At 69.6% G+C, this 110,219-nt stretch carries 112 protein-coding genes and 2 pseudogenes (2 of these 114 running past the window's edge); 62 read left to right on the top strand and 52 right to left on the bottom strand.

Translation table 11 applies throughout. From position 1 onward, the window contains the following. From JNUCC0626_RS02695 to JNUCC0626_RS02730, 8 genes and pseudogenes are all read left to right on the top strand, one after another. A protein-coding gene (locus JNUCC0626_RS02695) for an AbfB domain-containing protein (RefSeq protein WP_394618032.1) crosses the window boundary here: on the top strand, nt 1-1,911 show its 3' portion. The gene continues 807 nt to the left of window position 1, outside the view; only the last 1,911 of its 2,718 coding nucleotides appear in the window; the start codon falls outside the window, past its left edge; the stop codon is at nt 1,909-1,911. Nucleotides 1,912-1,920: 9 nt separating this feature from the next. Further along, nucleotides 1,921-2,994: a S1 family peptidase gene (locus JNUCC0626_RS02700; protein WP_394618033.1), complete on the top strand. Its 1,074-nt coding sequence runs from the start codon at nt 1,921-1,923 to the stop codon at nt 2,992-2,994. 71 nt (nt 2,995-3,065) lie between these two features. After that, entirely contained in the window at nt 3,066-3,569 is a 504-nt protein-coding gene (locus tag JNUCC0626_RS02705; RefSeq protein WP_394618034.1) for an SRPBCC domain-containing protein, read from the top strand. A gap of 151 nt (nt 3,570-3,720) precedes the next feature. Continuing rightward, nucleotides 3,721-4,356: pseudogene (locus JNUCC0626_RS02710) on the top strand (DedA family protein). 69 nt (nt 4,357-4,425) lie between these two features. Next, nucleotides 4,426-4,944 (top strand): RICIN domain-containing protein, encoded by a 519-nt coding sequence (locus JNUCC0626_RS02715; RefSeq protein ID WP_394618035.1) that lies wholly within the window; start codon nt 4,426-4,428, stop codon nt 4,942-4,944. Between the two features lie 37 nt (nt 4,945-4,981). After that, on the top strand, nt 4,982-8,125 hold the full coding sequence (locus tag JNUCC0626_RS02720; RefSeq protein WP_394618036.1) for an AfsR/SARP family transcriptional regulator: 3,144 nt from the start codon (nt 4,982-4,984) through the stop codon (nt 8,123-8,125). A 96-nt stretch (nt 8,126-8,221) separates the two neighbouring features. Continuing rightward, nucleotides 8,222-8,650 carry an LIC_13387 family protein gene (locus tag JNUCC0626_RS02725; protein WP_394618037.1) on the top strand — a complete coding sequence of 143 codons (429 nt, stop codon included), beginning with the start codon at nt 8,222-8,224 and terminating at the stop codon, nt 8,648-8,650. A gap of 68 nt (nt 8,651-8,718) precedes the next feature. Continuing rightward, nucleotides 8,719-9,204: a hypothetical protein gene (locus JNUCC0626_RS02730; protein ID WP_394618038.1), complete on the top strand. Its 486-nt coding sequence runs from the start codon at nt 8,719-8,721 to the stop codon at nt 9,202-9,204. Here the strand turns inward: JNUCC0626_RS02730 and JNUCC0626_RS02735 are convergent. After that, nucleotides 9,201-10,232: an FAD-dependent oxidoreductase gene (locus tag JNUCC0626_RS02735; protein ID WP_394618039.1), complete on the bottom strand. Its 1,032-nt coding sequence runs from the start codon at nt 10,230-10,232 to the stop codon at nt 9,201-9,203. The two genes, JNUCC0626_RS02730 and JNUCC0626_RS02735, sit on opposite strands and share 4 nt — an antisense overlap. A 164-nt stretch (nt 10,233-10,396) precedes the next feature. Between JNUCC0626_RS02735 and JNUCC0626_RS02740 the strand changes: the two genes are divergently transcribed. Genes JNUCC0626_RS02740 through JNUCC0626_RS02750 form a run of 3 tightly spaced genes read left to right on the top strand, consistent with a single transcriptional unit; the run spans nt 10,397 to nt 12,006 of the window. Then, nucleotides 10,397-11,173, top strand: coding sequence for a Tat pathway signal sequence domain protein (locus JNUCC0626_RS02740; protein ID WP_394618040.1), 777 nt, complete (start codon nt 10,397-10,399; stop codon nt 11,171-11,173). A 42-nt stretch (nt 11,174-11,215) separates the two neighbouring features. Next, a complete protein-coding gene (locus tag JNUCC0626_RS02745; protein WP_394618041.1) occupies nt 11,216-11,581 on the top strand; it encodes a hypothetical protein in 366 nt (121 codons plus the stop codon). Then, the gene (locus JNUCC0626_RS02750) at nt 11,578-12,006 is read left to right on the top strand and encodes a hypothetical protein (protein WP_394618042.1); all 429 of its coding nucleotides are present in this window, start codon (nt 11,578-11,580) and stop codon (nt 12,004-12,006) included. Before JNUCC0626_RS02745 ends, JNUCC0626_RS02750 begins: the two co-directional genes overlap by 4 nt. 1 nt (nt 12,007) lies before the next feature. Here JNUCC0626_RS02750 and JNUCC0626_RS02755 read toward each other — a convergent pair whose 3' ends face one another. Then, nucleotides 12,008-12,397 carry a RidA family protein gene (locus JNUCC0626_RS02755; RefSeq protein ID WP_394618043.1) on the bottom strand — a complete coding sequence of 130 codons (390 nt, stop codon included), beginning with the start codon at nt 12,395-12,397 and terminating at the stop codon, nt 12,008-12,010. A gap of 91 nt (nt 12,398-12,488) precedes the next feature. Between JNUCC0626_RS02755 and JNUCC0626_RS02760 the strand changes: the two genes are divergently transcribed. Continuing rightward, nucleotides 12,489-12,851 (top strand): winged helix-turn-helix transcriptional regulator, encoded by a 363-nt coding sequence (locus JNUCC0626_RS02760; protein ID WP_394618044.1) that lies wholly within the window; start codon nt 12,489-12,491, stop codon nt 12,849-12,851. On the opposite strand, the gene JNUCC0626_RS02765 is transcribed toward JNUCC0626_RS02760, so the two are convergent. Then, nucleotides 12,848-16,183 (bottom strand): NACHT domain-containing protein, encoded by a 3,336-nt coding sequence (locus JNUCC0626_RS02765; protein ID WP_394618045.1) that lies wholly within the window; start codon nt 16,181-16,183, stop codon nt 12,848-12,850. The genes JNUCC0626_RS02760 and JNUCC0626_RS02765 overlap by 4 nt on opposite strands. 117 nt (nt 16,184-16,300) lie before the next feature. Between JNUCC0626_RS02765 and JNUCC0626_RS02770 the strand changes: the two genes are divergently transcribed. After that, nucleotides 16,301-17,239, top strand: a complete 939-nt coding sequence (locus tag JNUCC0626_RS02770; RefSeq protein ID WP_394618046.1) for an NmrA/HSCARG family protein — start codon at nt 16,301-16,303, stop codon at nt 17,237-17,239. Here JNUCC0626_RS02770 and JNUCC0626_RS02775 read toward each other — a convergent pair. From JNUCC0626_RS02775 to JNUCC0626_RS02835, 13 genes are all read right to left on the bottom strand, one after another. Then, on the bottom strand, nt 17,236-17,649 hold the full coding sequence (locus JNUCC0626_RS02775) for a MarR family winged helix-turn-helix transcriptional regulator (RefSeq protein WP_394618047.1): 414 nt from the start codon (nt 17,647-17,649) through the stop codon (nt 17,236-17,238). The two genes, JNUCC0626_RS02770 and JNUCC0626_RS02775, sit on opposite strands and share 4 nt — an antisense overlap. 84 nt (nt 17,650-17,733) lie before the next feature. After that, nucleotides 17,734-18,069 carry a VOC family protein gene (locus JNUCC0626_RS02780; protein ID WP_394618048.1) on the bottom strand — a complete coding sequence of 112 codons (336 nt, stop codon included), beginning with the start codon at nt 18,067-18,069 and terminating at the stop codon, nt 17,734-17,736. A gap of 68 nt (nt 18,070-18,137) precedes the next feature. Beyond that, the gene (locus tag JNUCC0626_RS02785) at nt 18,138-18,917 is read right to left on the bottom strand and encodes a hypothetical protein (RefSeq protein WP_394618049.1); all 780 of its coding nucleotides are present in this window, start codon (nt 18,915-18,917) and stop codon (nt 18,138-18,140) included. Next, nucleotides 18,918-20,114, bottom strand: coding sequence for an RNA polymerase sigma factor (locus JNUCC0626_RS02790; protein ID WP_394618050.1), 1,197 nt, complete (start codon nt 20,112-20,114; stop codon nt 18,918-18,920). Next, complete coding sequence (locus JNUCC0626_RS02795; protein WP_394618051.1) at nt 20,111-20,482, bottom strand: YciI family protein; 372 nt, start codon at nt 20,480-20,482, stop codon at nt 20,111-20,113. The genes JNUCC0626_RS02790 and JNUCC0626_RS02795 overlap by 4 nt, the downstream gene beginning before the upstream one ends. Before the next feature lie 102 nt (nt 20,483-20,584). Next, on the bottom strand, nt 20,585-21,154 hold the full coding sequence (locus JNUCC0626_RS02800; RefSeq protein WP_394618052.1) for a TetR/AcrR family transcriptional regulator: 570 nt from the start codon (nt 21,152-21,154) through the stop codon (nt 20,585-20,587). Then, entirely contained in the window at nt 21,141-21,971 is an 831-nt protein-coding gene (locus tag JNUCC0626_RS02805; protein ID WP_394618053.1) for an alpha/beta fold hydrolase, read from the bottom strand. The genes JNUCC0626_RS02800 and JNUCC0626_RS02805 overlap by 14 nt, the downstream gene beginning before the upstream one ends. Before the next feature lie 83 nt (nt 21,972-22,054). Beyond that, entirely contained in the window at nt 22,055-23,278 is a 1,224-nt protein-coding gene (locus tag JNUCC0626_RS02810; protein ID WP_394621952.1) for an ABC transporter permease, read from the bottom strand. Nucleotides 23,279-23,280: 2 nt separating this feature from the next. Then, nucleotides 23,281-23,955, bottom strand: a complete 675-nt coding sequence (locus JNUCC0626_RS02815; RefSeq protein WP_394618054.1) for an ABC transporter ATP-binding protein — start codon at nt 23,953-23,955, stop codon at nt 23,281-23,283. Next, complete coding sequence (locus JNUCC0626_RS02820) at nt 23,952-24,977, bottom strand: peptidoglycan-binding protein (protein WP_394618055.1); 1,026 nt, start codon at nt 24,975-24,977, stop codon at nt 23,952-23,954. Before JNUCC0626_RS02820 ends, JNUCC0626_RS02815 begins: the two co-directional genes overlap by 4 nt. Continuing rightward, nucleotides 24,974-25,513 carry a hypothetical protein gene (locus JNUCC0626_RS02825; protein ID WP_394618056.1) on the bottom strand — a complete coding sequence of 180 codons (540 nt, stop codon included), beginning with the start codon at nt 25,511-25,513 and terminating at the stop codon, nt 24,974-24,976. Before JNUCC0626_RS02825 ends, JNUCC0626_RS02820 begins: the two co-directional genes overlap by 4 nt. Before the next feature lie 40 nt (nt 25,514-25,553). Then, complete coding sequence (locus JNUCC0626_RS02830) at nt 25,554-27,239, bottom strand: sensor histidine kinase (RefSeq protein WP_394618057.1); 1,686 nt, start codon at nt 27,237-27,239, stop codon at nt 25,554-25,556. After that, entirely contained in the window at nt 27,232-27,912 is a 681-nt protein-coding gene (locus JNUCC0626_RS02835) for a response regulator transcription factor (protein ID WP_394621953.1), read from the bottom strand. Before JNUCC0626_RS02835 ends, JNUCC0626_RS02830 begins: the two co-directional genes overlap by 8 nt. 97 nt (nt 27,913-28,009) lie before the next feature. Here JNUCC0626_RS02835 and JNUCC0626_RS02840 point away from each other — a divergent pair, with 97 nt between their 5' ends. After that, entirely contained in the window at nt 28,010-28,921 is a 912-nt protein-coding gene (locus JNUCC0626_RS02840) for a trypsin-like serine peptidase (RefSeq protein ID WP_394618058.1), read from the top strand. On the opposite strand, the gene JNUCC0626_RS02845 is transcribed toward JNUCC0626_RS02840, so the two are convergent. Both JNUCC0626_RS02845 and JNUCC0626_RS02850 read right to left on the bottom strand, forming a co-directional pair. Further along, entirely contained in the window at nt 28,914-29,525 is a 612-nt protein-coding gene (locus JNUCC0626_RS02845) for a TetR/AcrR family transcriptional regulator (protein WP_394618059.1), read from the bottom strand. The genes JNUCC0626_RS02840 and JNUCC0626_RS02845 overlap by 8 nt on opposite strands. 39 nt (nt 29,526-29,564) lie before the next feature. Then, nucleotides 29,565-30,020, bottom strand: a complete 456-nt coding sequence (locus JNUCC0626_RS02850; protein ID WP_394618060.1) for a nuclear transport factor 2 family protein — start codon at nt 30,018-30,020, stop codon at nt 29,565-29,567. A 139-nt stretch (nt 30,021-30,159) separates the two neighbouring features. Here JNUCC0626_RS02850 and JNUCC0626_RS02855 point away from each other — a divergent pair, with 139 nt between their 5' ends. Together JNUCC0626_RS02855 and JNUCC0626_RS02860 are read left to right on the top strand one after the other, a co-directional pair. Continuing rightward, a complete protein-coding gene (locus JNUCC0626_RS02855) occupies nt 30,160-30,531 on the top strand; it encodes an ArsR/SmtB family transcription factor (protein WP_394618061.1) in 372 nt (123 codons plus the stop codon). Continuing rightward, the gene (locus JNUCC0626_RS02860; protein ID WP_394618062.1) at nt 30,528-31,178 is read left to right on the top strand and encodes an SRPBCC family protein; all 651 of its coding nucleotides are present in this window, start codon (nt 30,528-30,530) and stop codon (nt 31,176-31,178) included. The genes JNUCC0626_RS02855 and JNUCC0626_RS02860 overlap by 4 nt, the downstream gene beginning before the upstream one ends. Before the next feature lie 4 nt (nt 31,179-31,182). On the opposite strand, the gene JNUCC0626_RS02865 is transcribed toward JNUCC0626_RS02860, so the two are convergent. From JNUCC0626_RS02865 to JNUCC0626_RS02915, 11 genes are read right to left on the bottom strand one after another with little or no spacing between them, the layout of a single operon-like run. Further along, nucleotides 31,183-31,812, bottom strand: a complete 630-nt coding sequence (locus JNUCC0626_RS02865) for a CoA transferase subunit B (protein ID WP_394618063.1) — start codon at nt 31,810-31,812, stop codon at nt 31,183-31,185. Beyond that, nucleotides 31,796-32,557, bottom strand: a complete 762-nt coding sequence (locus JNUCC0626_RS02870) for a CoA transferase subunit A (protein WP_394618064.1) — start codon at nt 32,555-32,557, stop codon at nt 31,796-31,798. The genes JNUCC0626_RS02865 and JNUCC0626_RS02870 overlap by 17 nt, the downstream gene beginning before the upstream one ends. Next, nucleotides 32,554-33,678: an acetyl-CoA C-acetyltransferase gene (locus tag JNUCC0626_RS02875; protein WP_394618065.1), complete on the bottom strand. Its 1,125-nt coding sequence runs from the start codon at nt 33,676-33,678 to the stop codon at nt 32,554-32,556. The genes JNUCC0626_RS02870 and JNUCC0626_RS02875 overlap by 4 nt, the downstream gene beginning before the upstream one ends. Then, the gene (gene pcaD, locus JNUCC0626_RS02880; protein ID WP_394618066.1) at nt 33,671-34,438 is read right to left on the bottom strand and encodes a 3-oxoadipate enol-lactonase; all 768 of its coding nucleotides are present in this window, start codon (nt 34,436-34,438) and stop codon (nt 33,671-33,673) included. Before pcaD ends, JNUCC0626_RS02875 begins: the two co-directional genes overlap by 8 nt. Next, nucleotides 34,435-34,920, bottom strand: a complete 486-nt coding sequence (locus JNUCC0626_RS02885; RefSeq protein WP_394618067.1) for a nuclear transport factor 2 family protein — start codon at nt 34,918-34,920, stop codon at nt 34,435-34,437. Before JNUCC0626_RS02885 ends, pcaD begins: the two co-directional genes overlap by 4 nt. After that, nucleotides 34,917-35,648 carry an adenylyltransferase/cytidyltransferase family protein gene (locus tag JNUCC0626_RS02890; RefSeq protein WP_394618068.1) on the bottom strand — a complete coding sequence of 244 codons (732 nt, stop codon included), beginning with the start codon at nt 35,646-35,648 and terminating at the stop codon, nt 34,917-34,919. The genes JNUCC0626_RS02885 and JNUCC0626_RS02890 overlap by 4 nt, the downstream gene beginning before the upstream one ends. Then, nucleotides 35,645-35,932: a muconolactone Delta-isomerase gene (gene catC / locus JNUCC0626_RS02895; protein ID WP_394618069.1), complete on the bottom strand. Its 288-nt coding sequence runs from the start codon at nt 35,930-35,932 to the stop codon at nt 35,645-35,647. The genes JNUCC0626_RS02890 and catC overlap by 4 nt, the downstream gene beginning before the upstream one ends. Before the next feature lie 2 nt (nt 35,933-35,934). Further along, on the bottom strand, nt 35,935-37,053 hold the full coding sequence (locus tag JNUCC0626_RS02900) for a muconate/chloromuconate family cycloisomerase (protein ID WP_394618070.1): 1,119 nt from the start codon (nt 37,051-37,053) through the stop codon (nt 35,935-35,937). Next, nucleotides 37,050-37,877 (bottom strand): dioxygenase, encoded by an 828-nt coding sequence (locus tag JNUCC0626_RS02905; RefSeq protein WP_394618071.1) that lies wholly within the window; start codon nt 37,875-37,877, stop codon nt 37,050-37,052. Before JNUCC0626_RS02905 ends, JNUCC0626_RS02900 begins: the two co-directional genes overlap by 4 nt. Before the next feature lie 8 nt (nt 37,878-37,885). Continuing rightward, nucleotides 37,886-39,430, bottom strand: coding sequence for a 4-hydroxyphenylacetate 3-hydroxylase family protein (locus tag JNUCC0626_RS02910; RefSeq protein ID WP_394618072.1), 1,545 nt, complete (start codon nt 39,428-39,430; stop codon nt 37,886-37,888). Between the two features lie 2 nt (nt 39,431-39,432). After that, nucleotides 39,433-39,996 (bottom strand): flavin reductase family protein, encoded by a 564-nt coding sequence (locus JNUCC0626_RS02915; protein ID WP_394618073.1) that lies wholly within the window; start codon nt 39,994-39,996, stop codon nt 39,433-39,435. A 110-nt stretch (nt 39,997-40,106) separates the two neighbouring features. On the opposite strand from JNUCC0626_RS02915, the gene JNUCC0626_RS02920 reads away from it, so the two are divergent. From JNUCC0626_RS02920 to JNUCC0626_RS02930, 3 genes are all read left to right on the top strand, one after another. Further along, nucleotides 40,107-40,904 (top strand): IclR family transcriptional regulator domain-containing protein, encoded by a 798-nt coding sequence (locus tag JNUCC0626_RS02920; protein ID WP_394618074.1) that lies wholly within the window; start codon nt 40,107-40,109, stop codon nt 40,902-40,904. Between the two features lie 20 nt (nt 40,905-40,924). Beyond that, nucleotides 40,925-42,229 carry an NAD(P)/FAD-dependent oxidoreductase gene (locus tag JNUCC0626_RS02925; RefSeq protein ID WP_394618075.1) on the top strand — a complete coding sequence of 435 codons (1,305 nt, stop codon included), beginning with the start codon at nt 40,925-40,927 and terminating at the stop codon, nt 42,227-42,229. 169 nt (nt 42,230-42,398) lie between these two features. Further along, the gene (locus JNUCC0626_RS02930; RefSeq protein ID WP_394618076.1) at nt 42,399-42,827 is read left to right on the top strand and encodes an XRE family transcriptional regulator; all 429 of its coding nucleotides are present in this window, start codon (nt 42,399-42,401) and stop codon (nt 42,825-42,827) included. 6 nt (nt 42,828-42,833) lie between these two features. On the opposite strand, the gene JNUCC0626_RS02935 is transcribed toward JNUCC0626_RS02930, so the two are convergent. Next, a complete protein-coding gene (locus JNUCC0626_RS02935; RefSeq protein ID WP_394618077.1) occupies nt 42,834-43,340 on the bottom strand; it encodes a DinB family protein in 507 nt (168 codons plus the stop codon). A gap of 169 nt (nt 43,341-43,509) precedes the next feature. On the opposite strand from JNUCC0626_RS02935, the gene JNUCC0626_RS02940 reads away from it, so the two are divergent. The 4 genes from JNUCC0626_RS02940 to JNUCC0626_RS02955 all read left to right on the top strand — a co-directional run bounded on the left by JNUCC0626_RS02940 (nt 43,510) and on the right by JNUCC0626_RS02955 (nt 47,219). Next, the gene (locus JNUCC0626_RS02940) at nt 43,510-44,460 is read left to right on the top strand and encodes a hypothetical protein (protein WP_394618078.1); all 951 of its coding nucleotides are present in this window, start codon (nt 43,510-43,512) and stop codon (nt 44,458-44,460) included. Further along, entirely contained in the window at nt 44,457-45,464 is a 1,008-nt protein-coding gene (locus tag JNUCC0626_RS02945) for a hypothetical protein (protein ID WP_394618079.1), read from the top strand. Before JNUCC0626_RS02940 ends, JNUCC0626_RS02945 begins: the two co-directional genes overlap by 4 nt. 61 nt (nt 45,465-45,525) lie before the next feature. After that, the gene (locus tag JNUCC0626_RS02950) at nt 45,526-46,392 is read left to right on the top strand and encodes an RNA polymerase sigma-70 factor (RefSeq protein ID WP_394618080.1); all 867 of its coding nucleotides are present in this window, start codon (nt 45,526-45,528) and stop codon (nt 46,390-46,392) included. Between the two features lie 80 nt (nt 46,393-46,472). Beyond that, on the top strand, nt 46,473-47,219 hold the full coding sequence (locus JNUCC0626_RS02955; protein WP_394618081.1) for an SDR family oxidoreductase: 747 nt from the start codon (nt 46,473-46,475) through the stop codon (nt 47,217-47,219). Nucleotide 47,220: 1 nt separating this feature from the next. Here the strand turns inward: JNUCC0626_RS02955 and JNUCC0626_RS02960 are convergent, their stop codons facing one another. Next, nucleotides 47,221-47,715, bottom strand: coding sequence for a beta-class carbonic anhydrase (locus tag JNUCC0626_RS02960; protein WP_394618082.1), 495 nt, complete (start codon nt 47,713-47,715; stop codon nt 47,221-47,223). 62 nt (nt 47,716-47,777) lie between these two features. After that, nucleotides 47,778-50,420, bottom strand: a complete 2,643-nt coding sequence (locus JNUCC0626_RS02965; protein WP_394618083.1) for a helix-turn-helix transcriptional regulator — start codon at nt 50,418-50,420, stop codon at nt 47,778-47,780. Between the two features lie 97 nt (nt 50,421-50,517). Between JNUCC0626_RS02965 and JNUCC0626_RS02970 the strand changes: the two genes are divergently transcribed. From JNUCC0626_RS02970 to JNUCC0626_RS03010, 9 genes and pseudogenes are all read left to right on the top strand, one after another. Continuing rightward, nucleotides 50,518-50,973 (top strand): VOC family protein, encoded by a 456-nt coding sequence (locus tag JNUCC0626_RS02970; protein ID WP_394618084.1) that lies wholly within the window; start codon nt 50,518-50,520, stop codon nt 50,971-50,973. Then, on the top strand, nt 50,973-52,316 hold the full coding sequence (locus tag JNUCC0626_RS02975) for a dihydrolipoyl dehydrogenase family protein (protein WP_394618085.1): 1,344 nt from the start codon (nt 50,973-50,975) through the stop codon (nt 52,314-52,316). Before JNUCC0626_RS02970 ends, JNUCC0626_RS02975 begins: the two co-directional genes overlap by 1 nt. After that, entirely contained in the window at nt 52,313-52,906 is a 594-nt protein-coding gene (locus JNUCC0626_RS02980) for a VOC family protein (RefSeq protein ID WP_394618086.1), read from the top strand. Before JNUCC0626_RS02975 ends, JNUCC0626_RS02980 begins: the two co-directional genes overlap by 4 nt. Nucleotides 52,907-52,929: 23 nt before the next feature. Beyond that, complete coding sequence (locus tag JNUCC0626_RS02985) at nt 52,930-54,414, top strand: leucine-rich repeat domain-containing protein (RefSeq protein WP_394618087.1); 1,485 nt, start codon at nt 52,930-52,932, stop codon at nt 54,412-54,414. A 196-nt stretch (nt 54,415-54,610) separates the two neighbouring features. Continuing rightward, nucleotides 54,611-55,440, top strand: a pseudogene (locus JNUCC0626_RS02990) (NAD(P)-dependent alcohol dehydrogenase). 47 nt (nt 55,441-55,487) lie between these two features. Continuing rightward, on the top strand, nt 55,488-55,994 hold the full coding sequence (locus tag JNUCC0626_RS02995; protein ID WP_394618088.1) for a DUF4231 domain-containing protein: 507 nt from the start codon (nt 55,488-55,490) through the stop codon (nt 55,992-55,994). 57 nt (nt 55,995-56,051) lie between these two features. Next, nucleotides 56,052-57,500 carry a carboxylesterase/lipase family protein gene (locus JNUCC0626_RS03000; RefSeq protein ID WP_394618089.1) on the top strand — a complete coding sequence of 483 codons (1,449 nt, stop codon included), beginning with the start codon at nt 56,052-56,054 and terminating at the stop codon, nt 57,498-57,500. Nucleotides 57,501-57,502: 2 nt separating this feature from the next. Beyond that, a complete protein-coding gene (locus JNUCC0626_RS03005) occupies nt 57,503-59,155 on the top strand; it encodes an NlpC/P60 family protein (RefSeq protein WP_394618090.1) in 1,653 nt (550 codons plus the stop codon). 62 nt (nt 59,156-59,217) lie between these two features. Next, a complete protein-coding gene (locus JNUCC0626_RS03010) occupies nt 59,218-59,655 on the top strand; it encodes a tetratricopeptide repeat protein (protein WP_394618091.1) in 438 nt (145 codons plus the stop codon). Between the two features lie 48 nt (nt 59,656-59,703). On the opposite strand, the gene JNUCC0626_RS03015 is transcribed toward JNUCC0626_RS03010, so the two are convergent. From JNUCC0626_RS03015 to JNUCC0626_RS03025, 3 genes are read right to left on the bottom strand one after another with little or no spacing between them, the layout of a single operon-like run. Further along, a complete protein-coding gene (locus JNUCC0626_RS03015) occupies nt 59,704-61,314 on the bottom strand; it encodes an SDR family oxidoreductase (RefSeq protein ID WP_394618092.1) in 1,611 nt (536 codons plus the stop codon). 2 nt (nt 61,315-61,316) lie between these two features. After that, nucleotides 61,317-62,213 carry a PDR/VanB family oxidoreductase gene (locus JNUCC0626_RS03020; protein ID WP_394618093.1) on the bottom strand — a complete coding sequence of 299 codons (897 nt, stop codon included), beginning with the start codon at nt 62,211-62,213 and terminating at the stop codon, nt 61,317-61,319. Continuing rightward, nucleotides 62,213-63,070 (bottom strand): metal-dependent hydrolase, encoded by an 858-nt coding sequence (locus JNUCC0626_RS03025; RefSeq protein ID WP_394618094.1) that lies wholly within the window; start codon nt 63,068-63,070, stop codon nt 62,213-62,215. Before JNUCC0626_RS03025 ends, JNUCC0626_RS03020 begins: the two co-directional genes overlap by 1 nt. 71 nt (nt 63,071-63,141) lie before the next feature. Here JNUCC0626_RS03025 and JNUCC0626_RS03030 point away from each other — a divergent pair, with 71 nt between their 5' ends. Further along, nucleotides 63,142-63,753, top strand: a complete 612-nt coding sequence (locus tag JNUCC0626_RS03030) for a TetR/AcrR family transcriptional regulator (RefSeq protein WP_394618095.1) — start codon at nt 63,142-63,144, stop codon at nt 63,751-63,753. Here the strand turns inward: JNUCC0626_RS03030 and JNUCC0626_RS03035 are convergent. After that, the gene (locus tag JNUCC0626_RS03035; protein WP_394618096.1) at nt 63,698-66,259 is read right to left on the bottom strand and encodes an AfsR/SARP family transcriptional regulator; all 2,562 of its coding nucleotides are present in this window, start codon (nt 66,257-66,259) and stop codon (nt 63,698-63,700) included. The two genes, JNUCC0626_RS03030 and JNUCC0626_RS03035, sit on opposite strands and share 56 nt — an antisense overlap. Nucleotides 66,260-66,322: 63 nt before the next feature. Here JNUCC0626_RS03035 and JNUCC0626_RS03040 point away from each other — a divergent pair, with 63 nt between their 5' ends. Beyond that, nucleotides 66,323-66,889, top strand: a complete 567-nt coding sequence (locus JNUCC0626_RS03040) for a DUF4386 domain-containing protein (RefSeq protein WP_394618097.1) — start codon at nt 66,323-66,325, stop codon at nt 66,887-66,889. Here the strand turns inward: JNUCC0626_RS03040 and JNUCC0626_RS03045 are convergent. The 6 genes from JNUCC0626_RS03045 to JNUCC0626_RS03070 form a co-directional block, all read right to left on the bottom strand. Beyond that, a complete protein-coding gene (locus tag JNUCC0626_RS03045; protein ID WP_394618098.1) occupies nt 66,827-67,783 on the bottom strand; it encodes a class I SAM-dependent methyltransferase in 957 nt (318 codons plus the stop codon). The genes JNUCC0626_RS03040 and JNUCC0626_RS03045 overlap by 63 nt on opposite strands. Nucleotides 67,784-67,891: 108 nt before the next feature. Next, nucleotides 67,892-68,731, bottom strand: coding sequence for an SGNH/GDSL hydrolase family protein (locus JNUCC0626_RS03050; protein WP_394618099.1), 840 nt, complete (start codon nt 68,729-68,731; stop codon nt 67,892-67,894). A gap of 72 nt (nt 68,732-68,803) precedes the next feature. Beyond that, nucleotides 68,804-70,996 carry a heavy metal translocating P-type ATPase gene (locus JNUCC0626_RS03055; RefSeq protein WP_394618100.1) on the bottom strand — a complete coding sequence of 731 codons (2,193 nt, stop codon included), beginning with the start codon at nt 70,994-70,996 and terminating at the stop codon, nt 68,804-68,806. Beyond that, on the bottom strand, nt 70,986-71,837 hold the full coding sequence (locus JNUCC0626_RS03060; RefSeq protein ID WP_394618101.1) for a hypothetical protein: 852 nt from the start codon (nt 71,835-71,837) through the stop codon (nt 70,986-70,988). Before JNUCC0626_RS03060 ends, JNUCC0626_RS03055 begins: the two co-directional genes overlap by 11 nt. Next, complete coding sequence (locus JNUCC0626_RS03065) at nt 71,834-72,043, bottom strand: heavy-metal-associated domain-containing protein (RefSeq protein WP_394618102.1); 210 nt, start codon at nt 72,041-72,043, stop codon at nt 71,834-71,836. Before JNUCC0626_RS03065 ends, JNUCC0626_RS03060 begins: the two co-directional genes overlap by 4 nt. Before the next feature lie 19 nt (nt 72,044-72,062). Beyond that, nucleotides 72,063-72,344 (bottom strand): metal-sensitive transcriptional regulator, encoded by a 282-nt coding sequence (locus JNUCC0626_RS03070; RefSeq protein ID WP_394618103.1) that lies wholly within the window; start codon nt 72,342-72,344, stop codon nt 72,063-72,065. Between the two features lie 636 nt (nt 72,345-72,980). Between JNUCC0626_RS03070 and JNUCC0626_RS03075 the strand changes: the two genes are divergently transcribed. Beyond that, nucleotides 72,981-74,912, top strand: coding sequence for a potassium transporter Kup (locus tag JNUCC0626_RS03075; protein ID WP_394618104.1), 1,932 nt, complete (start codon nt 72,981-72,983; stop codon nt 74,910-74,912). Nucleotides 74,913-74,975: 63 nt separating this feature from the next. Here JNUCC0626_RS03075 and JNUCC0626_RS03080 read toward each other — a convergent pair whose 3' ends face one another. Further along, the gene (locus JNUCC0626_RS03080; RefSeq protein ID WP_394618105.1) at nt 74,976-76,757 is read right to left on the bottom strand and encodes an FAD-binding dehydrogenase; all 1,782 of its coding nucleotides are present in this window, start codon (nt 76,755-76,757) and stop codon (nt 74,976-74,978) included. A 162-nt stretch (nt 76,758-76,919) separates the two neighbouring features. On the opposite strand from JNUCC0626_RS03080, the gene JNUCC0626_RS03085 reads away from it, so the two are divergent. Then, complete coding sequence (locus JNUCC0626_RS03085; protein WP_394618106.1) at nt 76,920-78,050, top strand: helix-turn-helix domain-containing protein; 1,131 nt, start codon at nt 76,920-76,922, stop codon at nt 78,048-78,050. A 2-nt stretch (nt 78,051-78,052) separates the two neighbouring features. On the opposite strand, the gene JNUCC0626_RS03090 is transcribed toward JNUCC0626_RS03085, so the two are convergent. After that, complete coding sequence (locus JNUCC0626_RS03090; RefSeq protein ID WP_394618107.1) at nt 78,053-78,457, bottom strand: ribonuclease domain-containing protein; 405 nt, start codon at nt 78,455-78,457, stop codon at nt 78,053-78,055. A 223-nt stretch (nt 78,458-78,680) separates the two neighbouring features. Here JNUCC0626_RS03090 and JNUCC0626_RS03095 point away from each other — a divergent pair, with 223 nt between their 5' ends. Further along, complete coding sequence (locus JNUCC0626_RS03095) at nt 78,681-79,505, top strand: cellulose binding domain-containing protein (RefSeq protein WP_394618108.1); 825 nt, start codon at nt 78,681-78,683, stop codon at nt 79,503-79,505. 13 nt (nt 79,506-79,518) lie between these two features. On the opposite strand, the gene JNUCC0626_RS03100 is transcribed toward JNUCC0626_RS03095, so the two are convergent. Both JNUCC0626_RS03100 and JNUCC0626_RS03105 read right to left on the bottom strand, forming a co-directional pair. Further along, nucleotides 79,519-80,331 (bottom strand): alpha/beta fold hydrolase, encoded by an 813-nt coding sequence (locus JNUCC0626_RS03100; protein WP_394618109.1) that lies wholly within the window; start codon nt 80,329-80,331, stop codon nt 79,519-79,521. Between the two features lie 93 nt (nt 80,332-80,424). Beyond that, entirely contained in the window at nt 80,425-80,997 is a 573-nt protein-coding gene (locus JNUCC0626_RS03105) for a TetR/AcrR family transcriptional regulator (RefSeq protein WP_394618110.1), read from the bottom strand. 109 nt (nt 80,998-81,106) lie between these two features. On the opposite strand from JNUCC0626_RS03105, the gene pcaH reads away from it, so the two are divergent. The 7 genes from pcaH to JNUCC0626_RS03140 are packed head-to-tail and all read left to right on the top strand — an operon-like array spanning nt 81,107 to nt 86,807. Continuing rightward, nucleotides 81,107-81,844 carry a protocatechuate 3,4-dioxygenase subunit beta gene (pcaH, locus tag JNUCC0626_RS03110; RefSeq protein WP_394618111.1) on the top strand — a complete coding sequence of 246 codons (738 nt, stop codon included), beginning with the start codon at nt 81,107-81,109 and terminating at the stop codon, nt 81,842-81,844. Then, nucleotides 81,837-82,331, top strand: a complete 495-nt coding sequence (locus JNUCC0626_RS03115) for a protocatechuate 3,4-dioxygenase subunit alpha (protein ID WP_394618112.1) — start codon at nt 81,837-81,839, stop codon at nt 82,329-82,331. The genes pcaH and JNUCC0626_RS03115 overlap by 8 nt, the downstream gene beginning before the upstream one ends. Nucleotides 82,332-82,333: 2 nt before the next feature. Beyond that, the gene (locus JNUCC0626_RS03120) at nt 82,334-83,446 is read left to right on the top strand and encodes a lyase family protein (RefSeq protein WP_394621954.1); all 1,113 of its coding nucleotides are present in this window, start codon (nt 82,334-82,336) and stop codon (nt 83,444-83,446) included. Then, on the top strand, nt 83,431-84,171 hold the full coding sequence (locus tag JNUCC0626_RS03125) for an alpha/beta fold hydrolase (RefSeq protein ID WP_394618113.1): 741 nt from the start codon (nt 83,431-83,433) through the stop codon (nt 84,169-84,171). The genes JNUCC0626_RS03120 and JNUCC0626_RS03125 overlap by 16 nt, the downstream gene beginning before the upstream one ends. Next, on the top strand, nt 84,168-84,515 hold the full coding sequence (pcaC, locus tag JNUCC0626_RS03130; protein ID WP_394621955.1) for a 4-carboxymuconolactone decarboxylase: 348 nt from the start codon (nt 84,168-84,170) through the stop codon (nt 84,513-84,515). Before JNUCC0626_RS03125 ends, pcaC begins: the two co-directional genes overlap by 4 nt. After that, nucleotides 84,512-85,684: a 4-hydroxybenzoate 3-monooxygenase gene (locus tag JNUCC0626_RS03135; RefSeq protein ID WP_394618114.1), complete on the top strand. Its 1,173-nt coding sequence runs from the start codon at nt 84,512-84,514 to the stop codon at nt 85,682-85,684. The genes pcaC and JNUCC0626_RS03135 overlap by 4 nt, the downstream gene beginning before the upstream one ends. Before the next feature lie 34 nt (nt 85,685-85,718). Next, complete coding sequence (locus JNUCC0626_RS03140) at nt 85,719-86,807, top strand: winged helix DNA-binding domain-containing protein (protein WP_394618115.1); 1,089 nt, start codon at nt 85,719-85,721, stop codon at nt 86,805-86,807. Here the strand turns inward: JNUCC0626_RS03140 and JNUCC0626_RS03145 are convergent. Then, complete coding sequence (locus JNUCC0626_RS03145; protein ID WP_394618116.1) at nt 86,785-87,957, bottom strand: molybdopterin molybdotransferase MoeA; 1,173 nt, start codon at nt 87,955-87,957, stop codon at nt 86,785-86,787. The two genes, JNUCC0626_RS03140 and JNUCC0626_RS03145, sit on opposite strands and share 23 nt — an antisense overlap. 62 nt (nt 87,958-88,019) lie before the next feature. Here JNUCC0626_RS03145 and JNUCC0626_RS03150 point away from each other — a divergent pair, with 62 nt between their 5' ends. Genes JNUCC0626_RS03150 through fdhD form a run of 3 tightly spaced genes read left to right on the top strand, consistent with a single transcriptional unit; the run spans nt 88,020 to nt 90,491 of the window. Further along, entirely contained in the window at nt 88,020-89,261 is a 1,242-nt protein-coding gene (locus tag JNUCC0626_RS03150) for an MFS transporter (RefSeq protein WP_394618117.1), read from the top strand. After that, the gene (locus tag JNUCC0626_RS03155; RefSeq protein ID WP_394618118.1) at nt 89,258-89,797 is read left to right on the top strand and encodes a hypothetical protein; all 540 of its coding nucleotides are present in this window, start codon (nt 89,258-89,260) and stop codon (nt 89,795-89,797) included. The genes JNUCC0626_RS03150 and JNUCC0626_RS03155 overlap by 4 nt, the downstream gene beginning before the upstream one ends. Next, nucleotides 89,691-90,491, top strand: a complete 801-nt coding sequence (fdhD, locus tag JNUCC0626_RS03160) for a formate dehydrogenase accessory sulfurtransferase FdhD (protein ID WP_394621956.1) — start codon at nt 89,691-89,693, stop codon at nt 90,489-90,491. Before JNUCC0626_RS03155 ends, fdhD begins: the two co-directional genes overlap by 107 nt. Nucleotides 90,492-90,650: 159 nt before the next feature. Here the strand turns inward: fdhD and JNUCC0626_RS03165 are convergent, their stop codons facing one another. Continuing rightward, entirely contained in the window at nt 90,651-91,124 is a 474-nt protein-coding gene (locus JNUCC0626_RS03165; protein WP_394618119.1) for an NUDIX hydrolase, read from the bottom strand. An 89-nt stretch (nt 91,125-91,213) separates the two neighbouring features. Here JNUCC0626_RS03165 and JNUCC0626_RS03170 point away from each other — a divergent pair, with 89 nt between their 5' ends. The 4 genes from JNUCC0626_RS03170 to JNUCC0626_RS03185 are packed head-to-tail and all read left to right on the top strand — an operon-like array spanning nt 91,214 to nt 95,204. Further along, nucleotides 91,214-92,083, top strand: a complete 870-nt coding sequence (locus JNUCC0626_RS03170) for an ABC transporter ATP-binding protein (RefSeq protein ID WP_394618120.1) — start codon at nt 91,214-91,216, stop codon at nt 92,081-92,083. A 1-nt stretch (nt 92,084) separates the two neighbouring features. Further along, entirely contained in the window at nt 92,085-93,152 is a 1,068-nt protein-coding gene (locus JNUCC0626_RS03175; protein ID WP_394618121.1) for an ABC transporter permease, read from the top strand. A gap of 4 nt (nt 93,153-93,156) precedes the next feature. Then, nucleotides 93,157-94,068 (top strand): Gfo/Idh/MocA family protein, encoded by a 912-nt coding sequence (locus tag JNUCC0626_RS03180; protein ID WP_394618122.1) that lies wholly within the window; start codon nt 93,157-93,159, stop codon nt 94,066-94,068. Nucleotides 94,069-94,100: 32 nt separating this feature from the next. Next, the gene (locus tag JNUCC0626_RS03185; protein WP_394618123.1) at nt 94,101-95,204 is read left to right on the top strand and encodes a macrolide family glycosyltransferase; all 1,104 of its coding nucleotides are present in this window, start codon (nt 94,101-94,103) and stop codon (nt 95,202-95,204) included. Here the strand turns inward: JNUCC0626_RS03185 and JNUCC0626_RS03190 are convergent. Further along, entirely contained in the window at nt 95,179-96,021 is an 843-nt protein-coding gene (locus tag JNUCC0626_RS03190) for an alpha/beta fold hydrolase (protein WP_394618124.1), read from the bottom strand. The genes JNUCC0626_RS03185 and JNUCC0626_RS03190 overlap by 26 nt on opposite strands. A 109-nt stretch (nt 96,022-96,130) precedes the next feature. Here JNUCC0626_RS03190 and JNUCC0626_RS03195 point away from each other — a divergent pair, with 109 nt between their 5' ends. Continuing rightward, a complete protein-coding gene (locus JNUCC0626_RS03195) occupies nt 96,131-96,850 on the top strand; it encodes an SDR family NAD(P)-dependent oxidoreductase (protein WP_394618125.1) in 720 nt (239 codons plus the stop codon). Here the strand turns inward: JNUCC0626_RS03195 and JNUCC0626_RS03200 are convergent. Continuing rightward, nucleotides 96,813-97,412, bottom strand: coding sequence for a DedA family protein (locus JNUCC0626_RS03200; RefSeq protein WP_394618126.1), 600 nt, complete (start codon nt 97,410-97,412; stop codon nt 96,813-96,815). The genes JNUCC0626_RS03195 and JNUCC0626_RS03200 overlap by 38 nt on opposite strands. A 90-nt stretch (nt 97,413-97,502) precedes the next feature. Here JNUCC0626_RS03200 and JNUCC0626_RS03205 point away from each other — a divergent pair, with 90 nt between their 5' ends. From JNUCC0626_RS03205 to JNUCC0626_RS03235, 7 genes are all read left to right on the top strand, one after another. Further along, nucleotides 97,503-99,617, top strand: a complete 2,115-nt coding sequence (locus JNUCC0626_RS03205) for an NACHT domain-containing protein (protein ID WP_394618127.1) — start codon at nt 97,503-97,505, stop codon at nt 99,615-99,617. Between the two features lie 102 nt (nt 99,618-99,719). After that, nucleotides 99,720-100,877, top strand: coding sequence for a hypothetical protein (locus JNUCC0626_RS03210; protein WP_394618128.1), 1,158 nt, complete (start codon nt 99,720-99,722; stop codon nt 100,875-100,877). Next, entirely contained in the window at nt 100,874-101,176 is a 303-nt protein-coding gene (locus JNUCC0626_RS03215) for a hypothetical protein (RefSeq protein ID WP_394618129.1), read from the top strand. Before JNUCC0626_RS03210 ends, JNUCC0626_RS03215 begins: the two co-directional genes overlap by 4 nt. After that, nucleotides 101,173-101,829 carry an ESX secretion-associated protein EspG gene (locus JNUCC0626_RS03220; RefSeq protein ID WP_394618130.1) on the top strand — a complete coding sequence of 219 codons (657 nt, stop codon included), beginning with the start codon at nt 101,173-101,175 and terminating at the stop codon, nt 101,827-101,829. Before JNUCC0626_RS03215 ends, JNUCC0626_RS03220 begins: the two co-directional genes overlap by 4 nt. A 142-nt stretch (nt 101,830-101,971) precedes the next feature. Then, complete coding sequence (locus JNUCC0626_RS03225; RefSeq protein WP_394618131.1) at nt 101,972-102,316, top strand: YbaB/EbfC family nucleoid-associated protein; 345 nt, start codon at nt 101,972-101,974, stop codon at nt 102,314-102,316. Further along, on the top strand, nt 102,313-102,612 hold the full coding sequence (locus JNUCC0626_RS03230; protein WP_394618132.1) for a WXG100 family type VII secretion target: 300 nt from the start codon (nt 102,313-102,315) through the stop codon (nt 102,610-102,612). Before JNUCC0626_RS03225 ends, JNUCC0626_RS03230 begins: the two co-directional genes overlap by 4 nt. Then, nucleotides 102,609-103,451 (top strand): hypothetical protein, encoded by an 843-nt coding sequence (locus tag JNUCC0626_RS03235; protein WP_394618133.1) that lies wholly within the window; start codon nt 102,609-102,611, stop codon nt 103,449-103,451. Before JNUCC0626_RS03230 ends, JNUCC0626_RS03235 begins: the two co-directional genes overlap by 4 nt. 45 nt (nt 103,452-103,496) lie before the next feature. On the opposite strand, the gene sucD is transcribed toward JNUCC0626_RS03235, so the two are convergent. Further along, nucleotides 103,497-104,375 carry a succinate--CoA ligase subunit alpha gene (gene sucD / locus JNUCC0626_RS03240; RefSeq protein WP_394618134.1) on the bottom strand — a complete coding sequence of 293 codons (879 nt, stop codon included), beginning with the start codon at nt 104,373-104,375 and terminating at the stop codon, nt 103,497-103,499. Continuing rightward, entirely contained in the window at nt 104,375-105,475 is a 1,101-nt protein-coding gene (gene sucC, locus JNUCC0626_RS03245; RefSeq protein WP_394618135.1) for an ADP-forming succinate--CoA ligase subunit beta, read from the bottom strand. Before sucC ends, sucD begins: the two co-directional genes overlap by 1 nt. Before the next feature lie 126 nt (nt 105,476-105,601). Here sucC and JNUCC0626_RS03250 point away from each other — a divergent pair, with 126 nt between their 5' ends. The 3 genes from JNUCC0626_RS03250 to JNUCC0626_RS03260 form a co-directional block, all read left to right on the top strand. Continuing rightward, nucleotides 105,602-107,299, top strand: a complete 1,698-nt coding sequence (locus tag JNUCC0626_RS03250) for a thiamine pyrophosphate-binding protein (RefSeq protein ID WP_394618136.1) — start codon at nt 105,602-105,604, stop codon at nt 107,297-107,299. Nucleotides 107,300-107,309: 10 nt separating this feature from the next. Continuing rightward, nucleotides 107,310-108,539 carry a formyl-CoA transferase gene (gene frc / locus JNUCC0626_RS03255; protein WP_394618137.1) on the top strand — a complete coding sequence of 410 codons (1,230 nt, stop codon included), beginning with the start codon at nt 107,310-107,312 and terminating at the stop codon, nt 108,537-108,539. A gap of 187 nt (nt 108,540-108,726) precedes the next feature. Next, nucleotides 108,727-110,219, top strand: the 5' portion of a protein-coding gene (locus tag JNUCC0626_RS03260) for an acetate--CoA ligase family protein (RefSeq protein WP_394618138.1). Its footprint extends 655 nt past the window's final position; the window shows 1,493 of its 2,148 coding nt (coding positions 1-1,493); its start codon is at nt 108,727-108,729; its stop codon lies beyond the right edge, outside the window.

Genomic DNA, 110,219 nt, shown 5'->3' on the forward strand with positions numbered 1-110,219 from the left:
GTCCCCGTGCCGAACGCCCGGCTGTGGTCGCCCGACGACCCGTTCCTCTACGACCTGCGCGTGACGCTGGGCAGCGGCGACGCCGTCACCGGCTACTTCGGCATGCGCTCGCTCGGCAAGGCGATGGTCGGCGGCGTCATGCGGCCGTTGCTGAACGGGAAGTTCGTCTTCCAGAGCGGCACGCTGGACCAGGGCTACTGGCCGGACGGCATCTACACGGCGCCGACCGACGAGGCGCTGCGGTTCGACCTCGAACGCCAGAAGGCGTTGGGGTTCAACATGGTCCGCAAGCACATCAAGGTCGAACCGGCGCGCTGGTTCTACCACGCCGACCGCCTCGGCCTGATGGTCTGGCAGGACATGCCGTCCGTCGACTCGATCGACGAGGTGCCGAACTCGCACGCCAACTACGAGTCCGAGCTGCGCCGGATGATCGACCAGCTCAAGGGCATCACGTCGATCGTGCAGTGGGTGCCGTTCAACGAGGGCTGGGGCGAGTACGACGCGGGCCGGATCGTGAACCTGATCCGCTCGATCGACAACACCCGCCTGATCAACCACAACTCGGGATCCAACTGCTGCGTCTCGGATCCCGACCCCGGCAACGGCGATGTGATCGACGACCACCACTACCAGATCTCGGCCAACACCAGGCTGCCCGACGCCAACCGGGTCGCGATGCTCGGCGAGTTCGGTGGCCTGGGCCGCCGGGTCGTCGGCCACGAGTACCAGCCGGGTGCCGGATTCGCCTACGGCGCTTTGTACCCGGACGAGGTGTCGCTGACGAAGCGGTACGAGGAGGTCATCAAGCAGGTCCAGCGGCTGATCCACACCCGCGGGCTGTCGGCGATGGTCTACACCGAGCCGTACGACGTGGAGAACGAGGTCAACGGCTTCTACACCTACGACCGGCGCGTCTTGAAGATGACCGAGGCGCGCGTGCGGGCGGTGAACCTCGGCGTGCTCGCGGTCGCGCGGGGTACCGCAGTCAGTCCGGACGACGTGGTGTCGTTGCGCGTCACCACTTCCGGCTACACCGACCGGTACCTGCGTCACCAGTCGTCGCTGGCGCGCACCGACGTGATCAACACTGATCTCGGTCGGTTGGACGCGACGTTCAACCTGCGTCCCGGACTGGCCGACGCGGCCTGCTTCTCGTTCGAGTCGCGGAACTTCCCGGGCCAGTTCCTCCGGCACAGCAACGGCCGCGTCCGCCTCGACGTGAACAACGGCTCGATCGCGGGCGACGCCACGTTCTGCGCCCGTGAAGGTTCCGGCGGCACCGCGCTGGAGTCGTTCAACGTGCGCGGTTCCTTCGTGAGGCACTACAACGAGGGCGTCTACCTGGCGCGCTCCGGTGGCCCGAACCCCTGGGACAGCGCTGGTTCCTTCGCCGCGGACACCACGTGGGCGGTCGGCACCGGCCTGTGGCGCAGCGGCGCGGACCTGCCGCTGGACCAGGCCCGCTCGTTCCGCGTGACCACCCCCGGCTTCACGGACCGCTACCTGCGGCACCGGGAGTCGTTGGCCCGCACGGACGTCGTCACCAGCACCTCGGACGCCCTGACCAAGGCGGACGCCACGTTCGTCGTCCGGCGCGGACTCGCCGAGCCCACCTGCTACTCGTTCGAGTCCCGCAACATCCCGGGCCAGTTCCTGCGGCACGCGGACTTCCGCGTCCGGCTCGGCACCAACGACAACACCGACCTGTTCCGCCGCGACGCGACGTTCTGCGCGCAGCAGGGCACCGGTGGCGTGCGACTGGAGTCGATCAACGAGCTCGGCACCAACATCAGGCACTACGCGGAGGAGGTCTGGGTCGCCTCGAACGGCGGCGCGCACACGTACGACAACCCTGCCTCGTACAACCAGGACGTGAGCTGGGCCGTGAGCTCACCCTGGGCGCCCTAGGAGACAACCATGTTGCTACGCATAGCTTCCGTATCAGCGATCGTGCTGGGCACGCTCACCATCCCTGCCGTGACGGCGTCCGCTGACGTAGTCGACGCCATGAGCCGCGACTTCGGCATCACCCAGGCCGAAGCGCTGAACCGCATCCGCACCGAGAAGGTGGCCCTCAAGATCGCCCCGGCCGCCGAACAGGCCGCCGCCAACGCTTACGGCGGCAGCTGGTACGCCGACGGCAAGCTGCAGGTCGCCGTCACCGACCCCGCCCGAGTCGACGCCGTCCGCGCCACCGGTGCCCAGCCGGTGCTGCGAACGAAGTCCCTGGCTTCGTTGAACGCGGTGAAGATGGGCATCGACAGACTGTCCAAGTCCGGTGCGGTCTCGCCGGACGTCGCCGGGTGGCGGGTCGACGTCCAGCGCGGCGCCGTAGTGGTCGACGCCCTGCCTGGTGCCGACGTTTCGGCGCTGCCCAAGGATGTTGTCGTTAACACGGCAGGCGTGCAGAAGCCGCAGACCTATGCGGCCGGCACCGTGGGCGGCGACCCGTTCTACACCGGCAACGTCCGCTGCTCGATCGGCTTCTCCGTCCACGGCGGCTACGTCACCGCGGGCCACTGCAACGTAGGCGCCTGGAACGTCTACGGCTGGGACCGCTCCTGGCAGGGCGAGTTCGTCGGCTCGTCGTTCCCCGGCAACGACTACGGCTGGGTGCGCACCGGCGGCGGCTGGTGGAACGTGCCGGTCGTCCTCGGCTGGGGCCAGACCAGCGACGCCCTCGTCCGCGGCTCGTGGGAGGCCCCGCCCGGCACGTCCGTGTGCCGCTCGGGCTCGACCACGCACTGGCACTGCGGCGTCATCCAGGGCCGCAACGAGACGGTGAACTACCAGCAGGGCGCGGTCTACGAGATGGTCGGCACGTCCGTGTGCGCCGAGGGCGGCGACTCCGGTGGCTCGTTCATCACCGGTGACCAGGCCCAGGGCGTGACCTCGGGCGGGTACGGCAACTGCTCCAGCGGTGGCCGCACCTGGTTCCAGCCCGTCAACGAAATCCTGCGCACGTACGGCTTGACCCTCCTCACCGCCTGATCGGCCGCTGGTCCACCGGGACGCAAACGCGTATTTTCTTCACGTCTGCGTCCCGGTGGAAGGTGGTCGCCTTGCTGGCAGCCGGTTTGGTCCTGGCCGTACTCGCGAGCGGCGCCCCGCTCGATCCCAGAGAGCCGGGCGTGCACTCGGTGGTCTACCGCGCCGAGACCGTCATCTCGGCACCCCAGCAACGCGTCTACGACCTCATCACGAACTTCGACGGGTACGCGCGCTGGAACCCGTGGGTCGTGAAGGCCTCCGGTGGCACGGCGCCGGGCGACGAGGTCCGCGTCGACGTGCTTCTCGGCCCGGTGCGGATGGCCGCGAAGCACACGGTCCTGAACGGCGTCCCCGGTCAGCGTTTCTGCTGGAAGGACGCCGGCTGGAACGCGTTGTTCGTGTACGGCCAGCGTTGTCGAACGCTCACAACCCAACCCGACGGCACCGTGCTGGTGACCAACGAACTCCTGGTCGACGGCGTCCTGTCCGGCGGAACCGACCTCTTCATCGGCAAGGCGATGAAGGACGGCATGCAGGCCGAGAACGCGGCCCTGAAGCGGACGGCCGAGGCCTGAGTTTTCTGGCCACCTGACCGGGAGATCACCTACGAATAGGGGATCTCCCTTACCTCTCAGGTCTACCGACAGGTCAGACCACGGTTCGATGTGCGCGTACCGCCCGCACTTGTGAACTGTCCCGGACGTTTCGTTCCTCTGGGGAGAGTTCATGTCCTTCTTGACCGACGCCCTCGAAGGCCTCGCCGGCCTGCCACAACCGGCCGTGCTCGTCGTGACGGGAGCGTTGACACTGGCGGAGTGCACGCTCGGCGTCGGCTTCCTGGCGCCGGGCGAAAGCGCGTTGCTGCTGGCCTCGACGACGGTGACCAGCGTGCCCCGGTTCCTGATCATGTAGCTCGTCGTCTCGGTGTGCGCGATCGCCGGCGACAGCATCGGCTACTACCTCGGTCGCCGCTACGGCGATCGGTTGCGGGAGAGCAGGATCGTCCGCAAGGTCGGGCAGCAGCACTGGGACAAGGCGGGCGACCTGCTGCGCCGCCGCGGCGCGTGGGCGGTGTTCGTCGCCCGGTTCATGCCGGTCGTGCGGACCCTCGTGCCCGCGTCGGCGGGGGCGTCCAAGCTGGAGTACCGGCGGTTCCTGCCCGCCTCGATCGCGGGTGCGGTGTGCTGGTCGGCGTTGCACATCGGCATCGGCGCGACCGCCGGTGCGTCGGCGAAGTACATCGAGTCGGTGTTCAACGGCGCCATGTGGATCGTGCTGGGTGTCGCGGTGGTGGTCGGCGTGGTCGTCGTGTTGCGCCGCCGCCGAAAGGCCGCCGTGCCCGAGTTGGAGGAAGTCGGCTGACTCGGGACTGTCGACGGATTGTCGACGGGGCGGGCCATCGTGGGCGACGACCAACAAGGGGAGGTACCCATGAGGAAACGAATCGTCACCACGGCACTCGCCTCGACCGCCGCCATCGCGGGACTGCTCGGCACCGCCACGCCCGCCTTCGCCGCCAACCACTTCGACGTGACCGTTCGCAGCGCGGTCAGCGGCAAGTGCCTGGCGCCACAGGGATCGTCGTTGGAGGACGGCGTGCCCATCGTCCAGACCGACTGCGTCGGCAGTCCGTTCGAGCGGTGGGACTTCCTCGACCGCGGCAACCGGATCTTCCAGATCCGCAACGCGGTCACGTTGAAGTGCATGGACGCCTTCGGGTCGAACACCGACGGGACACCGGTCGTGCAGTGGCCGTGCGCCGGCACCAGCAACCAGCGGTTCCAGGCGGGCCGCAACCTGCCCGACTGGGTGACGCTGCGGTCGCGGGTCGCCGGCACGAGCACGCACTGCCTCGACGTGCCGGGTGGCCGGCCGGACGAGGGGCTCGCGATGCAGATCTGGCGCTGCAACGGCACCGCCGCGCAGACCTTCGGGGTTTTCCCGGTCTAGACGTATCCCCGAGCCGGGAGCGCGCTCTCACTTCTCGGTGGAACAAGGGGAGCACGATCTGGCGGGGCAGCGGATGCCGGCTGGCGGCATCCGCGTGCTCGGGACACTCGAAGTCGAGGCGGACGGCCGTGCGCTCGATCCCGGCGGGCCGCGGCTGCGGGCGATGCTGGCGTTGCTCACGGCGTATCCGAGCCGGCCGGTGAGCGTGGCGACGTTCGTGGCGGAGCTGTGGGGGCCGGTGGCGCCACCGGACGCGGAACGCACCGTCCGCACCTACGTCTCCAGACTGCGCAGGGGAGTGGGGCCGCTGGCCGCGTTGATCCGCACCCGTGCACCGGGATACGTGCTGCTGGAACCGGAAGCCGTGGACGCGGTCCGGTTCCAGCGGCTCGCCCGCGCAGGGCGTTCCGCGCTGGGAGTGGGCGAGATCGAGGTCGCGCACGAGTTGCTGACCACCGCGCTCGAACTGTGGCGCGGACGGCCGTACGACGAGTTCGACGGCGTCGCCGCGTTGGAAGCGGAACGGACTCGGCTGGCCCGAGTGCACCTCGACGTCGTGCAGGACCGCCTGGACACCGACCTGGCCGCCGGGGCCGGTGACGGGCTGGTCGCCGAACTGACCGAGCTCACCGCCGCCCATCCCGGCCATGAGCGGCTGTGGGGCCAGCTGATGACGGCGCTGTACCGCGCCGGCCGCCAGACGGAGGCCCTGGAGGCGTTCCGGCGGGCGCGGTCACGGCTGGTCGAGCACGCCGGCGTGGAACCGACGCCGGCGTTGACCGGCATCCAGGACGCGATCCTCGCGCAGAACCCCCGGTTGCTGCCGACCGCTCCCGCGCTGGTGCTGAGTCCGCGCCCGGTCCAGCTGCCGCCGGTGGCGCCGGGATTCGTGGGCCGCGACGACGAGTTGGCCGCGCTCGACGCCGCCGTGCGCGCGAGGCGGGACACGATCGCCGTCGTCGCGGTCTGCGGGACGGCCGGGGTCGGCAAGTCCGCCCTGGCGTTGCGCTGGGCACAGCGCACCGCATCCCGGTTCCCCGACGGGCAGCTGTACGTGAACCTGCGGGGGTTCGACCCTGGAGGCGTGCTGCCTCCGGGCGAAGCGCTGCACGGCTTTCTCACCGCGCTCGGTGTGGCCGCCGAGCGCGTCCCTGGCGCGATGGAGGCCCAGGTCGCGCTTTATCGCAGCCTCACAGCGGGAAAGCGCTTCCTGATCGTGCTGGACAACGCGCGCGACGCCGCTCAGGTCCGGCCGCTGCTGCCACCCGAGCCGGGCAGCGCGGTCGTCGTCACCAGTCGCGACGACCTGGCCGGCCTGGTGGCACGGGACGGCGCCGGTCGGGTGGCGCTCGACGTGCTCGATCCCGTGGCCGCGACGGAACTGTTGCGGTTGCTCATCGGGGAGCGCGCGGCCACTCCCGCAGAACTCGACGAACTCGCTGTGCGCTGCGCCCGGCTGCCCCTGGCGTTGCGGGTCGCCGCCGAACTGGTCACCCGGCGCGGCAGGGTCGGCCTCGAAGAGCTCTCGGACGAACACCGCAGGCTCGACCTGCTCACCGCCGGGACCGACGCCGACACCGCCGTGCGCGCCGTGTTCTCCTGGTCGGAACGGCACCTGCCGCCGGCCGCGAACCGGCTGTTCCGGTTGCTGGGACTGCATCCCGCCCGCGACACCGGAGTCGCCGCCGTCGCCGCGCTGTCCGGTGTGGACGGACCTGAGGTTGGGGCGTTGCTCGTCGTGCTGCACTCGGCGCACCTCGTGGAGAGCACGGGAGCCGGCCGCTGGACGATGCACGACCTCCTGCGCGCGTTCGCGAGGGAACGCGCGGAGCAGCACTTCACCGGAGTGGAACGCAGACAGGCGTTGAAGAATCTCTACGAGCATCACCTGACGACCGCGTTGGACGCGACGGAGGCCATGTACCCGTCCGTGCCGCGATGGCGTGGCGAACCCGTCCGCACCCGCTCGTCGATGACCGTCGCCGCCGCGAAGGAGTGGCTGGACACCGAACGGCCCACGCTCGTCGCGATCATCGGCAGCGCCTCCGGCGAGTTGGCCGGCTACGCCGTCCGGATCGCCCGCGCGATCGGCCAGCACCTGGAAGTCGGCTACCACAACGCCGACGCGTTCGCGGTGCACCAGCACGCTCTCACGGCCTCGGAAGAGATCGGCGACGCGCCCGGCCGGGCACGCGCCGTGCTGGAAATCGGGCGTTCGCACACCCGCGCCGGCGAGTTCCAGGAGGCCAACGAGCGCTACTGGGAGGCGCTGGAACTGTTCCGCGGCCTCGGCGACCCGGCGGGCGAAGCCAGGACCCTGCAAGCCCTGGGCCACAACGAGGGCAGGGCCCGCCGCTACCACGAGGCACTCGCCACCTACGGCCTGGCGCTGGCACTGAGCCGGCGGACCGGCGATCGCGGTCAGGAAGCCGCCGGACTTGCCAGCATCGGGCAGGTGCAGCACCACCTCGGCAGGCACGAGGAGGCGGTGGAGTGCTACCGCCGGGCCGCATCGATCTACGAGCAACTCGGCCAGCGAGTGGGACAGGGCAGGATTCTCAACGACCTCGGCTGCGCCCTGCACGGCCGCGGGCATCTGGAGGAAGCGCACGATCACCACCAGCGCGCGCTGGCTGTGTTGAGCGACGTGGGCGACCGCGCGGCAGCGTCGATCGCGCACACCGAACTGGGTCGCATCTGCTCGCGGTGGGGCCGCCACGCCGAAGCGTTGGCGCACCACGAGAACGCGATGGCCGTGTTCCGCGAGATCGAAGACCCGGTGGGTGAGGCCGAGGTGCTCATCAACCTGGGCGCCACCCACGAGCACATGGGGCGCCACGAGGAGGCCGCCGACCTGTGCCGGGAAGCGGAGGAACTCGCCGTGAAACTGGGCGACCGCCTGCTGCAGTGCATGGCCCTCAACGGCCGCGGCCGCGCTCTTTGCGCTTCAGACCGGGTCGAGGAAGCGTTGCAGTGCCACGAGCAAGCCCTGACTCACGCGCGGGAGATCCAGGACCCGGCGCAGGAAGCCCATTCGCTGGACGAGTTGGCCGCCGTGCGTTCTCGCCTTGGCGGCACCGCCGAGGCACACCGCCTGCTGAACGCCGCCCTGCTGATCTACGAGGCGCTCCAGATGCCCGAAGCCGCTCTTGTGCGCCAACGACTCGACGGCTTGGGCTGAGGGGAAAGCGGTTTCCCATCAGGCTGTCGTTGACACTTCTGTCCTTCGTGCTGACCATACGGTTGCGTATGTTCCGTGGGGTGGAGGGGAAGAGCAATGTCACGTACGTTTCTGCTCGGTTCGTGGGCGTGGATCGCGACCGGGATCGGTCACCTGTCGATCATGGGCGTAATGGCGCTGGGGGACGCTGACCCGGCCGCAGACCGGGCGGCCACGGCGGCCAAGGGAGTTACGTTCGCGCTGGGCGGTGTCCAGCGTTCGCTGTACGAGGTCGATCTGGGGATCAACTTCGTGATGTCGGTCGCGCTGGTGTTCGGTGGGCTGGCGTGCCTGGTCGTGGCGAAGGCGGGGCCGGTGCCGCGGGCGCTCGCGGGCCTCGGGTGCGTCACGTCGCTGGTGCTGCTCGCGGTGGCGTTGGTCCTGCTGCCGTCGCCGCCGATCGTGCTGTTCGCGGTGGCCGCGCTCGCCTTCGGGCACGCGTTCGTCGTCGCCGGACAACGAGGAGCTGTAAAAGCCGCCGGGTGAACGCTCACACCGTGCGATCATCTCCGTCCGCGCCCGAAACCAGGCGCGGACAGCACATGGGGGAACGAGTGAGAACCAGGTTCGCGGCTGCCTTGACGGCGTTCGTGCTCATGACCACGGCCGCGTGCGGCACGGACGTGCCCGCCGGCCTCGCCGAGAAGGTCGAGTCGGGGTGTCCCGGCCTGCTGAAGCCCGAAACGCTCGCGGTCATCACCAAGGGCTTCGTGGTCTCGGAGGTGAACTTGGTGGACACCAACGGGTGCCAGGTCTTCGTCTCGACCGGACGCCAGGTGCTCAACGTGGGGATCGTCGCCTACTCGAGCCCGGAGGAGTCGGAACGGCTGACGCCGATGCTCTGCGAGAGCGGCGTGCTGGACGCGAAAACCAAGTCGTGCGCGGACGACAAGTCCGGAGGCGGCTACACGGTGCGCGCTACGGCCGGCAAGTGGAGCATTGGGGCGTCGGTGTACGAGATCCCGGTGAACGACGACGTGAAGGACGCGATGCTGCAGGTCGTCGAGGACCTCAGGGACTCCGACAAGACCCGCGGCTAGTTGAACAGGATCTTCTTGGCGACGGCCTTTCCCGGTACGGTGCGCAGCAGTGTGAACGCGAACTCCGCGACGTTCGGACTGCGGACGAGGGAGAGGCCGCGCCGGAGTTGGGAGCGCAGCAGGTAACGGCGGCGCATGGCCGCGCCGTCGTAGCGCTCCAGCACGTACCTGTTGCCGCTGCGCAGGTAGTCGGACGTGACCTCGGCGGCGAGCTCGGACATCCGCATGCACGGGTCGAGTCCGCCGGCCGTGAGCGGGGAGACGGCGCCCGCCGCGTCGCCGACCAGCAGTCCTTGCGGTGACACGATTCGGCGCAGCAGGCCGCCGACCGGGATCGGGCCGCCGCGTCGCTTCACCGGGCCGGTCGGTTCCGGGGTGGGGAAGCTGTCGCGGAAGCGTTGCAGCAGTTGGGGGAGCGGGGCGGTGAACCGGTCGGCGCGGCCCGCCAGGCCCACGTGCGCGTGCTCGCCGTCGTCGATGACCCAGGCGATGTAGCCGGGGGCGAGCCGCGGGTCGACGACGCAGTGGAACGTCGGCGTGGAGCCCGTGCTGACCGGGTAGACCTCCTCGATGCCGGTGATCATGCGCCGGTTGACGTCGAGGCCGAGGCTCTTCGCGACGGTGGACCTGGCGCCGTCCGCGCCGATCGTGAACCGCGCTTTGGTGGACTTCGCCGGATAGCTGGAGTTCAGGCTGACTTGCGCGCCCGCTCGTTCGGCTTCCTGGACCGCGGTGGTGTAGATGCTCTCCATGTCGCCGACGCGGAACTCGTCGCGGTCGCTGGTCAGCTCCACCGGATTTTCGCCGGACGGCGGGTAGAGCAGCACGCGCCGGACCGCCGGGCCGAGGTGGGGCAGGTCGTAGTCGTCGAGCGTGCGGCGGACGAAGATACCTGTCGTGCGGATGCCCGTCTCGAGGCTCGTCCTGCGTTCGCACACGGCCACGTCCAGCCCTGACTCGGCCAGCAGGCGCGCGGTGTTGAGTCCGGCGAGGCCTGCGCCGACGACGAGCACGTCCACGGTGTCCATGCCGCGACGCTAGATCCGATCACCGGACCGCTTCGGTTTCGCGGCAACACCTTCACGGGATCTGCACCGTTTCTCCACAAATGTGAGCGCTTGACATGCCCGACGCCGGTCGCGGAAGGTGTGCACACCGCTGCCTCGAATCGTTGGTTCGAGGAGGAACATCGATGGAGTTGTTCAACCGCCGCACCGCACTGCGAGGCGCTCTCGCCGTCGCGGCCACGCCACTGGCCGCGGGTGTGGCATCGGCTGAGGTGGGCGCGCTGGCGTTCGTGCAGAAGTGGGCCCCGAACCCCGGTTCGGCAGGGCTCAACGCGTTCGTGGGCATCGAGGACGACCGCTCGAACTCACACCCGTCGGCCACGCACATCTTCGCCGAGAGCAACCAGTACCGGTTCGTGATGCACAAGTCCGACCGGGACGGTTCGGACCGGCAGCGCAACGAGGTGCGCGCCATCCAGACCGGCAGCACCCGCCACGACATGAAGAAGGGCGAGACCTGGCGCTACAACTACCAGATGTACGTGCCGTCCTCGTTGAAGGGCACCACCAGCTTCACGCACATCTTCCAGGTCAAGCACACCGGCGTGGACTCGCCCGTGGTCACGATGTCGTTGTTCCGCTCGGGTTCCACCGAGACCGTCGAGATGAGACTGTTCGGCGCGGGCCAGGCGAAACTCGGCAGCACGCCGCTCGCCCCGTTGCGCAACAAGTGGATCGACGTCGAGATCGAGATCAAGGTCGCCGACTCCGGCAGCCTGCGCTACTCGTTGAAGGACGCCGGAACCACGGTGGTCAACGCCTCGCGCTCCGGCTTCGACACGTGGCTGGGCGGTGACCAGGCGCATCCGAAGTGGGGCATCTACCGCGGCCTCGGCGACTCCGCGCAACTGCAGGACACCTATCTGTTGCTGCGCAACATGAAGGCGTACCGGAACGAATAGAGGGTGTTCCCACAGAGGCTTTTGAAGGTCAGAATCACTCTTGTGGGGGATCTTCACGGACGAACCGTCGAGAGCAGGGCCGGGGTAGCCGCCTTCCTGGCAGGCGTGTGGCTGATCGCCGCACCCCCGGTCCTGCACTTCGGCGCGTCACTGCACGCCTTCCGCCCGTACTGGCTGTCCATGGGCCTGGCCGTCGTGATCATGCTGCTGGGCATGGTGCGCGCCATGGCACCCCTGGACGTGCCGTTCATCCGGCACCTGACGATCGTGCTGGCGCTGTCGCTGATCGTCGTCGCGCTGCTGCGAACAGACGGCGGCATTGCCACCGTCTGGCTCAACCAACTGGTGGTCGGCGGACTCGTGGCCCTGTCGGCGGGTCTCGCCTTGTTGCTGAGCCTGCGCCGATGAGCGGCACCTGGTCCGACCTCTGCCTGATCTGCAAGGGCCAGCAGGACTTCGTGCTGAACGTCCACGAGGCAGGCCCATATGAACGCTCACACGACTACACCCGCGTTCTCTATTGCCGCTCGTGCGGGGTGGGCGAGCTCCGCGCGTTCAGCTACGACGGCTTCGTCGTCTTCGGCGAGGAGGACGACACCATGGTCTGGTCCTCGGTGCTGTCTCGTGACGATGTTGATCTGCTGCGCTCGGCCTTCACCTGCACCGTGCCGCTGGCAGGCATCTGCGAATGCGCACAGCACACCCACCTGTACGACACGAGCGTGCGCGCTAACAAAACCCGCCTGCCCGAACACGGCCCCGACCGCCACAGCCCGACCGGCCGCACCACCGTCACCGTCGCGGTGGTGGACGGCCTGCCGGAGTTCCGCTGACTCAGTCGATCACCGCGACGGCCTCGACCTCCACGAGGTGCTCCGGCACGTCCAAGCTCGCCACCCCGATCAACGTGGCCGGCGGCGTGGCCTTCTCGCCCAACCTCGCCATCGCGCTCTCGATGCCCTTGAGCAGCTCCGGCATCTTCTCCGGCCGCCAGTCCACGACGTAAACCCTGACCCGGACCAAGTCCTTGAAGCTGGCGTTCGCCGCCTTGAGCGCGGTGTGCACGTTCACGTACGCCTGCTCGGTCTGCGTGGCGAGGTCGAGCTCCGCGTCCCAGGCCACCTGCCCGGCCAGGTAGATCGTCTTGCTCCCGCTCGCCACCGCGACGTGGTGGTACACGTCGACCTGCGGTAGCCCGTCGGGGTTGATGAGCGTGACAGCCATGTTCTTTCCTCTCTTGCGGTTACTCGCTCACCGTAGGAGAGTGACCGTTGACCTGGAAGAACGAACTTATTCGAGAGTGGGGCACCACAAGGTGAGCAAGCAGCTCAGCGGCGACCTGGCCCGCGCGGACTCGTTGGCCCGCGAGATCTTCTCCGACATCGCCAACAAGTGGGCGCTGCTCATCGTCGAAACCATCGGCGACACCACGAAGCGCTTCACCGAACTCAAGACCGAGGTGGACGGCATCAGCCACAAGATGCTGACCCAGAACCTCCGCCTGCTGGAACGCAACGGCCTCGTGGTGCGTGTTGTGCACCCGACCGTCCCGCCGCGCGTCGACTACACCCTCACCGAGCCGGGCCAAGCGCTGCGCGCCACCGTCGACGCCATGTGCGCCTGGACGTCCCGCTACCTGACCGACATCGAAGAGGCCCGAACCCGTTTCGACGCCTAGTCCTGCAACTGCTTCACAGCTTCTTGCTCGTCCGCGCTGAAACCCAGCGTGCGGCGGCGTAGGTAGCGTCTGGCCAGCTGGTGCGCCGGCTCGGGAAATCTTCTAGCCACCGCAAGAACCGTCTGCGGGCTGATCTCATCAGCCGCGGCGTCGACCATCATGACGAGCGATTCCAGCAGGCGCTTGTTGAAGATCGGCTCGACCGCACGCGGTTCTGCCAGGTATTCGAAGGTCTCCACGGGGAGATAGCCGTCCAGCGCGTTGTCGAGGTAGCGACCGGCGACGGCGGCGGTCACTCCCGCGAGCACCCGGAACGCGTCGCCCACCCGATCGTCGGAGGATCTGATCACGTCCCACATCAGAATCAGGCAGCCCATCGCTGTGTGACCACGGTGCTCGAACATCCGAGGCAGCAGTTCGGCCGAGATCGGGCTGGTTTCAGCCAGTTCGGGGTGGGAGCAGAGGATGGACAACAGTTCGAACGGCGTCGCGGAGTCGACCGGACTGGCTTCCCCGGCGCGCGGCGTCAGGTGTTCCAGCGCTCGAGCGACGACGTGGCGGGGCAGTCGGGACGCCTCGCGGGACATCGCCTTGGCCAGGTGAACGTGCGTGGCGTTGTTCATGCGCACGCCGGCGTCCAGCAGGTCCAGGATCTCCACCAGAACATGTACGTCGACGGGAAGTGCGCGCCCCGTGGCTCCGGAGCCCGAGATGTTCAACTGCCAACTGGTGAACTTCGACACGAGCTCTTGTTCACGGTGATCAGCTGTGGTGTCGGCGGTAGCGGAGTACACCCCGGCGCGGAAGGTCACCTCCCTGATCGGGTCGCCGAGCAGTCGCGCCTCTCTCACCACGGGTGTGGCGTCGCGCGCCGGAACGACGAATCGCTCGTCTGTTCCGGAGCACATGATCGCGCTGGTCATGCCGCTCCAGCCTTCGTCATCCAGCCCGGACTGCCACAGGTGCACTGTCGCGCGCCAACTCGGCATCGTGCCGAACAGATCAACCACCGGCGGGGGAACTTGCACGTCCAGCAGCGCGCGAAGGCAGACGAGGTTGGCGGAGTAGCAGGCGATTCGGGAGATGATCGTGGACGGAGCCGGGTGGTACGCCTGGTAGGTATCGCTCAGCGGGCGGCGCTGGCAGTTTCGGATCAGGTCGTCGAGTGTGTGGAGCACGTCTGCTCGAACGCTCTTCGAGAGAGTGGTGAACAGGCCGCGACTGAACTCGATGATCGGCTTTCGTTTGACGAACGCCTGGTGCGAGATCAGTGCGTACAGCTGGGAGTCGTCCGGCGGGGCCGAGACCTGGAAGGGGTTGGCGCTGGGCACCGCCTGCGACGCGGCCAGCTGGCACAACAGCTTCATCGTCACCTCGGCGATGAGATATTCGCCGAAGGTGGCGTGCAGGAACTCGTACGTGCGCAGCTCGCCCGGCGTGCCGTCGTTGCGCGTCGGGGAGTGGATGAAAAAGAAGTTCTCCACCGTGCGGTCGGCGTCGTCGACGGGGAGGTCGAACGACGTGCCTGGACTTGCGGTCTGGCTCTGCGTGAAGACAGCGAGATCATCGTTCAGCTCGGGTGCCGTCACGAACTGGTGGCCGCGGTTGAACATGGCGAACGCGGCGATGCCAAGACTCCACGAACTCTCTGCCGCGGCCATCGAGACGAGCGCCGGCGCTGGTTGCCGCGGGCCTTTCTGGCTGACTTGGCGCACGACGAACATGGCGATGAGTCGCTTGTACAGTTCGGCGTTGGAAAGGTTCGCGTCGTCGAGTGACAGCTGGCTCGAATCAGCCGCGTAGATCGCGAGCATCAGGAGCAACAGGGGCTGCCGGGCCAACTCCAGGTGGTCGCTCAGCATGCTCGCCGTCAGCGCCTGGAAGTCGGGTGTGTACGTGTTCGAGGTGTTCCAGACGTCGAGCCAGCGTTCGATGCGGTCGTCGTCGAACTCCTCCAACTTCACGATCGGCACGCCGACCGGGATGCGTGCCCGGTCGGCCACCAGCATGCGCGAGGTGACCACGACGGCGACCGGCCGGCCGAGAAGTGCTTGCTGACGCTGGAACTCCTGGACCTGGTGGAGGTAGTTGGACTGGTGGACACCGCTTGCCTGGATCAGCTCGTCGAAGCCGTCGAGGAGGATCACGGGAATGCCGCTGCCGCACGACTCGGCTAGGGCCTCCCACTCGACGGACTTGCCGAGGAGCTGACGCAGGGCCGTCTCGATCTGGACCTGGATGCCATCCTCGGCACGCACTTTGCGGAGCTGCACAAGAACGGCGGTGAACTGATCCTCCGGCAGCCGAGCGGCGATCACCTCCATCAACAACGACTTGCCCGCGCCGGGATTGCCGAGCACGAGAAGGGGGCCAGTGACGCATTCTGGCCCGGTGAAGTGGATGGCGAGGAACCTGTCGAGATCTGCGCGCGCCGTGGTCGTACTGGCCCACCAGGACTCTGACGACGCTGTGGAGCTGTCGTCTTGGATCGCGATGCGATAGCCGGGAACGATGAACCCGTCCTCGACCAGCGGAAAGTCAACCTTGACGGACGACGGATCGATGTTCGACCCGATGACTGGTCTGGTGAGCACCGACTCCGCGATGCTGTTGAGATTGGTGCGGTGCTGATGATCGGGTGTGGTGTGCAGGGATGGAAGCCGACCCATCAGCTCGGCGAACAGCTCAAGTGACTCCGTGCGGGCAAGCGTTGTAGGGGCGGACCAGATGTAAAACTCGGGAATTGTTAGGGCTGCACTGATCTGGTGCTGTTCGCTTATCATTGCCGCCTTGATGGTGAGGTCGATGTCAGTGGCGGCGATGGTCTTCGCTGATCGGTCCTCTTCTGTGTTGGCGATGAACTTTTGAATTCCCGACGAGGCATGTAGAAAGTAGTTGGTGAGTGCGAACGTATCGATCGGGTCCAGGGAGATGCTTGCGGCATTAGGTGTTGGGACGGCCGATGAGGTGAGCGCAGGCACGTCCAGGGGGGCGGGGCTCTCCGGTGGGACTGATGCGTGCCGATCTGGCGTTTCGGCGTAGGCCTCGACGAGCGAGGTGACGGCGATGATCGAATTGGCTGCAGCGACCAGTTCGTAGCGCGCTGTCCCGAAGTTGGTCATGAGCGTGTCGCTGATGCCATCGAGGATCCTGCGCAGGCAGGCGGCGACCTCGTCTTTCGACTCGAACAGAGTGAGGGCATCCGGTTCGGCGGCGCCGTCTACCAGGAGGCTGATGCCCAGGAAGATGTCGGTCTTGTCGAGCCACTGGCGGTCGTACGTGCGGAGCACCTGGAGGGCTTGCTTGTACGAGTTCTTGGCCGGGCGCGACATCCACTTACCTCCGCTGGGCGACTGGAAGCCCTATCGCGGGGCGTGTGGTGCGGGTTACATCCAAACGAGTTGGTCCAACTGCTTGATAGTCATGTTTAGTGACTATATGGTGGAGGCATGAGCGAGAAGAAGATCATTGCTGTGGTGGGGGCTACCGGCGAGCAGGGTGGGGCGGTGGCTCGGGCGCTGCTCGGCGACGGCGAGTTCGCGGTGCGCGCTCTCAGTCGTAGCACTGAGTCGGCGGCGGCTCGGAAGCTCGCGGAGCTCGGGGCCGAGGTCGTCCAGGCTGACCTGTACGACGTCGAGAGCCTGCGGAAAGCGTTCGACGGGGCGTACGGGGCCTACCTGGTCACGCCGTTCTTCACGCACATGTCGGCGGCCAAGGAGTTGGAGGAGGTCACGAACCTGGTGGCGGCTGCCGGCGGACTTCAGCACGTCGTGTGGTCGACGTTGGAGGACACGCGTGAGGTGATCGCGCTCGACGACGACCGGATGCCGACGCTGGACGAGAAGTACAAGGTGCCGCACTTCGACGTGAAGGGCGGGGAGGCGGACGCGCTGTTCGCGGAGGCCGGGTTGCCGACCACGTACGTGCGGATGTCGTTCTACTGGAACAACCTGCTCAAGGGCATGGCGCCGCATCGGGGCGCGGACGGGTCGTTGAAGTTGTCGTTGCCGATGGGGGAGAGCCGGATCTCGGGCATCGCGGCCGAGGACATCGGCAAGGCGATTGTGAGCGTGCTCAAGAACCCCGCGAAGACGATCGGCGAGACGATCGGGCTCGGTGTCGAGCACCTCACCGGGGACGAGGTGGCCGCGGCGTTCAGCGCTGTGCTCGGCGAGCAGGTGACCTACGAGCCGTTGTCGCACAACGAATTCCGGGCGCTCGGGTTCCGGGAGGCGGTGGAGATCGGGAACATGTTCCAGTACTACGCAGAGTTCGACTCGCACATCCTGCCGCGGCGAGACACCGGGCAGACCCGTGAGCTCGTGCCGGGGTGGCTGACGCTCGAGGAGTTCCTGCGGGCGCACCGGGACGACATCGTGATCGGTTAGAAGGTCTTCGAGATCTCCTTGAAGACCTGCTTGAACTCGGTGAAGCGGTCGGCGCCCACGACGGCGGCGAGGCGGTCCTCGATCTCGGCGATGATGCGCTTGGCCTGGACCATCTGGTCCTTGCCGAGGTCGGTGGGCACGACGAGCTTCGCGCGGCGGTCGGCCGGGTCTGGCTGGCGGGTGACGTAGCCGAGGCGTTCGAGCTCGTCGATCAGCGTGCCGACGACCTGCTTGTGCTGGCCGGAGCGTTCGGAGAGCTCGCTGGCCCTGGTGCCCGTGGTGGCGATGTAGGCCATGACGGCGCCGTGGCGCGGGCGCAGGTTCTCGTGGCCCGCTTCGGCCAGGCGGGCGAAGAGTTCCTTCTGGAACCCCGAGAGCAGGTGCGCGGAAAGGACGCCGACGTCTGGCATGGTGATGATGTTAACCCGGCGGTGGCCTCGTCCGAAGAGGACGGACGAAAGCGGTGGCCCGCCGCTGTGGACGGGCCACCGGGATCAGGACTGCGGTTCGTACAGGCTGAACGGCGTGCCCTGGTCGTCCGCGCAGTGCGCGATACGGCCCGTGTCGGGCACGGTGAGCACCTCGTCGTGCTTGCCGCCCAGTTCGGCGACCTTGCGCACGGACGCCTCGATGTCCGTGGTGTGGAAGTAGATTCGCGGCTGGGTGTGCCCGGCGTCCTTGGGCGCGATGGCGCCGGCCGCGCCGTTGGTGATCACGTGGTAGTCCTCGCCCATCAGGCTGGTCTCCCAGCCGAAGACACCGGCGTAGAACGCTCGCGCCCGTGCGGTGTCGTCGGCGGGCAGTTCGAACCAGTTGGCGTGTCCGGACATGTCGATCGCTCCTCGTGTTCGTGGTGAACTGACGAGCAGAGGACGAGCGAAGCCGGCGCGACTCGACATCAGTCGCCGAGAATCTCGAGGCCGTGTTCGTAGTGGTCCAGGGCGGCGCCGACGGCCGCGGCGACGGTCACTTCGAAGATCTCGTCTTCGGTGTGATCGTGCCTCAATCGCGCGATGTCCTCGTCGGTGAGACGGTGGGAGGCCGTGCGAACCGTTGCGGCGTAAGGTCCCCAGGCGTCGCCGGCGGCTGCGGCCCGGCGGAGGGCGGGCGGCGTCACGGCCGGTGCCTCCAGGACGGCGTGCCGCAATGATCCGGAGGCGGTACCGGTGAGGAAGCGCGGGAACCGGTAGCCGAACCTGTGCAGCGACCGGGTGCCCGATTCCAGCTGGCCGGGCAGGAGCGCGAAGCCGAACGCGTTCGCCAGCCGGTTCATCACCTGCCAGATCAGGCTGACCTTCAGCGCGTCCACCAACGCCTCGCGCGGCGCCTCGACCGGTTCCAGGCTCGACAGGAAGTCCAGTGCCGCAACGAGTTCCGGGCGCAACGGCGTCGGGTCGCCGGCGATCTTGACCAGTTCGGTGTGGGTGACGGCGCAGTACGGGCACTGCAGGCGTTCGGCCGTGCGTTGCGCCAGGTACTCGCGTTCGCCCGCCGTCCAGAACGACGGCCCGCGCATCGCGTCGGCACTCAGGTCGAGGAACACCGCGCCGAAGAACTCCGGGCGGTACAACAGGGTCTTGGGCACGTCCGACATGGGGACGCGCGAGGTCGTCGAGGCCAGCCGGAAGAACAACCGGGCAGGCAGGCGGTGACCGTGGTCGAGCACGTCGAGTCGCATCTAGCTGACCTCCAGGGAACGCAGGCGCCCGGCCAGGAAGCGACGATCGGCGGGCGTCACCGCCAGGTCGTGGGCCAGCCGGTACGCGGCAACGGCTTCGGGGCGCCGGTCCAGGCGGCGCAGCAGGTCGGCGCGGGCGGAGTGGAGCAGGTGGTACGAGTCGAGCCCGGCGATCCCGTCGATCAACGCCAGCCCCGCCTCGGGCCCGTCCGTCATGGCGACGGCGACCGCGTGGTTGAGCGCTATCACCGGGGTCGGGGCCACCACGAGGAGTTCGGCGTACAGGGCGGCCACGCGCGACCAGTCGACCGCCTCCTGCGCGTGCAGGGCGGCGATCACGGCGTGCAGCACGTACGGGCCGGGCGAGCCGAACCGCAGCGCACGGTCCAGCAACGCCATGCCCTCCGCGATCTCGTCGGTGTCCCACAACGACCGGTCCTGGTCGTCGAGGAGCACCACCTCGCCGTCCGAGGTGAACCGCGCGGCGCTGCGCGAGTTGTGCAGCAGCATCAACGCCACCAGCCCGTGCGCCTCCGGTTCGTCCGGCATGAGGGCGGCCACGAGCTTGCCCAGCCGCAACGCCTCCTGCCGCAACGAGGCGTCCGGCGTGGTGTAGCCGCGCGTGAAGATCAGGTAGAGAACGCCCAGCACGCCCTGCAGCCGTTCGGGCAGCAGGTGGTCGGCGGGCACCTCGAACGTGATCCCGGCGTCGCGGATCTTGCGCTTGGCCCTCACCAGCCGCTGGGCCAGCGCGGGCTCGGCGACGAGGAACGTCCGAGCGATCTGCGCGGCGGTGAACCCTGCCACGGCCTGCAGTGTCAGCGCTAACCGGGCGTCCTCGGCCAACGCCGGGTGGCAGCAGGTGAAGATCAGCGCCAGGCGTTCGTCGCCGAGGTCGACGAGTTGCTTCTCGGTCATCGTCATCACTTCGGACGTCGGCGGTGGCAGCTTGGTGCGCGCCATCCGGACGTGCCGCAGGCGGTCCAGAGCGTGGTTGCGGGCCACGGTGAGCAGCCAGGCGAACGGATCGTCCGGCACTTGTGAACGTGGCCATTTCCGCAACGCCTGCGAGCACGCCTCCTGCAACGCGTCCTCGGCCAGCTCGAAGTCGCCCAGCGCCCGCACCAGCGCCGCGAGCATCCGGGTGCGGTGCTCGCGGTAGACCTGCTCGACCGCGGCCGACGCCAGGTCGCTCATGCCACCCCGTGGTTCAGCCCGGGGATGTGGTCGACCGGCCGCACCTCGATCGTCGCGCCGAAGTGCGCCTGCGGAATCATCTCCGCGAGCTCCAGGGCCTCGTCGAGGTCGCGGCAGTTCAGCAGGTAGTACCCGCCGAGGTGCTCGTGCGTCTCGGCGAACGGCCCGTCGGTGAGCACCGGCTTGCCGTCGCGCACCCGCACGGTGGTCGCGGTGCTGACGGGCTTCAACGGATCACCCGCCACGAACACCCCACGCCGCCGGCACTCGTCGGCGAAGGCGTTGACCCGCGTCAGGATCTCCTCGAACCGCTGGTCACCGTGCTGCGGGCGGTCCTCGCAGTTGTAGATCAAAAACATGTAGTGCATCGCGTGCCCTCCAGTCGTCGTCCGGAGGACGAACGAGACCTCAGGAAGTCGACATTCGAGCACGACCTGTTTCTCACGGCCAGGCGAGCGACGCAGGGGGTCTCAGGTGTGGCGGAGGCCGTGGTCGATCAGGTCGATGAGCCACTCGAAGCTCTCGCCGACGTCGGTGGACCACTGGAACCCGTTGGTGGCCTCGATGTTCGCGAAACCGTGGAAGACGCTGCGCAGCGCCCGCAACGCGTGGGTCATCTTCTCCGGGGCGATGTCGTATCCCCGCAGGACGGCCTCGAACGGCCCGAGGCTTCGCAGCGCGGCGGTGGCGACCGGGTCGTCGGGGCCCGTCGGGGTCAGGCCGACGGTGGCGGCGTAGCGGCCGGGGTGAGCGATCACGAAGTCGCGCAGCGCGTGGGCGGCGGCGGCCAGGGCGTCGCGGCCCGCGCGGCCCTGGGTGGCCGCGCCGAGGGCGTCGGCCATCTCCGCGTAGGCGAGTGCCCCGATGCGGCGGTTGAGGTCGTCCTGGCTGGCGACGTGCTTGTAGAGCGACGGAGCGCGCACCCCGAGGCGTTCGGCCAGCTTGCCCATCGTCAGTTCGGCGAAGCCGATCTCGTCGGCCAGTGCGGCGCCGGCCGCCGTGATCGTGGCCGCGTCCAGGCCCGCCCTAGGCACGGACACCGGCCAGGAACGTCAGGATCGCGGCGAGGGTCTGCTGGGGGTGCTGGACGTGCGGGTAGTGGCCGGCGCCGTCGATCATTGTGAGCGTGCCCAGGCCGGTCGGCAGGTCGGCGATGATCGCCTCGCCCTCGGCGCGCGGTGAGGCCCAGTCGGGGTCCTGCGTGCCCTGCACGACGAGCACCGGGCAGGTGACGTTGGCCAGCTGCTCGCCGGCGTCGGCGGGGGAGATCTTGCCCATCGCCTGGAGGACCTTCATGCGTCCGGGCTCCTCGAGCATCGCGGTGATCTGCGCCAGGCGGGCGTCCCAGTCCGCCGGTTTCACGCCGGGGTAGGCGATGTCCAGGTACTTGGCCCATTGGCTGGTGCTGCCGAGGATCGCGGTGCCCAGCAGGCGGGTCATGCCGCGGCGGTAGCCGGCCACCCGGAAGTCGGACAGCTTGACCTGCTGCTTGCGGGTGAACGGCGCGAGCTCGACCAGCGCGGTGACCAGTTCCGGTGCCTTGGCCGCGGCGATCGTGACCGCGCCGCCCGAGATGGAGTGGCCGACCAGCACGGCGGGTTCGCCGAGGTGCTTGACCAGGGCGATCAGGTCACCCGCCAGATCGGTGCGGCTGTAGGACGCCCACCCGACGCTGGACTCGCCGTGGCCGCGCAGATCCGTGGTGACGACCCGGTGTCCGGCTTCGACCAGCGCGGGGACGAGGAAGCGGTAGGCCTCACGGCTGTCGCCCATGCCGTGCGCGAGAACGATCAGTGGTCCGGCGCCCGTGACCTCGTAGGCGATGGTCCCGCCGTCGACGTTGAGGAACTCGGTCATGGCTACCTCCAGTTGGCTAATCAGATTAGCTAAAAGCTATCACGGTTAGCCAACCTGTCAAGCGCAGAGTGCCTACAGCGGCTTCACGGCGCGGCGAGCGCCTCCGTCGGGGTCAGTCGTGACGCCCGCACGGCCGGATAGACCCCTGCCACCACACCGGTCACCACGGCCGCGCCGAGCCCGGCCAGGACCATCTCGAGCGGGATCACCGCGGGCCAGCGGTGGAAGTAGGCGTACCCGGCGGTGCCCGCCAGGCCCAGCACCACTCCTGCCACGCCGCCGAGCACGCACAGCACGACCGACTCGGTGAGGAACTGCGTCCGGATCTGGCCCCGATGCGCGCCCAACGCCCGGCGCAGGCCGATCTCGCGCTTGCGTTCCAGCACGGAGATCACCATGGTGTTCGCGACGCCGATGCCGCCCACCAGCAACGCCACCCCGGCCAGGCCGAGCATCAACGCCGAGAACGTGGTTTCGGTGAGGCGCTTGGCCGTCAGGGCGTCGGACGGGCGGCTGACCCGCACCTGCATCGGCTGTTCCGGGTAGGCGGTCTGCGGCAGCACCGCGCGCACGTCGTCGATCGCGGATTCCTGCGCCCGCAGGTAGAGGACGGTGGGGCGTTGGTCGAAGCCGATGTCCTTGGCCGCTTCCCAGCCGACCAGCGCCGCGCGTTCGACCTCGGGGGCGAGTGGCAGGGGATCGAGGATGCCGATCACGGTGAACCAGCGGTCGTTGATCCTCACCTGGGCGTCCGGGGCGGTGATGCCGAGTCTCGTCGCGGCCACGTCGCCCAGGACGACGGTCGGGAACTTCTCGGTGGCGTCGTTGAAGAACGTGCCGGTGCGGACTCGTCCGTTCAACGTCTTGAGCAGGTTGAGCTTCGTGGCCAGGACGGTCAGGCCCGACGTCTCCGAGTCCGGGATCTGGTCTGAGCGGCGGACGACCGCGTGCGTGTTGGCGACGGCACTGACGTCGCTGGTGGGGCCGATGCGTTCGACCATCGCGGGGGAGTCCGGGGGCAGTGAGGCGGCCTCGTTGTTGGCGCCGGGGGCGGCTTCGGCGCGCAGGAGGTTGGTGCCCAGCGCGGCGAACTCCTCCATCAGCGCCGCTCGGCTCGACGCCGGGATGCCGGTGACCACGACCAGGGTGGCGATGCCGATGGAGATGCCCAGCGCGGACAGCACTGCGCGCATCGGCCTGGTGCGCAACGGGGAGAGGCCCAGCAGGAGGAGGTCGGCGGCGCTGAGCCTGGCCGGTGTGACGTCGCGGGGATCGGCGGTGCGGGTGGGGCCTGGCGCGATGTGCACGCTCACACCGTCACCTCCGCCTGGATGCGGCCGTCCCTGATCTCCACCTGGCGCGGGAGGCGGGCCGCCACCTCGCGGTCGTGGGTGATCACGGCGAGGGAGGTGCCCTCGCTGTTGAGGTCCAGCAGGAGGTCCAGCACGGCGCGGCCGGTCGCGGTGTCCAGGGCGCCGGTCGGTTCGTCGGCGAGCACGAGGGCCGGGCGGTTGACGACGGCGCGGGCGATGGCGACGCGTTGGCGTTCACCACCGGACAGTTCGTGCGGACGGTGCCTCAGGCGGTGGCCGAGGCCGACTCTGGTGAGAGCGTCGGTGGCCATGGCGGTCCGCCACTTGCGCGGGGTGCCCGCGTAGAGCAGGCCGGTCGCGACGTTGTCGATCGCGCTCAGGCCGTCGGTCAGGTGGAACTGCTGGAAGACGAACCCGATGCGGCGGCCGCGCAACGCGGAGAGCCGGCGGTCGGAGAGCGTGGCGATGTCGTGGCCGTCGAGCATCACCGTGCCGCTGGACGGGCGGTCGAGCGTGCCCAGGAGGTTGAGCAGCGTCGACTTGCCCGAGCCGGACGGGCCGACGATCGCGACCGCCTCGCCCTCGTGCAGGGTCAGGGACACGCCGTCCAACGCCCGCACGCCACCCGCGTACTCCTTGACGGCGTCGACGATCTGCAGGACCGGGGTCATGAGGTCGTCACCACCTGGAGGCCTTCGGCGAGGCCGCCGCCGCTGATCTCCACCAGGCCACCGGCGAACAGGCCGGTCTTCACCGGGATCAGGCCGCCTTCCTGGGGCTGCACGGCATAGCCGCCCTCGCGCAACGCCAGGAGAGCGGTGACCGGGACGGCCAGGACACCCTGCTTGGCGGTGCTGGTCACGCGCAGGCGGACCGGGCCGGAGTCGAAGTCGCCGACCTCGGTGTCGAGGCCGATGTCGACGGCGATCTTCGGGGTGTCCTCGCCGTTGCCGTTCTTCTCCGCCGTCGCCTCGGTGCTGACCGAGCGGACGGTGCCGGGGGTTTCCTTGCCGTTGGGCAGGATCACGGTGACCTTCAGGTCCTTTTTGAACACTTCGGCGTCGCGTGCGTCGACCGACGCTTCGACCGCCTTGCCGGTGGCGGTCACGGTCATCAGCGGGCCCTCGCCGGACGCCGACAGCTTCGCGGTGACCGCCTCGACCCGGACCTTGCCGGGCAGGACGACCACTTCACCGGGGTCGAGCACGCCGCTCTCGTCGACCTTTTCGGCCTTCTGCCAGCGTTTGACGGCGTCGATCGTGGCTTGAGTGAACTCGTCGGGGGCGCCGCCGAGCTTGTAGCCGAGCGCGCCGAGGTTGTCCTTCACGATCTTGACGTCCGGGCCCTTGATGCCGGGCTTGTCGAGCTTGCGCCACAACGGGGTGTCGCCGAGGAACAGCCACACCGGCCGGTTGTCCACTTTGTACACGGTGTTGCCGCGGTCGACGGCCGTGCCGGGGGAGGGCAGCCAGGTGACCGTGCCCGCCAGCTTGCCGGTCACCTCGCTCGACGCGCCGAAACCGAGGCTGGCCTTGAACTCGCGCACGTCGGTCAGGTCGGTCTTCACCACGGCGACGGTCTTGGGTGCGGGCGGCTGCGCGGTCTGGGCCGGGGCACGGCGGGTCAGCGTGAGAGCCAACACCCCGCCTGCCAGCACAAGGACGACGACACCGGCGATGATCCACCGCTTCACTTACGTCCTCCGCCGAACACTTCCTGCTCGCACTCCTTCTGGATCTTGTTCCGCTCTTCCTCCGGCAGGGTCTGCTCGCCGTCGTAGGTCCAGCTGCCCGGCTCGGTCTCGATGACCTTCATACCGCGGCTGTTGATGCACTGGACGTTCTTGTGCCAGTTGTCCTTGAACGTCGGGTTGTCGGAGTCCATCTCCCACGGCGGCAACGGCCACTTCTTCGCGCAGGCGTTCTTGGCCTCGTCGCTGTAGACCCTGCGCTTCCCGTCGGTCCCGGCCGGGCCGGTACCCGTGCCCGTCGCGTTCGGGTCTTTCTCGGCCAGACAAGCGTTGTACGCGTCGAACAGCCGCTGCTTCTCCTCCTCGGTCATGTCCATGCGCAGCCTCGGCTGGTCGCCGTCGGACGGCGCCGTGACGGCGGTGGAGGGGGTGCCCGCGTTCGAGGACTGCAGGGACGCGACGTTCGACGACGGAGGCGCGGCCTGGCTGCACGCCGAAAGCAGCAGCACGGCGGCGCCGATCACCAGCCTGAGTTTCATGGCGGCGATGCTGCCCGGCGGTTGTGAGGAAAGTGTGCGCTCAGCGTGCCGGGAGGGTGATCGTGAACGTCGTGCCGCGCCCAAGTTCGCTCGCCACCGTGATCGTGCCGTGGTGAGCGCTCACGATCGCGTGCACGATCGCCAGCCCGAGCCCGCTGCCGCCGGTGTCGCGGGTGCGGGAGCGGTCGGCGCGCCAGAACCTGTCGAACACGTGCGGCAGGTCCTCGGCCGAGATGCCGGAACCGGTGTCGATCACCTTGATCTGGTCACCCGCCGAGATGATGCGGACCGTCCCGTCGGAAGGCGTGTAGCGGAACGCGTTCGTGACGAGGTTCGTGAGGACCTGGCGCAGCCGCACGGGATCGGCGACCACGACACCGCCGCCCTCCACGACCAGGCCGGGGTGTGCGGCGGCCAGTTGCTCGAACAGCTCCCGCAGGTCGACGGGCTCGGGGTGCAGGCGCAGCTCGCCCGCCTCGGCCTGGGCGAGGTCCTGCAGGTCGTCGATCAGCCGTTGCAGCACCAGGGCCTCGTCGAGCAACGCTGTGAGCGTCGCGCGGTCCAGCTCGACCACGCCGTCGCGCGCGCCTTCGAGCCAGCTGCGGATCGTGCCGAGCGGGTTGCGCAGCTCGTGCGAGATGTCGCTGGTCATCGCCTTGCGCTGGGCGTCGGTGCGGGCCCGGTGCGCGGCCATGTCGTTGAACGCCCGCGCGAGCTGGCCGATCTCGCTGCGCGACCGGATGTCCACCTGGGCGTCGTCGCCGTGCCGCAACCGCTCGGCGGCCGCTGTGAGCGTGCGCAACGGCCTGGTCATCCGGAGTCCGACGAGCACGCTGACGCCGACCGTCAGGATCAGCACGACGGCGGCGACCACCACGATCCGACCGACGTCGAACCTCACCACCGTCGCCTGGGTCGTCCGGCCCGCGGCGTCGGTGACGAACAGCAGTGCGGGCGGTGCCACGTAGGGCCGGAGCTGGGCGCGGCGGGCACCGGCCATGCAGTCGGGGTCGGACGCGACAGGCCTCCACGACGCGTCCATGGTGATCTGCTCGGCGGGCAGACCGCGCTGCTGCAGGCACTCGTTGACGAGCAGACCCAACTCGCTGAACGCGGCGGACTCGCCCAGGGTGAGCGTGCTCAGCCGGTTCTCCGCCTCGGTGCAGGCGGGAGTGGTCGGCCGGGCCGCCGTCCTGTCCACGTTGAGGATCGGCCGCCCCCACGCGGTCGTCCGCGGCGGCGTGGCCTCCGCGGCCTGCGCGGAGGACTCGCAGCGGGCCGTGTACAGCTCGATGTCCGCGTCCAGGCTCGCCTTCTCCCGCGCGGTGAGCGCGAACGGGCCGGCGATGCGCGCGTCGATCCGGTCCTGGGGTGCGTCCTGGGCCTGGGCGAGGTCCAGCTCCAGCGGGTTGATCACGGCCGACGGCGTGGCGGGCAGCTGGGTCGGGTCGAGGTCCGTGCCGGTGTCGGCGATGACCTTGCGGTCCGCGGTGGTGAGGATCAGCCTGCGGGTGCCCGACGGCAGGCTGACGCCGTTCCAGTCGCGGTGCTGCACGGCGAACGTGATCAGCTCGCGGTAGGTGGCGGCGTCGCTCGCGACCGCGTTGCCGAGTTCCTGGCGGATCGACGTCGACGTGCTCTGGGCGGCGAGCCACGCGGTCGCCGTGATCGAGCAGAGCGCGACGAGCACCGACGCGGCCAGCAGCCGCGCGAGAACGCTATGCACCCGAGCCGTCCACCAACTTGTAGCCGACGCCGTGCACGGTCAGCAGGTACGCCGGCTTGCGCGGCTGGACCTCGATCTTCTTGCGCAGGTTCATGATGTGAGCGTCGATGGTGCGGGCCGTGATGTACCCGTCGAGCCCGTGCACCGCGCTGAGCAGCTGCGCGCGGCTGAACACCCGGCCGGGGCTCGCCGCCATCGTGTGCAGGATGCGGAACTCCGACGCCGTGCAGTCGGCCACCTCGCCGCGCACCCGCACCTCGTGCCGATCCGGGTCGATGACGATCTCGCCCAGCGACAGGTCGTTCGTGGACGTCCGCTGCACCCGCCGCAGCAACGTGCGCACGCGCGCCACGAGTTCGCGCGGGCTGTAGGGCTTGGTGACGTAGTCGTCGGCGCCGAGGTCGAGGCCGTGCAGCAGATCGTCCTCAGTGGACTTCGCGGTGAGCATCAGCACCGGGATGTCGGTCTCGTTGCGCAACGTGCGCACGACTTCCAGCCCGTCGATCTTCGGCATCATCACGTCGAGGACGAGCAGGTCCGGCGGGTTGCGGCGGACCTCGTCGAGCGCGGCGGACCCGTCGTGCACGATCCGCACCTGATAGCCCTCCTGGCGCAGGTACCGCCCGAGCATGTCGGCCTGCATCACGTTGTCCTCGGCCACCAGCACGCACATGCCCATGCGTCGCAAGATAGTCACTCCCGGCGCCACCGCACGGGATGAGGACTCCTTCCGCACAGGATGCTCACAACTCGCTGTCACGGTCGCTGCCATGCGGATACTCAGCGTGGTCGCGTTGCTGCTGCTCGGTGTGCCGGGCGTGGCGGCGGCGTCCCCTCCGGACCCTGATGTGATCGTGCACGACCTCGACACCGCCGGCGTGGCGGACTACTGGACCCCCGAACGCATCGCGGCGATGCCGACCGGGCCGTCCGCACCGCCCGGAACGCCTCCCGTCGACGACCCGACCGGCGCACCGGCCGAGAACAAGGCGATCGGCCGGCTGTTCTTCGTGGACCGCGACGGCGAGGACAGCAGTTGCACCGCGACCCTCGTGGTGAGCGCCAACAAGCGCACGGCCGTGACCGGCGGGCACTGCGTCCACACCGCGAACCTGGCCGGCTTCGACCCGAAGTGGCACTCCAAGATGCTGTTCGTGCCGGGGTTCCGGGACGGCGCGCGGCCGTTCGGGCAGTTCGTGGTGCGCAGGGCGATCGTGAACAAGACCTGGATCGCCGACGACCAGCAGTCCGAGTTCGACCAGGCGTTCATCGTGCTCGACCGGCCCGCCGGTACCGCCGAGCAGATCGCGTTCGACCGGCCCGGCGACCGGTTCGCGCGGGAGTACGGGTACCCGCGGGCCGCGAACAAGCCTGGCCACCAGGGAAGGCCGGAGTTCACCGGGCAGCGGCTCGCGCAGTGCTGGGGGAAGGCCGTGCGCAACCCAGGGCATCCCGAGTTCCCCGAGGAGAACATGTGGGGTGTGCCGTGCGACATGGGCGGCGGGTCCAGCGGTGGGCCCCGGATCAGTGGGAACGCCGTTGTGGGCGTGAACATCCAGAGCTTCAACCAGAACTCTGACGGCCAGTGGTGCCCGATCGGGGAGTGCGTGCGGCACCTCGGAGGGGCTCAGTTCACGGCGAAGGTGACGCGGCCGCTCTACCAGCGGGCGCAGTTCAGCTAGCCGGACGGGTCAACGACGCCAGCACGAGGTGCTGAGCCGCGCGGACGGTGACCGAGAGGGTGGCAGGGTCCCGGCTCACGCGACTGCCGGCCGCGGTGATGGCACCGGAGAGCAGTTCCACGACGAGCTGCAGGTCATCGACGGCGAGGAACTCACCGCTGGTCACGCCCTCTCGGACGACGGTCTCCACCTCGGCCACGATCGCGGTGAACGGGTTCTCCGGCCCCGTCCGGAATTCGGCGACCAGCGAGACGGCGTTCGGGAGGAACATCAACCCCATCTCGGGGTTCGTGGACGCGGTCAGGATCTCTTCGACGATCTCCGTCAGTCGGTTCGCGGCGGGATCCGACGACCGCGCGGCGATCGTGCTCACCCGTTCGACCAGGGGCTCGCTCGCTCGGCGGGCGAGTTCCAGGACGAGCGATCGCTTGTCCTTGGCGTAGTTGTAGAGGGTGTTGCGCGCGAGGCCGGCCTGGGCCGCGATGTGGCCCAGGGTGATGGAGTCGTAGTCGCGCTCCAGGAGCAGGTGCCGCATCGCCTCGGTGAGGTCGGTCCACACCATCTCGTGGTGTTCCTCGATGGTGGCGGCTCGGATCCGCGGCATCTGATCGTTCTCCTCGTTCCTGAACGGGACTGCTGCTGCCTATTCTCCGGTGGGCAGGCCCGCCAGTTGCGGCACGTTCTCCTGGTGGACGGCGGTCAGCTTCACACGGTTGAGCCTCCACCCGTCTGGCGTGTGGATCGCCTCGTTGTCGTAGAAACCGACGACCAGCCACCGCGGCGCGCCGACCTCGTCCGGGAACCAGTGCTCGGCGCGGACGTGGGCGCGGACCTTGGCGGTGTCGCCGTCGAGTTCGACGACGTGACCGGTGATGGCGTGGTGAGTCGCCTTGAAGGCGGAGAACGCCCCGCTCAGGCTCTCCACGTAGGCGCTCAGCGGGACGGTCATCGCCGGAGCGCCGGTCACGCTGGAGAAGTCGACCGTCACCTCGTCGGTGAACGTCCTGGCGGGCAGAGTCGTGAACTCCCGCCGGTCCGAGACGGTGGCGTAGTTGCTGATCAGCTCGATGATCTCGGCTCGGTCACTCGCGGTGCTCATGGATTTCTCTCCCTGACGGCGCAATCGGGCCACTCTTTGCGACAACCTGTCGTAAACGTTACGACAGGTTGTCGCAAAGAGCAAAGGTCGTGTTGCTTGCGTACTGGCTTATATAAGTCTGAGCTGATATGTTCCTGCCGTGCACGCGTTCGACGTTCTCGGCGACCCGGTGCGCCGACGCATTCTCGAGTTGCTCGCCGACGGTGAGCAGACCTCGGGCGCGATCACCGAGGTGATCCGGGCCGAGTTCGGACTGTCGCAACCCGCTGTCTCCCAACACCTCCGCGTGCTGCGTGAGAGCGGATTCGCCTCGGTCCGGGCTGAGGGGGCCCGCCGGATCTACGCCGTCGACGCCGCTCCGCTGAGCGAGGTCGACGTGTGGCTGGACCGGTTTCGAGGGTTCTGGAACCAGCGGCTCGACGCCCTGGGCACGGAGTTGGCCCGCGGCCGGCGGGCATCCCGGAACCGGGGTGCGGACAAGGCCGATCCACCAGAGAGGAAGCAGACATGAGGGACGTGCTGGACGAGCTGGCCGCTGCGCGCCGGACGATGGGGAAGGCGGCCTTGCCTGCGGGCGACGCCTACACGATGGAGTTGCGGCGTCGCTACGACGCGCCGGTCGAGGACGTGTGGGACGCCATCACCGATCCCGAGCGGCTGGCCCGCTGGTTGAGGCCGGTCACCGGGGACCTCCGGCTGGGCGGGTCGTTCGAGCTGGACGGCGGTGAGCACGGCGAGGTCCTCCAGTGCGACCCGCCGCGGCTGCTGCGCGTGTCCTGGCTCTTCGGGCCGGGCGCCGACGAGTGGCCGGGTACGAGCGAGGTCGAGGTGCGGCTGTCCGCGGGCCCCGCCGGGGACACCGAGTTCGAACTGGTTCACGCGGCGGCCGTCGGGGAGCCCATGTTCCCGACCTACGGCCCCGGTGCCGGTGGTGTGGGCTGGGACCTGCACTTCCTCACCCTGGCGCGTTTTCTGGCCGACGGCGAGACGCTCGACCACGACGAGTTCCGGACCTTGCCCGAAGGGCGCGAGTTCGCTCGCCGCAGCGCCGCGGAGTGGGGCGAGGCGCACCTGGCCGCCGGCGGCGATCCGGAACAGGTGGCAGCCGCCGTAGCGGCCACCACCGCGTTCTACGTGCCCGAACTCGGTCAGAGGTAGATCGTCAGCGCAGGATCGCCGGTTCGGTCAGTTCCTGCACCTTCTCGAACGTCACGTCGGGCGCGAGTTCGACGAGCTTCAAGCCGTCCGGGGTCACGTCGAACACACCCAGGTCGGTGATCACGCGATCGACGCACGCCTTGCCCGTCAACGGAAGCGTGCACTCGTCGACGAGCTTCGCGCCGCCGTCCTTGGCCGAGTGCGTCATCACGACGATGACCCGGCGCGCGCCGTGCACCAGGTCCATGGCGCCGCCGATGCCGGTGACGAGCTTGCCGGGCACCGCCCAGTTCGCCAGGTCGCCGCGCGCCGACACCTGCATCGCGCCGAGCACGGCGACGTCGACGTGGCCACCGCGGATCATGCCGAACGACAGGGAGGAGTCGAAGAACGACGCTCCCGGTAGGACGGTCACGGTTTCCTTGCCCGCGTTGATGAGGTCGGGGTCCACATCGGACGAAGCGGGGTAGGGTCCCACGCCGAGGATGCCGTTCTCGGACTCCAGCACCACCTCGACGCCGGGCGGCAGGTGGTTCGGGATCAGCGTCGGCACGCCGATGCCGAGGTTGACGTACTCGCCGTCGCGCAGTTCCAACGCCGCGCGGGCGGCCATCTCGTCACGATTCCAGGGCATCGCTCACCGTCCTGAACTCCACGCTCTTCTCGGCGGCCTGCTCGGCCGTCAGCTCCACGACCCGCTGCACGAAGATGCCCGGCAGGTGCACCTCGTCGGGGTCGATCGCGTCGACCAGCTGCTCGGCCTCGGCGATCGTCACACGGCCCGCCATCGCGGCCAGCGGGTTGAAGTTGCGGGACGACTTCGCGAACACCAGGTTCCCGAACCTGTCGGCCTTCGCCGCGCGGACCAGCGCGAAGTCGGTGCGGATGCTCTGCTCCAGCACGTACTCGCGGCCGTCGAACTCGCGCACCTCCTTGGGGGGTGAGGCCTTTGCGACCGTGCCGTCCGGGTGGTAGCGCCACGGCAGGCCGCCGTCCGCGACGAGCGTGCCGACCCCGGCGGGCGTGTAGAACGCCGGGATGCCCGCGCCGCCCGCGCGCAGCCGTTCGGCCAGCGTGCCCTGCGGGATCAGCTCGACCTCCAGCTCACCGGCTAGGTACTGGCGGGCGAACTCCTTGTTCTGCCCGATGTACGACCCGGTGACGCGCGCGATCCGCCCCGCCGACAACAGCACGGCGAGCCCCTGGTCCATCGCGCCGCAGTTGTTCGACACGATGCCGAGCGAGCCGACTCCCTTGTCCAGCAACGCGTTGATGAGGAACTTCGGCACACCGCTCAGCCCGAAGCCGCCGACCGCGATGGTCGCGCCGTCGTCCACATCGGACACGGCGGCGGCCGCGGAGGCCACAACCTTGTTCATGACACCCTCTCGAAGACCGCGGCGAGCCCCTGCCCGCCGCCGATGCACATCGTCTCCAGCGCGTACCGGCCGTCCCGGCGCTCCAGCTCCCGCAACATCGTTGCGAGAATCCGCGCGCCCGTCGCGCCGACCGGGTGGCCCAGCGCGATGCCGGAACCGTTGACGTTGATCCGGTCGAAGTCGGTGACACCCCACTCGCGCGTCACCGCGAGCACCTGCGCGGCGAACGCCTCGTTCAGCTCGATCAGGTCCATGTCGTCGAGCTTCAGGCCCGCGATTCGCAACGCCCGCGCGGACGACGGCACCGGCCCGATGCCCATGCGCGCGGGCTCGACCCCGGCCGACGCCCAGGACACCAGGCGTGCCAACGGTCGCAGGCCCAGCTCGGCGGCCCGCTCCGGGTGCGTGACGACGCAGAGCGCGGCGCCGTCGTTCTGCCCGGACGCGTTGCCGGCGGTGACGGTGGCGCCCTCGACGTCCATGACCGTCTTCAACGAGGCGAGCTTCTCGAGCGTCGACCCCGGCCGCGGGTGCTCGTCCGCGACGAACTCGCCGACCGGCACCAGTTCGTCGGCGAACCGTCCGGACACCTGCGCCGCGACCGCGCGTTCGTGGCTGCGCAACGCCAGTTCGTCCTGCTCCTCGCGCGGAATGGAGTACTCGCGACGCAGGTTCTCGGCGGTCTCCAGCATGCCGCCGGGCACCGGGTAGTTGACGCCGCCCGCCGTCGTGCGCCCTCGCGTGAGGGCGTCGGTGCCCGCGTTGGACATGCTCTCCACCCCGCCCGCCAGCACCAGGTCCTGCGCGCCGGTCTGCACGGCCATCGCCGCGTTCAGCACGGCCTGCAACCCGGACCCGCAGCGGCGGTCGAGCTGCACGCCCGGCACGCCGACGCCGAGGCCCGCGTCCAGCGCGACGACCCGGCCGATCGCGGGCGCGTCCATGGTGGGGTAGCAGTGGCCGAGGATCAGGTCATCCACTGTGGACGGATCGAGTCCGGTGCGGCGCATCAGCTCCTGGACGACGATCGCCCCGAGCTCCTGCGCGGTCCGGTCCTTCACCGCACCGTTGTAGCGGCCCACCGGTGTGCGGATGGGCTCGCAGATGACGGCGTCACGCATGAACACTCCTTGTCAGATGCCCCGCGATCATGGCGTTCACGACCTCGGGACGTTCGGCGGTCAGCAGGTGAGCCGAGTCCGCCACGACTTCGAACCGCGCCCCGGGAACCCCGTCCGCGATCTCGCGCACCAGGTCCGGCGGTGTCGCGGGGTCGTCCGCACCCGCGATCACCAGCGTCGGCACGGCAACGCGACCCAGGTCGGCGCGCACGTCGAACGCCGCGATCGCCTCGCAGCACCCCGCGTACCCCTCGGCGGACGTCGCCCGCAGCATGTCCAGCAGCCGCCGCGCCTCCTCCGGCTCGCGGGCCGCGAACTCGTGCGTGAACCACGTGCCGGGCCGGGACGCCACCATCGCCTCGACGCCCTCCGCACGCACGGTCGCCGCCCGCACCGGCCACTGCGGCGGGTCGGCGAACCGCGCGGCGGACGCACAGATGGTGAGCGTTAACACCCTTGCAGGGTAAGATAATGCGAGCTGCTGACCGATCGCCCCGCCGATCGACACCCCGAGGTAGTGGAACGTGCGCACACCCAGGTGGTCGAGCAGTTCGACGACGTCGGACGCCAGGTCGGCCATCGTGTACGGGCCGGGCGCGGCCGGAGTCCTGCCGTGTCCGCGCAGGTCGAACCTGATCACGCGCCAGCGGTCGGCGAGCGCGGCGACCTGGGCGTCGAACAGGCCGAGGTCGGTGCCCAGCGACGGGCCGAGCACCAGGACGTCGGCGTCCGCGGGTCCGTCGACGGCGTAGTGGATCACGCGTGCTCCCATCGGGTCGCCCGGGCCGAGTCGAGGCTGAACCGGCTGTGGTCCCAGCCTTCCGCCAAGGGCGTGAAGTAGTCGAAAACGACACGTTTGCGCTGGTAGCGCCACGCCGAATCCACGCGCACGAGATCGTCGTGGTACCGGCCGCCGGCCACGTGCGGAACGCCGCGCAGCACGCACGGCTGGAAGAGGAACGAGCAGACGTGCGCGCGATCGCCGTCCAGGTCGATCTCCAGGTTCGTCACGTGGTGCCAGAACGCGGTCAGCCCGCCGTCCGCCAACCCGGCGAAGAACGACCGCAACGAAGCGTGCCCGCGCGCGGTGGACAGCCCGACGAACTCACCGTCCGGCAGGAACAACGACACCAGCGCGTCCCAAGAGCCGGAGTCCAGCGCACGGCAGTAGGCGGCGTCCAGAGCCCGGATCGCCTCCAGGTCCTCCAGCCGCCGCACCCTGCCTGCGAGAGCCTCGGTCACAGCCGGTCCACGAACTCGACGGCGGCAGGCCCGTCCGGCCCCTCCACCAGCACCGACCCGGACACGATCACCCGCGCCAGTCGCCCGTCGAGCAGCCCGACGTACTGCCCGTCCGCCGGCACGGCGGTCCCGGGCAGCACCGCGAGCACGCCGTCGGCCAGCACCCCCTCGATCCGGTGCGGCCGTCCCAGCACGGCATTGGCAGCGTTCACATCGCCGCGCCGCACCAACTCCCGCACCCGAGTCGACGAACACCCGTCCACCAGGTCGACCCCGTACGCCTCCAGCCCCAGCTCCCGCAACGTCGCCACGGTCCCGGCGCCGCGATGCCCGAACGTGAAGTTCGCCCCGACCACCACGGCCTCCGCGTGCAGCCCGGCCACCAGCACGTCCGAGACGAACTCCAAGGGCGACAAAGCGGCGAAGCGGCGCGTGAACGGCAACACCAGGATTGCCTCGACCCCGAGCGAATGACCCAGCTCGGCCCGTCGATCAACCGTGCTCAACGCCGAGGTGTCGCGCGCCAGCCCCAGCACGGACGCCGGGTGCGGGTCGAACGTCACCAGCACCACCGGCCGCGAACCGGCCAGCGAGCGCGCCGCGGCGATCAGGTGAGCGTGCCCACGATGGACACCGTCGAACACCCCGATCGTCACCACGCACCCCGGCCAGTCAGACGGAACGTCCGCGAGCGAACGCCACACCAGGCCTTCCCGCACAGCTGTCATGGTTGCGCCGCCAGATCGGAGGGATGGGTCGCGAGCGGGGTCACCTGCACGTTCATGAACTCCCACAACGGCAACGACGACAGGAACGCGTGCAGCTCGTCGTGGGTGGGCACGTCGAAGATGCTGATGTTGCTGTACTGCCCGACCACCCGCCACAGGTGCGGCCACACGCCCATCTTCTGCAGTTCCAGCGCGCGTTCGCGTTCGGCGCGCACCAGTTCGGCACGGCGCTGCGGGTCCATGTCGTGGGGCAGGGAAACGTCCATCCGCACGTGGAAGAGCATGCTCACCTCCGGGTGAAGGCCGCGACGGCCGCCGGGTCCAGCTCGATGCCGAGCCCGGGGCCGACCGGCAGGTGCAGGTCACCGCCGTCGTAGCGCAGCGGCGTGGCCAGCAGCTCCTCGCGCATGAGCAACGGTCCGAACAGCTCGCTGCCCCACGTCACCGCCGGAGAGGCGCAGGCGAGGTGCAGCGACGCCGCCGTGCCGACCGGGCTCTCGATCGAGGTGCCGCCGTGGCACGGAATACCCGCCGCGGCCGCGATCGAAGCGATCGCCGCCGTCGCCCGCAGCCCGCCGGACTTGGTCGTCTTCAACGAGAACACGTCCGCCGCCCGCATTCCCGCCAGCCGCAACGCATCCGAGGGCGTGCGCAACGACTCGTCCGCCATCACCGGGATCGGCAGCGCGCGGTTGATCTCCGCCAGCCACTCGACCTCCGCGCCCGGCACCGGCTGCTCGACCAGTTCGACGCCGGCGTCGGCCAGCACCGGCAGGTACCGCAACGACGTCAACCGGTCCCAGCGGGCGTTGATGTCCACGCGCACACCCGCCACCCCGGCCAGCTTCTCCGCGATCACGCTCACCCGCCGCACGTCGTCGGCGGGGTCCTGCGCGCCCATCTTGAGCTTGAAGCTGCGGTGCCCGAGGTCGAGCTTGGCCATCGCCTCCTCGATCACGACGGCCGCGGGCTCGGTGCCGAGCGCCCACGTCACCGGGATCGACGTGCGCGCCAGCCCACCCAGCAACGTGTGCACCGGCACGCCCAACGACCGCGCCCACGCGTCGTGCAACGCGACCTCCACGGCGGCTTTGGCGTAGAGGTTCGCGTTGACAACGTCGTTGACCGCCTGCAGGATGCCCGCGATGTCGTCGACTCGACGGCCCAGGAGCAGTGGGGCGATGTACTGGTCGATGACGATCTTCATCGTCTCGACCGACTCACCGCCCCACCACGGCCCGCCCGGCACGACCCCCTCGCCGAGGCCGACCGCCCCGCCCGCGGTCCGGACGTGGACGAGCAGCACGGGCTGCGCGTCCATCCCGGTGCGGGCGAAGCGGTGCGGCCGGACGAGCGGGACGTCGAGCAGGACGGTGTCCACGCCGTCGATCAGCAGATCGTTCATGCCGGTTCGAGCACGAAGTCGTAGGACACGCGCTGGTCGACCGGCGTCAGCACGAGCTCGGGCTTCACGGCCTCGGCCACGTCGTCGTCGACGTACTGCCCGCCCGAGAAGTAGAGCTGCGTGGTGATCGGCCGGTGTCCATCAGCGCGGACGATGAGGTGCAGGTGCGCGGGACGCCACGGGTGCCAGCCCGCCGCGTCGATCATCCGCCCGGTCGGCCCGTCCGTCGGGATCTGGTACGGCGCGGGTTGCACGGTCGTGATCTCGAACCGGCCGTCGGCGTCGGTCGTCACCACGGCCCGCAGGTTCCCGGACGGGATGTCCGGCGCGAACCCGGAGTAGTAGCCGAGCGAGTCGGCGTGCCAGATGTCGAGCTCGGCACCGGCCAGCGGCTGCCCGGCGAGGTCCGTCACGCGCCCGGAGAACACCAGCGGCGCGCCCTCTTCGTCCGCGCGCATGGGCAACGTGCACACGGCGGGCAGCCCGACCTGGTCCGGCAGGTAGTACGGCCCGAGGATGCTGCCCTTGGTGCCGTCCTGCGTGCGGGCCGCGACCTCCTCGACGACGTGCTCCACGAACACGTCCAGGAACAACGGCCACTCGCCGCCCTCGCCGAGGTCCATCAGCCACTGCTTCGCGGCCTGGAACTCGGGGTAGGTGACGTCGTGGGCGCGGATCGCCGAGTGCACGCCCTGCAGCACGGCGGTGACCACAGTGGACACCCGGTCAGCGGAAACGGCGAGCCCTTCCCTTGCAGAAGAACGGAAGTTGGCGCTCGCAGAGGCACCGGAGTCGGCGGCGGTGGGGGAGTGAACGGCAGTCATCGGGAGTGTCACCTTCCGTTCAGCACAGTTGCGCCGGGGTTGAAGAGGTCGGGAACGGTCCAGCCGTTCAGGTCGTACTCGGCCATGCACTGCTCGGCGAAGCCCTTCATGGCGTCCGCCGTGCCGGACTGCTGGGCGGCGAACAGCATCTCCGCCCGCACGCCCTCGTGGTTGCCGGAGTAGTTGCGCTCGTACAGCTCGTGCCGGCCACCGAACTCGCTGCCGATCGAGTCCCAGATCAGCTTCATCAGCTTCACCCGCTCGACGGCGTCCATGCCGTTCGACCCGCGCACGTACTTGTCGAGGTACGGCCGCGTCTCGTCGGACATGAAGTCCTTGGCCGACGACGGCAGGTAGATCAGCGCGGATCCCATGTCCTGCATGATGATCTCGCGGATGCGGGGATAGCCGACGGTCATGAACCACCGGTAGGCCAGGCCGAAGTCGAGGTGCGGCAGCACCGCGCCGTCCACCCACTCGTCCGGCCGCGCGCACATCGCCTCGGACAACGCGTGGAACAGGTTGCGCCACCCGATGACCTCGCCGACGCGGGTCTGGATGCCGCGGAAGTCCTTGACCCCGGTGGCTTCCACGCCCTTCAGCAGTAGCCCGGCGATGAAGTCGAGCTTGACCGAAAGCCGGGTGACGCCGTGGAACGTGAAGCGGTGCAGGAACCCGGAACCGGGGAAGAACGTGCTGGCCTTCTCGGCGTCGCCGTAGATGAAGACGTTCTCCCACGGGATCTTCACCCGGTCCAGCACGAAGATCGTGTCGTTCTCGTCGAACCGCGACGACAGCGGGTAGTCGAACGGCCCGGTCGTCTTGTCCACGTTGGCGGCGTAGGAGTTGCGGCAGATCAGCTTCATCCCCGGCGCGCCCATCGGCACCGTGCACACCAACGCGAACTCGCGCTTCTTGATCGGCAGGCCGTAGTGCGCGATGAAGTTGTAGTTCGTGATCGCCGACCCGGTCGCCACGACCTTCGCGCCGGACACGATCAGGCCGTCGTCGCGCTCCTCCTCGACGTGCATGAACACGTCGCTGACCTCGTCGGGGTTGCGGTTGCGGTCGACCGGCGGGTTGATGATCGCGTGGTTCCAGTACAGGACCTTCTCCTGCGACTCCTGGTACCAGCGGCGCGCGTTGTCCGCGAACGGGTTGTAGAAGTCCGCGTTGGCACCGAGGGTCCCCAGGAACGCGGCCTTGTAGTCCGGGCTGCGGCCCATCCAGCCGTAGGTCATCCGCGCCCACTCCGCGATGGCGGCGCGGTCGGCGTAGAGGTCGGCACTGCTGCGGGGCGTGCGGAAGAACGGGTGCGTGAAGCCGCTGCTGCCGGTGTCGGTCGGCGCGGTCAGCACGGCCTGCTTGTCCGGGTCGTGCAACGCGTCGTAGAGCCGCGCGGTCATCCGGACGGAGTTGCGGAACGCCGGGTGCGTCGTGACGTCGCCGACCTTCTCACCACCGAGGAAGATCTCGCGTCCGTCCCGAATGGACTCGATGTACTCCTCGCCGGTCATCGGCCGGGTCGTGCGTTGCTGCTGCTGCGTGGTCATGCCTAACCCTTCAGCGTTGAAGTGGTTCGCAGTGGGGCGAAGCCGGAGCCGAACCACCCGATGTCCGGGCAGTCGACCGAGCTCATCCAGTGATCCGCGGTGCGGTCCGCCATCTCGCGGAAGGCACCACCGAAGAACAGCAACGGATCGGCGTCGCTGGTGCTGAGGTGCGTGACCTCACCGATGACGATCAGGTGGTCACCACCGTCGTACGTGCGCCACGGCAGACAAGAGATGGTCGCGGCGTTGCCGAGCAGAACGGGGGCGGTCGGCCCGTCTGCCCAGCGCGGCGCGGGCCCTTGGGGGCGGCCCGCGAAGGTCCACGCCGCGTCGATCTGGTCGGCGGCGAGGACGTTGACGGCGAACGGCTTGGCGTCGAGGAAGCGGCAGGCCTTGGCCTTGCGGGTGAGCGTGACCTGGCACAGCGCCGGTTCCAGCGAGACGGCCGTGAAGGCGTTGACGGTCGCGCCGTGCGGCTCTCCGTCGTCGTTGCGGCAGGTCACGACTGTGACACCGGTGGCGAACCTGCCGAACCCGTTGCGGATTGTGCGGTGATCCAGAGTCATCTCCCGCTCCTCCTGTACGCTGTGCGTACAACATGTACGCTTTGCGGTTACATGAGGGTGCACCGACGTTGCGGCCGTGTCAACGGGTGGCGGTGCGGAAAGATGGGGCGATGACCAGCGGGGCGGACGAACGCGACTTCATCCAGAGCATCGAGCGCGGGTTCGCCGTGCTGCTCGCGTTCGACGAGGACAGGGTCAGCCCGAACCTCGCCGAACTGGCCGCCGCGACCAACCTCTCCCGCCCGGCCGTCCGCCGGATTCTCCTTACCCTGCAACGGTTGGGGTACGTGCGCAACGAAGGTACGCGGTGGACGCTCACCCCGCGTGTGCTGAGCATCGGGCAGCACTACTCGGCGTCCCACGCGATGATCGAGATCGCGCAGCCGCACCTGCTGGAGCTGTCCGCGAAGACCGGCGAGTCGGCGTCGCTCGCCGAACTGGACGGACGGGACGCCGTCTACGTCGCCCGCGTGCCGGTGCGGCGGATCATGAGCATCAACGTGTCGGTCGGCACCCGCATCCCGGCGTTCGCGTCGTCGATGGGCCGCGTGCTGCTGGCGTGGGCACCGGACGCGCTGGTCGACGAGATCGTCGCTGCCGGGATGCCCGCGCTCACGAAGCACACGCTCACCGACGCCGAGGCGTTCCGGGCGAACCTGCGGCAGGTTCGCTCGGACGGGTGGTCGATCGTGGCGGAGGAACTGGAGATCGGGCTGCTCTCGGTGTCCGCGCCCGTCCGCGACCGCACCGGGGAGGTGGTCGCCGCGCTCGCGTCGTCGACCTCCGTCGGGCGATCATCTGTGCAGGAGATCCGCGGCGAGGTGGTGCCGTTGCTGCTCGACGCCGCGGAACGGATCAGCGCCGACCTGGGCCACAAGAGCTCCGCGCGGCGTGAGGGCTTCTACTGACGGTTGCACGAGGAGGACGGATGTCCGCTCGGCCGAGGGTCCTGGTGATCGGTACCGGATTCGCCGGATTCCACTGTCTGCGCACGCTGGAGCGCACGCTGCCGGAGAGCGCGGCCGAGCTGGTCGCGATCAACCCGGTCGACTACATGCTCTACATCCCGCTGCTGCCCGAGGTCGCGGGCGGCGTGCTCGACCCGCGCCGCGTCGCGGTGCCGCTGCGCAACAAGCTCAAGCGCACCAAGCTCGTGCTGGGCGCCGCGACCGGCATCGACCTCGCCGGCAAGTGCGTGCAGGTCACCGACGTCGAGGGTCGCGCCCGCGAGATGGCGTTCGACCGGCTGCTGATCACCTCCGGCAGCGTCACCCGGCTGCTGTCGATCCCCGGCGTCGCCGAGCACGCGAAGGGCTTCCGGACCATCGTCGAGGCCATCCACCTGCGCGACCACGTGCTGCGGCAGCTCGAACTCGCCGACCAGTCCGACGACCCTGAGGAACGCCGCGCGCGGTGCACGTTCGTGGTGGTGGGCGCGGGCTACACGGGGACGGAGGTGCTCGCGCAGACGCAGCTGCTGACCCAGGACGCGTGGCGCCACCTGCCGGGGCTCAAGGACGTGAAACCGCGCTGGATCCTCGTGGACATCGCGAAGCGCGTGCTGCCCGGCCTCGACCCAAGGCTGTCCGGCCCGACGCACAAAGTCCTGCTCAAGCGCGGTGCCGAGGTCAAGCTGGAGACGAGCCTGAAGGAGATGACCGCGACGTGCGCCCGGCTCTCCGACGGCAGCGAGATCCAGACGCGGACCGTGGTGTGGTGTGTCGGCGTGCGGCCCGACCCGCTCGTGAGCACGTTGAACAGGCCCGCGACCAACGGCCGGATCGACACCGACACCCACCTGCGGGTCTGCGAGGACGTGTGGGCCGCAGGAGACGCCGCCGCCGTCCCGGATCTGGTCCGGCCGGGTGAGATCACGGCCATGACCGCCCAGCACGCCGAACGCCAGGGCAAGACCGCCGCGCACAACATCGCGGCGTCGCTCGGTCACGGCACCTCGCGCGAGTACCGGCACAAGGACCTGGGGTTCGTGGTCGACCTCGGCGGCTGGCAGGCCGTCGCGAACCCGCTGGGCCTGCCGCTCACGAGCCTGCCCGCCAAGGCCGTGACCCGCGGCTACCACCTGATGGACCTGCCGTACGGGCGGTTCCGGACGGCGGCGAACTGGATCACGGAACTGGGCGCGGGCCGGCAGATCACGCACTTCGGCGTCGTCCCGGACCGCGGGGTGAGCCTCGCGCAGGCCGATCTGCCCCCGTCGGCCGCAGGTCACTGACGAAGTCGGGTGGAGGGTGGACGCCAGGGATTCGTCCGCCCTCCACACCCCCAGAGTTGACGATCGCTCAGCTTCATAAATCTGAGTTGATCGACCGGGAGACGATCTCACGCGTCGGAAAGCCCGGTCAAGCCGATGCCGTGTGATCGCGGTCAACTACGATGTGCCGGTGGTAGCCCAGGGGGAACCGGCCTCGCTGGCCGCACGGCTGGACCGGTTGTTCAGGACGGTGCGCCCGGCGGGCCAGCGCGAATACACCTACGAAGAGGTGGCCGGCGCGATCCGCGAGGCGGGTATCTCGATCTCGCACACCTACGTCTGGCAGCTGCGCAAGGGCCTGCGGGACAACCCGACGAAACGCCACCTCGAAGGCCTCGCCCAGTTCTTCGGCGTGCCCACGTCTTACTTCCTCGACGAGGACACCAGCGGCATCGAGGACCAGTTGGAACTGCTGGTCGCGCTGCGCGACAGCGACGTGCGTTCGCTGGCCCTGCGCGCGAACGGTCTCTCGCCCGCGAGCATCAAGGCCGTGCTCGGCATGATCCAGCACGCCCGGTCGATCGAGGGCCTGCCGCCTGCCGACGACGGCGAGTCCTGAGAGCCGTCACGCCCCGGTGACGCCGTCGATGCCCTCGCGCAGGAAGTCGGCGTGGCCGTTGTGCCGCGCGTACTCGTGGCACAGGTGGTTCATCACCAGCCGCAACGACACGTGCTCGCCCCAGCGCGGCTGGTAGCCCGTCACGTCGAGCGACTCGGCCTCGCGTTCGATCCGGCGCGCGTGCTCGACCTCGTGCTGCCACGCGGCGAACGCCTCGGAGCGCGTGGAGTTCGAGGCGTCGTAGGCGACCTGGTAGTCGTTGTCCTCGGACCAGACGAGGGGGATGTCCTCGCCGTTGATGACCTTGCGGAACCAGGTGCGCTCGACCTCGGCCATGTGCCGCACCAGGCTCAGCAACGTGAGCGTGGACGGCGGCATCGACCGGCGGCGCAGGTCGTCGTCGGACAGGCCGTCGCACTTCATCGCGAGGGTGGCGCGGTGGAAGTCGAGGAACGCGCGCAGGGTCTCGCGTTCGCCCGCCTGCAACGGAGGGCTGGGGCGTTCGGTGGTCACGTGATCAGTCTGCCCTGGGCCGTTCGGGTGACACACGGCAACCGGGAAACACGCAGGGGCGTGAGGGTCGTGTCAGTCGAGCTCAGGGGGAGATCGAGATGCGAAGACGAGCGTTCGTGGCGGCTGTGGGGATGGCCTGCACGGTTCTCGCGGCGCCGGGGGGGGGGCGATGGCCGACGAGGCACCGTGCACGTGGGTCGTGTCGAAGGTCGAGGTGCCGGACGGGTACGACCCGGGACTGACCTTCGTGCGCGCCACCGCAGGCGGGGGCGACTACTCGGGGGTCGTGCGCAGGCCCGGCACGATGACGGAGGACCTGGTCCTCTGGACGAACGGCAAGCCGCGGGTGGTGCCGGAGGTGGCGCACCTGCAGTGGCTCCAGGTCCACGACGAGAACGCCGCGGGCACCGTGCTGCTCAGCGGCGAGATCGTCGGCGAACAGCGCTGGGTGGTCTACCTGTACTCGGGCGGCCACCAGGGCGCCGGAACGGTCACCGAGGTCCTCCCGCCGGCGGGCTACCAGCTCGGCAGCGGGGTCGCGATCAACGACCGCGGTGACGTGCTCGTGCGCGGCCGCAGGATCCTGGACGGGCAGTTCGTCGGCGTCCTGTTCTCCCCGATCGCGGCCGGGCCGCAGATCGTCGACCAGACCGCAGGCCTGCCGTACGGCCTGGACGAGGACGGCACCGTGCTGTTGCGAGGCCACAGCGGCAAGCCGGGAGCGTTGTGGCGCAACGGGGTGCTGACGTACCTGGAGGGCGACGGCTCGACCACGTTCGCCGACGCCATCGCGGGCGGGAAGACGGTCGGTCTCAAGATCCTGGGCGCGGCACCGCAGTCGCAGGGCCTGGTGTGGGATCGCGACGGCAGCGTTCGGGAACTGGAGGACGGTGGTGCCGCCCGCGCCATCAACGCGCGCGGCCTGATCGTCGGCTCACGCTCCACGATGAACGGTCCCACCGCGGTCTGGCGCGGCACGAAGCTCCTCGCGGAACTGCCGTATCCCGACGGGGTCTGGGAGTACGACACCCAGTTCGTCGTGAGCGACGACAACCAGGTGTTCAGCACGCCCCGCCGGTACTGGCCGCTGCGCTGGACCTGTGAACGAGAGGGCAAGTGATGCGGACGTTGGCGTTGGCAGCGGCGATCAGCCTGGCCTGCACGACTTTGATGGCACCCGCCGCGGCGGCGGAGGCGCCGTGCCAGTGGGGCGTGTCGAAGGTGGAGATGCCGGACGGGTACGACGTGAAGTGGACCTTCGTCAAAGGCACGCTGAGCGGCGGCGAGTTCGCGGGCACGTCCCGCAAACCGGGCAGCAACAAGGACGAACTGGTCCTCTGGACGGGCGGCAAACCGCGCGTGGTGCAGGAGACCGCGCATCTGCCGCTGCTGGACGTGAAGGGCGAGAACGCGGCGGGCACGGTGCTGCTGCAGAGCCAGATCTTCGGTGAGGACCGCGCGTCGGTCTTCCTGTACTCGGGCGGCCACTGGGGCTCGGGAACGCTCACCCAGCTCTTCGCACCGGTCGGGTACCAGCTCACGGGCGCGGTGGGCCTCAACGACCGCGGCGACGTGCTGACCGGGGCCGTCAAGACCGACAGCGGCCAGCACGTGGGCATGCTGTTGTCGCCCTTCGCGGTGGGAGCGCGGATCATCGACTCGCCGGTCGGTCGCGTGCACGGCCTGGACGAGGACGGCACCGTCCTCTTGCGACCGACCAGTCCGACCGGCGGCGCGTACTGGCGCGACGGACAGGTGACGCCGCTGGACACGGGCGGCGCGATGGTGTTCGCCGACGCGATCGGCGGCGGGATGGCGGGCGGCATGAAGATGTTCTTCGACCCGGTCGACCAGCAGGCGGTGTTGTGGGACCGCGACGGCCGGGCCGGCGACATCGAGGACGGTGGCACGGTCATCTCCATCAACGCCCGCGGGCTGGTCGTCGGCAGGCGCACCGCCATCGGTGGTCCCCTGTCGGTGTGGCAGGGCACGAAGTTCCTCGCGGAGCTGCCGATCCCCGGCAGGCTGGACGAGTACGACCGGATCGTCGTGAGCGACGACAACCAGGTCTTCGCCCCGTCGCCCACGCACGGGCCGCTGCGCTGGAGCTGCGAAGGCGTGTGAGGTGCCACATCACCCCCCTCTCCGATCGGCGCTAACGTTGCCGTGACGAGAGGGGTGGCTGATGACCCAGCAGCTCGACGAGGCCGAATCGGTGTTCGCGGCGGCCCGGCCGAGGCTGTTCGGCATCGCCTACCGCATGACCGGCAGCGTGGCCGACGCCGAGGACCTCGTGCAGGAGGTGTGGCTGCGCTGGCAACTCGCGGACCGCGCGGCCGTCCGCAACGCCGAGGCGTACCTCGCCACCGCGATCACCCGGCTCGCGATCAACGAGTCGCAGACCGCTCGCGCTCGCCGGGAGACCTATGTCGGGCCGTGGTTGCCGGAGCCCGTCGACACCACTGCGGACCCGCAGGTCGGGGCCGAGCAGGGCGCGGTGCTGGAGCTCGCGGTGTTGATGCTGCTGGAGAAGCTGACGCCGACCGAACGTGCCGCGTACGTGCTGCGCGAGGCGTTCGACTACCCGTACCGCGAAATCGCGGAGATCGTGCAGACCAGCGAGGTCGCGACGCGGCAGCTGGTGAGCCGGGCGCGCAAGCACCTCGCCGACGAACGCCGGGTGCCGGTCGAGCGGGCGGATCAGCGCAAGCTGCTGGAGGCGTTCGTGGCGGCGGCGCAGGCCGGTGACCTGGCGGCGCTGGAGAAGCTGTTCGCGCAGGACGTCGTGAGCTGGTCCGACAGCAACGGCGCGATCCGCGCGGCCGGGCGACCGCTGTTCGGCGCGGAGTCCCTGGCGAAGATCATCTCGGGGTGGGCGCCGACGTTCTGGGCGGGCGCGGAGATGGCGTTCGTCGAGGCGAACGGGCAGAGCGCGGTGCGGTTGAGCAACGCCGAGGGTGCCTTCGCGGTGATCACCGTGACGGCCTCGGCGGAGGGCATCGACCAGGTGTTGTGGCTGGTCAACCCCGACAAACTGGCTGCCTTCCGGTAGGCCTGTCACAACCGTCGTGGCTGTCCTGTCTTAGCTCGTGAACGCCCGCGCTCCGGCGGGCTCACGAGAGGGACGGACCCATGAGGATCGTTGTCATCGGTGGCACCGGGTTGATCGGCAGCCAGGTCGTGCGGCGGCTCGGCGAGCACGGCCACGACGCCGTGCCCGCGTCCCCGAACTCCGGCGTCAACACGCTGACCGGTGAGGGGGTGAAGGAGGTTCTGCAGGGCGCCGACGTGCTGATCGACGTGTCGAACTCGCCGTCGTTCGCCGACGACGACGTCATGAACTTCTTCACCACCGCCACGACCAACCTGACCGACGCCGCCGCCGAAGCCGGGGTCGGCCACTACGTCGCGCTGTCGATCGTCGGCACCGACGAACTGCCCGAATCCGGCTACCTGCGCGCGAAGGTGGCGCAGGAGAAGCTCATCACGGAGTCGGGGCTGCCGTACTCGATCGTCCGCGCCACCCAGTTCTTCGAGTTCGCGGGTGCCATCGCGAACTCCGCCGAGCTGGACGGCGCCGTGCACCTCCCGCACGGTGGCGTCCAGCCGATCGCGGCCTCCGACGTGGCCGCGATCGTCGGCCGCACCGCCGCCGGGGCTCCGGTGAACGGCGTGCTGGAGATCGGCGGGCCGGAGGAGTTCACAATGGACGGTTGGATCCGCACGGTTCTCCAGCAGCGCGAGGACGAGCGCGAGGTCGTCGGTGACCCGCAGGCCAAGTACTTCGGCACGTTCCTGACCGGCAAGCAACTCGTGCCGAACGCGGGCGCGCAGCTCCAGCCGACCTCGCTGCAGGCGTGGCTGGACGCCGGGAACTGACTCAGCAGGCCTGCGGGCGTTGCGGTGCGGCCGGACGGACCTCTTCGGTGTCGACGTCGTAGACGTAGCCACCGATCCAGCCCTTGAACGGGACGAAGGGGTTCGCCCGGATCCGCGCCACCGACTGCAGCACGTCGAGGTCCACGTCGTCGAACCCGTCGGCCGACCACTCGGGACTGAACCCGGCGGTGGCGGTCAGGTCGTCGCGGAACTTCTCCTCGTCGAACCCGGCCATGCCGCACTTGGTGTGGTGCAACAACATGATGTGCCGGGTGCCCAGCTTGTGCTGGCTCACCGCGAGCGACCTGATCACGTCGTCGGTGATCACGCCGCCCGCGTTGCGGATCACGTGCGCGTCGCCGGTCTTCAGGCAGAGGATCTCGTAGACGTCCATGCGGGCGTCCATGCACGCGACGACGGCGAGTTTCTGGTCGGGTTCGGCGGCGTGCTCGGCGGGCACGCCGCCCAGTTCGTGCAGCTGTTTCATGATCGCCATGACCGCAGTGTGCGGCCGAACGGTCCAGTGCGGCAATCCGGACGGCCGATTTGTTCCGCTCGTCAGAACTGGGCGTCCCGGAGCTGGCGGCGCGAGGTCACGCCGACCTTGCCGAACACCTTGCGCAGGTGCCACTCCACGGTCCGCGGGCTGAGGAACAGCCGCGTGCCGATCTCCGGGTTCGAGAAGCCCTCCTTGGCGAGCTTCGCGATCTGGTACTCCTGCGCGGTCAGTTTGTCGGTCGGCTCTGCGGTGCGTTTGCGGGCCGTCTCGCCGGTCGCCTGCAACTCGCGCCACGCCCTGTCCGCGAACGTCGGCATCCCTGCTGCCGTCAGGACTTCGTGGGCGGTGCGGAGGTGGTCGCGGGCTTCTACTCGATGGCCTTCGCGGCGCAACCACTCGCCGTGCAGCAGGTGGGCGCGGCCGAGTTCGGTGCGCAGCGCGGTCTGTTCGAAGTGGACGATCGACTCGGCGAACCCGGCCGGGTCGCCGTCGAGCGCCCGGAGTCTCGCCCTGATGCCGAGCGACCACGGTGTGTCGACCCACAGCTTCGACCGTTCGAGTGCGGCGGAGACTGCTTCTGTGTCACCGGTGCGGGAGGCGGCTTCGGCGAGTTCGGATGTGATCAGGCAGCTGTAGACCAACGATTCCGGCACGCGTTGGGCGGCGGCGAGGGCGAGGTCGTGGCGGCCGAGTCCGTTGTGGAGGATCGTGAGCGTCCAGTCGGCGAACACGGCGAGCCTGCCCTGGCCTGATTCCAACGCTTCGGCGCGGGCCGCGGTCGACAGGTCCTCACCCCGGAACGCGGCCTGCATCAGCACCGAGTAGCCGACGGCCGGGGTGCCGGTGACCTCCGCGATCCGCCGGTCCTCCTCGATCAACGCCTGCGCGGCGGCGGAGTCGCCGGCCATGATCTCGTTGTCCGCCAGGAAGTTCAGCGCGAACTGCAACTGCACGAGCGCCCCGGCGTCGCGGGCGAGCCTGACCTGCTGGTGCGCGAACGCCCGGCGCGCCTCGAAGTCCCACAGTTCGCTCGCGATGATCCCGGCCGCCCGGTTGCCGAAGAGCCACGGCGTGCCCGTCTTGAGCGTCTTCACCTCGTCGAGCGCCCTGGTCATGGGTTCCCGGGCCGCCGCGTAGCCCTCGGTGAGCCGGACGGTCAGCGCGTCGAGCACCAGGTCCAGCGCGCACGCCGGGGTGCGTGGCGGGGGAGCAGGGCGGGCGGTGTGCGCCGCCCCGGCCCAGATCTCCGCCGACAACGCCTCCAGGTGCGTCTCGCGGGCCAGGTCGAGGTCGAACGGGGTGAGCCTGCGCGCGGCGCTGAACAGCAGCGGCGCCGCGTCGGCCACCCGCCGCTGGTCGAACGCGATGTGCCCGCGCAACTGCTCGACCTGGGCGCTGCGCAGTTCGTCCGGCGGCCCAGCCTCGACGGCGCTGAGCAGCCGGAGCGAGGCGTCCAGCGACCCGGCCTCGCGCTTGGCCCTGGCGGCGGCGAGCTCGCGGTCGGCACGGCGGCCGGCGTCGGGGGTGAGAACGGCGGCCTGCTCCAGGAACGCGGCCGCGGCGAGCAGCCCGCCCCTGGCCTGCGCACGGCCGGCGGTGTTCGCCAGCGAGGCGGCGACCTGCTCGTCCGGTGCGGCGGTGCCCTGCGCCCGGTGCCACGCGCGGCGGTCCGGGTCGATCGACTCGTCGGTCACGTCCGCCAGTGCGTTGTGAACGTTCAACCTGTCCGCGACCGACGCCGAGCGGTACACGGCCGAGCGGACCAGCGGGTGCCGGAACCGGACGCGGGCACCGAACTCGACCAGCCCGGTGTTCAGCGCGGCCGCGGCGGGGTCGGCGCCCAGCCCGAGGAGCCCGGCGGCCTGCCAGAGCAGGGTAGCGTCGCCCAGCGGTTCGGCGGCGGCGGTCAGCATCAGCAGCCGGGTGTCGGTGGGCAGCTCGTCGATCTGCCGGGCGAACCCGGCCTCGATGCGGCTGGTCAGCCCTCCGGCGTCGAACCCGTCGGCCAGCTCGGCCGTGGTCCAGGCGCGCGGGAGTTCCAGCAACGCCAGGGGGTTGCCGCGGGCCTCGGCCACGATCCGGTCGCGCACCCGGCCGTCGACCGGTCCCTTGATCACCGACTCCAGCAACGCGCGCGAGTCGGCGTCGTCGAGCCCTCGCACGTGCAGTTCCGGCAGCCCGTCGAGGTAGTCGTTGCCCTCGCGCAGGACGAAGAGCAGCGCGATCCGTTCGGCCAGGAGGCGGCGGGCGACGAACCCGAGCACCGCCGACGACATCGAGTCGAGCCACTGCGCGTCGTCCACCAGGCACACGAGGGGCTGTTCGTCGGCGACCTCGGCCAGCAGCGTCAGCACCGCCAGGCCGACCATGAACCGGGTCGGCCGCGGCCCGCTGGCCATGCCGAACGCCGTGGCCAGGGCTTCGCGTTGCGGCGCGGGCAGGCGGTCGAGCCGGTCGAGGAACGGCGCGCACAGCTGGTGCAGGCCCGCGTACGGGAACGCGCTCTCGGACTCGACTCCCGCGGCCCGCGCGACCCGGAACCCGTCGGCCCTGCTGGACACCTGGTCGAGCAGCGCGGTCTTGCCGATCCCCGCCTCGCCGCGCAGCACGAGCACCTGACCTGCGCCGGAGCGCGCCTGCGTGAGCAGCCGGTCCAGCGTCTCGCCCTCGGCGCGCCTGCCCAGCAGTCCTTCGTCCGACACGGGCCCGAGCCTACGGGCCAGGGACTCACCAGGGTGTTCCACGGGTTCGAAGAGGGCCCGTGCGGGAGCAGAGTCGTGTCATCGACCGAACGAGGAGATGACCACGATGGACTACAAGCTCGAGGTGACCGTCATCCCGGTCCGCGACATCGACCGGGCCGTGCACTTCTACAAGGCGCTGGGCTGGCGTTTCGATGCCGAGTTCGCCGACGACGAGGGCTACCGGCTGGTGCAGTTCACGCCCACCGGGTCGCCCGCCTCGATCATCTTCGGCACCGGTGTGTCGAACGCTCACCCCGGCAGCGTCGAGGGGCTGCACCTGGTCGTGTCCGACATCGAGGCCGCCCGCGAGGACCTGCTCGGCCGGGGCGTGGAGGTCAGCGAGATCTTCCACGACAAGACCGGGGTGTTCCACCACGCCGGGGTCGAGGGACGGGTCGCCGGTGCCGATCCCGGCCGGGCCAGCTACGGGTCGTTCGCGTCGTTCAGCGACCCGGACGGCAACGGCTGGGTGTTGCAGGAGGTCACCACTCGGTTGCCGGGGCGTGTGTGATGGCCGCCCGGTACGACGTGATCGTCATCGGTGGCGGGTCACCTGGCGAGCACTTCGCCGCGGCCGTCGCCGAGGGCGGGCTGCGGGTGGCCGTGGTCGAGCGCGAGTTGCTGGGCGGGGAGTGCTCGTTCTTCGCCTGCATCCCGTCCAAGACGTTGCTGCGGGCCGGTGAGGTGCTGGCGGCGGCACGGCAGGTGCCCGGTGCTCGCGAGGCGGTGAGCGGTGAGGTCGACGTTCAGGCTGTGTTGGCGTGGCGGGACTTCATGGTCTCGTCCTACGACGACGCCGGTGGCGCGAAGTGGGCCGAGGGCGCCGGGATCGACGTCCTGCGCGGTCACGGCCGGATCGCCGCGCCCGGGGTGGTCGAGGTGGAGGGGCAGCGCTACGAGGCCGACCACATCGTGATCGCCACCGGGTCCGCGCCGTTCCTCCCGCCGATTCCCGGGCTGAGCGAGTTGGAAGTGTGGACCAACCGGGAGGCCACCGGCGTTCGGGAGATCCCGCGGCGGTTGCTGGTGCTCGGTGGCGGGCCGGTGGGTGTCGAGATGGCGCAGGCGTTCCGGAGCTTCGGTGCCGAGGTCGCTCTGGTCGAAGGCGCGGACCGGGTGTTGCCCCGCGAACCCGAGGCGGCCGGGCGGACGTTGACCGAGGCTTTGGCGGCGGACGGGATCGAGCTGCACCTCGGTTCGCACGCCAGCAGGGCGTCGTTCGTCGACGGCGAGTACGTGCTCGACTTCCCGGACGGGTCGCAGTTGCGGGGTGACAAGCTGCTCGTCGCCACCGGACGACGGCCGCGCGTCGACGGGATCGGGCTCGAGAACGTTGGTGTGGAAGCAGATCCGCGCGGGATCAAGACCGACGCGCGGATGAACGTGACTGATGGTGTCTGGGCGGTCGGTGATGTGACCGGGCAGTGGAACCTGACGCACGTCGGCAAGTACCAGGGACGTGTCGCCGCCGCGAACATCCTTGGACAGCAAGCCGTTGTGAACTACGACGCGGTTCCTCGGGTCGTGTTCACCACCCCCGAAGTCGCTGCGGTCGGTGCGGCGGAAGGGAAGTACACGGCCACCGCGCACCTGTCCGGTGTTGCACGCACGGCCACCTACACCCGTGAGTACGACACGCGGCCCGGGTTCTTGACGCTCGTGTCCGACGGCGAGGTGCTCACCGGCGCGTACGCCGTCGGGCCGGAAGCGGGCGAGTGGCTCCAGCAGGCCACCGTCGCGATCCGGGCGAAGGTGCCCCTGACCGTGCTGCTCGACGTGATCCAGCCGTTCCCCACTTTTTCGGAGGCGTTCCTCAACGCGCTCCGCGACCTTGCGAAGGACGTAGCGAAGTGAAGCTCGAAGAGATCGACATGAAGCTCGAAGTCACCGTCATCGGCGTCACGGACGTCGACCGCGCCAAGGAGTTCTACAGCCGGCTCGGATGGCGGCAGGACGTCACGCCGCCGTGGGTCGTGCAGTACACGCCGCACGGGTCCACCGCGTCCATCCACTTCGGTGAGGGCGTGACGACGGCGGAACCCGGTTCGGGGCGCCACTTCCTGATCGTCGCGGACATCGTGGCGACGCACGAGGCGTTGCTCGCGGGCGGGATCAAGGTCGGGCCGCTCTACCACGGTGGTCCGGACGGGCCCGTCGAAGGCGCGGACCCCGAGCGCCGCAGTTACTTCACGCGTGCCGAGTTCGCCGACCCGGACGGCAACCTGTGGATCCTGCAGGAGGTCACGACCCGCCTGCCCGGCCGGGTGGACGCCGACGACACCTCGTACACGTCGATCACCGACCTCGCGGCGGCGTTGCGCCGGGCCGCGGTGGCGCACGGCGAGCACGAGAAGCGCAACGGCGGCGAGTTCGACGAGAACTGGCCCGACTGGTACGCCGAGTACATGGTCAAGGAGCAGACTGGCGCGGAGTTGCCCCAATAGGTTCACGCAGTAGGTTTTCTCTTGTGAACGTTGACAGAGCGCTGCGCGGGACGCCGACCAGGTTGGCGTTCCGCGCGCTTTGTGCTGCGGGTGTGACGGCGATCGAGGAACGGATCGCCGACTGGCCGGATGACGTGCGGGAGGCGCCGTACTCGTGGGTCGCGGCGCTGGAGTCCGGGTTCGTGAGGCCTGGGTGGCCGCTCGTGCGGTCGCTGGACCTGCACACCTCTCAGCACGGGATGCTCCGGCTGGCCTTGCCGGATCCGCGCGTGCGGCCCGAGGTGCGGGCGGTGCGACGGCTGAAACTCGGCTGGTACGCCATGGAGCAGGTGGCGGCGCTGCCGGAGATCGCCGAGCACTGGGACGCGTTGCGGGCCGTGGAGTTCCGCGGGCTGATGAAGTTCGACGGGCGGGCGCTGGCCCGGTTCGCGGGCGGGGAGGCGTTCGGCCGGTTGGAATCAGTGGCGGCCGACCTGCCGTTGCCCATCGGCGGGCCCACCCGGTTGCGGCACGTCGGGATGCGCGCGCCGGACCTGGTTCACCTGCTGCGCAACGACTTCCTGCCGGAACTGCGGTCGGCCGAGGTGCGCGTGGCGACCGTCGAGGAAGCGCGGGAGCTCGCCGGCTGCCCGCTGGCCGGGCTGGATCTCGCGCTCGAGTTCCACTGCGACGCGACCGAGTTCTTCGCCCGTGCCGAACTCGGGAACCTGACCCGGCTCAAGATCCAGGGCTCACTGCCGGACGTGGACCTGCCCGTGCTCGAACACCTCGATCTCAGCGGGGAGATCACCGGGTCGCCGCACTACTACAGTCCGGACGTCCGGCCGATCCGCGACGTCCAGGCGCTCGCGCGGTTGCCTCGGTTGAAGTCGCTGAACCTCGCCGCCACTGGCCTGACCGACCTGCGCGCGGTGCTGGAACTCCCGCTCGAATCCCTTGACGTGTCAGGGAATCCGCTCGGGGCGCTGCCGGACGGACCCGTGTGGCGCACGGTGCGGTCGGTGCGTGCGGACAACTGCGCGATCGGGAAGCTGGACTGGTTGCCGGACGCTCCCGAGCTGGACGGCATCTCGTTGGCGCACAACGACATCGACTCGGACGGCGTGCGGGCGTTGGCCCGGTGGCCGGTGACGCCCCAGCTGTGGGAGCTGAACCTGCACGACAACGTCATCGGTGACGACGGGCTGATCGACCTGGCTCGATCTGGTGTGGCAGCACAACTTCTCGAACTAGACCTGGCCCAGGACGCCTGGACCGCGGGCCGCCGCCGGTACCGAACCGCGTTGCCCGCCGAGGTCGTGGAGGCGTTCCCGAACCTCGACGCGCTGTTCACCGGTGTCGTCGACGGCTACCACGGCACCCGGCCGTCGACCGGGCTGCTGCCGTCCGCACGACCCGAGGTCGTCACGTTCCTCGATCACGTCAAGCCCTACGAGTTCGACGGGGAGGACGAGGACCCGGAGCCGCCGGTGGAAGACTTCCGGGCTCGCCGTAGGGGTCGTCCCTGATGTGCCGGGGCTGACGCGCGGCGAAGCTTTCCTCACGAGCGAGTGAGGGAGTCCCGCCATGAAGGCGATCGTCCAGGACAGATACGGCTCCGCGGACGTGCTGGAACTCAGGGAGGTCGACCGGCCCGTGCCCGCCGCCGGCGAGGTGCTCGTCAGGGTCAGGGCGTCGTCGGTGAACGCCGCCGACTGGCACATCATGCGCGGTGACCCGTACTTCGCGCGGTTGTTCCTCGGGCTCAAGGCACCGAAGGCGCGGATCAGGGGAATGGACTTCGCGGGTGTGGTCGCGGAGGTCGGGCCGGGCGTGAGCGGCATGCTCCAGGTGGGCGACGAGGTGTTCGGCGAGGTCGAGGGGTCCTTCGCCGAGTACGTGCGGGTGCCCGCGAACCTGGTGGCGCACAAGCCGTCCAACCTGACGTTCGAGCAGACGGCGACGCTGCCGCTGGCCGGCAACACCGCGTGGACGGGGCTGCGCGAACTCCAGGCCGGGCAGCGGGTGCTGATCAACGGGGCGTCCGGCGGGGTCGGGCTGATGGCCGTGCAGATCGCCAAGGCGCGCAAGGCCGTCGTCACGGGGGTGTGCAGCACGCGCAACGTCGAGCAGGTGCGGTCGGTCGGGGCCGACCACGTCGTCGACTACACGACGACGGACTTCACCCGTTCCTCGCAGGTCTACGACGTCGTCTTCGACCTGGTGGGAACCGGACGATGGCCGAGCTGCGGGCGTTGCTGACGCCGGACGGCACGCTGGTGCTGTCCGGGGGCGGCAGCTTCACCGGGGGAACGCTGTTCGGGCCGTATCGGCTGATCATCCAGGGTCGGCTGCTGGCGTCGTTCGCCCGGCAACGGCTCGTGGTGCTGGAGGCCAAGCCCAGCAAGGAGAACCTCGACGCGCTGCGGGAGCTGGCCCAGTCGGGGAAGCTCGTGCCGGTGATCGAGCGGACCTATCCGCTGACGGACGTGCCCGCCGCGATCCGGTACGTCGAGTCGGAGCACGCGCGGGCGAAGGTCGTCGTGACAGCCTGACTATCGTTGGGGGGACCGGTGTTCAGTTCCTTGAGGGGGGAACCGACATGAAGTCCATCCCTGCTTTTCCGGCACACGTCGCGGAGATGAACGACGGGGTGATCGCCACCGCGGACGCGTACGGCCAGTGGTTGCGGACGTTCTACGACACCCGCGCGCACTGGCACCGGCGGTTCTACCGGCTCAGCGGGACGCTGGTGATCGTCGTCGGCGCCGCGCTGCCCGTGCTGACGAGCCTCGAGTACCCCGGCAAGGCCCTGACGATCTCGCTCGCCGGTTTGCTCGTGGCCGGGTTGACGGGGTTGCGGGCGTTCTACCGGTGGGACCAGTCGTGGGTGTTGCTGCGCAACAGCGAGATGGCGGTGACGGCGGCCTACCTGGAGTGGAAGTCGACTCCCGGCAACTTCCCGGCTTCTGATGACGCCGCGCAGCTCGCGGTGCAGGAGAAGGCCGCGAGCGCGTTCATCGAGCGGCTCGGCGAGCTCAGGAAGCTGGAGGCCACCCGGTACTTCAAGGATCTGGCGTTCCCGGACCTCAACGGTGCCAAGTCCTGATCCGGCCACCGGTAAATCCCTGGCGTTCTCGGTGATGGTGCGCTGACGATTCCCGCCATGGTCGAGGTACGGGTCACCGGTGGCACGGTTCGCGGTGTTGTCGAGGCGGGAACGGCGGTGTTCCGCGGCGTTCCGTTCGCGGCGCCTCCGGTGGGGGAGAGCAGGTTCGCGGCGCCGCGGCCGGTCGTGCCGTGGGACGGGGTACGCGAGGCGGTCGAGTTCGGGCCGCCGCCACCGCAGGCCGGGCTGCTCGGGATGGGCGGGATCGGCTCTTCTGGGGACGAGTGGCTGACCGTCAACGTCTGGTCGCCCGACCTGTCCGGCGGGCTGCCGGTGATGGTGTGGATCCAGGGCGGTGCCTACACGGTCGGCACGTCCGGGTTGCCCGAGTACGACGGCACGCGGCTGGCGGCGGACGGCGTCGTCGTGGTGACGTTCAACTACCGGGTGGGCGTCGAGGGATTCCTCCAGATCGACGGCGCTCCGGCCAACCGCGGCCTGCTCGATCAGGTCGCCGCGTTGGAGTGGGCGAGCGCTAACATTCATGCGTTCGGCGGGGATCCGGGCCGGGTGACGGTCTTCGGGCAGTCGGCGGGCGGGGGATCGGTGGCGGCGTTGCTCGCCATGCCGCGTGCTGCCGGGTTGTTCTCCCGGGCGATCGCGAGCAGCGTGCCCGGGGTGTTCTTCGCACCGGACCTGGCCGCCGACATCGCCTCGGTGTGCGCGGCGGAGTTGGGGCTGCGTGCTTCGGTCGCTGATCTGTCCACTGTGGAGCCCGAGTTGCTGACGGCCGCCGGTGACGAGGTCATGGCGAAGATGACGCAGTTCCCGCGTTGGGGTCAGGTCGCGCACAAACGGATCCCGTTCGCGCCCGTGGTCGACGGCGACGTGCTGCCGGTGACGCCGTGGGAGGCGTTGAGGGCGGGTGCCGGGCGGTCCGTCGAGTTGATCGCCGGGCACACGCGGGACGAGCAACGGCTGCTCTCCGTGCTGGACGGGCTGATCGGCCAGGTCACCGCGTCGCAGGCGGCACAGGCGGTGGAGGTGTTCGCGCCCGGACTGGCCTATCCCGCGCTGGGACCGGAGGAGTTGTTCGAGACGGTGTGTTCGGACTGGCTGTTCCGGATGCCGTCGCTGCACCTCGCCGAGGCCCAGGTCGCCGGTGGTGGACGGGCACACGTCTACGAGGTGACCTTCGCGCCGACCGAGATGTTCCGCGCCTGCCATGGCCTGGACGTGCCGCTGGTGTTCGGCAACCTGGACCGGGGTGGGACAGCGGCGGTGCTCGGGGAGGTCACGCCGGTCGTGGAAGAGGTGTCGGCGCGGATGCGGACGGCGTGGAGCGGATTCGCGATCGACGGCGACCCGTGGCCCGCCTACGGCCCGTCGAACCGGCTGACGCGGGTGTTCGGGGAGCGGGACGAGGTCGTCGCTTATCCCGAGGAGGTGTCCCGGCAGATCTGGGAGGATCACGTCATCGACGTGATTTCCGTTCTGGGGGAGTAGAAATGCCGTCTTTGAACCGCAGATCCGTGCTGGCCGCGTTCGCGGCCGGCGCCGCGGTGCCGCTGGTGGGCTCGCAGCCCGCGCACGCCGGTGCCGCCGCTTCAGCCGCAGCCGTCGAGGGGGACGTGGTGTCGTTCGCGCGTCAGCGGATTCCCGGCCTGATCGCGTTCGGCGACCCCGGCTGGTTCCCGGACCCGGTGCGCGGAGACCTCACCGTCGAGACGGTGCCGGGCGGGCGCACCAGGGTGTCCGACGCGAAGGGCGTGCTGGCAACGCTCACAACGGGCGCCCGCACCGTGACCGTGCGGGGCCCGCGCCGGTCGTTCACCGAGCAGAAACGGCCGTTCGCTGACGTGTTCGCGCGCACCGTCGTGGACGGCTGGGGCACGTCACCGGGTGGCGGCCGGTGGAGCAGGACGAACGGCGAGACCGCGGACTACCGGGTCGAACCCGGCCAGGGCGTGATCAGGCTGGCGAGGACCAACGCCAGCTACTTCATGACGTTGAACGACCCGGCGATCGGCGACTTCGACTGCGTCGCCACGGTCTCGCTGAGCACGGCACCGGCGGGTGCGGACTCGTCGATCGCCCTGACGTTCGGCTACCAGGACTTCGACAACCACTACCGCGCCAGGCTCGCGTTCAGCCCCAGCGGCGCCGTCCGGCTCAGCGTCGACCGCGAACTGATCGGCGTCCCCCTAGCGTTGGCTGCGGGGGTGAACGTCGGCACCGGCATAGGCCGCTGGCACGTCCGCGTGGCCCGCTCCGGCAGCACCTCGCAGGCCAAGGCGTGGCGCGACGGCACGGCCGAACCCGGCTGGACGCACACCGTGCAGGACACGACGTTCGGCGCGGGCAAGCTGGGCGTGCGCGCGATCGCGTCGACGAACAGCACCGCCTCGAACCAGGCACAGGTGCACAAGTTCGAGGCCACCGGCACCTGGGCCCGCCCGCCGGTGGTCACGCACGACACGTGGGTCCGCGTGCTGCCTGAGCCGTTCACCGGCTGGAACACCGAGACGGAGATCCGCGTGCGGGCCTGGGCGACCGACGTCTCCCCGGACGTGCTGGCGTACTGCGCGATGCTGCAAACGGGAGCGGCACCGTACTTCGAGGGCGGCAGGCAGGTGCTCGGCGAGTCCGGCTACGGCCCGCTGAACCCGGACGGCACGCGCATCGAGGGAGCGGACTTCCACGAGTACATGGGCGTCGCGTGGCAGTTCCCCACCGGCGAGACGCGGCCCGCGCCCGGCCCGCAGTGGCACCGCACGCTGGACTGCTCGGGCATGGTCCGCATGGTCTTCGGCTACCACCTGGGCGTGCCGATGAACTACACCGGCGTTGTCAGCGGCCACCTCCCGCGCCGCTCGCGGGACATCGGCCCGAACGGCCCCGGTGTGATCGTGCACAACGACCGCACCTACACCGACGTCCAGCCCGGCGACCTGGTGGTGTTCGACGCGGACGCCGAGGAGGCCACCGGCCAACTCGACCACGTGGGCGTCTACATCGGCCGCGACCAGGACGGCCGCTACCGCTTCGCGTCGAGCCGCAAAACCGTGAACGGTCCCACGATCAGTGACCTCGGTGGTGCCTCCACTTTGGACGGAACGGGCACCTACGCGCAGTCGTTGCGGATCGTCCGCCGGGTATGACGACGGTGGGGAATACCTGTCCCGCCCACGCGTTGGAGGTGAACGGAAGGGAGGTTCTCCTCATGAACGAGTTCTCCGTGCACGACAGCACCGGATTCCACGCGTACCAGCCGAACGGTGGTGTGGCGGCAGACCGCTGGGTCACGGTCCGGCACCTGTTCGACCAGGACCACGTCGAGACTCCCGCCGAGAAGTGGGAGCGCGCACAACTGCTGTTCGAGTCCCGCGACTACATCAAGGCGGCGCAGCTGCTCGCCGAGGTGGCGGACGAGGTCCCGTTCCAGACGGACCTCTACCTCCTGCTGGCGCGGGCGTACTACCACTCGGCGCAGCTGGGCAAGGCCGAGGCGCGGCTCCGCGTGATCGTGGACCGAGACCCGGTCGAGCACTACGCGCACCTGCTGCTGGGGCGGACGCTGGAGCGTCAGGGTCGGCCTGAGGAGGCCGCGCCGTGGCTGCGGCTCGCGGCCGCGTTCGGCGGGGACCTGGCCGAGGTCTAGGACAAACACGTGAGGGGCGGCTGGTCAGGCCGCCCCTCACTCGTCCCCCTAGCCCACGTCGAACTTGGCGAAGCTGCGCAACAACCCCGGCACGACCCGGCTGGCCACCCTCGCCGCCTTGGCCTCCACCGTGACCGGCACCACCGGCCGGTTCCTCCGCACCGCGCGCACGATCTCCCGCGCCACGCCCTCCGGCCCGAACCCGCGCCGCGCGTAGATCCGCGACGCCCGGTCCTGCTTGCGCCGTTCCTCGTCCGAGCTCACCCCGGAGAACGTCGTGGTGGCCGTGATGTTCGTGTTCACCACGCCGGGACAGATCGCGCTCACCCCGATCGCGTGAGGCGCGAGTTCCGCGCGCAGGCAGTCCGACAGCATGAACACCGCCGCCTTGCTGGTGGCGTACGCGGAGAGGATCTTCGACGGCAGGTAGGCCGCCGCCGAGGACAGGTTCACGACGTGGCCGCCCTCGCCACGTTCGATCATCAGCTCGCCGAACGCCCGGCAGCCGTGCACGACACCCCACAGGTTGACGTCCAGCACGCGTTGCCACTGCTCGGTCGAGGTCGACATGAACGACCCGGAGTGGCCGATGCCGGCGTTGTTCACGACCACATCGGGCACGCCGTGTTCGTCCGCGACCTGCCGCGCCCACGCCCGGACGGCCTCCTCGGAGCGCACGTCCACCTCGTAGGCGTGACCGTCGATCAGGTCGGCGGTCTCCTTGGCGGCCCGGAAGTCCACATCGGACACGATCACCTCGGCACCGGTCTTGGCGAAAGCGACCGCCGTGGCCCTGCCGATCCCGCTGCCACCGCCGGTGATCACCACGAGCTCGCGCTTCGGCGTGGAGTCGGTGACGAACTCGCTGATCATCCGGGACAGGGGTGCCGGATGGCTCAACGGTGCCCAGTGCCCGGCCGCGATCCGCCGCCGGGTCAGCGACGGCACCCAGCGTTCGAGGTCGAGCGGCTCGGTGCGGATGTAGCGGTCGCGGGTCGGCTGGATCACCTGCACCGGCATGGGCGCGAGCCGCTGCCGCGGTGACCGCATCACCTGGCGGATGTTGGCCCGGTACAACGAGATCCCGCGCACGGCGTCCCGTGTGATCGTGCGCGCGGGCGTGACCTTCACACCTTCCAAACGACGGAGCTCGGCACCCCAGCGCGGCCCGAGGTAGAGCCGCCAGAACAGCGGCGCGAGCACCGGCAGGTGGAACGCGCCGATGTACCAGGACCGGACGAACTGCCTCAGATGCGCCACCGACAGGCCCTTCCGCGACCAGTGGCCCATGTGGTCGAGGCACGGCCCGGAGATCGAGGTGAACGTCGCGATCCGCGCCCCCGGCGTCGTCACGGCTTCCCACGACTGGATCGACCCCCAGTCGTGCCCGACGACGTGCACCGGCTCGTCCGGGCTGACCGCGTCGATCACCGCGAACAGGTCGGCCGCGAGCCGTTCGAGCCGGTAGCCGTCCTCGGTGGACGGAGGAGTCGAGTCGCCGGCGCCGCGCACGTCGTAGGTGACGACCCGGAAGTCCTTCTCCAGCAACGCCGCCACCCGGTCCCAGACCTCGTGCGTGTCCGGATACCCGTGCACCAGGACCACCGTCGGCCCGTCGCCGCGCACCTGCACGGCGAGTTCGACTTCCCCGGAACGCACCTTCACAGTTCCTCCAACACGAGTCGGTCACCGTCGGGCCGGTCCACGCAGATCCGCACGCCGCCGACGTCGCACGTGCCGCAGAACCCCTGCCGGCACGAGTAGGCGACGGACGGCCGGAAGTCCCTGATCACGTCGAGCGCCGACCGGTCGGCCGGCACGTCGAGGGTCACCCCGCTGCGGCGCAGTTCCACCGCGAACGGCCGCCCGTCCACGATCGGCGGCGGGCTGAACCGCTCGAAGTGCAGCCACCGCGAGGAGAACTCGGTCCGCACCTGCTCCAGCATCGACGACGGCCCGCAGCAGTACACCGCCCCTCGCGGCTGGGCATCCGCCAGCAACGCCCCGCCGCGGCCGATGCGCACGTCCACAGCGCCGGCCGGGAGTTCGTCCAGGAACGGCATCGCCGCCGTCGACCGCCCGCAGTACACGAGCCGCCAGTCGAGCCCCGCCCGCGCCGCCGCGTGCACCATCGGCAGGATCGCGGTGATCCCGATCCCGCCCGCCACGAACACCACCGGCCCGAGCCCGGCGAACGGGAACGCGTTGCGCGGCCCGCGCACCTGGATCCGGTCGCCGACCTGGAGCGCCTGCACCTCCCGAGACCCGGCGCCGACCTCGCGCACCGCGATCCGGTAGGTGTCGTCAGCCGGGTCGCCGCACAGCGAGTACTGGCGGCGCAGTCCGGACGGCAGGTGCAGGTCGACGTGACAGCCCGGCTGCCAGGCGGGCACCGGAGCGCCACCGAACCGCAGGCTGATCACGCCGTCCGCGACCTGTGAACGTTCGACAACGGTGAGCCACAAGGCATCCCGCGTCACGCCGGGCCGGGCCCTCCCGCCGAAACGGGTGACGGCGGCGTCGTAGAACGTGCCGAACCGAGTCAGCCCACCCAGCATCAGTGCGCCTCCCGCGCCGCCGGTGAGCTGGCCAGGTACGCGATCGCCTGCGACGTCGACCCCTCCTGCCGCGGGTGGTACGCGGGGTGGAAGTACCGCAGGAACGCCCGGAAGATCTCCGACAGCCGCGGCAGCAACCCCCGCCGTCCCGCCCGCATCGACTCACGCCAGGTGAGTCGCGTCCGGGTCGTCCGGTCCGCGCGCATCATGAACCGCGCGCCCCGCACCCACAGCCAGAACAACACCGGCGCGACCAGCAGCATCGTCCGCGCCCGCCGCACGTACCGGCGGTCCAGGTGGCACATCAGGTCGTACGCGACGCTGCGGTGCTCGACCTCCTCGGCCGCGTGCCAGCGCAGCAGGTCCAGCATTACCGGGTGGATGCCCGCTCGATCCAGTGCGTCGGCGTTCAGCATCCAGTCGCCCAGGTACGCGGTGAAGTGCTCGATGGCGGCGACGATCGCGACGCGTTCGATGAGTTGTTCCCGTGCCTGCTCACCGGCAAGCCCCGGGGTGGGCGCCAGGATGCGCTGGAAGACGTGCTCCATCTGGCGCGTGAACGGGCGCGGGTCCAGGCCGTTGGCGAGCAGGTGGTCGAGGACCTCGCTGTGCGCCTCGGCGTGCATCGCCTCCTGGCCGATGAACCCGAGCACGTCCTCGCGCAGCGTGTCGTCGGTGATCAGCGGCACGGCCTGCTGGAACGTGCGCACGAACCACCGCTCGCCCTCGGGCAGCAGCAGGTGCAGGACGTTCATGACGTGCGTGGTCACCGGCTCTTCCGGGACCCAGTGCATCGGCAGGGTCGACCAGTCGAACTGCACGTCACGCGGCTGCAGAACGAGGTTGTCCGGCTCCATCGCAGTACCTCCGCCAATTACTACGCCTGCGTAGCTTTGTGAAAGCTACGCCACCGTAGCAATATGGTCGCGTGAACACAACGCGTCGCAAGTACGCTCGCCGCCTGCCTCCCGAGCAGCGCCGCGAGCAGCTGCTGGACGCCGCCCTGAGCCTGATCCCGGCGGGCTTCGACACCGTGACGATGGAGTCGGTGGCCAAGCAGGCCGAGGTCACCAAGCCCGTGCTCTACGACCTGTTCGCGAACCGCGCCGAGCTCATCGGCGCCCTGCTCGAACGTGAGGCGGGGCGCGCGACCGAGCAGGTCATCGCCGCGCTGCCCACCGACTTCGCCACCCGCTCGCCCGACGACGCGTTCGCCGACGCCGTGCGCGCGTTCGTCAACGCCGTGGTGGAGGCGCCCGACCGGTGGCGGCTCGTGCTGCTGCCGCCCGAGGGCACGCCCGCCGAGTTCCGCGCCCAGGTCGAACTGGTGCGCGCCGGGGTGCTGGCCCAGATCGAGGACCTGGCGGCGTTGGGACTCAAGGAACTCGGCCGCCTCGACGACCTCGACTCGGCGTTGCTCGGCCACGCGATGCTGGCGCTGGCGGAGATGTCCGGACGGCTCGTGCTCACCGACCCGGAGAAGTTCACGCCCGACCGGCTGGCGGCGTTCGTGACCCGGATCGCGCACGGCCTGCGCTGAGCACGCTTCTCATGTAACGCAACGCTTCTCGATCGTCCATTCCAGACGCTTCGGTGGTCAGGCCGTGGACGAGCTTCGCTGCGGCCATCGCGCCGAAGTCGCCCGCGTGCTTCAGATACCCGAGCACCCGCGCCGCTTCGGAAGGCATGCTCTCGCGGGTGATCGCGATGAACTCGACGGCCACCACGCTCGCCGCGACCACGTTGCCGGTCTCCAGCAACTCCTCGACGTGCGCCTGCAGCAGCTCGAAAGCCGCGCCGAGGTCGCCGCGCCGGAACGCCCGCCGCGCCTCCGTGGTCTTGTTGGCGGACAACGTGCCGGGCGGCACCTCGACGTCCGCGGCCGCGTCGAAGAACTCGTCGGGCTCGCGCCCCTGGAACATCGCGCTGTACCCGAGCGTCTGCAACGCCCAGTGCGCGAGCGTCGGCGGCCCGCTCACCCGGTACCGCTCGGCCAGTGCCATGACCCGCTGATCGACGTGCCCGAACTGGCCGGCCCCGATCAACGTGCCCGACGGCATCAGCTCCAGGAAGCCCTTCAGATGCGGATCCTCCACCACCGCAACGGCTTCCGGCAGGCATGCCGCCAAACCCAGGCCGTCCCCGGACGCGTATGCCCTCGCGTACCGGTTCAACGGGTCGTCCGCGACGTCGGGCAAAGCGGCCGGACTCGACCCCTGGATGTTCCGCTCGGCGACCCAGACGAGCCAGAACCCGCCGGTGACGAGTCGTGCGGCCCAGTCGCCGATCTCGCGCCGCCCGCGCAACGGCAGCTCGGTGACCACCGGCCGCACCAACGCGTCCGCCAGCGCCAGATCGCCGCACGACAAGGCCCACTCGACCGCCACCCGCAGGTTCGGCCACAGCTCGGCGAGCCGCCCGACCCCCTCGGCCTCGGCAGGTCCGCGCAACAGATCGCCGATCAGACTCACCTGACGCAGGCACCAGGCAGAGTGCTCGCCCATCGCGGCTGCCCGATCCCGCAGGAGTGAGGAAGCGAACTGCCGCAACGGTTCCAACATCCGGAACCGCCGCCCGAACTGTCCGTCGTGGACGGTCAGCATCGACCGCTCGATCAGATCCCCGAGCAGGTGATCCTCCGCCACCGCACCGAGGTCGAACGGCGCCGCGAACACCGAGAGGCGGCAGAACAATTCCTGCTCGTCCGCCGACAACAGGTCGTACGACCACTGGATCGCCGCCCGCACGGTCCGGTGCCGCGCCGCCCCCGTCCGCCGGACCCCGATGTCCAACCGGTTCAGCAACTCGGCGGGCCGATGACTCCGCACCCGCGCCGCCGTCAGTTCGATGGCCAGCGGAATCCCGTCCAGCCGGCGGCACAACTCGGCCACCGCCGGATCGCCGACGTACGCCGGATCGGCGGCGTGCGCGCGAAGATCGAAGAGCTCGACGCTCGCCTCGGCATCCAGCGGCTCGACGACCACAACCCGTTCGTCGGCAACGGAAAGCCGTTCCCGGGAGGTGGCCAGCACCCGCACCGACGCCGACACCGCAGCGGCGAACGAAGCGGCGCCGTCGAGCACGTGCTCGCAGTTGTCCAGCACCAGCAACGAAGGCCGTGCCGCGACGACGGCCTGCACGACCGAAACCCCTGGCCGTGCCACGATTCCCAGGGCGTCCGCCACGGCCCGGGGCACGTCGGCGGACGAGGTGATCTCCGCGAGCGACACGAACGCCCCGCCCGCGGTCGACGCCAGCCGCGTCTTGCCGATCCCGCCCGGTCCCACCAGCGTGACGACGGGCGCGTTCCGCAACGCCTCCGCGAGTGCCGCGAGTTCCGTCTCCCGCCCGATCAGCACCGGCGCCTGAACCGGCACGTGTGCCAGCACCTGCTGCTCGACGGCCCGCAGCTCGGGACCCGGTTCCACGCCGAGTTCCGCGACGAGGTGCTGCCGAACCCGCTGGTACACCGCGAGAGCGTCGGCCTGCCGTCCGGTCCGGTACAGCGCCGTCATCAACAGCGCCGCGAGCCCCTCCCGCGTCGGATGGTCCGCCACGAACGTCGACAGCTCACGGACCACGGCCGCCGGCGAGGCCACCACCCGTTGCGCGAAGTCGGCCTCGACCGCGCCCAGCCACTCCTCGACCAGCCCGGCGACGGCCGCGTCCAGTCCCGGAGCCGCCAATCCGGCCAGCGGCATCCCGCCCCACACCGAGACGGCAGCCGCAACATCCCCGTTGTGAACGTGCTCAAGAAACTGCGAGACGTCCGTGGGCACCTCGAGCCGGTAGGCCGCGCCGACAGTCGCGATCGCCTCGGCGCCCAGCGACTTCCGCAGTTGCGCGACGTGCCACTGCACCGCCTTGGGAGCGGTGGCGGGCGGTTCGTCACCCCAGACGAGGTCGATCAACCTCGGTACCGGCAACGCCACCCCGGGCGCGAGCGCGAGAGCCGCCAGCACCACCTGCGACCTGGGGGAACCGACGTCGATCGGCTCACCGTCGTCGGTGGTGGCGCGGACACCACCGAGCACCCCGATCCGCACCGGCGAATTCTCACACACCGCGTGCACACCAGCCGCACACCGCGACCAGCGAGCCTCGGCGCCATGACAGCACGGGTAGTTGGTTCCCTCTTCATCACCGCAACGGCCGCAGGTGTGGTCAGCGCGGCCACCCAGGGCACGACCAGGGGCGTGATGGTGTTCGTCATGGCCGTGGCCATCGCGTTCATCGCACCGACGTTGTTCCCGGTCCTCAAGGCCCACGGCGAAGGCCTGGCGATGGGGTACGTCGTCGCCAGGACCCTCGAGGTCGTCTTCCTGATGTCGGCCATCGCCCCGCTGGCGCACGTTCACATCGACGAGGTGTGGGGCCACGCCAGCGCCGTCTACTTCTGCGTCAGCGTGGCGCTCCTCAACGTCCTGCTGTTCCGCTCGAAGCTCGTGCCCCGGTGGATCTCGGTGTGGGCGCTTGTCGCCGTCGTGCCCTACCTGGCCGGTGCGGTGCTCGTGCTGCTCGACGTGCTCGCCCAGACCCAGGCCGCCGTGTTGTTCGTGCCGCTCGCGCTCAACGAGATGGTGCTGGCCGTCTGGTTGCTCACCCGCGGGCTGTCAGCGGCGCCCGGTCCGGACGTGCGCGAGCAGGGCGAGCCCGGTCTGGTCGAATCCCACTGACACGTCACACCCCGGCAGCAGCGCGCGCACGGCGCGCTCGTCGCGTTCGATGACCTGCCACTCCATCAGGTACTCGAGGGCGTACCGGAACGGGTTGCCGCCGGTGAGGCTGGAGAAGTGGAACAGCCCACCGGGACGCACGAGCCTGGTCAGCACGGCCTCGGTCAACCGCACGGCCGCCCGGTCGTTGAGGTACTCGTAGAGGCCGTTGACCAGCACGAGGTCGTACGGGCCCTGCTCGGCGATCTTCGGGATCGCGCGGAACACGTTGCCGCTGAACGTCGTCGTGGCCTCGCACAACGGCCCGAGCCGCTGTTCGGCGAGTTCCAGCGCGTCCGGGTCGACGTCGGTGAGCACGAACCGGTCGCCGGGCCGCACGATGTTCGGCGGGATGCGCCGCAGGTCCGGCGCGGTGCCGGAGGCGATCAGCAGGATCGAGACGGGGCCGTTGCGCGGCGCGGTCAGGGTGTCGCCGATCAGCCGGGTCTGGTGCAGCACGCGGTTGCGCAGCTGGTGCGTGATCGCCACGCCCTGCAGGTGTGTCTCGACGTGCCAGCCGAGCGTGCCCGGCGCCGCCTCGACGTTCTGCGCGAGAATGTGGTCGAGGAGCTTGAAGTCGCTGGGGTAGCCGCGCGCCCATTCGTTCTCGTCGCGCATGAAAGGTGAACGCGCACATGCCGACCGGGCGGGCTGGACGACGGCGGCGATGTCCTCCTCCGGGATTCCCGCGAGCACGGCCGAGTGGATCTGCCCGCCGAGCGCGTGGAGACGGCCCCCGACCAGCATGTGCGCGGACGGGTCGCTCAGGTTCAACTCCCTCTCACCGCGCAGGAAGCCGTCGACGGCGTCGCTGAGCCGGTGCAGGGCGTCGGTCGTGTGCGGGAGCACGGTCATCAAGCACTCTTCCTAGTCGCGGCAACGGTTCCAGAGCCTGTCAGGTGAGCGAGCTGATCAACAGGGTCTTTCGGGTAATACGCGGAAAACCCTGCCCTGGTTCGTCTCTCAGCGACCCGCTGCCGTTACGGTCTCGGCGATCACCTGGTGTCCCGCGGGGGTCGGGTGCACGTCGGTGCGGTCGCAGAAGTAGGTGAGCGCGCACACCTTGGCCACGGACGTCGGGACCTGCCCGTACCTGGGGTCCTGGGTCAGCTCGGTCAGCGCGCCGTAGCCGCCGGTCGCGCTCGTGACGTCGGCGAACTTTGCGCCGAACTTGGCGTACTGGGCCGCGATCTTCGTGTTGAAGTCCTGGAACATCGTGACGGACAGCGTCGCGATGTTCTTGCCGTTCGGGAACGACGGGTTCACCCACGCGCCGAGGAACACGTCCGGGTAGGTCAGGCCGACGATCTTGACGTCCGGCGCGGCTCCCCGCAGTTCGGAGAGCGCGCCCGCGACGTTGGACTGGATGCCGGTGACTGTCCTGGTCGCGCAGTCCAGCGGGTCGGGGACGATTGCGCACGGAGTCAGGTCGTTGCCGCCGATCACGACCGTGACCAGGGCGGCCTTCTTGCCCTTCAACGCCTCCACGGCGGCGTCGAGCTGGGTCTTGCCGCCGGCGTCAGGGCCGCAGGCGGGCTTGGCGCCGAGATCGGCCGAGGTGGCGCCGTTGCAGGCGAGGTTGATCAGCTTGAGGTTCTGCTGCTTCGCGATGATCTGCGCGAAGCTCTCACCGGTGCCGTTCGGGCCGAAGCCCGTGGCGTAGGAGTCGCCGATCGACACGTACACCTGTTCCTGCGGTGGTGGCGTGCTGGACGGCGCAGGCACGGCGGTCGGCTCCGGTGGCGTCGAGGTGCACGCTCCCAGCGCCACCAGCAACGTCACGACCAGGGCGAACCTCGGCACAACTGCTCCTCTTCGGTCGGAGGCTGATGTGCCGAGGCTACGAAACCGCCCGTGTGGGTCGTGTCAGTCGGGTCAGCGGAAGCCGCGCAACCGCAGGCTGTTGCTGACGACGAACACCGACGAGAACGCCATCGCCGCGCCCGCGATCATCGGGTTGAGCAGGCCCAACGCCGCCAGCGGCAGCGCCGCGACGTTGTACGCGAAGGCCCAGAACAGGTTGCCCTTGATCGTTGTGAGCGTGCGCCTCGCCAGTCGGATCGCGTCGACGGCGGCCCGCAGGTCACCGCGCACCAGCGTGAGGTCACTGGCCTCGATCGCGACGTCCGTGCCGGTGCCCATCGCGAGCCCCAGGTCGGCCTGGGCGAGCGCGGCGGCGTCGTTCACACCGTCCCCGACCATGGCCACGACCCGGCCCTCGTCCTGCAGGCGCTTCACGACGTCGACCTTCTCGGACGGCAGCACCTCGGCGATGACCTCGCCGATGCCGACCTCCGCCGCCACCGCCTCGGCCGCCGCCTGGTTGTCGCCGGTCAGCAGCACGGGACGCAGCCCGAGCCTGCGCAGACCCTCGATGGCTTCCTTCGACGTGGGCTTCACGGTGTCGGCGACGACGAGCACACCGCGCGCCTTGCCGTCCCACGCGACCAGCACCGCCGTGCGTCCCTGCCGTTCGGCCGCTTCCTTGGCTTCGCGGAGAGTCTCGTCGAGCTGCACGCTCCAGTCGCTGAGCAGCCGTTCCCGACCGACGAGCACCGCATGAGCGTTCACCACGCCCTGCACACCGAGTCCCTCGACGTTGCCGAAGTCCTCGACCTCGGGCACGTCCCCGGCCGCCGCGACGATGGCGCGGGCGATCGGGTGCTCGGAGGCGTTCTCCAGCGCCCCGGCGAGCTTCAGGACCTCGTCCTCCTGTTCGCCGTCCGCGGTGTGAACGCTCACCAGACTCATCTGGCCTGTCGTCACGGTCCCGGTCTTGTCGAGCACCACGGTGTCGACGCGGCGGGTGGACTCCAGCACCTCCGGCCCCTTGATCAGGATGCCGAGCTGCGCACCACGACCGGTGCCGACCAGCAACGCGGTCGGCGTCGCCAGCCCCAGCGCACACGGGCAGGCGATGATCAGCACCGCCACGGCGGCCGTGAACGCCGCCCCGGCGCCACCACCGGTGCCGAGCCAGAACCCGAGCGTGCCGACGGCGAGCGCGATCACGATCGGCACGAACACCGCCGAGATCCGGTCTGCCAGCCGCTGCACCTCGGCCTTGCCGTTCTGCGCGTCCTCGACCAGCCGCGCCATCTGCGCGAGCTGAGTGTCCGACCCGATCCGCGTGGCCTTGACGACCAGCCGCCCGCCGGCGTTGACGGTGGCGCCGACCACGGCGTCGCCCTGCCGCACCTCGACCGGCACCGACTCGCCGGTGAGCATGCTCGCGTCGACCGCCGAACTGCCCTCCTCGACGACACCGTCGGTGGCGATCTTCTCGCCGGGCCGCACGACGAACAGGTCACCGACCTTCAGCCGGCCGGTGGGGATTCGCGTCTCCTTGCCGTCCCTGATGACCGCGACGTCCTTCGCCCCGAGCTCGAGCAACGCCTTCAGCGCCGCACCGGCCCGCCGCTTGGACCGCGCCTCGAAGTAGCGCCCGGCCAGGATGAACGTCGTGACGCCCGCCGCCACCTCGAGGTAGATGTTGCCGGTCCCGGCCATCCGCTCGATGGTGAACGTGAACCCGTGCGTCATGCCGGGAACCCCGGCCGTACCCAGGAACAACGCGTAGAGCGACCACAGGAACGCCGCCCCGACCCCGAGCGAGATGAGCGTGTCCATCGTCGCGGCGCCGTGCTTGAGGTTCGTCCACGCGGCCTTGTGGAACGGCCACGCGGCATACGTGACAACCGGCCCGGCGAGCGCGAGCGACAACCACTGCCAGTACTCGAACTGAAGCGCCGGAATCATCGCCAGCGCGATCACCGGCACTGACAACACCGCTGAGGTGATCAACCGTTCCCTGAGCGTCTTCGTCGGGTCCGGGGCCTCGGTCTCGGCCTTGGTGGTCGGGAGTTCGGCCGTGTAACCGGTCTCCTCGACGACCTTGACCAGGTCCGCCGGCGTGAGGTCGCCCGCGTAGCTGACCTTGGCCTTCTCGGTCGCGTAGTTGACCGAGGCCTCCACGCCGTCCAGCTTGTTGAGCTTCCGCTCGATCCGCGCCGCACACGAGGCGCAGGTCATGCCGCCGATCGAGATCTCGATGGTGTCAGTGGCCATGACCGCCCTCCTCGTGCGTTGTGAGCGTGAACTCGGCCGTCCGAACCTTGCCGTCGTGCTGGAAGTCCAGGAACAGCCGGTACTTCCCGGCGGTGGGCACCTCCACCGCGAACTTCACCTGGTCGCCCTGCTCCGGGTGCACGTGCAGGTAGGCCAGGTCGTCCGACCGCAGCGCCACCAGATGTCCCTTGGCGCCCAGGTAGTTCTGCAGGTCAGTGACCGTCTTGCCGTCCTTGGTGATGGTCGCGGTGACCGCAGACGGCTTGTTCACGTTCAACTCGCCGTCGAGGGTCACCTCGTAGCCGTCGACGCTGAACGTGCGACTGTCCTCGTGTGCCTTGGGCCGGTAGTCGCCCGCGACCTGGATGTCCGCGCCCAGCGTGGTCTTCGGTCCGCCTTCCGGTTTGAAGTCGGCGAACACCCGGTAGCTGCCCGCGTCCGGATAGGTGACGGGGACCGTCCAGGTGCCGTCCGGCGCCATTTCGGGGTGCACGTGCTGGAAGTTCGCGCCGTCCCGGCGAACCGTGATCAGGTGCAGCCGCTTCTCGTGCTCCACGGCGAACTTCGTCACCGGCTTGCCGTCCGGCCCCTCGATCTGGAACTGCAACGACTTGGTGGCGTCGAGCTTGAGGGTGTATCCGTTGTCCGACACGGACAGTCCCGGCGGGAGCTTCGACGGCGCCTGGTCGTGACCGCCATGGGCGGCTTCCTCGCCGTGTGACTGTTCGGCGTGCACTGGCGGCGCTTGCGGCGTGCCCGTTGCCGCGCCCGCGGCCCAGGTTCCGCCGAAGACCACGACCAGCGCCGCCCCGTACAAAGCGACCTTGTAGCCCGTCTTCATCGCGGTGCCAACTCGTAGCCGGCCTCGGTGACCGCGGCGCGCACGTCGTCGAGGGGGAGCGGGGTCTTGCTGGTGATCGTGACCTGGCCGGTCGGCAGGTCGACGGCCACGTTGGTCACGCCGTCGAGCCTCGACACCTCAGTGGTCACGCTGCTCGCGCAGTGGCCGCAGGTCATGCCGGTGACGGTGTGGACGGACTCGCTCATGGTGGATCTCCTCTTGGGGTCAGGAGCGGACCAGGCGGGCGATGGCGTCGTTGGCTTCCGCGATCTTCGCTTCAGCCGTGGAACCGCCCTCGCTGATGGCCTGGCTCACGCAGTGCTTGAGGTGCTCGTCGAGCAACCCCAGTGAGACCGCCTGCAACGCCCTGGTCGCCGCGGAGATCTGGGTGAGCACGTCGATGCAGTACTCGTCCGTCTCGATCATCCGCTGCAAGCCGCGGACCTGGCCCTCGATACGGCGGAGTCGGCGCAGGTGGGCGTCTTTTGTGTCGGCGTAGCCGTGCATGTCTCGCTCCTTCTTCCGGTCACCGCGCGGCCGGCTGGTCACGCCGGGGGTGCGGTGGCACCCCGTCTTTATACCCCAAGGGGGTATGGGTATGTCAAAGGGTTGGGGTTGTGGCGGGGTTGGGTTGGGCTTGTCGCGTCGCCTTTGGGCGGTGGTCGTGCAGACCATTTCGGGACGGGTCGTTTCATCGCCGCTGGCGCGTCGATAGGGATTGGGCACCTCGCACCCAAAGTCAAGCCCCAATCCCACGCGTACGTGGCTGGGTTTGTGCTGGTACGTCACCGATACCGGCTGACCGGTGCGGCCAAGAGTGTCGGCTCGGCTGCGCCATCGCGATGCTCGCGCTCTGTCGGCCTCGCCTTCGGCGTCGTTCTCCTCAAGCCATTGGCCGCGTAGCTCTTGGCTACCCCAACGCTCGGCCACCCAACGCTTGCCGGTCTGCACTCTCTCTGGCCACTCGCCAGGCCGCCGCGCTGTGCCACCTCGCCCGGTCTGCCGCGTTCCGTCCCGTGCGTTCGGTCCGCCCTGCCCGGCTCGGGCCAGGCGTCAGGAAGGCGTAAAGATCACCCGGTTGTGCTGAGCAGGTCAGGGGGTGCGCGGTTATCTTGCGGGCAACCGGCGGTCTAGGGGGTGCTCGTGGCTGATCAGCAGGTTGCTGGGCCGTCGCGAACGAAGCTTGCGCGCGACACCGTGCGGTTGGCGGTTGTCGTCGGGGCGCTCGGGGTTGTGTTCGGGGACATCGGGACCAGCCCCATCTACACGATCCAGACGGTGTTCAACCCCGCTGACCCGCATCCGGTGCCGGTCAGCGTCGACAACGTGTACGGGGTCGTGTCGCTGATCTTCTGGTCGGTGATGATCGTCGTGACGGTCACGTACGTGTTGTTGGCGATGCGTGTTGATAACGACGGTGAGGGCGGCATCATGGCCCTCATCACCTTGTTGCGGCGGTGGAAGGCCAAGCAGGGGCGGAAGGCCGCGGCCACGTTGGCCGCGCTGGGGATCTTTGGTGCTGCGTTGTTCTTCGGCGACAGCATGATCACGCCGGCGATCTCGGTGTTGTCCGCTGTGGAGGGTCTCAAGGTCGTCGAGCCCGAGTTGGAGCGGTTCGTGGTGCCGATCACCGCGGTGATCATCGTTGGGCTGTTCCTGGTGCAGCGGCGGGGGAGTGGGGTCGTCGGGCGGTTCTTCGGGCCCGTGATGATCCTGTGGTTCACGGTGATCGGGCTGGCTGGAGTCGGGGGGATCGCGCACCACCCGGACATCCTCAAGGCGTTGTCGCCTACCTATGCGCTCGGGTTTTTGTTCGGGCACTTCGACATCGCGTTCTTCGCGTTGGCGGCTGTGGTGTTGGCGGTCACCGGCGCTGAGGCGTTGTACGCGGACATGGGGCACTTCGGGCGGTCCGCGATTGCCCGTGGGTGGTTGTTCCTGGTGTTTCCGGCCTGCGTGTTGAGTTACATGGGGCAAGGGGCGCTGATCCTGGAGGACGCCGCGAACATCAGCGGGCCGTTCTTCCTGCTGGTGCCCGAGTGGGCGCGGTGGCCGATGGTGGTGCTGGCGACGGCGGCCACGGTGATCGCTTCGCAGGCGGTGATCACCGGGGCGTACTCGGTGGCGTCACAGGCCGCGCAGTTGGGTTATCTGCCTCGGTTGCGGATCGCGCACACGTCCGAGTCGACCATCGGGCAGATCTACGTGCCGTGGATCAACTGGGTGTTGCTCGTGTCGGTGCTGACGTTGGTGTTCGCGTTCCAGACGTCGGCGGCGCTGGCGTTCGCCTTCGGCATGGCGGTCACCGGGACCATCACGATCACCACGACGCTGTTCCTGTTCATCGCTCGCGTCCGGTTCGGGGCGCCTGCGTGGGCCATCGGGCTCGGGTGCGTGGTGTTGCTCGGGGTCGACCTGCTGTTCCTGGCGGCGAACCTGACGAAGTTGTTGCACGGGGCGTGGTTGCCGTTGTTGATCGGGCTCACGGCGTTCACGGTCATGACCACGTGGCAGCGCGGGCGGGCGATCGTCACGAAGGCACGGCGTGAGGCCGAAGGGTCGTTGCAGGCGTTCATCGAGGAACTGCACGCGCAGCAGCCGACACGGGTGCCTGGGTGCGCGGTGTTTCTGAACCGGGGCAAGGAAACCGCGCCGCTGGCGATGCGGGCGAACGTCGAGCACAACCACGTGCTGCACGAGCGCGTTGTGATCGTGTCCATCGAGACCCAGCCGGTGCCTCGAGTGGCGCAGGAGAACCGCATCAAGGTGGACGACCTCGGGCACGAGGACGACGGCATCTTCCATGTGAGCGCTCACTTCGGCTACATGGAGACGCCGGACGTGCCCGCCGCGCTCGCGCTCCTCGACCCGGCGCAGACCGAAGGGGCGCTGAACCTCGACGAGGCGCGCTACTTCCTGTCGAAGATCGAGCTGCAACGCGGGCCCGGCAAGGCGATGGCGGCCTGGCGCAAGCGGTTGTTCATCGCGACCTCCTACATCACGGCCGACGCCGCCGAGCACTTCGGACTGCCCCGGGACCGAACGGTGATCATGGGGGCGCACATCGACGTCTAGGCTCGACGTGGTGCGGGGCCTGCGGTCAACAGGGGAGACCGCAGACCCCGTGAACGTGGGCCGCTAGGCGCTTTCGGCGGCCGCGCCACGTCCGGCCGCGCGGCCGGAGAACAGGCAGCCGCCGAGGAACGTGCCTTCCAACGCGCGGTAGCCGTGCACGCCGCCGCCACCGAAGCCCGCCACCTCGCCCGCTGCGTACAGGCCGCGGATCGGCTGGCCGTTCGACCCGAGCACGCGGCCGGTGAGGTCGGTCTGCAGGCCGCCCAGCGTCTTGCGGGTCAGGATGTTCATCCTGATCGCGATCAACGGGCCGGATCCCGCGTCGAGGAGCTTGTGCAGCCCTGCGGTGCGGGCGAGGCTGTCGCCGCTGTAGGCCAGCGAGTTCCGGATGCCCATGACCTGGACGTCCTTGGAGAACGGGTTGTCGACCTGCTGGTCGCGGATGGTGATCTGGCGGCGCAGGTCGTCGAGGTTGATCAGGTTCTGGCCGGTGAGAGCGTTCATCCCGGCGACGAGGTCCGGGAGGTTGTTCTTGATGACGAAGTCGACGCCCTTGTCCATGAACGCCTTCACCGGCGGCGGCGTGCTGTTCAGCAGCCGCATCGCGAGGTAGGCGATGAGGTTCTTGGCGGTGATCTCCGGGTTCTGCTCGGAGCCGGAGAGCACGAACTCCTTGTCGATGATCTTCTTGTTGAGCACGAACCACGAGTAGTCGTAACCGGACTTGCCGATCAGCTCCAGCGTGCCGAGCGTGTCCAGCGACGGGATGCCCGGGTTGGGAAAGCGCTTGCCGCGGGCGTCGAGCCACAGCGACGACGGTGCCGCCAGCACGCGGATGCCGTGGTCGGGCCAGATCGGCGTGTGGTTGATCATGCCTTCGGTGTAGTGCCACATGCGGTCGCGGTTCACGAGCCGGCCACCAGCGAGCTCTGTGATCGCCAACATCCGCCCGTCGACGTGCGCGGGGACGCCGGTGACCAGGCGCTGCGGTGCGGGGCCGAGGCGTGCGGGCCAGTTGCGGCGCACCAGGTCGTGGTTCGCGCCGATGCCGCCGGAGGTGACGACGACCATCGGCGCGTACAGCTCGAAGTCGCCGACCTTCTTGCGAGAGCTGGGGGTGCCGCGGGCCGCGCTGCTGGCTTCGAGCAGGCTGCCGCGCACGCCGGTGACGGCGCCGTTCGACGTGATCAGGCCGTCGACCTGGTGTCGGAACTTGAACGTGACCTTGTTATCGCGAACAGCGTCGCGCACCTTCTTCTCGAACGGCTCCATCACGCCGGGGCCGGTGCCGAGCGTCATGTGGAAGCGCGGCACCGAGTTGCCAGGGCCGTCGGCGAGCTGCCCGCCGCGCTCGGCCCAGCCCACGATCGGAACCCAGCGCACGCCGAGACCGTAGAGCCAGTCGCGCTTCTCGCCGGCGGCGAAGTTCAGGTAGGCCTCGGCCCACTTCGCGGCCCAGTAGTCCTCGCCGAGGGGATCGTTCACACCGCGGTCGAACCCGGCGGTGTTGAACCAGTCGGCCCGCGCCAGGTCCAGCGAGTCCTTGATGCCCGCGGTCCGTTGTTCCTGCGAGTTCACGAAGAAGAGGCCGCCGAGCGACCAGAACGCCTGCCCGCCGAGGCTCGCCTCGGGTTCCTGGTCGAGCAGCAGGACCTTGCGGCCCGCGGCGGCCAGTTCGGAGGTCGCGACGAGACCGGCGAGACCGTGGCCGATGACGATCACGTCGGCGTCCACTCTCGGCGCCGCCCCGGCGACGGCCTGCCCGAGCGTCCCGCTCGCGGCGATGGCGCCGATCGCGCCGCTCGCGGCAAGGAGGTTGCGGCGGCTGATGTTCCGGTCTGACATCCCAGGGCCTTCCTCGTTGAAGGGTGGTGCCAACGCGAATTACTCTCGCGTAAAGCAACTAACCAGTAACCGGAGAGCGGGGGATAGGGTCCCGCCACCAAACGGCGACGGCTGTGTTGTGGCCGTCACACAACGTGGGGTTTGCGAGGCGCTGTGCCGGGTATGTCCGCGATGGTCCGCCAGGTGCTCGAAGCCGTCGCCGCCGACGACAAGGTGGTCGAACGGGTCGTCGACGCGGCCCGCGGCAACTCGCCGGAGGTCGCCCGGCTGCCCGCCGAGGAGAACCGGCGGCACATCGCCTTCCTGCTCACGGAGGGGATCGCTCACCTCGAACGCGGCGGCACGCCGGACGACGGCGACTTCTCGGCCGCGCTGGCGCTGGGGGCCGATCGCGCCGCTCAGGGCGTGTCGATAGCGGGGTTGCTGCGCGGGGTGCACGCCGGGCGCACGGAGTTGATCAGGGCGGCCGTCGAGCTCGCGCGGTCGCTGGGAGTCGACGACGGCACGATCCTGGACTTCATGATCAACCTGGACCACTACGTCGGCGCGGTGGAACGGCACATCATCAGCGGCTATCACACGGCTGAGCTGCAACTCGCGCGCACGGCCCGGGATCTGCACGCCCAGGTGCTGCGGCGGTTGCTGGTGTCCGGCGAGTTCCCGGACGCCTCGGAACTCACGCGGGCCGGGCTGCGGCCGGAAGGGCGTTATCACTGCGTGGTGTCCGGGGTGACCGATCCGAGCCACGCGCGGACGCTGGAACAACGGCTGCACGTGTTCGGCGGCGTGTACGGGCTGGTCGAGGGGCGGCTGGCCGGGCTCACGCACGTGCTGCCGTCGTGGTCGGACGATCTTCTCGTGGTGTCGCCCGCGACCGCGCTGAAGTCGTTGCGCGGAACGTATTCGTTGTGCACGCAGGCGTTGGCCGCCGCAGGGGGTGCGCTGGGCGTGCAGTTGCTGACCGATCTCGCCGGTGAGACCGCTCTCGCTGCGTTCCCGGGGCTCGCGGAGACGCTGGCGGAGTCGTTGCTGGGGCAGTTGGACCCGAAGAGCACGTTCCACCACGAGATGGTGGTGACGGCGTTGTGCTACCTCGACAACGGCGGGCGGCTCAGTGCGACGGCCTCGGCGTTGCACATCCACGCGAACACCGTGCGGTACCGGCTCGACCGGCTGGTGGAGCTGACCGGTGCCGATCTGGGCGAGAACCCGGTTGTCGAACGTTCACACGTGCTGGCGACCCTGCACACCTGGTGGGCGCTGCGGTCGTGGCTCGACCGCAGCGCCCGGTGAATCTAGAGGCGGTAGAAGTTCGCGTAGTGGTCCGGGGAGAAGTAGACCGTGCCGGCCGTGCGGTCGACGATGATCCGGTACGCGTCCCGGGACGCGCCGCAGGCCCGCGGGTAGACGTCGAACTCCAGGTAGCGGTGTCCGGCCGGGAGCTGGCCCTCGCGGTTCTGGTGCACGCCACCGGCGTAGTTGCACTGGCCGTTCGGCCAGCCGCTCACCCAGCCGCGGGTGCTCGGGTAACCGCGCTGGCTCCACTGGGTGTTGACGTCGCGGGCGGCGGCGCACCGCGACTGCGTGCACGAGTTGTAGACGGCGGCGTCGGCGGCGGGCGCGACGACCGTGGTCAGGCCGAGCACGGACGCGACGACGGCGAGCGCCGCGAAGAAGCGACGTGGTTGCAGGGATTGCACTTCAGACCTCCATCGGCAGGGAACGAGGTACGTCTGCGATCCTTTCTGTTGATCACCACGAGCTGATGAACGGCAGGGAACCATCCGCGCAACTGTGGCCAGCCCACGCTCGCACACACCGTGCCGTTCCGCGCGGCTCGAAGCCCTGACGACTCTGAACGCCCGAGTTGATCAACGCCGAACAGCCGATTGCGGACGCAGCCTCCGCCGATAGATTTGTCCAATGGCAGCACGGAAGCACTTTGTGGTGCTGTTGACCTTGCTCGTGGCCGCGTGCACGGCCCCGCAGGACGGCAGGCCCTTCCCCGCACCGCGATCTTCACCTTCGGTGGACAAGGAGCCGTCCACAAAGGTGCGGACCGTTGTGGACGGCCGGACGGTCGAACTGGCCGACGGCACCCGTGCCCGCATCTCCCGGCTGGCCGAACCGACCTCGTGCGCGGCGGCCGCGGCCACCGACTTCGCCACGAAGACGTTGCTGGACAAGGAAGTCCGGGTGAGCAGCATCACCCCGGGCGAGATCTCGCTGGCGCTGGCCGACGGCACCGACTACGCGTTGCTGGCCGTGCAGTACGGCATCCTGCGCACCTCCGGGGTGGACGGTGGCCCGCTGGTCGAGGCGGAAACCAAGGCTTCCCAGGCGAAACTCGGTCTGTGGGCCCAGGGCGACTGTCCCTCCTCGGCCGCGCAGCCGCCCTCGTCGACGGCCGTCGCGCCGCCGCCCGCCTCGCCGTGCGTCGTGGTCTACCGGATCACCAGCCACTGGGCCGGCGCCTTCCAGGCCGAGGTGACCATCCGCAACGTCAGCGGCGCGCTGGTGGAGGGCTGGACGGTGAAGTGGCGCTACGACGGCGGCGAGACCGTGTCGCAGCTGTGGAACGGCACGGTGTCGCAGTCCGGCGCCGATGTGAGCGTTGCCAACGCGGCGTACAACGCGTTGATCGTGAAGGACGGCTCGGTGACCTTCGGGTTCAACGGGGCCGCGACCGGTCCGACCTCGCCACCCACCGCGTTCAGCGTGAACGGTGCCGCCTGCACCGTGGGGTAGTGATCATCGCTGGCTAGTGCTGCTGCCACCAGGTCGTGACGATCCTGGCGTACTCGTCGGCGTTCTCCTCCCAGACGAAGTGCCCGGCGTCGACGACGTCCAGCCTGCTGTTGGGCAGTTCGCCGTGCAGGAACTCGGCGTTGGAGACCGGGACGACGGCGTCGCGCCTGCCGTTGATCAGCTGGACGGGTGTGGTGATGGTGGGCAGCAGCGCGCTCAGTTCCCGCAGTTCGGCGGGGTAGGCGCGCACGTACGCCATCTGCTCGACGAACCGCTGACCCTCGTAGGCGGCGAGGTAGTCCTGGCGCACCACTTCCGGCAGTTCGTAACCCTCGATGGCGTCCATGGCAACGTTCACCACGTCCTTCGGCCCCAGTTCCCGGTACGGCGCGAGGTCCTCGTCGTGGACCCACTCGTGCAGCGGGGAACCGAGATCCGTCGGTGACGTCGCGCCGCCGCTGCCGATCACGATGCTGCGGAAGCGTTCCGGTGCCTTCGCGGCGGCGAACAGGGACGCGCTGGTGCCGATGTCGGGGCCTACGAGGTGCGGCTTCTCGAGGTCGAAGGCGTCGGCGATCTTGAGGAGGAACTCGCCCATCCTGCTGGGGGACAACAGGTCCTCGCGCAGTTCGGAGTGCCCGAAGCCGGGCAGGTCGACCGCGATCAGGCCGGCGTGCTCGGCGAGCTTCGCCCAGGTCGCGTCGTAGGCGTAGAGGCTCTCGGGCCACGGGCTGAGCAGCAGCGCGGTCGGTGTGGTGATAGCGCTCACGGCGTAGCGGACGGACAGGCCGTCGATGGTCTGGAACTTCGGGTTGATGTCGCTCATGAGTTCAATATGACCGGTCGTCTTAGATTGCGTCAAGAGGGGTCGAGACGATCGGTCATATTCGGGTGCTCGGTGGGTGGGGGCCGGGCTGTCTCAGCGCAGGACGGTCTCGAACGCGATCGTGAAGAAGGCGGTGAACGACGCCCCGTCCTTCGCGGCGCGTTCGCCGACGATGGCGCCTTCCCAGGCGTTCAGCAGGAACCTGGCCAGCGTGCCCGCGTCCTGGGTGCTCGCCAGTGACCTGTCCTCCTGGGCCTCGCGGAGGGTCGCCGCGATCGCCTCTGCCCAGTGGTCGAAGGCGACCTTGACGCCGTCGCGGATGGCGGGGATGTGGTCGGCGGCCTCGGTGCTGAAGTTGCCGAAGACGCAGCCGCGTTCGTAGCCGACGTCGACGACGTCCTTCGCCAGCGCCTCGAAGTGGTGGCGGAGTTTGGCGAGCGGCGCGGTCTTCTGGGTGCGGAGCAGGTCGAGGTGCCGGGTCTCGCCGTACCGGTCCATGATCACGAGAGCGAGTGCTTCCTTGCTCTCGAAGTGGTTGTAGAACGAGCCTTTCGGCACGCCGGCGCTGTCGGTGATCAGCTTGACCCCGCACGCGTTGTAGCCGTGCCGGTGGAACTGCTCGAACGCGGCGTCGACGATCTGCTCTCGCACACTTGCCCTGGGCACATCTCCAATATGAGCGGTCGTCTCCCGGTCGTCAAGTGAACGCCGTCCTTTCCGTTCACTGGAAAGCGGCATCGACTCGGACGGGGTGGTTTGCCTAGCGTTCGATCACGTGACAGCCAGCCAGCACGAGATCAGCGACGAGATCGCGAAGATCCAGGCCGACTCACCGGAAGGTGCGCCGCTGCTGGACTTCGCGCCGTACCGCAGCACGCTCCTGCGTCACCCCACCAAGGAGCCGCGGCACGTCGATCCGGAAGGCGCCGAGCTGCTCGCGCCGGTCTTCGGCCACTCCGACGTGGACGCCGTCGAGTCCGATCTGACGATCCAGCGCGGTGGCGAGCCGATCGGCGAGCGGATGCGGGTGCACGGCCGCGTGCTCGACGGCGACGGCCGTCCGGTGCGCCGCCAGCTCGTGGAGATCTGGCAGGCCAACGCCGCCGGCCGCTACTCGCACCAGGGCGACCAGCACCCCGCGCCGCTCGACCCGAACTTCACCGGCGTCGGTCGCTGCCTGACCGACGACGACGGCTGGTACTCGTTCACCACGATCAAGCCGGGCCCCTACCCGTGGCGCAACCACCACAACGCCTGGCGCCCTGCGCACGTTCACTTTTCCTTGTTCGGTACGGATTTCACGCAACGGCTGATCACGCAGATGTACTTCCCCGGCGACCAGCTGCTGGCCCTGGACCCGATCGCCCAGTCGATCACCGACCCCGCCGCGTTGGCGCGGTTGATCGCGTCCTACGACCACGCGCAGTCCGAGCACGAGTGGTTGCTCGGCTACCGCTGGGACATCGTGCTGACCGGCAGCCACGCGACCTACCTGGAGCCGTCCGATGACTGACTCGACTCCCGGCCAGACCGTGGGCCCGTTCTTCCACCACGCCCTGGCGTTCCCCGGAGACTCGGAGCTGGTGCCGTTCGGCTCGGCCGGTTCCGTGGTGCTGCACGGCTACGTGTTCGACGGCGCGGGCGCCGTCGTGCCGGACGCGATGATCGAGATCCGCCAGTCCGACGCGGCCGGGGTTGTACCGCGCGTCGGCGGGTCGTTGCGGCGGCGCGGTGCCGGATTCACCGGGTGGGGCCGGTCCTGCACCGACGGCGCGGGCCACTACTGGTTCAGCACCGTGGAGCCCGGCCTGCCGTTCTTCGCGGTGACGGTGTTCGCTCGCGGCCTGCTCGACCGGTTGTTCACGCGCATCTACCTACCGGGCGCCGCAGACGTCGTCGACGGGCTGGTCGCGGTGCGCGAACCGGACGGGCGGCTGAGGTTCGACATCCACCTGCAGGGGCCGTCCGAGACGACGTTCTTCAAGTATCCGCGGACGTGATCATGCTTCCTGGTTCTCAGCGCGCTTCCGGCCTCTTCGACGACGCCGCTCTCGTGCGGGCGATGCTCGACGTTGAGGTCGCTTGGGCGCGGGTGCTCGGGTCCTCGTTGTCTTTGGGTGACTGGGTTCCGTCGCTGGACCCCGTGGAGGTCGAGGCGGCGGGCAACCCGGTGCTGCCGTTGGTGTCGGCATTGCGGGCGAAGGTGTCCAATCCCGTCCACACCGGACTCACCAGTCAGGACGTCCTCGACTCGGCCTTCATGTTGTTGGCGCGCACGGCCTTGGAGCGCGTGTCGGCCGATCTGGGGCGGGTGGCGGAGGCTCTGGCCGAGCTGGCGGCGGAGCACCGGTCGAGCGTCATGGCGGGGCGGACGTTGACGCAGTTCGCTGTGCCGATCACGTTCGGGCTCAAGGCCGCGCGCTGGCTGGTCGCCGTGCTGGACTCCCTGGACGAGCTGGCGATTGTCGCGCGCACCCTGCCCGTGCAGTGCGGAGGCGCTGCCGGGACGTTGTCGCGCGTTGCGGATCCCGGTGCTGCGGAGGCGTTTGCGGCGAACCTGGGGCTGGCCTGGCCCGGAATGCCCTGGCACACCTACCGGGCGCCGGTCACGCGCCTCGGCGATGCGCTGGTTCGGGTCTGCGACGGGCTCGGGGTGCTGGCGGCGGACGTGCTGACGTTGGGGCGGCCGGAGATCGGCGAGCTGCGCGAGGGCTTCGTGGCCGGGCGCGGCGGGTCGTCGACCATGCCGCAGAAGCGCAACCCCGTGCTGTCGGTGCTGATCAACAGCGCGGCTCTGCAGGCTCCCGGGCTCGGGGCGCAGCTGCACCTGTGCGCGGCGCGGGCGGTGGACGAGCGGCCGGACGGCGCGTGGCACGCGGAGTGGCCTGCGTTGCGGGCGTTGCTGGAGTTGGCGGTGGTGGCGTCGTCGCAGGCCGCCGAACTGGTGGAAGGGCTGGAAGTGCACGCGGACGTGATGGCGCGCCGGGCCTCTGCGGCCGCCGGGGAGTTGCTGGCGGAACGCGGTGGCGGCACGGAACCGGCGGCCTATCTGGGCATGGCTGAGACGTTCGTGGACGACGTGGTGAAGAGGTGGCACGCGTGGAACTCAGCCTGACGAGGCTCGCCGGGACGGAGAGCTCCGAGCGGCTGCTCGTGGTCGGTCCGTCGCTGGGCACCTCTGTGGACCAGTTGTGGCGGGCGTGCGCGCAGGTGCTCGGTCCGGAGGTCGAGGTGATCGGGTGGGACCTGCCTGGCCACGGCCACGGGAAACCGGTCGGCGAAGCGTTCACGGTGGCGGACCTCGCGGACGAGGTGAGCGCTCGCACCGTTGCGCTGGCAAACGGACGACCCACCGGGTACGCCGGGGTGTCGTTCGGTGGTGCGGTCGGCTTCGAGTTGGCCTCGCGTGACCAGGGGCCGTTCGACGGTGTGGTGACCATCGGCGCGGCGCGGCGCATCGGGACTCCCCAGATGTGGTGGGACCGGGCCGCGGTGGTGCGGCGGGCCGGCACGGCGGTGATGGTGAGCGGGTCGGCGCAGCGGTGGTTCGCGCCGGGGTTTGTCGAACGCTCACCTGACGTCGCCGGTGGGTTGTTGCGGGCTCTTGTCGAGGTGGACGACGAGTCCTACGCACGCGCTTGTGAGGCGTTGGCGGGGTTCGAGGCCGGCGCCGCGGTGACGCCGGTGCGGGTGCTGATGGGGGAGCACGACGTGGTGGTGCCGTTGGACGGTGCCGACCTGGTGCTGGCCGGATGCGGGCACCTGCCGCCCGCGGAGGCTCCGGAACTGGTGGCGCGGGTGTTGCTGGAGGAGATGCGGTGTCCTACGACGACGGCATGAAGGTTCGGCGGGAGGTGCTCGGCGACGCGCACGTCGATCGGGCCGGTGCGCCGGACGCGTTCACGCAGGACTTCCAGGAGTTCATCACGAAGTACGCCTGGGGCGAGGTGTGGACGCGGCCCGGCCTGGACCGGCGGATGCGGAGTGCGATCACGTTGACGGCGTTGATCGCGCACGGGCACTGGGACGAGTTGAAGCTGCACGTCGCGGCGGCCGTGCGGAACGGGTTGAGCGAGGACGAGATCGCCGAGGTGATCCTGCAGAGCGCGGTCTACTGCGGGGTTCCCGCGGCCAATCACGCGTTCTCCGTGGCGCGGCAGGTGTTGCGGGAGGAGCTGTCATGACGACGCGCACTCAGGTCGGGATCGTCGGGGCCGGCCCGGCGGGGCTGATGTTGTCGCATTTGTTGTCGCTCAACGGGATCGACAGCGTTGTTATCGACAACAGAACGCGCCTGGAGATCGAGAACACGGTCCGGGCGGGCATCCTGGAGGCGGACAGCGCGCGGTTGCTGGTGGACACCGGGGTGTCGGACCGCGTGTTGCGGGACGGGCATCCGCACGAGGGGATCGACCTGCGGTTCGGCGGCGAGAGCCACCGGATCGACTTCCGGGCGCTGGTGGGCGAGTCGGTGTGGTTGTACCCGCAGACCGACGTGTTCGTCGACCTCGCGAACGCCCGCGAGCGCGACGGCGGCGACGTGCGGTTCGGTGTCCGGGACACCACTGTGGACGTTGGCGCGCCCGCGATTCGGTTCGTGGACAGCGATGGCGTGGCTCAGGAAGTCCGGTGCGATCTGCTCGTGGGGGCGGACGGGTCGCGATCGGTCTGCCGCGACCAGGTGCCGGAGGCGTTGCGCACGTTCAGCTTCCGCGAGTACCCGTTCGCCTGGTTCGGCATCATCACGCAGGCGCCGCGCAGTGCCGAGGAGCTGGTGTACGCGCACTCGCCGCGCGGGTTCGCGTTGATCAGCCAGCGCACGGAGACGCACCAGCGGATGTACTTCCAGTGCGACCCGGAGACCGACGCGGCGGCGTGGTCCGACGACCGGATCTGGGAGGAGCTCCAGGCTCGGGTCGCGGGGCCGGACGGGTTCACGCTCAAGGAGGGCCCGATCACCGAACGGACCGTGCTGCGGTTCCGGTCGTTCGTCGCGGAACCCATGCGGTACGGGAACCTGCTGCTCGCCGGGGACGCCGCGCACACCGTGCCGCCGACCGGGGCGAAGGGCCTGAACCTGGCGCTCGCCGATGTGAGCGTGCTCAGCGAGGTGATCGAACGCGCGTTGCTCAAGAACGACCGGGACGCGCTCGACGAGTACGGGCCGCGGGCGCTGGCCAGGGTGTGGAAGGCGCAGCACTTCTCGTACTGGATGACGACGATGTTGCACGCGTTGCCAGAGGCGACGGACTTCGACGTGCGACGGCAACTCGGCGAGCTGGGTTCCGTGACCGGGTCGGAGGCGGGCTCGAAGTTCCTCGCGGAGGGCTACACCGGCTGCTGGCCCGCTTGAGCGGGACTGGAGCGCGGTCGGCCAGACTGGCCTGATGGACATCGCGGCGCTGCGCCTCGGCAACATCGGGCGGCTCCAGTCGGCGGAGGACGTCGTGCGCTCGCTCGGCGCGATGCAGGGCCAGGACTACGGCCAGTCGCTGTGGGCGATCGGCCTGCGCACCGAGGCGGGTCGGCTGGCTGACGTCGAGGAGGCGTTGCAGTCCGGACGCGTCGTGCGCACGTGGCTGATGCGCGGCACGATCCACTACGTCCTGGCCGAGGACGTCCGGTGGATGCTCGGGCTGTTCGGTGCGCGCGATCTCGCGCGGCTGACGCCCAAGGCGTGGGCGTACCACCACATGACGCCCGAGCTGATGTCGTTGGCGCGCAAGACGTTCGTCGAGGCGCTGACCGGCGGCGGCTGCCTCACGCGGCGCGAGATGATCGACCTGATGGCGGGCGTCGGCATCCCGGACGACCGGCAGCAGAGCTACTTCACGTTCATCCACCTCGCCCAGGAGGGCCTGGTCGTCCCGGGCCCGCCGCGCGGCAAGGAACAGACGTTCGTGCTGCTCGACGAGTGGGCGCCTGCTCAGCGTTCGCTCGAAGGCGACGAGGCACTCGCCGTGCTGGCCGGTCGTTTCTTCGGCAGCCACGGCCCGGCGACCCTCGCGGACTTCGCGAACTGGTGCGGCATCGGCGTCCGCGAGGCGTCCCGCGGCCTGGACGCGGTGAAGTCGTCGCTGGTCTGCGAGGCGTTCGACGGCAAGGAGTACTGGCTGCCCGCCGACCTCACGCCGGGCGCGGGCGCGTACCTGCTGCCCGCCTACGACGAGCTGGTGATCGGCTACAAGGACCGCGCCGCCTTCTTCGGCCGGTACGACGAGATCCCGATCTCCACGTACAACGGCATGTTCTACGCGACGATCATCGAGGACGGCCAGATCGCCGGGCTGTGGCGGCGCGTCATGAAGAAGACCTCCGTCGACGTCGAACTCCGCCCGTTGCCCGGCTTCGACGTGGACCGGCTCGCCGCGCACGTGACGCGGTTCGGTGACTTCCTCGGCCTGCCGGTGCGCACGGTCGTGAAGGACGCACCGGAGGCGGGGTCGTCGAAGGTCAGCTGGCGTTCCCGGAAATGAGCTCGGCCTCGCCGCCCTCGTGGCCGGGCGGCACGACCGCGAGCGCGTCCGCCAGCGCCGCACCCCACAACGAACCTGGCCGGTCGTGTCCGACGGGGTGTGCTGTGTTGCCGGTTCTGGTGACGGGGATCAGTCGCGTGTCGTTCGGGTGAGCGCTCACATCGTTGAGGTGCGCGGTGATTTCCGGTTTGGGTGCGTGGCCGCCGAGGGTGTCCAGCAGCGGGTGCAGCAACGTGAGCACGGCGGCGTAGGCGGCGAACGGGTTGCCCGGCAGGCCTACCACGCACCTGCCGTCCGGGAGGGTCGCCAGCAGCATCGGGTGGCCGGGGCGGCAGGCGACTCCGCTGACCAGGATCTCAGCTCCCAGGTCCTGGAGCACGCTGCGGAGGTGGTCGGCCGGGCCCTTGGAGGTGGCACCGCAGGTGACCAGGACGTCGGCGCCGTCGTGGGTGAGGGCGTCCGCCAGGGCCGTGGGGTCGTCGCGCAGGTAGGTGGTGCCCAGGAGGTCGGCTCTGGTGAGCAGGCCGGGGAGCATCGGGCCGATGGCGTCGCGGACCCGGCCCGGGGTGGGTGGGCCGCTGTGCAGGAGTTCGTCGCCGGTGACGATCACGGCGACCCTCGGGCGGCGGTGGGCCAGGATGGTGTCGTGGCCGGCGGCGGAGGCGAGGCCCAGGACGGCGGGGGTGATGAGGGAGCCGGCCGGGATCAGCTCGTCGCCCGCGGACCAGTCCTCGCCTCGGCGGCGGATGTGTTTGCCAGGCGGCTGGATGGAGGAGTGGTGCAGGGTGGTGCCGTCGAGGACGCAGTGCTCCACCGGGACGACGGACTCCGTGCCAGGCGGCACCAGAGCTCCGGTCGCCACGCCGAACGCCTCGCCAGGCTGCAGAACGGGTGTTGTGTCACCAGGCCGTGAGAACGTGCGCGGTATCTGCTCGCCGGCGGCCACCCGGCCCACCACCGTCCAAGGTCCCGCACCGCGCTCGGCGTAGCCGTCCATCGCCGAGGTGTCGCAGGTCGGCTGGCTTGTCAGCGCTCGCACCGCCGACGCCAGGGCCAGGCCCAGAGAGTCGGGTAGAGGCAGTTCGACCGCGTCCAACGGCTTCGCCGCGTCGCGGGCTGTCTGGCGGGCGAGCTTCCAGGGCATGTTCATCAGGGCTCCCGTGGTATAGCCTACCGGATACTGTATGCAATCCTCGGGACGGGGTGAAGGGCATGCCAGTCGCGACTTATGTCCGTGATCACGTCGGCAGGCTCTACCGGGTGGGGGAGACCGACGTCGAGGTGTCGGGGCGCTCGCGCCGCACTGTGCTGTGGGCCGCTTGGGCGGCCATGTTGGCGGCCGGCGTCGGGCAGTACGGGTTCGGGGCGCTGATCCCGCAGTTGCAGGACCGGTGGAGCGTGCCGGAGCTGTTCTGGGCCTTGGCTCTCTGGACGGTGTGCCAGGCGGGCACGGCGTTTCCGGTGGCGTGGCTCAGAGAGCAGAAGCGGCTCACGTCCACGGGTGCCATGTGGATCGGCGCGGTGTTGTGCGGCGCTGGGCTGGTGACGCTCGGGCAGGGGCAGCTCGTCGGGTACTCGATCCTCGGCGGGGTGGGGGCCGGGCTGGTGTACGCGACCTGCCTGAGCACCGTCGTGCGGTGGTATCCGGAGAAGGTGACCCGGAAGGTGGCGTTCGTCAGCGGTGCGTTCGCGTACGGGTCGGTGCCGTTCGTGCTGGCTGCCGGGGCTTACTTCGGCGGTGGATTCCTGATGCAGGCCGGGATTGTCATCGCTGTCGTCATGGTGGCTGCGGGGGCGGTGATGAAGGATCCGCCGGAGCACTGGTGGCCGCCGCACATCGCGCCGCGCGAGTGGGCGCTGGATCGGGCGCGGGTGCCGAATCGCAGTGCGCTCAGGGAGTTCCGGACGCACGAGGCCATGCGGTGCGGCACGTTCTGGTGGCTGTACGGCGGGGTGGCGTTCGCGGCGGCGGTGTCGTTGTACGACCTGGTTTACCTGCCCTTGTTCGTGGGGGATCGGACGCTCGGGGTGGTCGCGTTGGCGACGCTCGCTGCGGCCACCGGGACCGGGCGGGTGCTGGTCGGGTGGATCTCCGAACGGATCGGGCGGCGCAAGGCGCTCGTCTGGACGTTGGCGACGGGTGGGTTGGCGCAGTTCGTGTTGCTGTACTCGCAGAACGTCGCGGGGCTGATCATCGGTGCCACGCTCGCGGGGCTGGGCACCGGGTGCTGCTACTCGTTGCTGGTGGGGGTCAGCCGGGAGTACTTCGGCGAGACCAACGGCGCGCAGAACTTCGGCGTGCTCTACACGGCGAAGGCCGCGGGGGCGTTGATCGCCGCTGTCGTGCTCGCTTCGCAGGGGCCGATGTTCGCGTTCACAGCGGCCGGTGTGCTGGGGCTCGCGGGCGCGGTGCTGAGCAAACACCTGTCGCAGCCGGGAAGGCCGCGGCTGTGAGCCGGGTGCCTCGGCTCGCCAGGGGCTGGCACCAGACGCCCGCCGACGGGTGCTGCCTGATGGAACTCACGTCGGTGCTCGCCGGTGAGGTGTGGTCGGACCGGCCCGAATGCGTGCACCCGGTGCTGGCGTGCGTGGCGCGGTGCGTCAACGACCAGTCCACTGAGGAGGGTCGGCGCAAGCTCCTCCCGTTCGCCACCAGGGTGATCGGGACGCGGGAGGCGTCCGGCCGGCGACTGGTCGCGCACTGCACGAGAAGGGCCGGGATCGTCGCGCCGAAGTGGTGGCCGCGCAACTGGGTGGTGGCCAAGGCGGTCAGGGCGTTGTCCGGGGACGAGGTGTTGCGGCGCTTGCTCGACGAGTGCGTCGCGATCTGCAGGGAGGCAGGCCATGGGACGGGTGACGAGCAGGCGGCGCGTGGTGCGGCTGGTGGACGACGCGGCCACCGCGCGACCGGACACGCTGGCGGTCGAGGAACCGCTGGAGATCCGCGTGCGGGGCAAGTCCCTCGCCGTGACCATGCGCACGCCGGGTGACGACTTCGACCTGGCGGCGGGCTTCCTGGTCAGCGAGGGCGTGGTGCGGGCGCCGTCCGACATCGCGGCGATCCGCTACTGCGCGGGCGCGACGGCCGACGGCAGCAACACCTACAACGTCCTCGACGTCGGGCTCGGCGAGGGTGTCGCGCCGCCGGACCCGAGCATCGAGCGCAACTTCTACACCACCTCGTCGTGCGGCCTGTGCGGCAAGGCGAGCCTCGACGCGGTGCGCACCGTCGCGACCTGGCAGGTGGCGAACGACCCGATCCGTCTCGACCCGAAGATGATCACCGAGTTCCCGACGAAACTCCGTGCCGCGCAACGGGTCTTCGACCGCACCGGCGGGCTGCACGCGGCCGGGTTGTTCGACGAGAACGGCAACCTGCTGTGCCTCAGGGAGGACGTCGGACGGCACAACGCGGTGGACAAGGTCGTCGGCTGGGCCACCCGCAACGGACGCCTGCCGCTCACCAGCACCGTGCTGATGGTCAGCGGCAGGGCGTCGTTCGAACTCGTGCAGAAGGCCGTCATGGCCGGAATCCCCGTGCTCACCGCGGTGTCCGCGCCGTCGTCGCTGGCCGCCGACCTCGCCGAGGAGATGGGCGTGACGCTGGTCGGGTTCCTGCGCGGCACCTCGATGAACGTCTACACCGGCGGCCATCGGCTGGGAGTCGCGGCGAGCGCCCGTTAGTGCCGCGTCAGCCAGCCTTCGCCGCGTCTTCGGCGCTCAGCGGGCCGCCTCGCGGCACCGGCCCCGCGCCCCGGTACAACCAGTACAGGGACGCGGGGCCGGCACCACGATGCGACCGTCTGAACACCGAAGACGGGGCAAAGGCCGGCTGACGCGGCACTAGTGAATGACCAGGCCGCCGACCGGGACCGCAGCGACATGCCCGGTCGGCGGCTTCCCCGACGCCAGCGCCAGACCGACGTCGACCAGAGCCGCCCGGCGCAACGAGGGAACGTCCGCGAGCGGTGTCCACACAGGATCGGCGGTCGCGCCGTTCGGTTCCGGCCGCGGCTCACCGGTGATCCGCACCTGGTAGAAGACGCCGATGTTCTGGTGAACACCCTTCTCCGGCATGTGCCGTTCCTCCGCTGGAACGACCCGCGAGTCGACACCGAGCAGCTGTTCGACCACGCCCGTGCAGCCCGTCTCCTCGGCGACTTCCCTGACCACGGCGTCGATCGGGTCCTCGCCGTGCTCGACGGCACCGCCGGGCAGCAGCCAATGGCCTTCGCCGAACGGTGAGGAAGCCCGCACCAGCAACACCCGGTCGTTCGAGATGCTCACCGCGTAGGCGGCCAGCCGGAAGGTCGTCATGCGGGCACGTTAGCCCGGAAGGGGTCCTCCGCGAGGATGATGCCGCGCGGCGGACGCGATCTTGAACCGGGCGAATTACCGTTCCTCCCATGTTGACTGTCAGGGGGATCAGCCGGAGCTTCGGCGATCACAAGGTGCTGGACGAGGTGAGCTTCGACGTCCGGCCGGGCCGGATGACGGGCTTCCTGGGCGCCAACGGGTCGGGCAAGACGACCACGATGCGCATCGTGCTGGGGGTGCTCGCCGCGCACGGGGGATCGGTGAGCTGGAACGGCCAGGAGCTCGACGCGCAGAGCAGGCCCGACTTCGGTTACATGCCGGAGGAACGCGGCCTCTACCCGAAGATGAAGGTGCGTGACCAGATCACCTGGCTCGCGCGGTTGCACGGGGTCGACCGCGAGACGGCGCAGCGCAACACCGACGCGCTCCTCGACGAGCTGGAGCTGACCGGCCGGGCGAACGACCGCCTGGAGGAGTTGTCGCTCGGCAACCAGCAGCGCGTGCAGATCGCGGCCGCGCTGGTGCACGACCCGGCCGTGCTGATCCTCGACGAGCCGTTCTCCGGCCTCGACCCGATCGCCGTCGAGACCGTGCTGGACGTGCTGCGCAAGCGCGCCGCCGCCGGCGTCCCGGTGTTGTTCTCGAGCCACCAGCTGGCGATCGTGGAACGGCTCTGCGACGACGTCGTGATCATCTCAAAGGGACGGATCGTCGCCAACGGGTCGCGGGAGGACCTGCGCGCCCGGCACGCGGGCAGCCGCTACGAGATCGTCGTCGCGGAGGACGCGGGCTGGGTGCGCGACGTGCCCGGCGCCCGGATCCTCGAGCTCGACGGACCCCGCGCGGTCTTCGAGGCGGAACCCCAGCAGGTCCTGCGGGCGGCGCTGGACCGCGGCGAGGTCCGTTCGTTCACCCCGGTCGTGCCCACGCTCGACGAGATCTTCAAGGAAGTGATCTGACATGGCCCGCGCCTCCTTCAGCCAGGCGACGTGGCTCGTCGCCGAACGCGAGATGAAGACCCTGGTCACCACCAAGGGCTTCTGGATCGGCTTCGCGTTCACCATCGTCGGGTTGTTCGCGCTCACAGTGCTGCCGACCGTCTTCGGCGGCGACGATCCCAAGGTCGCCGTCGTCGGCTCGGCCTCGCAGGCCGTGCAGGGCAAAGCGCTCGAGGTCCAGGAGGTCGGGACCGTCCAGGAGGCGGCCGACCTGGTCAGGTCCGACGACGCCGAGGCAGCGATCGTGCCGGACGGCACCGGGATCAAGGTCCTCGCTCTCAACGACCCGCCGAACAGCGTGATCCGCGAACTCGTCGAGGCACCTCCGGTCGAACTGCTCGACCCCTCGGCGGTGACGTCCGGGCAGCGGTCCGTCACGGTGATCGTGTTCGGGCTGGTGTTCCTCATGTTCGGCATGGGCGGCGCGGCCATCGCGCAGAGCACCGTGACCGAGAAGCAGACGCGGATCGTGGAGATCCTCGTGTCGACGGTCCCGGTCCGCGCACTGCTCGCCGGCAAGATCCTCGGGCACACGATCCTCACGCTCGGGCAGGTGGTGGTGCTGGCGCTCGCGGCACCGATCGCGTTGCGGGTCGCCGATCTCGGCACGTTGCTGGGGGTGGTCGCGCCCGCGCTCGGCTGGTTCATCCCGTTCCTCATGTTCGGGTTCGTGCTGATCTCGTCGATGTGGGCGGTGGCGGGCGCGCTGGTCAGCCGTCAGGAGGACCTCGGCTCGACGATGGGTCTGGTCATGATCGCGGTCATGGGCCCGTACTTCGGCGTGCAGTTCTTCTACGAGAACCCGACGGTGCTCAAGGTGATGTCGTTCGTGCCGTTCACGGCCGGGGTCGCGATGCCGGTGCGGTTGTTCGCCGAGCAGGCGGCGGCGTGGGAGGCGTTGCTCTCGCTCGGGATCCTCGCGGTGACCGTGGTGGTCATCCTGCTGGTCGCGTCCCGCCTCTACACCGGCTCGCTGCTGCAGACCGGCTCACGGGTGAAGCTGTCGAAGGCGTGGGCACCGGCAGAATAGGCGCATGATCGCTGACCCGATTCGCCTCGCCGTCGTCGGCCTGGGAGCCATGGGCACCCGGATGCTGACGGCGGCGCAGGCACATCCCGAGTACACCGTGGTCGCGGGCGTCGACGTCGCACCCAAGACGCTCGACGTCCCGGTCGTCACGAACCTCGACGACGTGCTGTCCGAAGTGGACGCCGTGTACGTGTCGACGCCGCCCGCCTCGCACGCCGACCTGGTGCTCAAGGCGTTCGCCGCGGGCAAGGCGGTGTTCTGCGAGAAACCCCTGGCCGTCGACCTGGACGAGGCCCGCGCGATGGCGGGTGCGGCGGAAGGACGGCCGAACGCCGTGAACTTCGCCCTCTCGGACATGGTCGCCACGGTCGAGATCGAACGCCGGTTGGCCTCGCTCGGCACGCTGCGGGGCGTCGAGATCCGGTTGCAGTTCCCGGTGTGGCCCCGGGCGTTCCAGGCGGACGCGACCTGGCTGTCCCGGTCCGAGCAGGGCGGGTTCGTGCGCGAGGTGTTGTCGCACTTCGTCTACCTGACCGACCGGATGCTCGGGCCGCTCACCGTCGAGTCGGTGTCGTCGGACTTCCCCGGTCCGGGTGAGGCCGAGGTCGCCGCGCGGGGCGTGTTGCGGGGGAGCGGCGTGCCGGTGCACGTGTCGGCGTTCTCCGGGCTCGCCGGGCCCGAGGTCTACGAGTGGACCGCCTGGGGCACCGAGCGGTCGCTGCGGCTCGACCAGTGGGCGTTGCTGTCCACTTCGGACGGTGGCGCGTGGGAGCCGGTGCCGCTGGAGCAGACCGGCTCCGACTACTCCCGGCTCACCCTGTTCGCCCAGGCGATGAAGGGCGAACACCCGCGGGACCTCGCGGACTTCGCCAGCGGCCTGCGGGTGGCCGAGGTGATCGAGGCGTTCCTGCGCTAAATCACTTGCGCGCGTTCGGCAGGATCGGGCCAATGGGGATCTTGTTCGTCACGCTCGCAGGTCATGGTCACGTCACGCCGACCCTCGCGGTCGTCGCGGAACTGGCCGCACGGGGTGCCGAGGTCGAGTACGCGACCGGCGCCGACCACGCGGAGGCGGTGACCGGAGCGGGCGCGCGGTGGGTGGAACTCCCCGCGCTGCCTGCCTTCCGGCCCGTCACCGCCAACCCGATCGACGAGTGGTTTCCGCACTACTTCCGGGCGATGGCCGCGACCTACCCGGTCCTGCTCGACCACTGCCGGAGCTCGAAACCCGACCTGATCGTCTACGACTCCACGAACTGGCCCGCCCGGCTGATCGCGCGTGCACTCGGTATACAAGCTGTACGCACGGTGCCACACACGGCATCCAACGCGCATTACAACCTCATGGACGCGAGCGTTGCGCAATATGTTGCGGACGATCTGGCGGAGTTCGTGAGCAGCCACGACGTCGACCTCGACATCCCGAGCACGATCGAGGCGCCCGAGGCGTGCAGCATCGTGTTCGTACCGCGCGAGTTCCAGCCGCACGCGGAGACGTTCGACGACTCGTTCCACTTCGTCGGCCCCGTGCTGGGGGAGCGCGCCGCCGAGGAGTGGCGGCCGCGCAGGGACGACGTGCCGCTGGTGTTCGTCTCGCTCGGCTCCGTGATGAGCGACGCCGGTTTCTACCAGGCGTGTCTCGACCAGTTCGCCGACGGCGCGTGGCAGGTGGCGATGACTGCGCGGGACGTCGAAGGGACCGAACACGTCGACGTGCGGCCGTGGTTCCCGCAGCCCGCGGTGCTCAAGCACGCCAGGGCGTTCATCAGCCACGGCGGCATGAACTCCACGATGGAGGCGCTGCACGCGGGCGTGCCGCTGGTCGTCGTGCCGCAGACGCCGGAACAGGCCGCGAACGCCGACCGCGTCGTCGAACTCGGCCTGGGCGAACGGATCGACGACCACGCGGACCTGCGCGCGGCCGTCGATCGGGTGTCGTCCGACGGCACGATCCGGCGGAACCTCGACCGGATGCGTGCCGCGATCCACGACAGCGGCGGCGCTGCGAAGGCCGCCGACGTCGTTCTCAGCCGAGCACTTCGCGGAGCTTGACCGCGAACTCCTCGGGCTTGCCCGCGTAGCCGAACTCGCCGCCGATGAACCCGCCGTGGTGGCTGGGGAACACGACGGCCTCCTGGCCGAGCAACCGTGCCGTGTGGACGGCCGTGCGCGCGGTGAACGCGTCGCCGGTCTCCTCACCCACGGCGATCACGACACGGGTGGACGCGGCGGCCAGATCCTCGACGCGCGGGTGGTAGTCGGTGATGGCGAGCGAGGCGGTGCCGAGCAACGGGTCGTCGCGCTTGCCGTCGTCCTCGGCCGGCATGCCGAACTGCGCGGGATCGGGCAGCGGCAACGCGAAGTACTCGTCGCCGTACTCGCCCTGGTACGAGCTCATGTGGATGAACGCCGCCATGCCGGCGCCTTGGCCCTTGGCCTGGTAGGCCTCCATGAAGGCGTCACGGGCCTTGCGCGCGGCGGCCGCGTCGGGCAGCACGTCGATGATGGGCGGTTCGTGCGCCACGAGCGTGACGACGTCGTCCGGGTACGTGGCGACGAGTTCCAGCGCCGTGACCGCGCCACCGCTGGACGCGAACAGGTCGACCGGGCCGCCGACGGCCTCGATCACCGCGTGCACGTCGCCCGCCTGGATCTGCGGCGTGTTCTCGGTGCGACCGTCCGAACGGGTGCTGCGGCCGAGGCCGCGCGGGTCGTAGGTGATGACCGTGCGGTCGGGGAACTGGGCGCGCAACGCGGTGAACCCGCTGGCGTCCATCGGCTGGCCGATCATCATCAGCGGACGGCCGCCGGAGCCGCTCACGTCGTACGTGATGACGGCGCCGTCTGTATCAAGAGTGCGAGTTTCCATGTGATTCTCCCCAGCGGAGTCGGGTGTGAGCAGCCTAGTCACAGACGTGAACCGGTATCGGCTGACAAGCCGATCGACCTGCAGGTATTCCGCTGTTATGAAGGACCGCATGACGCGTACAGCAGTGGTGACCGGCGGCGGCACGGGCATCGGCAAGGCAGTGGCGGCCCGGCTCGTCGAGCAGGGTCTCGAGGTGGTGATCACGGGACGCCGGGAGGACGTCCTGAAGGCGGCGGCGGAGGAGATCGGCGCGCGGGCGGTCGTGTTCGACGCGGCGGACCCGGACTCGGTGGAGGCGGCGCTGTCCGACCTGCCGTCCACTGTGGATGTTCTCGTGAACAACGCGGGCGGCAACATGACCCGGCGCCTGCCCGCCCCGCAGAACCTGACCGACGTGAAGAACCTGTGGCTCGCGAACTACGAGTCCAACGTGATAAGCGCGGTCCTCGTGACGACCGCGCTGCAACCGCGCCTGGCCGACAACGCCCGCGTGGTGACGCTCGGGTCGATCGCCGGACGGCGCGGTTCGGGTGCTTACGGCGCGGCCAAGTCCGCGGTCGAGGCGTGGACGGCGGACCTCGCGTTCGCCCTGGGGACCAGGGGGATCACGGTCAACGTCGTGTCGCCCGGCGTCGTCGAGGACACCGAGTTCTTCGGTGGGACGCTGTCGGAGGAACGGCGCAAGAAGCTCGTCGGCAACCCGGCGAACGGCCGCGCGGGCACGCCCGCCGACGTCGCCGCGGCGATCACGTTCCTGACCACGCCGGAGGCCGGGCACATCACCGCCCAGGTCATCGGTGTGAACGGCGGAGCCGGGCTCGGACGCTGAACCCGATGACCGCGAGCAGCACGACCAGCAGCGCGATCCACGAGAACTCCGCGAGGTAGTGCTCGGCGGCCTCTCCGACGAAGTAGACGGCCGCTGTCGTGCCGCCGGCCCACGCAACGCCGCCCGCTGCGTTGGCCAGCAGGAACTTCCCGTAGTGCATGCCCATCGTGGCCGCGAGCGGACCCGAGAGGATCCGCAGCAACGCCACGAACCGGCCGAAGAAGACAGCCCAGGCGCCGTACCTCTGGAACAGCGCCTGGGCTTTCCCGACCTTGTCCTGGCTGAAGTGACTGGGGAACTTCTCGCCCGCCCAGCCGAAGATCCGCTGCCCGAACCGCTTGCCCAGTGCGTACCCGACGCTGTCGCCGATGATCGCGCCCGCTGATGCCGCGACGCCGACCCAGAGCGGTGAGATCCCGTCGTGGTGCGACGCCATCAGCGCCGCCGCGACCAGCACGACCTCGCCCGGCAGCGGGATGCCCATGCTCTCGACGCCGACCACCAGGCCTACTACTACGTAGACCAGCAACGGCGGCACGGCGTGGAGCCACTCGGTCAGCACATCCGCGATCTTCCTCCAACCGGGCGGGAACGGCCACGAGACACGGCTGTCTCGGTAGTGTGCTGATCATCCAGGCTTGAGGGGGCTGTTGTGGCGAGCCGGTTCGGTTCACTGCTGCGTCAGTGGCGGCAGCGGGCGGGGCTGAGCCAGGAGGCGCTCGCCGCGCGTGCCGGTGTGGGCGTGCGCACGGTGCGTGGCCTCGAAACGGGCGAACGCGGCGATCCGCGGATCGGGACCGTGCGCGCGTTGGCCGACGCATTGGAGCTTTCCGGTGCTGAACGCGCTGAGCTCTTCTCCGCTGCTGGACGGGATGAGCCCGTTTCGGAGCCTGCCTCGGAGCCCGCCCGCTTCGATCCGTTGCACGAGGCCGTCGAGCAGTTGAAGGTCGAGGTCGAAGCCCGGTGGCGGCGCGAGGAGGAGCAGCGGCAGGTCCACGACCCCGTGCCGTTGCCGGTGCGGTGGGAGGCGGCCGCCGGGGCGTTGATGGACGGCTGGACGAACGTCGGTGACGTCGTCGAGTTGGCCGGGAGCGTGGACCGGGTCGTCGACGTGTACCGCTCGATCGGGTCGCGGCGGCTGGTCGTGCTCGGCCGTGCCGGGTCCGGCAAGACGGTGCTGACCACGCGTTTCGTGCTGGACCTGCTGGCGCGGAAGGACGCTCGTGACCCGGTGCCGGTGATCTTCCAGCTGGGTTCCTGGCATCCCGGCGAGGTGGGGCTGCGGGACTGGCTGGCCGCGCAGCTGGTCCGCGACCACCCGTTTCTCGGCGGGCCGGGGCCGGGCGGGACGCTGGCGTCGGCGTTGGTCGACTCGCAGCGGGTGTTGCCGGTGCTGGACGGCTTTGACGAGATCGGCAGCGGATTGCACCGGTCGGCGCTCGTCGCGTTGAACACCACCACTCTGCCGTTGGTGCTCACCAGCCGTGTGGACGAGTACCGCGATGCTGTTGCCGGTACCAAGGTGCTCACGTCTGCTGCTGCGGTCGTGCTGTGCGACCTCGATGTCGACGATCTTGAGGACTACCTGCCGCGCACGACCCGCAAGACCGGACCCGGCGGCAACGTGTGGAAGCCCGTGCTGGACGAGGTGCGCCGCGGCGGGCCGTTGGCGGAGGTGCTGACGACGCCGTTGATGGTGGCGCTGGCGCGGCGGATCTACAGCGACACCCCGGACCACGACCCGGTCGCGTTGCTGGAGTTCGACTCGGCCGAATCTCTTGAACGCCACCTGCTCAGCAGCTTCATACCAGCTGTATACAGCTCGCATGCTGACCGTGTGCGGCCTTGGTTCGGCTATCTCGCGGACCACCTGACGCGGCTCGGCACGCACGACGTGGCGTGGTGGCGGTTCGGGACGTCCTCTGCTGTCACGGGGCTGGGTGTGGGTGTGGCCGTCGGGGTCGCCGACCTGGTGGTGGAGACGGCGCTGGTGGGGGCGTTGGGGGTCCGGGGGCTGCTGTTCGCGGTGATGATCGGGCTGGTCACCGGGGTGTTGTTCGGGGGTGCGCACCGGGTCGTGGTGTCGCGGGCGCCGCTGGAACCGGTGCGGTCGAGGTTGCGCCTGCGGGGCCGGGCGGGTCGCCGGGTGTGGACGCGGGGACTGCTCGGGCTTGCGTTCGGCGGGGCGGTCGGGGCGGCGTACGGACTGGCGCGCGCGATGGCGTTCTGGCTGGCCACGCCTGGTTCCTGGCTGACGTCGGGCGTGCTGGTGGACGTCGGCGTGTTCGGCCTGGTGTTCGGGCTCGGCGCCGGATTGGTGTTCGCCGTGGTCGCCGCGCTGGAGGCGCCGCTCGACGTGCGCTCGGCGGGCAGCCCGCGCGAGTTGCTGGCGACGAACCGGCGTGCCGTGCTGGGGATGGTGGCCGTGATGGTGCCGGTGTTCGCGGTGTTCGTCATGGGCGCGACCGGCGTCGTCGCGCAGGGCCTGACCGCGCTGCGGTTCGAGGTGGTGTGGAGCCCGACGACGGCGTTGGCGCTCGGGTCGGTCGGCGGCATCGGCGGCGGACTCGCCTACGTGCTGAGCCTGACCGCGTGGGGCCAGTGGGTGGTGTTCGCGCGCGTGTGGCTGCCCCTGACGGGCAGGCTGCCGTGGAACCTCCCGGCGTTCCTGGACGACGCCTACCGCCGCGGCGTGCTCCGCCGGGCGGGCGCGGTCTACCAGTTCCGGCACGCCCGGCTGCAGGATCACTTCGCCCGTTCTCGCTGATCAGGCCAACCGGCCACGAACGGCCGGTCTGCTGGCCTGGTGCCTCGTTTGGCCCCGGTGTGATCGTTCACACCGGGGACGGACGAGGGAGGGAAGCCAGGGGTGTCAGGCATCAACTGGGAGGCGTACAGCCACGCCGAGTTGCACCGGATGCTGTGGCAGGACGCCGACGTGGCCGACGTCAGCACGGTCGCCGAGGACTGGACGCGCCACCGCGCCGCACTGACCGCGCACGCCGAGGTGCTCCGGGAGCAGCGGGCGGCGTTGCTCGAGGGGTGGAGCGGGGCGGCGGCGGAGGAGGCCGCGGCACGGCTGGGGGCGCTGGCCTCGCGGATCGAGAAGATCAGCGAACTGGCCGGGGCGGGGCAGAAGGCGGCGCAGGACTCGGCGGACGCGTTGGCGGCGGCGAGAGCAGCGATGCCGGCGCCGCCGGATCCGGGGATGACGGTGCCGGCGTTCGCGGCGCCGTTCACACAGCCGAGCGCGGCCGGATCGGTGGGAGCGCCGGGCGTGCCCGCGCCGGTGGGGGTGCCTGCGGTGGGTGGGGCTTCGCCGTTCGCGTTGCCGTCCGCACCGGCGTCGTTCGGGGCACCGGGAGGGCCCGCGCCTTTCGCGTCGCCCACGACACTCGCGTCGTTCGGCTCGCCTGCGCCGTTCGCACTGCCGAGCGCGCCTGCGCCGTTCGCGTTGCCGAGTGCGCCGACCATGCCTGCGGGCGCCACGTCCGGGTTCTACTTCTACTTCGGGGCGGCGTCGGCCGACCAGCAGAAGGCCCAGGCCGTCCGGGCCATGCAGACCTACGAGTCGAGCCTCAACGGCAGCGGACGCCTGATCGACGACGCCCGCGCCACCGTCCCGCAGGCTGCCGCATCGCCCCGCGCGAGCGTTTCGGCGCCTGGCCCGGTGAGCGCGACCTCGGTGCGCACGCCCAGTTCGGGCGGGGTTCCGTGGCAACGCCTGATGAGCGGCACCACGGGCGGCGCCGCGCCTGCGAGCGGGCCGGTGGTGAGCGCTACGCAGCAGGTCACGCCTGGGATGCGCGCCGGGGTGATGGCCGTGCCGCACGGCGGGGTCGTCGGTTCCACATCGGTGGTCGGCGAGACCAAGGCAGCGCAGAGCAACGCCATGGGCGGGCCTGCGGGTGGGGCCGCGCGCAAGGACGAGGAGCAGCGGCACGAGAACCAGATGCCGACGCTCGACCACGACCTGTTCGCGATCACCGAACGGGTGTCGCCCGCCGTCATCGGGGAGGAGCAGTGACCGGCTACGAGGTTTCGCCCGACCAGTTGCAGGACCGGGTGCGCACGCTCACACGGTTGGCCGAGCTCACTGGGGAGTTGGTGGCGACGGCCAGTCGGTTGGCGGAGCGGCAGCCGTTGCTCGGGACGGCGCCGCCCGCACAGGACCTGTCGAAGCGGCTCAAGGACGCCGGGTCTGGGCTCGCCGGTGAGGTGAGTGCGGCGGAACGCGAGGTGCGCGAGTTCCGGCAGATGCTCGCGGACATCGGGGGCACCTACGTCGAGACCGATGCCGAGCAGGCGCGGAAGGCGGCGCGGTGATCGCCTTCGACCTGGTCGAGATGGACCTGCTCGCCACCCACGCCGGGGTGCGGTGGCCGTTTCCGTTGAGGGTGCCGTCGTTCGGCGAGCAAGCGGACGAACGGGCTCAGCTGCTCGCCGAGGCGGGACACGGGTTGCAGCAGCGCGGACTCGCCGCCCAGCACGGGCCGGTGGGGATGGCGGCGGAGCTCGTGACGGCGCTGCACGAGCACACGGCCGTGGTCGACCTCGTGGTGCCGGGAGCTGGGGCGGTCGCGATGGTGTACGGCGCCGACGCCGTGGTGTGCACGCAAACAGAGAGCACGGTGCGGGTCGTGCACGTCGAGGCGGAGACGCTCGGCGACGAGCTCGCGGCGTTGGTTCCGCAGGTCCGGCCCGCCCAGGTGATGCCGGTGACGTTGCCGCCGGGGGCCGGGTACGAGCTGGAGGTCGTCGGCCAGGGGCAGGCGGGTGTGGTGCGCGGCGGGCAGCGGCGCGAGGTGTCGTGGGTGGACAGCACGGGCGGACGGGTCAGGGTCGACGTGGGCGCGGACGGCTGGGTCAGCGTCAACCCGTTGCGGCACAACGACCTGGTCCGCGCAATAGGTGAGCTCGCCGCAACAGCGCGGGCCAGGGGCCTGTGTCTGAGTCCGGTCCGCGACAGCCGGGCCTGAGGTGGTTCCTGGCGGCACGGCCGGACGACCCACGTACGACACCGGTACGCGGGCCGCCCGGCAGCACCACCAGGAACCACCTCAGGCTCGACTCTCATCGAACCGGACTCAGACACAGACCCCAGAAGGGGGAGAAGAGACAGTGAATCCAGAGCAGTGGCTGGCGGACTACCGCGAACGGCTCGAACGCGTTGCGTACAACGCGCGCGAAGCGAGCGCCAGCCTCGACCAGGCCGGGGCGAGTGCCACGTCGCCGCGTGGTGAGGTCACCGTGACGGTCAACGCGGGCGGGGTGCTCGGCGACGTCACGTTGACGCCCGCCGCGCGCAAGCTCGACGTCGACACGCTCGCGACGCTGATCGTCGGCACCGCCCGCGAGGCGCAACGGCTGGCGAGCGCGCGGATGACCGAGATCATGACGGACTACCTCGGCGACGGCGACGCGTTGCACCAGATCACCGCCCACGCGCCGGAGGCGGTGCGATGAGCCTCACCGCCGATCACGAACAGCTCCGCCGCCACGCGAGGACGCTGACCGGATATGCCGACCAGCTCGCCGCCACCGGCACCGCGTTGCCCGACCAGCTCGGCCAGGACTCGCTCGGGCAGTTCGCCGGGTTCCTCGCTACCGGCCTGAGCGGCCCGATGGGGGAGACGATGGGAGCGTTCGCGCACCTTGCGTCCACAATGGACAAGGTGGGGGAAGGGATGCGCCGCACCGCCGAGAACTACCAGCGCACCGACGAGCGCAACGCCGAGGACGTCACGGGAGCAGGCCGATGACCACCACCGACGCGGGCACGATCGCCGCGCTGCTCACCGAACTCCGCACCACCACCAACGCCATCACCACGGACCAGTGGCTGTCGGCCGACCTCGCCGCCACCCCGCGGGCACCGATGAGCGAGCTCGGCACGACCGGGAAACCGTTGCAGGCACTGGACAGCGCGGGCGTCGGCTTCCTCACGTCGATGATCTCGTTCCTGGAGGAACCGCTCGACCAGCTCAGCGGCAACCCCGGCAACGTCCAGCAGGGCGCCGGGGAGTTCCAGAGCGCGGGCAAGGCGGCCACCACCCTCGCCGAGGAGTACGGCGCGAAGAAGGGCGAGGACACCGACAGCTGGTCCGGTGCGAGCGCCGAGGAGTACGCCAAGACGGGCAAGGAACTCGTCGACGGCGTGCTGTCCGTCGCCGAGACCGCCCTGACCAACGCCTCCGCGCTGATCAAGGCGGGCGAGGTGGTGGCGCAGGTGGTCGCCGAGGTGACTCGGCTGATCACCGAGGCGGTCGGCAAGATCGTGCCGATCATGACCCAGGCGCTCGCCACCGCCGCGGCCACGTTCGGGCAGAGCGTCGCGATGGCGATCCCGCAGTGCGTGCAGATCGCCGTCGAGTGCGGTGGGCGGATCGCGGCCAAGCTCGGTGAACTCCTGGCCAGCGGCGAGAACCTGATCAAGCTGGTCGAGGGTGCGCAGGCCGTGCTGAAGATCGTGAAGCAGGCCCTGTCGGTGATCGGCGACAAGGCCGAGGGCGGATCGGCCGAGTTGCCCACCGCCCAGTCGCGCACCGGCACGGAGTCGAGCCGCGCGGAGGCAGACCGCGAGGCACAACCGGTTGGCTGACTGAAGCGGCTCGGGCCCTGATCCCCAGGGCCCGAGCCGTCCTGCTCAGCTCGTCAGGATCGCGCGGGCCAGCGCGGCGGTCTCGGACGGCGTCTTGCCGACCTTGATCCCCACCGCCTCCATCGCCTGCTTCTTCGCCTCGGCCGTCCCCGAGGACCCCGAGACGATCGCGCCCGCGTGCCCCATCGTCTTGCCCTCGGGCGCGGTGAAGCCGGCCACGTAGCCGACGACCGGCTTGGACACGTTGTCCCGCACGAACTCCGCCGCGCGTTCCTCCGCGTCCCCGCCGATCTCGCCGATCATCACGATCAGCTCGGTCTCCGGGTCGGCCTCGAACGCCGCGATCGCGTCGATGTGCGTCGTGCCCACGATCGGGTCGCCGCCGATGCCGACGCACGTGGTGAAGCCGAAGTCCTTCAGCTCGTGCATCAGCTGGTACGTCAGCGTTCCCGACTTCGACACGAGCCCGATCGAGCCCGGCTTGGTGATGTCCGACGGGATGATCCCGGCGTTCGCCTTGCCGGGGCTGATGATGCCGGGGCAGTTCGGTCCGATGATCCGGGTGGAACGACCCTGAGCGTGCGCCCAGAACCGTGCCGTGTCGTGGACCGGGACGCCTTCCGTGATCACCACGGCGAGCCCGATCTCGGCGTCGATCGCCTCGATCACCGCGTCACCGGTGAACGCGGGCGGCACGAAGAGCACCGACACGTTCGCGCCGGTGGCCTCCATCGCCTCGGCGACCGTGCCGAACACCGGCAGCGTCACGTCGTCGAAGTCGACGGACGTGCCCGCCTTGCGAGCGTTCACACCGCCGACCACCTGAGTGCCGGCCGCGAGCATGCGACGGGTGTGCTTCGCACCCTCCGAGCCCGTCATGCCTTGGACGATCACACGGCTGTTCTCGTCGAGGAAGATCGCCATCAGGACTCCTTACCAGCGAGGGCGGCGGCACGGCCGGCCGCGTCGTCCATCGTGTGCGCCACGGTGATCAGCGGGTGTCGTGCCTCGTCGAGGATCCGGTGGCCCGCCTCGGCGTTGTTGCCGTCGAGCCTCACCACCAGCGGCTTGTCGGCGCGATCACCGAGCATCCCGAGGGCCTGCACGATTCCGTTGGCCACCGCGTCGCACGCGGTGATGCCGCCGAACACGTTCACGAACACGCTGCGGACCGACGGGTCCGAGAGGATCACCTCGAGGCCGTCGGCCATCACCTGGGCCGACGCGCCGCCGCCGATGTCGAGGAAGTTCGCGGGCGCGGCGCCCGCCAGCGCCACGACGTCCAATGTGGACATGACGAGGCCAGCGCCGTTGCCGATGACACCGACGGTGCCGTCGAGCTTGACGTAGTTCAGCCCCTTCTCGGCGGCCCGCACCTCCAGCGGGTCACCGTGCACGTCGTCCGAGCTTCGAGAGTGCCGGAACGACGCGTTGTCGTCCAGCGTCACTTTCCCGTCCAACGCGATGATTCGCCCGTCCTTGGTGCGCGCCAACGGGTTCACCTCGACCAGGGTCGCGTCCTCGGAGACGAAGACCTTCCACAACGCGGAAGCGACGTCGTTGATCTGTGCAGCAATTTCCGGGGGGAACACTCCAGATGCGTCGAAGGACGAAGCTGGCATTCGAGTGATGGAGTCCGCCATCTCCTCGATCTCCATGCCGCCCGTTGCCGACGCCATGCCGATGAACGTCCTGTTGGCACGGTCGAGCAGGAACGACAGGTAGTACTCCTCGGCGATCTCGCTCGCCTCGGTGATGAGCACCTTGTGCACGGTGTGGCCCTTGATGTCCATCCCCAGGATGGCCGTGGCCGCCGTGAAAGCTTCGTCGGGCGTCGAAGCGAGTTTGATGCCGCCGGCCTTGCCGCGGCCGCCGGTCTTCACCTGAGCCTTCACGACGACCGTGCCGCCCAGGCTGGCGGCGGCCTCGCGCGCGGATTCAGGAGTGTCCGCCACGAAACCACGCGGAACGGGCACCCCGTGCCGCTCGAAGAGGTCCCGCGCCTCGTGTTCGAAAAGATCCACCGTCTACGTCCTCTCGCCGAAAACTTGCGGCCATCTATGGACATCCGGTTGGTAGCGGAGTAACGATATGCCTACCTCATACGGTATGCAATCTACAGTCGAAGCGCCAAGGGGAGCTGATCGCCGATGACGAGTTCCGCGGAGCCGGAGTCGATTCCTGAGTCCATCTCTGGTGGCCACCTGGTGGCGAAGGCCCTCAAAGCAGAGGGCGTCGACACCATCTTCACGCTGTGCGGCGGGCACATCATCGACATCTACGACGGCTGCGTGGACGAGGGCATCGCCGTCATCGACGTCCGGCACGAACAGGTCGCGGCGCACGCGGCCGACGGATACGCCCGCATCACCGGCAAGCCCGGCTGCGCCGTCGTCACGGCGGGGCCCGGCACCACCGACGCCGTCACGGGCGTCGCCAACGCGTTCCGCGCGGAGAGCCCGATGCTGCTGATCGGCGGCCAGGGTGCGTTGAGCCAGCACAAGATGGGCTCACTGCAGGACCTCCCGCACGTCGACATGATGACGCCGATCACCAAGTTCGCGGCGAACGTCCCGCACACCGCCCGCATCGCGGACATGGTGTCGATGGCGTTCCGCGAGGCCAACGCAGGCGCACCGGGTCCGTCGTTCCTGGAGATCCCGCGCGACGTCCTGGACGCCAAGGTGCCCGTCTCACAGGCACGAGTACCGGAGGCCGGCCACTACCGCGCCTCCACCCGCAGCCTCGGCGACCCGGCGGACGTCGAGAAGCTCGCGGACCTGCTGGTGAACGCCAAGAAGCCCGCGATCCTGCTGGGCAGCCAGGTGTGGACGACGCGCGCCACGGACTCGGCCATCGAGCTCGTGCGCACGCTCAACATCCCCGCCTACATGAACGGCGCGGGTCGCGGCACCCTCCCGCCCGGCGACCCGCACCACTTCCAGCTGTCGCGCCGCTACGCCTTCGACAACGCCGACGTCATCGTGATCGTCGGCACCCCGTTCGACTTCCGGATGGGTTACGGCCGAAGGCTTTCCGCGAACGCGACGGTCGTCCAGATCGACCTCGACTACCGCACCGTCGGCAAGAACCGCGACGTCGACCTCGGCATCGTCGGTGACGCCGACCTCGTCCTTTCCGCTGTCACGCAGGCCGCCTCCGGCCGCGAGGACAACGGCGCGATGGGCCGCAAGGTGTGGCTGGAGGAACTGCAGGCGGTCGAGGAGAAGGCGCGGCAGCGGCGGGCGGAGCACCTGCTCTCCGACGACTCGCCGATCCACCCGTACCGCCTGGTGAGCGAGATCAACGACTTCCTCACCGAGGACTCGATCTACATCGGCGACGGCGGCGACATCGTCACCTTCTCCGGCCAGGTCGTGCAGCCCAAGTCACCCGGCCACTGGATGGACCCCGGTCCACTCGGGACGCTCGGCGTCGGCGTCCCGTTCGTGCTGGCCGCGAAACTGGCCAGGCCGGACAAGGAGGTCGTGGCCCTGTTCGGTGACGGCGCGTTCTCCCTCACCGGCTGGGACTTCGAGACGCTGGTCCGCTACAACCTGCCGTTCGTCGGCATCGTCGGCAACAACTCGTCGATGAACCAGATCCGCTACGGCCAGGCGGCCAAGTACGGGCTGGAGCGCGAGCGCGTCGGCAACACGCTCGGCGACGTCAAGTACGACCAGTTCGCCAAGATGCTCGGCGGCTACGGCGAGGAGGTCCGCGACCCCAAGGACATCGGGCCCGCCCTGCAGCGCGCCCGGGAGTCCGGCAAGCCGTCGCTGATCAACGTGTGGATCGACCCCGACGTGTACGCGCCCGGGACCATGAACCAGACGATGTACAAGTAGGTGAGCTGAGATGGCCAAGGCCCTGGAGGGCGTCAAAGTCCTCGACATGACGCACGTCCAATCCGGACCGTCCTCGACCCAGCTGCTCGCCTGGCTGGGCGCGGACGTCATCAAGCTGGAGACGCCCGGCAAGGGTGACATCACCCGCGGGCAACTCCGCGATCTGCCCAAAGTGGACAGTCTCTACTTCACGATGCTCAACTGCAACAAGCGGAGCATCACGCTCAACATGAAGTCTCCCGAGGGCAAGGAGGTCTTCGAGAAGCTCATCGGAGACGTCGACGTCCTCGTCGAGAACTTCGGCCCCGGCGTCGTCGAGCGGTTCGGCTACCCGTGGGAGAAGCTGCAGGAGCTCAACGACAGGCTCGTCTACGCGTCGATCAAGGGCTTCGGCCCCGGCCGCTACGCCGACTTCAAGGCGTACGAGGTGATCGCGCAGGCGATGGGCGGATCGATGAGCACCACCGGGTTCGAGGAGGGTCCGCCGCTCGCCACGGGCGCGCAGATCGGCGACTCGGGCACCGGAATCCACCTGGTGGCCGCGATTCTGGCCGCGCTGTACCAGAGGACGAACACCGGACGCGGCCAGCGCGTCCAGGTGGCGATGCAGGACGCCGTCCTCAACCTGTGCCGGGTGAAGCTGCGCGACCAGCAGCGGCTCACCCACGGGCCGCTGGGGGAGTACCCGAACGAGCAGTTCGGGGACGAAGTGCCCCGCTCCGGCAACGCATCCGGTGGTGGCCAGCCCGGCTGGGCGGTGCGCTGTGCCCCCGGCGGCCCCAACGACTACATCTACGTGATCATCCAGCCTGTCGGCTGGGCCCCGCTGACCGAGCTGATCGGCAGGCCCGAGCTCGCCGAGGACCCGGCCTGGTCCACGCCGGAGGTCCGGCTGTCCAAACTGGACAAGGCGTTCGCGCTGATCGAGGAGTGGACGGAGAAGCACACCAAGTGGGAGGTGATGGACAAGCTCAACGCCCACAACATCCCGTGCGGACCCATCCTGTCCACCAAGGAGATCATCGAGGACGAGACGCTGGCCGAACTGGGCACCGTCGTCGAGGTCGAGCACCCCGAGCGCGGCACGTTCAAGACGGTCGGCAACCCGCTCAAGCTCTCGGACAACGACGTGCCGGTCCAGCGCCCGCCGTTGCTCGGTGAGCACAACGACGAGGTTCTCGGAGCACTCGGCTACAGCGCGGACCGCCTCGCGGGACTGCGCGCCGCCGGCGTCATCTAGGGCCCGTGTCGAAGTCCGAGTCCGCGATAGCCGGGCCTGAGGCGGCCCCTGGCGGCACGGCCGGACGACCCGAATACAACACCGGTATGCGGGCCATCCGGCCGCACCGCCAGAAACCACCTCAGGCGCGACTCTCATCGAACCCGGACCTCGACACGGACCCTATCCTCAAGGGAGAAGAATTCTCATGCCGGACAACGGCTACGACCGCGCCGCGGTCGAGAACGTACTCGCGAAGGTGCGGGCCGAGGGACGGAACTCCCTCACCGCACCGGAGGGCAAGCGGGTCTGCGACGCCTACGGGATCGCGACCCCGGCCGAGGCGCTGGCGAAGTCGTCGGAGGGCGCCGTCGCGTTCGCCGAGGAGATCGGCTACCCGGTCGTGCTGAAGATCGTCTCACCGGACATCCTGCACAAGACCGAGGCCGGCGGTGTGCTGGTGGGCCTCAAGAACGCGGCCGAGGTCGCCGAGGGCTACCGGACGATCATCCACAACGCCGAGAACTACAAGGCGGACGCGGACATCACCGGTGTCCAGGTCCAGCAGCAGCTCCCGACCGGCAACGAGGTCCACGAGGTCATCGTGGGCGCCACCACCGACGAGACGTTCGGCAAGATCGTCGCGTTCGGCCTCGGCGGCATCCTCGTGGAGGTGCTGAAGGACGTCACCTTCCGGCTGGCGCCCACCAGCACCGAGGAAGCGCTCTCCATGGTGAACGGCATCGCGGCCGCCGAGATCCTCCAAGGCGTCCGCGGTGCCGAGGCGGTCGACGCGGGCAAGCTCGCCGACCTCATCCACCGCGTGTCGGACCTGGTGACCGACTTCCCGCAACTCGCGGAGGTCGACCTCAACCCGGTGCTCGCCACGCCGTCCGGCGCCACCGCGGTCGACGTCCGCATCCTGGTGGACGAGAACGCCGCCAAGGAGCCGGTCCGGTTCACCCAGGACGAGATCCTCGCCTCGATGAACCGGATCATGAAGCCGTCCGCCATCGCCGTGATCGGTGCCTCGAACGAAGAGGGCAAGATCGGCAACTCGGTGATGAAGAACCTCGTCAACGGCGGCTACGGGGGCACGATCTACCCGATCAACCCCAAAGCGGACGAGATCCTCGACATCAAGGCGTTCGCCAGCATCGCCGACGTTCCAGGAGACGTCGACGTCGCGGTGTTCGCCATCCCGGCCAAGTTCGTGCCCGCCGCCCTCGAAGAGGTCGGCAAGAAGGGCGTCGGCGGCGCGATCATGATCCCGTCCGGCTTCGGCGAGACCGGGAACATCGAGCTGCAGAACGAGATCGTGGAGATCGCGCGCAAGCACGGCGTCCGCATCCTCGGCCCGAACATCTACGGCTACTACTACACGCCGGAGAACCTCTCAGCGACGTTCTGCACGCCGTACGACGTCAAGGGCGGCGTCGCCCTCACGTCGCAAAGTGGCGGAATCGGCATGGCGATCCTCGGATTCAGCCGTTCCGCGGGCATGGGCGTCTCGTCCATCGTGGGTGTGGGCAACAAGGCCGACATCGACGAGGACGACCTGCTGACGTTCTTCGAGTCAGACCCGAACACCCAGCTCGTCGCGATGCACCTGGAAGACCTCAAGGACGGTCGTTCCTTCGCGGAAACGGCGAAACGCGTCTCGGAAAAGAAACCGGTCGTCGTGCTGAAGGCCGGCCGGAC

Source organism: Lentzea sp. JNUCC 0626, assembly GCF_043632865.1.
GTDB lineage: Bacteria > Actinomycetota > Actinomycetes > Mycobacteriales > Pseudonocardiaceae > Lentzea.

Excerpts from the sequence above, each read along its gene's own strand:
- JNUCC0626_RS02700 (WP_394618033.1), top strand. The coding sequence starts at position 1,921 with ATGTTGCTACGCATAGCTTCCGTATCAGCGATCGTGCTGGGCACGCTC.
- JNUCC0626_RS02715 (WP_394618035.1), top strand. The coding sequence starts at position 4,426 with ATGAGGAAACGAATCGTCACCACGGCACTCGCCTCGACCGCCGCCATC.
- JNUCC0626_RS02725 (WP_394618037.1), top strand. The coding sequence starts at position 8,222 with ATGTCACGTACGTTTCTGCTCGGTTCGTGGGCGTGGATCGCGACCGGG.
- JNUCC0626_RS02735 (WP_394618039.1), bottom strand. The coding sequence starts at position 10,232 with ATGGACACCGTGGACGTGCTCGTCGTCGGCGCAGGCCTCGCCGGACTC.
- JNUCC0626_RS02740 (WP_394618040.1), top strand. The coding sequence starts at position 10,397 with ATGGAGTTGTTCAACCGCCGCACCGCACTGCGAGGCGCTCTCGCCGTC.
- JNUCC0626_RS02750 (WP_394618042.1), top strand. The coding sequence starts at position 11,578 with ATGAGCGGCACCTGGTCCGACCTCTGCCTGATCTGCAAGGGCCAGCAG.
- JNUCC0626_RS02755 (WP_394618043.1), bottom strand. The coding sequence starts at position 12,397 with ATGGCTGTCACGCTCATCAACCCCGACGGGCTACCGCAGGTCGACGTG.
- JNUCC0626_RS02765 (WP_394618045.1), bottom strand. The coding sequence starts at position 16,183 with ATGTCGCGCCCGGCCAAGAACTCGTACAAGCAAGCCCTCCAGGTGCTC.
- JNUCC0626_RS02770 (WP_394618046.1), top strand. The coding sequence starts at position 16,301 with ATGAGCGAGAAGAAGATCATTGCTGTGGTGGGGGCTACCGGCGAGCAG.
- JNUCC0626_RS02775 (WP_394618047.1), bottom strand. The coding sequence starts at position 17,649 with ATGCCAGACGTCGGCGTCCTTTCCGCGCACCTGCTCTCGGGGTTCCAG.
- JNUCC0626_RS02780 (WP_394618048.1), bottom strand. The coding sequence starts at position 18,069 with ATGTCCGGACACGCCAACTGGTTCGAACTGCCCGCCGACGACACCGCA.
- JNUCC0626_RS02785 (WP_394618049.1), bottom strand. The coding sequence starts at position 18,917 with ATGCGACTCGACGTGCTCGACCACGGTCACCGCCTGCCTGCCCGGTTG.
- JNUCC0626_RS02790 (WP_394618050.1), bottom strand. The coding sequence starts at position 20,114 with ATGAGCGACCTGGCGTCGGCCGCGGTCGAGCAGGTCTACCGCGAGCAC.
- JNUCC0626_RS02795 (WP_394618051.1), bottom strand. The coding sequence starts at position 20,482 with ATGCACTACATGTTTTTGATCTACAACTGCGAGGACCGCCCGCAGCAC.
- JNUCC0626_RS02805 (WP_394618053.1), bottom strand. The coding sequence starts at position 21,971 with ATGACCGAGTTCCTCAACGTCGACGGCGGGACCATCGCCTACGAGGTC.
- JNUCC0626_RS02815 (WP_394618054.1), bottom strand. The coding sequence starts at position 23,955 with ATGACCCCGGTCCTGCAGATCGTCGACGCCGTCAAGGAGTACGCGGGT.
- JNUCC0626_RS02825 (WP_394618056.1), bottom strand. The coding sequence starts at position 25,513 with ATGAAACTCAGGCTGGTGATCGGCGCCGCCGTGCTGCTGCTTTCGGCG.
- JNUCC0626_RS02835 (WP_394621953.1), bottom strand. The coding sequence starts at position 27,912 with ATGTGCGTGCTGGTGGCCGAGGACAACGTGATGCAGGCCGACATGCTC.
- JNUCC0626_RS02840 (WP_394618058.1), top strand. The coding sequence starts at position 28,010 with ATGCGGATACTCAGCGTGGTCGCGTTGCTGCTGCTCGGTGTGCCGGGC.
- JNUCC0626_RS02845 (WP_394618059.1), bottom strand. The coding sequence starts at position 29,525 with ATGCCGCGGATCCGAGCCGCCACCATCGAGGAACACCACGAGATGGTG.
- JNUCC0626_RS02850 (WP_394618060.1), bottom strand. The coding sequence starts at position 30,020 with ATGAGCACCGCGAGTGACCGAGCCGAGATCATCGAGCTGATCAGCAAC.
- JNUCC0626_RS02860 (WP_394618062.1), top strand. The coding sequence starts at position 30,528 with ATGAGGGACGTGCTGGACGAGCTGGCCGCTGCGCGCCGGACGATGGGG.
- JNUCC0626_RS02865 (WP_394618063.1), bottom strand. The coding sequence starts at position 31,812 with ATGCCCTGGAATCGTGACGAGATGGCCGCCCGCGCGGCGTTGGAACTG.
- JNUCC0626_RS02870 (WP_394618064.1), bottom strand. The coding sequence starts at position 32,557 with ATGAACAAGGTTGTGGCCTCCGCGGCCGCCGCCGTGTCCGATGTGGAC.
- JNUCC0626_RS02875 (WP_394618065.1), bottom strand. The coding sequence starts at position 33,678 with ATGCGTGACGCCGTCATCTGCGAGCCCATCCGCACACCGGTGGGCCGC.
- JNUCC0626_RS02890 (WP_394618068.1), bottom strand. The coding sequence starts at position 35,648 with ATGACAGCTGTGCGGGAAGGCCTGGTGTGGCGTTCGCTCGCGGACGTT.
- catC (WP_394618069.1), bottom strand. The coding sequence starts at position 35,932 with ATGCTCTTCCACGTGCGGATGGACGTTTCCCTGCCCCACGACATGGAC.
- JNUCC0626_RS02900 (WP_394618070.1), bottom strand. The coding sequence starts at position 37,053 with ATGAACGATCTGCTGATCGACGGCGTGGACACCGTCCTGCTCGACGTC.
- JNUCC0626_RS02905 (WP_394618071.1), bottom strand. The coding sequence starts at position 37,877 with ATGACTGCCGTTCACTCCCCCACCGCCGCCGACTCCGGTGCCTCTGCG.
- JNUCC0626_RS02910 (WP_394618072.1), bottom strand. The coding sequence starts at position 39,430 with ATGACCACGCAGCAGCAGCAACGCACGACCCGGCCGATGACCGGCGAG.
- JNUCC0626_RS02915 (WP_394618073.1), bottom strand. The coding sequence starts at position 39,996 with ATGACTCTGGATCACCGCACAATCCGCAACGGGTTCGGCAGGTTCGCC.
- JNUCC0626_RS02920 (WP_394618074.1), top strand. The coding sequence starts at position 40,107 with ATGACCAGCGGGGCGGACGAACGCGACTTCATCCAGAGCATCGAGCGC.
- JNUCC0626_RS02925 (WP_394618075.1), top strand. The coding sequence starts at position 40,925 with ATGTCCGCTCGGCCGAGGGTCCTGGTGATCGGTACCGGATTCGCCGGA.
- JNUCC0626_RS02940 (WP_394618078.1), top strand. The coding sequence starts at position 43,510 with ATGGCCGACGAGGCACCGTGCACGTGGGTCGTGTCGAAGGTCGAGGTG.
- JNUCC0626_RS02950 (WP_394618080.1), top strand. The coding sequence starts at position 45,526 with ATGACCCAGCAGCTCGACGAGGCCGAATCGGTGTTCGCGGCGGCCCGG.
- JNUCC0626_RS02955 (WP_394618081.1), top strand. The coding sequence starts at position 46,473 with ATGAGGATCGTTGTCATCGGTGGCACCGGGTTGATCGGCAGCCAGGTC.
- JNUCC0626_RS02960 (WP_394618082.1), bottom strand. The coding sequence starts at position 47,715 with ATGGCGATCATGAAACAGCTGCACGAACTGGGCGGCGTGCCCGCCGAG.
- JNUCC0626_RS02970 (WP_394618084.1), top strand. The coding sequence starts at position 50,518 with ATGACCACGATGGACTACAAGCTCGAGGTGACCGTCATCCCGGTCCGC.
- JNUCC0626_RS02975 (WP_394618085.1), top strand. The coding sequence starts at position 50,973 with ATGGCCGCCCGGTACGACGTGATCGTCATCGGTGGCGGGTCACCTGGC.
- JNUCC0626_RS02995 (WP_394618088.1), top strand. The coding sequence starts at position 55,488 with ATGAAGTCCATCCCTGCTTTTCCGGCACACGTCGCGGAGATGAACGAC.
- JNUCC0626_RS03000 (WP_394618089.1), top strand. The coding sequence starts at position 56,052 with ATGGTCGAGGTACGGGTCACCGGTGGCACGGTTCGCGGTGTTGTCGAG.
- JNUCC0626_RS03005 (WP_394618090.1), top strand. The coding sequence starts at position 57,503 with ATGCCGTCTTTGAACCGCAGATCCGTGCTGGCCGCGTTCGCGGCCGGC.
- JNUCC0626_RS03010 (WP_394618091.1), top strand. The coding sequence starts at position 59,218 with ATGAACGAGTTCTCCGTGCACGACAGCACCGGATTCCACGCGTACCAG.
- JNUCC0626_RS03020 (WP_394618093.1), bottom strand. The coding sequence starts at position 62,213 with ATGCTGGGTGGGCTGACTCGGTTCGGCACGTTCTACGACGCCGCCGTC.
- JNUCC0626_RS03025 (WP_394618094.1), bottom strand. The coding sequence starts at position 63,070 with ATGGAGCCGGACAACCTCGTTCTGCAGCCGCGTGACGTGCAGTTCGAC.
- JNUCC0626_RS03040 (WP_394618097.1), top strand. The coding sequence starts at position 66,323 with ATGACAGCACGGGTAGTTGGTTCCCTCTTCATCACCGCAACGGCCGCA.
- JNUCC0626_RS03045 (WP_394618098.1), bottom strand. The coding sequence starts at position 67,783 with ATGACCGTGCTCCCGCACACGACCGACGCCCTGCACCGGCTCAGCGAC.
- JNUCC0626_RS03055 (WP_394618100.1), bottom strand. The coding sequence starts at position 70,996 with ATGGCCACTGACACCATCGAGATCTCGATCGGCGGCATGACCTGCGCC.
- JNUCC0626_RS03060 (WP_394618101.1), bottom strand. The coding sequence starts at position 71,837 with ATGAAGACGGGCTACAAGGTCGCTTTGTACGGGGCGGCGCTGGTCGTG.
- JNUCC0626_RS03065 (WP_394618102.1), bottom strand. The coding sequence starts at position 72,043 with ATGAGCGAGTCCGTCCACACCGTCACCGGCATGACCTGCGGCCACTGC.
- JNUCC0626_RS03070 (WP_394618103.1), bottom strand. The coding sequence starts at position 72,344 with ATGCACGGCTACGCCGACACAAAAGACGCCCACCTGCGCCGACTCCGC.
- JNUCC0626_RS03080 (WP_394618105.1), bottom strand. The coding sequence starts at position 76,757 with ATGTCAGACCGGAACATCAGCCGCCGCAACCTCCTTGCCGCGAGCGGC.
- JNUCC0626_RS03085 (WP_394618106.1), top strand. The coding sequence starts at position 76,920 with ATGTCCGCGATGGTCCGCCAGGTGCTCGAAGCCGTCGCCGCCGACGAC.
- JNUCC0626_RS03095 (WP_394618108.1), top strand. The coding sequence starts at position 78,681 with ATGGCAGCACGGAAGCACTTTGTGGTGCTGTTGACCTTGCTCGTGGCC.
- JNUCC0626_RS03100 (WP_394618109.1), bottom strand. The coding sequence starts at position 80,331 with ATGAGCGACATCAACCCGAAGTTCCAGACCATCGACGGCCTGTCCGTC.
- JNUCC0626_RS03115 (WP_394618112.1), top strand. The coding sequence starts at position 81,837 with ATGACTGACTCGACTCCCGGCCAGACCGTGGGCCCGTTCTTCCACCAC.
- JNUCC0626_RS03120 (WP_394621954.1), top strand. The coding sequence starts at position 82,334 with ATGCTTCCTGGTTCTCAGCGCGCTTCCGGCCTCTTCGACGACGCCGCT.
- pcaC (WP_394621955.1), top strand. The coding sequence starts at position 84,168 with ATGAAGGTTCGGCGGGAGGTGCTCGGCGACGCGCACGTCGATCGGGCC.
- JNUCC0626_RS03135 (WP_394618114.1), top strand. The coding sequence starts at position 84,512 with ATGACGACGCGCACTCAGGTCGGGATCGTCGGGGCCGGCCCGGCGGGG.
- JNUCC0626_RS03140 (WP_394618115.1), top strand. The coding sequence starts at position 85,719 with ATGGACATCGCGGCGCTGCGCCTCGGCAACATCGGGCGGCTCCAGTCG.
- JNUCC0626_RS03145 (WP_394618116.1), bottom strand. The coding sequence starts at position 87,957 with ATGAACATGCCCTGGAAGCTCGCCCGCCAGACAGCCCGCGACGCGGCG.
- JNUCC0626_RS03150 (WP_394618117.1), top strand. The coding sequence starts at position 88,020 with ATGCCAGTCGCGACTTATGTCCGTGATCACGTCGGCAGGCTCTACCGG.
- JNUCC0626_RS03165 (WP_394618119.1), bottom strand. The coding sequence starts at position 91,124 with ATGACGACCTTCCGGCTGGCCGCCTACGCGGTGAGCATCTCGAACGAC.
- JNUCC0626_RS03170 (WP_394618120.1), top strand. The coding sequence starts at position 91,214 with ATGTTGACTGTCAGGGGGATCAGCCGGAGCTTCGGCGATCACAAGGTG.
- JNUCC0626_RS03175 (WP_394618121.1), top strand. The coding sequence starts at position 92,085 with ATGGCCCGCGCCTCCTTCAGCCAGGCGACGTGGCTCGTCGCCGAACGC.
- JNUCC0626_RS03180 (WP_394618122.1), top strand. The coding sequence starts at position 93,157 with ATGATCGCTGACCCGATTCGCCTCGCCGTCGTCGGCCTGGGAGCCATG.
- JNUCC0626_RS03185 (WP_394618123.1), top strand. The coding sequence starts at position 94,101 with ATGGGGATCTTGTTCGTCACGCTCGCAGGTCATGGTCACGTCACGCCG.
- JNUCC0626_RS03190 (WP_394618124.1), bottom strand. The coding sequence starts at position 96,021 with ATGGAAACTCGCACTCTTGATACAGACGGCGCCGTCATCACGTACGAC.
- JNUCC0626_RS03195 (WP_394618125.1), top strand. The coding sequence starts at position 96,131 with ATGACGCGTACAGCAGTGGTGACCGGCGGCGGCACGGGCATCGGCAAG.
- JNUCC0626_RS03230 (WP_394618132.1), top strand. The coding sequence starts at position 102,313 with ATGAGCCTCACCGCCGATCACGAACAGCTCCGCCGCCACGCGAGGACG.
- JNUCC0626_RS03235 (WP_394618133.1), top strand. The coding sequence starts at position 102,609 with ATGACCACCACCGACGCGGGCACGATCGCCGCGCTGCTCACCGAACTC.
- sucD (WP_394618134.1), bottom strand. The coding sequence starts at position 104,375 with ATGGCGATCTTCCTCGACGAGAACAGCCGTGTGATCGTCCAAGGCATG.
- JNUCC0626_RS03250 (WP_394618136.1), top strand. The coding sequence starts at position 105,602 with ATGACGAGTTCCGCGGAGCCGGAGTCGATTCCTGAGTCCATCTCTGGT.
- frc (WP_394618137.1), top strand. The coding sequence starts at position 107,310 with ATGGCCAAGGCCCTGGAGGGCGTCAAAGTCCTCGACATGACGCACGTC.